117 protein-coding genes, 3 tRNA genes and 1 other RNA gene are annotated in these 113329 nt (G+C 55.0%); 63 read left to right on the top strand and 58 right to left on the bottom strand.

Annotated features, from left to right (window positions below):
• Both QZ517_RS00605 and QZ517_RS00600 read right to left on the bottom strand, forming a co-directional pair.
• The coding region (locus QZ517_RS00605; protein WP_294220343.1) for a MarC family protein at positions 1 to 203 on the bottom strand (203 nt) is incomplete at its 3' end.
• A 42-nt stretch (positions 204 to 245) separates the two neighbouring features.
• On the bottom strand, positions 246 to 2102 hold the full coding sequence (locus QZ517_RS00600) for an ABC-F family ATP-binding cassette domain-containing protein (RefSeq protein ID WP_294220350.1): 1857 nt from the start codon (positions 2100 to 2102) through the stop codon (positions 246 to 248).
• A gap of 132 nt (positions 2103 to 2234) precedes the next feature.
• Between QZ517_RS00600 and ndk the strand changes: the two genes are divergently transcribed.
• The gene (gene ndk, locus QZ517_RS00595; protein WP_294220339.1) at positions 2235 to 2657 is read left to right on the top strand and encodes a nucleoside-diphosphate kinase; all 423 of its coding nucleotides are present in this window, start codon (positions 2235 to 2237) and stop codon (positions 2655 to 2657) included.
• Positions 2658 to 2729: 72 nt separating this feature from the next.
• Here the strand turns inward: ndk and QZ517_RS00590 are convergent, their stop codons facing one another.
• Entirely contained in the window at positions 2730 to 3065 is a 336-nt protein-coding gene (locus tag QZ517_RS00590; protein WP_294220336.1) for a TfoX/Sxy family DNA transformation protein, read from the bottom strand.
• A 629-nt stretch (positions 3066 to 3694) separates the two neighbouring features.
• On the opposite strand from QZ517_RS00590, the gene QZ517_RS00585 reads away from it, so the two are divergent.
• The 3 genes from QZ517_RS00585 to QZ517_RS00575 are packed head-to-tail and all read left to right on the top strand — an operon-like array spanning position 3695 to position 5587.
• Positions 3695 to 4843 (top strand): AI-2E family transporter, encoded by a 1149-nt coding sequence (locus QZ517_RS00585; protein ID WP_294220331.1) that lies wholly within the window; start codon positions 3695 to 3697, stop codon positions 4841 to 4843.
• Positions 4843 to 5109, top strand: a complete 267-nt coding sequence (locus QZ517_RS00580) for a hypothetical protein (protein WP_294220328.1) — start codon at positions 4843 to 4845, stop codon at positions 5107 to 5109. Before QZ517_RS00585 ends, QZ517_RS00580 begins: the two co-directional genes overlap by 1 nt.
• 10 nt (positions 5110 to 5119) lie before the next feature.
• Entirely contained in the window at positions 5120 to 5587 is a 468-nt protein-coding gene (locus QZ517_RS00575; RefSeq protein WP_294220325.1) for a phage holin family protein, read from the top strand.
• 161 nt (positions 5588 to 5748) lie between these two features.
• Here QZ517_RS00575 and rnd read toward each other — a convergent pair whose 3' ends face one another.
• The 4 genes from rnd to QZ517_RS00555 form a co-directional block, all read right to left on the bottom strand.
• Positions 5749 to 6906, bottom strand: coding sequence for a ribonuclease D (rnd, locus tag QZ517_RS00570; protein ID WP_294220321.1), 1158 nt, complete (start codon positions 6904 to 6906; stop codon positions 5749 to 5751).
• An 85-nt stretch (positions 6907 to 6991) separates the two neighbouring features.
• A complete protein-coding gene (purN, locus tag QZ517_RS00565) occupies positions 6992 to 7585 on the bottom strand; it encodes a phosphoribosylglycinamide formyltransferase (RefSeq protein WP_294220319.1) in 594 nt (197 codons plus the stop codon).
• The gene (gene purM / locus QZ517_RS00560) at positions 7582 to 8631 is read right to left on the bottom strand and encodes a phosphoribosylformylglycinamidine cyclo-ligase (protein ID WP_294220318.1); all 1050 of its coding nucleotides are present in this window, start codon (positions 8629 to 8631) and stop codon (positions 7582 to 7584) included. The genes purN and purM overlap by 4 nt, the downstream gene beginning before the upstream one ends.
• 108 nt (positions 8632 to 8739) lie before the next feature.
• Positions 8740 to 9705: an MBL fold metallo-hydrolase gene (locus QZ517_RS00555; protein WP_294220315.1), complete on the bottom strand. Its 966-nt coding sequence runs from the start codon at positions 9703 to 9705 to the stop codon at positions 8740 to 8742.
• A gap of 124 nt (positions 9706 to 9829) precedes the next feature.
• On the opposite strand from QZ517_RS00555, the gene QZ517_RS00550 reads away from it, so the two are divergent.
• Together QZ517_RS00550 and QZ517_RS00545 are read left to right on the top strand one after the other, a co-directional pair.
• Complete coding sequence (locus QZ517_RS00550; protein WP_294220312.1) at positions 9830 to 10762, top strand: LysR family transcriptional regulator; 933 nt, start codon at positions 9830 to 9832, stop codon at positions 10760 to 10762.
• A gap of 35 nt (positions 10763 to 10797) precedes the next feature.
• Positions 10798 to 10874, top strand: a tRNA-Ile gene (locus QZ517_RS00545).
• A gap of 44 nt (positions 10875 to 10918) precedes the next feature.
• On the opposite strand, the gene QZ517_RS00540 is transcribed toward QZ517_RS00545, so the two are convergent.
• A complete protein-coding gene (locus tag QZ517_RS00540; protein WP_294220310.1) occupies positions 10919 to 11425 on the bottom strand; it encodes a hypothetical protein in 507 nt (168 codons plus the stop codon).
• Between the two features lie 147 nt (positions 11426 to 11572).
• Here QZ517_RS00540 and QZ517_RS00535 point away from each other — a divergent pair, with 147 nt between their 5' ends.
• Positions 11573 to 11983 carry a SufE family protein gene (locus QZ517_RS00535; protein WP_294220308.1) on the top strand — a complete coding sequence of 137 codons (411 nt, stop codon included), beginning with the start codon at positions 11573 to 11575 and terminating at the stop codon, positions 11981 to 11983.
• A 36-nt stretch (positions 11984 to 12019) separates the two neighbouring features.
• On the opposite strand, the gene QZ517_RS00530 is transcribed toward QZ517_RS00535, so the two are convergent.
• The 10 genes from QZ517_RS00530 to QZ517_RS00485 all read right to left on the bottom strand — a co-directional run bounded on the left by QZ517_RS00530 (position 12020) and on the right by QZ517_RS00485 (position 18761).
• Positions 12020 to 12250 carry a ribbon-helix-helix domain-containing protein gene (locus QZ517_RS00530; RefSeq protein ID WP_294220306.1) on the bottom strand — a complete coding sequence of 77 codons (231 nt, stop codon included), beginning with the start codon at positions 12248 to 12250 and terminating at the stop codon, positions 12020 to 12022.
• Positions 12247 to 12417, bottom strand: coding sequence for a DUF4169 family protein (locus QZ517_RS00525; RefSeq protein WP_294220305.1), 171 nt, complete (start codon positions 12415 to 12417; stop codon positions 12247 to 12249). Before QZ517_RS00525 ends, QZ517_RS00530 begins: the two co-directional genes overlap by 4 nt.
• A 47-nt stretch (positions 12418 to 12464) precedes the next feature.
• The gene (locus QZ517_RS00520) at positions 12465 to 12602 is read right to left on the bottom strand and encodes a hypothetical protein (RefSeq protein WP_294220301.1); all 138 of its coding nucleotides are present in this window, start codon (positions 12600 to 12602) and stop codon (positions 12465 to 12467) included.
• A 118-nt stretch (positions 12603 to 12720) separates the two neighbouring features.
• Complete coding sequence (gene fumC, locus QZ517_RS00515; protein WP_294220298.1) at positions 12721 to 14115, bottom strand: class II fumarate hydratase; 1395 nt, start codon at positions 14113 to 14115, stop codon at positions 12721 to 12723.
• Between the two features lie 188 nt (positions 14116 to 14303).
• Positions 14304 to 14774 (bottom strand): ClpXP protease specificity-enhancing factor SspB, encoded by a 471-nt coding sequence (locus QZ517_RS00510; protein ID WP_294220296.1) that lies wholly within the window; start codon positions 14772 to 14774, stop codon positions 14304 to 14306.
• An 80-nt stretch (positions 14775 to 14854) separates the two neighbouring features.
• Positions 14855 to 16111 (bottom strand): chromate efflux transporter, encoded by a 1257-nt coding sequence (gene chrA, locus QZ517_RS00505; protein ID WP_294220293.1) that lies wholly within the window; start codon positions 16109 to 16111, stop codon positions 14855 to 14857.
• Positions 16112 to 16162: 51 nt separating this feature from the next.
• On the bottom strand, positions 16163 to 16594 hold the full coding sequence (locus QZ517_RS00500) for a nuclear transport factor 2 family protein (protein ID WP_283424828.1): 432 nt from the start codon (positions 16592 to 16594) through the stop codon (positions 16163 to 16165).
• 228 nt (positions 16595 to 16822) lie between these two features.
• Positions 16823 to 17175: a transfer-messenger RNA gene (gene ssrA, locus QZ517_RS00495) on the bottom strand.
• A 124-nt stretch (positions 17176 to 17299) separates the two neighbouring features.
• Positions 17300 to 17953 carry a TenA family protein gene (locus QZ517_RS00490; protein WP_294220290.1) on the bottom strand — a complete coding sequence of 218 codons (654 nt, stop codon included), beginning with the start codon at positions 17951 to 17953 and terminating at the stop codon, positions 17300 to 17302.
• Positions 17954 to 18032: 79 nt separating this feature from the next.
• On the bottom strand, positions 18033 to 18761 hold the full coding sequence (locus tag QZ517_RS00485; RefSeq protein ID WP_294220288.1) for a GntR family transcriptional regulator: 729 nt from the start codon (positions 18759 to 18761) through the stop codon (positions 18033 to 18035).
• Between the two features lie 81 nt (positions 18762 to 18842).
• Here QZ517_RS00485 and QZ517_RS00480 point away from each other — a divergent pair, with 81 nt between their 5' ends.
• From QZ517_RS00480 to QZ517_RS00425, 12 genes are all read left to right on the top strand, one after another.
• Entirely contained in the window at positions 18843 to 19613 is a 771-nt protein-coding gene (locus QZ517_RS00480; protein WP_294220285.1) for a DUF2182 domain-containing protein, read from the top strand.
• 25 nt (positions 19614 to 19638) lie between these two features.
• Positions 19639 to 20331: a DUF1326 domain-containing protein gene (locus tag QZ517_RS00475; protein ID WP_294220283.1), complete on the top strand. Its 693-nt coding sequence runs from the start codon at positions 19639 to 19641 to the stop codon at positions 20329 to 20331.
• A 6-nt stretch (positions 20332 to 20337) separates the two neighbouring features.
• The gene (locus QZ517_RS00470; protein WP_294220280.1) at positions 20338 to 20856 is read left to right on the top strand and encodes a DinB family protein; all 519 of its coding nucleotides are present in this window, start codon (positions 20338 to 20340) and stop codon (positions 20854 to 20856) included.
• 79 nt (positions 20857 to 20935) lie between these two features.
• The gene (acuI, locus tag QZ517_RS00465; RefSeq protein ID WP_294220278.1) at positions 20936 to 21928 is read left to right on the top strand and encodes an acryloyl-CoA reductase; all 993 of its coding nucleotides are present in this window, start codon (positions 20936 to 20938) and stop codon (positions 21926 to 21928) included.
• A gap of 76 nt (positions 21929 to 22004) precedes the next feature.
• Entirely contained in the window at positions 22005 to 22421 is a 417-nt protein-coding gene (locus tag QZ517_RS00460) for an HIT family protein (protein WP_294220277.1), read from the top strand.
• Positions 22422 to 22504: 83 nt separating this feature from the next.
• Positions 22505 to 23725, top strand: coding sequence for an aminotransferase class V-fold PLP-dependent enzyme (locus QZ517_RS00455; protein WP_294220274.1), 1221 nt, complete (start codon positions 22505 to 22507; stop codon positions 23723 to 23725).
• 375 nt (positions 23726 to 24100) lie between these two features.
• Positions 24101 to 25312: a cyclopropane-fatty-acyl-phospholipid synthase family protein gene (locus QZ517_RS00450; RefSeq protein ID WP_294220273.1), complete on the top strand. Its 1212-nt coding sequence runs from the start codon at positions 24101 to 24103 to the stop codon at positions 25310 to 25312.
• Positions 25309 to 25743 carry a TrgA family protein gene (locus tag QZ517_RS00445; RefSeq protein WP_294220270.1) on the top strand — a complete coding sequence of 145 codons (435 nt, stop codon included), beginning with the start codon at positions 25309 to 25311 and terminating at the stop codon, positions 25741 to 25743. The genes QZ517_RS00450 and QZ517_RS00445 overlap by 4 nt, the downstream gene beginning before the upstream one ends.
• A 3-nt stretch (positions 25744 to 25746) precedes the next feature.
• Positions 25747 to 26871: an NUDIX domain-containing protein gene (locus QZ517_RS00440; RefSeq protein ID WP_294220267.1), complete on the top strand. Its 1125-nt coding sequence runs from the start codon at positions 25747 to 25749 to the stop codon at positions 26869 to 26871.
• Positions 26872 to 26928: 57 nt separating this feature from the next.
• On the top strand, positions 26929 to 27966 hold the full coding sequence (locus QZ517_RS00435; protein WP_294220262.1) for a cysteine synthase A: 1038 nt from the start codon (positions 26929 to 26931) through the stop codon (positions 27964 to 27966).
• A gap of 12 nt (positions 27967 to 27978) precedes the next feature.
• Complete coding sequence (locus tag QZ517_RS00430; RefSeq protein ID WP_294220260.1) at positions 27979 to 30408, top strand: DUF3772 domain-containing protein; 2430 nt, start codon at positions 27979 to 27981, stop codon at positions 30406 to 30408.
• Positions 30405 to 31124, top strand: coding sequence for an alanyl-tRNA editing protein (locus QZ517_RS00425; protein ID WP_294220258.1), 720 nt, complete (start codon positions 30405 to 30407; stop codon positions 31122 to 31124). Before QZ517_RS00430 ends, QZ517_RS00425 begins: the two co-directional genes overlap by 4 nt.
• Before the next feature lie 145 nt (positions 31125 to 31269).
• Here the strand turns inward: QZ517_RS00425 and QZ517_RS00420 are convergent, their stop codons facing one another.
• Positions 31270 to 31968, bottom strand: a complete 699-nt coding sequence (locus QZ517_RS00420) for a PAS domain-containing protein (RefSeq protein WP_294220256.1) — start codon at positions 31966 to 31968, stop codon at positions 31270 to 31272.
• A 242-nt stretch (positions 31969 to 32210) separates the two neighbouring features.
• On the opposite strand from QZ517_RS00420, the gene QZ517_RS00415 reads away from it, so the two are divergent.
• From QZ517_RS00415 to QZ517_RS00365, 11 genes are all read left to right on the top strand, one after another.
• The gene (locus QZ517_RS00415) at positions 32211 to 33101 is read left to right on the top strand and encodes a YicC/YloC family endoribonuclease (protein WP_294220254.1); all 891 of its coding nucleotides are present in this window, start codon (positions 32211 to 32213) and stop codon (positions 33099 to 33101) included.
• Positions 33102 to 33105: 4 nt separating this feature from the next.
• Entirely contained in the window at positions 33106 to 33747 is a 642-nt protein-coding gene (gene gmk / locus QZ517_RS00410) for a guanylate kinase (RefSeq protein WP_294220252.1), read from the top strand.
• The gene (locus tag QZ517_RS00405; RefSeq protein WP_294220250.1) at positions 33747 to 34268 is read left to right on the top strand and encodes a gamma carbonic anhydrase family protein; all 522 of its coding nucleotides are present in this window, start codon (positions 33747 to 33749) and stop codon (positions 34266 to 34268) included. The genes gmk and QZ517_RS00405 overlap by 1 nt, the downstream gene beginning before the upstream one ends.
• A 120-nt stretch (positions 34269 to 34388) precedes the next feature.
• Entirely contained in the window at positions 34389 to 35459 is a 1071-nt protein-coding gene (locus tag QZ517_RS00400; RefSeq protein ID WP_294220247.1) for an ATP-binding protein, read from the top strand.
• Positions 35460 to 35599: 140 nt separating this feature from the next.
• Positions 35600 to 36652 (top strand): substrate-binding domain-containing protein, encoded by a 1053-nt coding sequence (locus QZ517_RS00395; RefSeq protein ID WP_294220245.1) that lies wholly within the window; start codon positions 35600 to 35602, stop codon positions 36650 to 36652.
• 68 nt (positions 36653 to 36720) lie between these two features.
• The gene (pstC, locus tag QZ517_RS00390) at positions 36721 to 38193 is read left to right on the top strand and encodes a phosphate ABC transporter permease subunit PstC (RefSeq protein ID WP_294220242.1); all 1473 of its coding nucleotides are present in this window, start codon (positions 36721 to 36723) and stop codon (positions 38191 to 38193) included.
• Entirely contained in the window at positions 38190 to 39530 is a 1341-nt protein-coding gene (pstA, locus tag QZ517_RS00385) for a phosphate ABC transporter permease PstA (RefSeq protein WP_294220239.1), read from the top strand. Before pstC ends, pstA begins: the two co-directional genes overlap by 4 nt.
• A 16-nt stretch (positions 39531 to 39546) precedes the next feature.
• On the top strand, positions 39547 to 40344 hold the full coding sequence (gene pstB, locus QZ517_RS00380; protein WP_294220236.1) for a phosphate ABC transporter ATP-binding protein PstB: 798 nt from the start codon (positions 39547 to 39549) through the stop codon (positions 40342 to 40344).
• Positions 40345 to 40355: 11 nt separating this feature from the next.
• Positions 40356 to 41051, top strand: a complete 696-nt coding sequence (gene phoU, locus QZ517_RS00375; RefSeq protein ID WP_294220232.1) for a phosphate signaling complex protein PhoU — start codon at positions 40356 to 40358, stop codon at positions 41049 to 41051.
• 24 nt (positions 41052 to 41075) lie between these two features.
• Positions 41076 to 41765 carry a phosphate regulon transcriptional regulator PhoB gene (gene phoB, locus QZ517_RS00370; protein ID WP_294220230.1) on the top strand — a complete coding sequence of 230 codons (690 nt, stop codon included), beginning with the start codon at positions 41076 to 41078 and terminating at the stop codon, positions 41763 to 41765.
• A 536-nt stretch (positions 41766 to 42301) separates the two neighbouring features.
• The gene (locus tag QZ517_RS00365) at positions 42302 to 43066 is read left to right on the top strand and encodes a LuxR family transcriptional regulator (RefSeq protein WP_294220228.1); all 765 of its coding nucleotides are present in this window, start codon (positions 42302 to 42304) and stop codon (positions 43064 to 43066) included.
• A gap of 402 nt (positions 43067 to 43468) precedes the next feature.
• On the opposite strand, the gene tsf is transcribed toward QZ517_RS00365, so the two are convergent.
• The 5 genes from tsf to QZ517_RS00340 form a co-directional block, all read right to left on the bottom strand.
• Positions 43469 to 44344: a translation elongation factor Ts gene (gene tsf / locus QZ517_RS00360; protein ID WP_294220226.1), complete on the bottom strand. Its 876-nt coding sequence runs from the start codon at positions 44342 to 44344 to the stop codon at positions 43469 to 43471.
• A gap of 72 nt (positions 44345 to 44416) precedes the next feature.
• Positions 44417 to 45187, bottom strand: coding sequence for a 30S ribosomal protein S2 (gene rpsB, locus QZ517_RS00355; protein WP_294220224.1), 771 nt, complete (start codon positions 45185 to 45187; stop codon positions 44417 to 44419).
• 189 nt (positions 45188 to 45376) lie between these two features.
• On the bottom strand, positions 45377 to 46204 hold the full coding sequence (locus QZ517_RS00350) for a lysophospholipid acyltransferase family protein (protein ID WP_294220222.1): 828 nt from the start codon (positions 46202 to 46204) through the stop codon (positions 45377 to 45379).
• On the bottom strand, positions 46201 to 46980 hold the full coding sequence (locus tag QZ517_RS00345; protein ID WP_294220221.1) for a GNAT family N-acyltransferase: 780 nt from the start codon (positions 46978 to 46980) through the stop codon (positions 46201 to 46203). Before QZ517_RS00345 ends, QZ517_RS00350 begins: the two co-directional genes overlap by 4 nt.
• 122 nt (positions 46981 to 47102) lie before the next feature.
• Positions 47103 to 47297, bottom strand: coding sequence for a DUF3553 domain-containing protein (locus QZ517_RS00340; RefSeq protein ID WP_294220218.1), 195 nt, complete (start codon positions 47295 to 47297; stop codon positions 47103 to 47105).
• 29 nt (positions 47298 to 47326) lie between these two features.
• On the opposite strand from QZ517_RS00340, the gene QZ517_RS00335 reads away from it, so the two are divergent.
• Positions 47327 to 47923 (top strand): histidine phosphotransferase family protein, encoded by a 597-nt coding sequence (locus QZ517_RS00335; RefSeq protein WP_294220216.1) that lies wholly within the window; start codon positions 47327 to 47329, stop codon positions 47921 to 47923.
• A 53-nt stretch (positions 47924 to 47976) separates the two neighbouring features.
• Here QZ517_RS00335 and QZ517_RS00330 read toward each other — a convergent pair whose 3' ends face one another.
• The 8 genes from QZ517_RS00330 to QZ517_RS00295 form a co-directional block, all read right to left on the bottom strand.
• Positions 47977 to 49242, bottom strand: a complete 1266-nt coding sequence (locus tag QZ517_RS00330; protein ID WP_294220215.1) for a glutamate-5-semialdehyde dehydrogenase — start codon at positions 49240 to 49242, stop codon at positions 47977 to 47979.
• A gap of 43 nt (positions 49243 to 49285) precedes the next feature.
• A complete protein-coding gene (proB, locus tag QZ517_RS00325) occupies positions 49286 to 50392 on the bottom strand; it encodes a glutamate 5-kinase (RefSeq protein WP_294220212.1) in 1107 nt (368 codons plus the stop codon).
• Entirely contained in the window at positions 50380 to 51432 is a 1053-nt protein-coding gene (gene obgE, locus QZ517_RS00320) for a GTPase ObgE (protein ID WP_294220210.1), read from the bottom strand. Before obgE ends, proB begins: the two co-directional genes overlap by 13 nt.
• Before the next feature lie 55 nt (positions 51433 to 51487).
• Positions 51488 to 52027 carry a GNAT family N-acetyltransferase gene (locus tag QZ517_RS00315; protein WP_294220207.1) on the bottom strand — a complete coding sequence of 180 codons (540 nt, stop codon included), beginning with the start codon at positions 52025 to 52027 and terminating at the stop codon, positions 51488 to 51490.
• 13 nt (positions 52028 to 52040) lie between these two features.
• The gene (locus QZ517_RS00310; protein ID WP_294220205.1) at positions 52041 to 52634 is read right to left on the bottom strand and encodes a LysE family translocator; all 594 of its coding nucleotides are present in this window, start codon (positions 52632 to 52634) and stop codon (positions 52041 to 52043) included.
• Between the two features lie 81 nt (positions 52635 to 52715).
• Complete coding sequence (gene rpmA / locus QZ517_RS00305; RefSeq protein ID WP_283424789.1) at positions 52716 to 52985, bottom strand: 50S ribosomal protein L27; 270 nt, start codon at positions 52983 to 52985, stop codon at positions 52716 to 52718.
• Positions 52986 to 53008: 23 nt separating this feature from the next.
• Positions 53009 to 53608, bottom strand: coding sequence for a 50S ribosomal protein L21 (locus tag QZ517_RS00300; protein ID WP_294220198.1), 600 nt, complete (start codon positions 53606 to 53608; stop codon positions 53009 to 53011).
• A gap of 196 nt (positions 53609 to 53804) precedes the next feature.
• On the bottom strand, positions 53805 to 54674 hold the full coding sequence (locus tag QZ517_RS00295; protein WP_294220196.1) for a DUF2059 domain-containing protein: 870 nt from the start codon (positions 54672 to 54674) through the stop codon (positions 53805 to 53807).
• Between the two features lie 106 nt (positions 54675 to 54780).
• Here QZ517_RS00295 and QZ517_RS00290 point away from each other — a divergent pair.
• The 3 genes from QZ517_RS00290 to QZ517_RS00280 all read left to right on the top strand — a co-directional run bounded on the left by QZ517_RS00290 (position 54781) and on the right by QZ517_RS00280 (position 56465).
• Positions 54781 to 54870: transfer RNA gene (locus tag QZ517_RS00290), tRNA-Ser, on the top strand.
• A 204-nt stretch (positions 54871 to 55074) separates the two neighbouring features.
• The gene (locus QZ517_RS00285; RefSeq protein ID WP_294220195.1) at positions 55075 to 55341 is read left to right on the top strand and encodes a DUF3302 domain-containing protein; all 267 of its coding nucleotides are present in this window, start codon (positions 55075 to 55077) and stop codon (positions 55339 to 55341) included.
• The gene (locus QZ517_RS00280; RefSeq protein WP_294220193.1) at positions 55338 to 56465 is read left to right on the top strand and encodes a biotin/lipoyl-binding protein; all 1128 of its coding nucleotides are present in this window, start codon (positions 55338 to 55340) and stop codon (positions 56463 to 56465) included. The genes QZ517_RS00285 and QZ517_RS00280 overlap by 4 nt, the downstream gene beginning before the upstream one ends.
• A 47-nt stretch (positions 56466 to 56512) precedes the next feature.
• On the opposite strand, the gene QZ517_RS00275 is transcribed toward QZ517_RS00280, so the two are convergent.
• The 5 genes from QZ517_RS00275 to QZ517_RS00255 all read right to left on the bottom strand — a co-directional run bounded on the left by QZ517_RS00275 (position 56513) and on the right by QZ517_RS00255 (position 60839).
• Entirely contained in the window at positions 56513 to 57490 is a 978-nt protein-coding gene (locus QZ517_RS00275; protein WP_294220191.1) for a hypothetical protein, read from the bottom strand.
• Positions 57491 to 57539: 49 nt separating this feature from the next.
• Positions 57540 to 58550, bottom strand: a complete 1011-nt coding sequence (locus QZ517_RS00270; RefSeq protein ID WP_294220189.1) for a HupE/UreJ family protein — start codon at positions 58548 to 58550, stop codon at positions 57540 to 57542.
• Positions 58547 to 59389: a peptidylprolyl isomerase gene (locus QZ517_RS00265; RefSeq protein ID WP_294220187.1), complete on the bottom strand. Its 843-nt coding sequence runs from the start codon at positions 59387 to 59389 to the stop codon at positions 58547 to 58549. The genes QZ517_RS00270 and QZ517_RS00265 overlap by 4 nt, the downstream gene beginning before the upstream one ends.
• Before the next feature lie 361 nt (positions 59390 to 59750).
• Positions 59751 to 59825, bottom strand: a tRNA-Asn gene (locus tag QZ517_RS00260).
• A gap of 111 nt (positions 59826 to 59936) precedes the next feature.
• Positions 59937 to 60839 (bottom strand): MBL fold metallo-hydrolase, encoded by a 903-nt coding sequence (locus QZ517_RS00255; protein WP_294220349.1) that lies wholly within the window; start codon positions 60837 to 60839, stop codon positions 59937 to 59939.
• 52 nt (positions 60840 to 60891) lie between these two features.
• On the opposite strand from QZ517_RS00255, the gene QZ517_RS00250 reads away from it, so the two are divergent.
• The 4 genes from QZ517_RS00250 to QZ517_RS00235 all read left to right on the top strand — a co-directional run bounded on the left by QZ517_RS00250 (position 60892) and on the right by QZ517_RS00235 (position 64870).
• The gene (locus QZ517_RS00250) at positions 60892 to 62214 is read left to right on the top strand and encodes an ATP-binding protein (RefSeq protein WP_294220185.1); all 1323 of its coding nucleotides are present in this window, start codon (positions 60892 to 60894) and stop codon (positions 62212 to 62214) included.
• Between the two features lie 112 nt (positions 62215 to 62326).
• A complete protein-coding gene (locus QZ517_RS00245; protein ID WP_294220184.1) occupies positions 62327 to 62974 on the top strand; it encodes a GGDEF domain-containing protein in 648 nt (215 codons plus the stop codon).
• Between the two features lie 94 nt (positions 62975 to 63068).
• Complete coding sequence (locus QZ517_RS00240; RefSeq protein WP_294220181.1) at positions 63069 to 64097, top strand: N-acetylneuraminate synthase family protein; 1029 nt, start codon at positions 63069 to 63071, stop codon at positions 64095 to 64097.
• On the top strand, positions 64094 to 64870 hold the full coding sequence (locus QZ517_RS00235; protein ID WP_294220180.1) for a glycosyltransferase family 25 protein: 777 nt from the start codon (positions 64094 to 64096) through the stop codon (positions 64868 to 64870). Before QZ517_RS00240 ends, QZ517_RS00235 begins: the two co-directional genes overlap by 4 nt.
• A 21-nt stretch (positions 64871 to 64891) precedes the next feature.
• Here the strand turns inward: QZ517_RS00235 and QZ517_RS00230 are convergent, their stop codons facing one another.
• On the bottom strand, positions 64892 to 65710 hold the full coding sequence (locus tag QZ517_RS00230; protein ID WP_294220178.1) for a glycosyltransferase family 2 protein: 819 nt from the start codon (positions 65708 to 65710) through the stop codon (positions 64892 to 64894).
• Between the two features lie 7 nt (positions 65711 to 65717).
• Positions 65718 to 66491 (bottom strand): hypothetical protein, encoded by a 774-nt coding sequence (locus QZ517_RS00225; protein ID WP_294220175.1) that lies wholly within the window; start codon positions 66489 to 66491, stop codon positions 65718 to 65720.
• 210 nt (positions 66492 to 66701) lie between these two features.
• On the opposite strand from QZ517_RS00225, the gene neuC reads away from it, so the two are divergent.
• Together neuC and QZ517_RS00215 are read left to right on the top strand one after the other, a co-directional pair.
• Positions 66702 to 67841, top strand: coding sequence for a UDP-N-acetylglucosamine 2-epimerase (neuC, locus tag QZ517_RS00220; RefSeq protein WP_294220173.1), 1140 nt, complete (start codon positions 66702 to 66704; stop codon positions 67839 to 67841).
• Between the two features lie 123 nt (positions 67842 to 67964).
• Positions 67965 to 69227 carry a glycosyltransferase N-terminal domain-containing protein gene (locus tag QZ517_RS00215; protein ID WP_294220345.1) on the top strand — a complete coding sequence of 421 codons (1263 nt, stop codon included), beginning with the start codon at positions 67965 to 67967 and terminating at the stop codon, positions 69225 to 69227.
• Here QZ517_RS00215 and QZ517_RS00210 read toward each other — a convergent pair.
• Positions 69224 to 69928, bottom strand: a complete 705-nt coding sequence (locus tag QZ517_RS00210; protein WP_294220171.1) for an acylneuraminate cytidylyltransferase family protein — start codon at positions 69926 to 69928, stop codon at positions 69224 to 69226. The two genes, QZ517_RS00215 and QZ517_RS00210, sit on opposite strands and share 4 nt — an antisense overlap.
• Positions 69929 to 70141: 213 nt before the next feature.
• Here QZ517_RS00210 and QZ517_RS00205 point away from each other — a divergent pair, with 213 nt between their 5' ends.
• Together QZ517_RS00205 and QZ517_RS00200 are read left to right on the top strand one after the other, a co-directional pair.
• Positions 70142 to 71047 (top strand): lysophospholipid acyltransferase family protein, encoded by a 906-nt coding sequence (locus tag QZ517_RS00205; protein ID WP_294220169.1) that lies wholly within the window; start codon positions 70142 to 70144, stop codon positions 71045 to 71047.
• Between the two features lie 120 nt (positions 71048 to 71167).
• Positions 71168 to 71398, top strand: coding sequence for a hypothetical protein (locus tag QZ517_RS00200; protein ID WP_294220168.1), 231 nt, complete (start codon positions 71168 to 71170; stop codon positions 71396 to 71398).
• Positions 71399 to 71401: 3 nt separating this feature from the next.
• On the opposite strand, the gene QZ517_RS00195 is transcribed toward QZ517_RS00200, so the two are convergent.
• Positions 71402 to 72118 carry an RlmE family RNA methyltransferase gene (locus QZ517_RS00195; RefSeq protein WP_294220166.1) on the bottom strand — a complete coding sequence of 239 codons (717 nt, stop codon included), beginning with the start codon at positions 72116 to 72118 and terminating at the stop codon, positions 71402 to 71404.
• A 69-nt stretch (positions 72119 to 72187) separates the two neighbouring features.
• A complete protein-coding gene (locus QZ517_RS00190; protein ID WP_283427493.1) occupies positions 72188 to 73300 on the bottom strand; it encodes a Ppx/GppA phosphatase family protein in 1113 nt (370 codons plus the stop codon).
• Positions 73301 to 73582: 282 nt separating this feature from the next.
• Here QZ517_RS00190 and QZ517_RS00185 point away from each other — a divergent pair, with 282 nt between their 5' ends.
• From QZ517_RS00185 to QZ517_RS00165, 5 genes are all read left to right on the top strand, one after another.
• Positions 73583 to 73879, top strand: a complete 297-nt coding sequence (locus tag QZ517_RS00185; RefSeq protein WP_294220159.1) for a virulence factor — start codon at positions 73583 to 73585, stop codon at positions 73877 to 73879.
• A gap of 26 nt (positions 73880 to 73905) precedes the next feature.
• A complete protein-coding gene (locus QZ517_RS00180) occupies positions 73906 to 74829 on the top strand; it encodes a methylenetetrahydrofolate reductase (protein WP_294220157.1) in 924 nt (307 codons plus the stop codon).
• A gap of 11 nt (positions 74830 to 74840) precedes the next feature.
• Positions 74841 to 75917 (top strand): methyltetrahydrofolate cobalamin methyltransferase, encoded by a 1077-nt coding sequence (locus QZ517_RS00175; protein WP_294220155.1) that lies wholly within the window; start codon positions 74841 to 74843, stop codon positions 75915 to 75917.
• 185 nt (positions 75918 to 76102) lie between these two features.
• Positions 76103 to 76690, top strand: coding sequence for a TetR/AcrR family transcriptional regulator (locus QZ517_RS00170; protein WP_294220153.1), 588 nt, complete (start codon positions 76103 to 76105; stop codon positions 76688 to 76690).
• A gap of 56 nt (positions 76691 to 76746) precedes the next feature.
• On the top strand, positions 76747 to 77073 hold the full coding sequence (locus tag QZ517_RS00165) for a hypothetical protein (RefSeq protein WP_294220150.1): 327 nt from the start codon (positions 76747 to 76749) through the stop codon (positions 77071 to 77073).
• Between the two features lie 6 nt (positions 77074 to 77079).
• On the opposite strand, the gene QZ517_RS00160 is transcribed toward QZ517_RS00165, so the two are convergent.
• The 9 genes from QZ517_RS00160 to QZ517_RS00120 form a co-directional block, all read right to left on the bottom strand.
• The gene (locus QZ517_RS00160; RefSeq protein ID WP_294220148.1) at positions 77080 to 78681 is read right to left on the bottom strand and encodes an AMP-binding protein; all 1602 of its coding nucleotides are present in this window, start codon (positions 78679 to 78681) and stop codon (positions 77080 to 77082) included.
• 75 nt (positions 78682 to 78756) lie between these two features.
• The gene (locus tag QZ517_RS00155; RefSeq protein WP_294220146.1) at positions 78757 to 79593 is read right to left on the bottom strand and encodes a YihY/virulence factor BrkB family protein; all 837 of its coding nucleotides are present in this window, start codon (positions 79591 to 79593) and stop codon (positions 78757 to 78759) included.
• Positions 79594 to 80062: 469 nt separating this feature from the next.
• A complete protein-coding gene (locus QZ517_RS00150; protein WP_294220145.1) occupies positions 80063 to 80776 on the bottom strand; it encodes a NapC/NirT family cytochrome c in 714 nt (237 codons plus the stop codon).
• 23 nt (positions 80777 to 80799) lie between these two features.
• The gene (locus QZ517_RS00145; protein ID WP_294220143.1) at positions 80800 to 81234 is read right to left on the bottom strand and encodes a nitrate reductase cytochrome c-type subunit; all 435 of its coding nucleotides are present in this window, start codon (positions 81232 to 81234) and stop codon (positions 80800 to 80802) included.
• 20 nt (positions 81235 to 81254) lie between these two features.
• Positions 81255 to 82175: a quinol dehydrogenase ferredoxin subunit NapH gene (gene napH / locus QZ517_RS00140; RefSeq protein ID WP_294220141.1), complete on the bottom strand. Its 921-nt coding sequence runs from the start codon at positions 82173 to 82175 to the stop codon at positions 81255 to 81257.
• A complete protein-coding gene (napG, locus tag QZ517_RS00135) occupies positions 82172 to 83002 on the bottom strand; it encodes a ferredoxin-type protein NapG (protein ID WP_294220139.1) in 831 nt (276 codons plus the stop codon). The genes napH and napG overlap by 4 nt, the downstream gene beginning before the upstream one ends.
• Positions 83003 to 83037: 35 nt before the next feature.
• Positions 83038 to 85527, bottom strand: coding sequence for a nitrate reductase catalytic subunit NapA (gene napA, locus QZ517_RS00130; RefSeq protein WP_294220137.1), 2490 nt, complete (start codon positions 85525 to 85527; stop codon positions 83038 to 83040).
• 12 nt (positions 85528 to 85539) lie between these two features.
• Entirely contained in the window at positions 85540 to 85770 is a 231-nt protein-coding gene (locus QZ517_RS00125) for a chaperone NapD (protein WP_294220135.1), read from the bottom strand.
• A gap of 8 nt (positions 85771 to 85778) precedes the next feature.
• Positions 85779 to 86294 (bottom strand): ferredoxin-type protein NapF, encoded by a 516-nt coding sequence (locus QZ517_RS00120; RefSeq protein ID WP_294220132.1) that lies wholly within the window; start codon positions 86292 to 86294, stop codon positions 85779 to 85781.
• 541 nt (positions 86295 to 86835) lie between these two features.
• On the opposite strand from QZ517_RS00120, the gene pcaF reads away from it, so the two are divergent.
• From pcaF to QZ517_RS00085, 7 genes are read left to right on the top strand one after another with little or no spacing between them, the layout of a single operon-like run.
• Positions 86836 to 88041: a 3-oxoadipyl-CoA thiolase gene (pcaF, locus tag QZ517_RS00115; protein ID WP_294220130.1), complete on the top strand. Its 1206-nt coding sequence runs from the start codon at positions 86836 to 86838 to the stop codon at positions 88039 to 88041.
• A gap of 31 nt (positions 88042 to 88072) precedes the next feature.
• Positions 88073 to 89047, top strand: coding sequence for a 1,2-phenylacetyl-CoA epoxidase subunit PaaA (gene paaA / locus QZ517_RS00110; protein WP_294220128.1), 975 nt, complete (start codon positions 88073 to 88075; stop codon positions 89045 to 89047).
• Entirely contained in the window at positions 89044 to 89475 is a 432-nt protein-coding gene (locus tag QZ517_RS00105; RefSeq protein WP_294220126.1) for a hypothetical protein, read from the top strand. Before paaA ends, QZ517_RS00105 begins: the two co-directional genes overlap by 4 nt.
• On the top strand, positions 89468 to 89752 hold the full coding sequence (gene paaB / locus QZ517_RS00100) for a 1,2-phenylacetyl-CoA epoxidase subunit PaaB (protein WP_132860101.1): 285 nt from the start codon (positions 89468 to 89470) through the stop codon (positions 89750 to 89752). The genes QZ517_RS00105 and paaB overlap by 8 nt, the downstream gene beginning before the upstream one ends.
• Positions 89752 to 90519: a 1,2-phenylacetyl-CoA epoxidase subunit PaaC gene (gene paaC / locus QZ517_RS00095; protein WP_294220124.1), complete on the top strand. Its 768-nt coding sequence runs from the start codon at positions 89752 to 89754 to the stop codon at positions 90517 to 90519. The genes paaB and paaC overlap by 1 nt, the downstream gene beginning before the upstream one ends.
• Positions 90513 to 91019 carry a 1,2-phenylacetyl-CoA epoxidase subunit PaaD gene (gene paaD / locus QZ517_RS00090; RefSeq protein WP_294220122.1) on the top strand — a complete coding sequence of 169 codons (507 nt, stop codon included), beginning with the start codon at positions 90513 to 90515 and terminating at the stop codon, positions 91017 to 91019. The genes paaC and paaD overlap by 7 nt, the downstream gene beginning before the upstream one ends.
• A gap of 12 nt (positions 91020 to 91031) precedes the next feature.
• Positions 91032 to 92111, top strand: a complete 1080-nt coding sequence (locus tag QZ517_RS00085) for a 2Fe-2S iron-sulfur cluster-binding protein (RefSeq protein WP_294220120.1) — start codon at positions 91032 to 91034, stop codon at positions 92109 to 92111.
• Positions 92112 to 92178: 67 nt separating this feature from the next.
• On the opposite strand, the gene QZ517_RS00080 is transcribed toward QZ517_RS00085, so the two are convergent.
• From QZ517_RS00080 to paaI, 5 genes are all read right to left on the bottom strand, one after another.
• Positions 92179 to 92517: a hypothetical protein gene (locus QZ517_RS00080; protein WP_294220118.1), complete on the bottom strand. Its 339-nt coding sequence runs from the start codon at positions 92515 to 92517 to the stop codon at positions 92179 to 92181.
• 152 nt (positions 92518 to 92669) lie between these two features.
• On the bottom strand, positions 92670 to 93263 hold the full coding sequence (locus tag QZ517_RS00075; RefSeq protein WP_294220116.1) for a hypothetical protein: 594 nt from the start codon (positions 93261 to 93263) through the stop codon (positions 92670 to 92672).
• 91 nt (positions 93264 to 93354) lie between these two features.
• The gene (locus QZ517_RS00070) at positions 93355 to 93963 is read right to left on the bottom strand and encodes a TetR/AcrR family transcriptional regulator (protein ID WP_294220114.1); all 609 of its coding nucleotides are present in this window, start codon (positions 93961 to 93963) and stop codon (positions 93355 to 93357) included.
• Entirely contained in the window at positions 93963 to 95273 is a 1311-nt protein-coding gene (paaK, locus tag QZ517_RS00065) for a phenylacetate--CoA ligase PaaK (RefSeq protein WP_294220112.1), read from the bottom strand. The genes QZ517_RS00070 and paaK overlap by 1 nt, the downstream gene beginning before the upstream one ends.
• 20 nt (positions 95274 to 95293) lie before the next feature.
• Complete coding sequence (paaI, locus tag QZ517_RS00060) at positions 95294 to 95719, bottom strand: hydroxyphenylacetyl-CoA thioesterase PaaI (RefSeq protein ID WP_294220110.1); 426 nt, start codon at positions 95717 to 95719, stop codon at positions 95294 to 95296.
• A gap of 95 nt (positions 95720 to 95814) precedes the next feature.
• On the opposite strand from paaI, the gene paaZ reads away from it, so the two are divergent.
• Both paaZ and mnmH read left to right on the top strand, forming a co-directional pair.
• A complete protein-coding gene (gene paaZ / locus QZ517_RS00055) occupies positions 95815 to 97845 on the top strand; it encodes a phenylacetic acid degradation bifunctional protein PaaZ (protein WP_294220107.1) in 2031 nt (676 codons plus the stop codon).
• An 80-nt stretch (positions 97846 to 97925) separates the two neighbouring features.
• Positions 97926 to 98966: a tRNA 2-selenouridine(34) synthase MnmH gene (gene mnmH / locus QZ517_RS00050; RefSeq protein ID WP_294220105.1), complete on the top strand. Its 1041-nt coding sequence runs from the start codon at positions 97926 to 97928 to the stop codon at positions 98964 to 98966.
• Here the strand turns inward: mnmH and selD are convergent.
• Entirely contained in the window at positions 98953 to 101127 is a 2175-nt protein-coding gene (gene selD / locus QZ517_RS00045; RefSeq protein ID WP_294220103.1) for a selenide, water dikinase SelD, read from the bottom strand. The two genes, mnmH and selD, sit on opposite strands and share 14 nt — an antisense overlap.
• A 284-nt stretch (positions 101128 to 101411) precedes the next feature.
• Between selD and QZ517_RS00040 the strand changes: the two genes are divergently transcribed.
• The 7 genes from QZ517_RS00040 (at position 101412) to QZ517_RS00010 (ending at position 109233) form a co-directional block, all read left to right on the top strand.
• Positions 101412 to 102353, top strand: a complete 942-nt coding sequence (locus QZ517_RS00040) for a nucleoside hydrolase (RefSeq protein WP_294220101.1) — start codon at positions 101412 to 101414, stop codon at positions 102351 to 102353.
• A gap of 101 nt (positions 102354 to 102454) precedes the next feature.
• Positions 102455 to 103867, top strand: a complete 1413-nt coding sequence (locus QZ517_RS00035) for a protein adenylyltransferase SelO (RefSeq protein WP_294220100.1) — start codon at positions 102455 to 102457, stop codon at positions 103865 to 103867.
• A 67-nt stretch (positions 103868 to 103934) separates the two neighbouring features.
• Entirely contained in the window at positions 103935 to 104624 is a 690-nt protein-coding gene (locus QZ517_RS00030; RefSeq protein WP_294220099.1) for an endonuclease/exonuclease/phosphatase family protein, read from the top strand.
• Between the two features lie 44 nt (positions 104625 to 104668).
• The gene (locus QZ517_RS00025) at positions 104669 to 105514 is read left to right on the top strand and encodes a PhzF family phenazine biosynthesis protein (protein WP_294220098.1); all 846 of its coding nucleotides are present in this window, start codon (positions 104669 to 104671) and stop codon (positions 105512 to 105514) included.
• Positions 105515 to 105621: 107 nt separating this feature from the next.
• On the top strand, positions 105622 to 106032 hold the full coding sequence (locus QZ517_RS00020) for a Fur family transcriptional regulator (RefSeq protein WP_294220097.1): 411 nt from the start codon (positions 105622 to 105624) through the stop codon (positions 106030 to 106032).
• Positions 106033 to 106162: 130 nt separating this feature from the next.
• Positions 106163 to 108580, top strand: coding sequence for an FAD-dependent oxidoreductase (locus tag QZ517_RS00015; RefSeq protein WP_294220096.1), 2418 nt, complete (start codon positions 106163 to 106165; stop codon positions 108578 to 108580).
• A 32-nt stretch (positions 108581 to 108612) separates the two neighbouring features.
• On the top strand, positions 108613 to 109233 hold the full coding sequence (locus QZ517_RS00010) for a nucleotidyltransferase family protein (RefSeq protein WP_294220095.1): 621 nt from the start codon (positions 108613 to 108615) through the stop codon (positions 109231 to 109233).
• A 27-nt stretch (positions 109234 to 109260) separates the two neighbouring features.
• On the opposite strand, the gene QZ517_RS00005 is transcribed toward QZ517_RS00010, so the two are convergent.
• Positions 109261 to 112770 carry a calcium-binding protein gene (locus tag QZ517_RS00005; RefSeq protein ID WP_294220092.1) on the bottom strand — a complete coding sequence of 1170 codons (3510 nt, stop codon included), beginning with the start codon at positions 112768 to 112770 and terminating at the stop codon, positions 109261 to 109263.
• Positions 112771 to 113329: the final 559 nt, after the last annotated feature.

The following is a 113329-nucleotide window of genomic DNA, read 5'->3' as shown; positions in this document are numbered from 1 at the left end:
CCAATGCCGCCCAAAACTGCCTCACCCAAGAAGGCAAAAACAGCAAACAGAAAAAACGCTGTAATACAGGCCCGCAGGCCAATCCTACGACGTTCCTTTTCCGGCACGCCTTGAGTCAACGACACAAAAATTGGAAACAGTCCAATTGGGTCGATAATTACAAAGAGGGTGACAAAAGCCGTAATGAAGGCTGCACTATCCATGATCGCTGTAAGTTCCCGTAAGATATTCGCCAGACGCTACGCTTAGCCTTCGGCTTTTTCCAGCTTTTCCAACGCCTTCATCCAAAGTTCTTCGGCGCGGTCCTGTGCATCACGCACTTCGGCGTATTTCTTTTGCCAAACCGCCATTTCCCCCAGTTTTTCGTCCTCGTAGAGAGTTGGATCTGCAAGCTTTTTGGCCAATTTGTCAGCCATCTCGTTGATCTTCACAACCCGCTGCTCAGATTTTCGCGCTTCAGAACGCAGTGTTTGGATGTCGTCGCGGCTGGCTTTTTTTGCTGCTGGTTTTGGCTTGGATTTTGACTTGGATCCGGCAGGTTTGTCAGATGTAAGCAACAGCTTGCGGTAGGCTTGCAGATCTTCTTCGTAAGGTTGAACGGTGCCATCCTTCACCAGCCATAGGCGATCTGCGACCAGTGTAAGCAAGTGCATATCGTGGCTGACCAAAATGACCGCGCCGGTGTAGGCGGTGAGTGCCTCAACCAATGCCTCGCGGCTTTCGATGTCCAGGTGGTTTGTTGGTTCGTCGAGGATCAACAGATGTGGCGCATCCAGCGTGGCCAGCAACAACGACAGACGCGCCTTCTGCCCACCGGACAGCCGACCAACCTCGGTTTCGGCCTGCGCGGCGCCAAGACCAAATCCGGCAAGGCGGGCGCGCAGGCGGGCCTGACCCTCGGCGGGGCGCTCGCGCATCAAGTGCTGAATTGGCGTTTCATCAACGTAGAGCTCATCAACCTGGTGTTGGGCAAAGAACCCGATGCGCAGTTTGGTTGACGTTGTGAATTTTCCACCCATCGGCTCAAGCCGGCTGGACAGAAGTTTGGCCAACGTGGATTTACCCTGGCCGTTTTTGCCCAACAACGCGATGCGATCATCTTGATCGATGCGCAGGTTCAGGTTTTTGAGCACCACTGTATCGTCATAGCCAGTAGAGCCACCTTCGATGGCAATGATTGGAGGAGACAGCTCTTCTGGAGTGGGGAAGGTGAAGACCACGCGCGCCGCATCTTCGGGCGCGGTGATTGGGGTCATCTTCTCCAGCATTTTTACGCGGCTTTGCGCCTGCTTTGCCTTAGACGCTTTAGCTTTAAAGCGATCGACAAAAGCTTGTAGGTGCTCCCGGTGGGCTTGTTGTTTCTTGGCCGCTGCGGCCTGTACCGCGCGCTGCTCCGCGCGTTGCTTGGCGAACTGATCATAGGTGCCTGTGTAGTACGCCAGCTTGCGCTCATCCAAATGCAGGATGGCTCCCACGGAACGGTTCAGAAGCTCACGGTCGTGGGAAATGATCAGGACCGTGTGTGGGTATTTGACCAAGTAATTCTCAAGCCACAACGCACCTTCGAGGTCGAGGTAGTTGGTTGGCTCGTCAAGCAGCAGGTAGTCGGGCTGCGAAAACAACACGGCCGCCAAGGCCACGCGCATGCGCCAACCGCCGGAAAAAGCTGAGCAGGGTTGTTGCTGGTCTTCGTGATCAAAGCCAAGTCCTTTGAGGATCGAGGCCGCACGCGCTTCGGCACTCCAGGCGTCGATGTCACTCAGCCGGGTTTGAATCTCAGCGATACGGTTTGAGTCCGTTGCCGTTTCTGATTCTGCCATCAGCGATGCGCGTTCCGTGTCCGCGGCCAAAACGGTGTTAATCAAGGAGACTTCGTTGGAAGGCACCTCTTGCGCCACGCCACCAATTTTCGCCCGATTGGGCAAGGTGATGCCGCCGCCTTCAAGAGATAACTCGCCTCGGATCAAGCGGAATAGGGTGGTTTTGCCAGCCCCATTGCGGCCAATCAGACCCACTTTGTGGCCGGTGGGAATGGTGGCGGAGGCCTCCTCAAACAGAGGGCGGCCTTCAACGGAATAGGAGATGTCTGAAATCTTAAGCATGGGGCGGGTTTGGCGCACAATTGCAGCGGCGTCAATCACCGCTTTTCAAGTGCGTCAACGCGTGGTATCGCAGCGCCAATTCGAATATTGGCTGGACGTGGTGTCTGGCCCTCACTTTATGGAGATACAGACATGGCTCTGGAACGCACCTTCTCGATCATCAAACCTGATGCCACACGCCGCAACCTGACTGGCGCGATCAACGCCAAGTTTGAAGAAGCTGGCCTGCGCGTTGTTGCGCAGAAGCGTATTCACCTGACCAAAGCGCAAGCTGGCGTGTTCTACGCTGTGCACGCTGAGCGTCCGTTCTACGACGAACTGTGCGAATTCATGGCGTCTGAGCCAATTGTTGCTCAGGTTCTGGAAGGTGAAGGCGCCATCGCGAAAAACCGCGAAGTTATGGGCGCAACCAACCCAGCAGACGCAGCCGCCGGCACCATCCGCGCCGAGTTTGCAGAATCTGTTGGCGAAAACTCCGTACACGGTTCCGACGCACCAGAAACCGCTGCGATTGAAATCGCATACTTCTTCTCCGGTCTGGAGCTGGTGGGTTAAGCCCAACCGCTTTACGGAAGATGAAATTGAGACGCGGGAGGGCAACCTCTCGCGTTTTTCTTTGGGCGGATGTCAGGCTTTTCGTTTTTCGATCACGCCAATCATGTTCAGCGCAGCTTCAAGATCAGAGCGGCCTTTGTCATGTGAACTGGCTTTGAGCGCATCAAATCGTTTCCGCAAGGCATCTTTTTCCTTGCCTTTGCAGTCGTTCCACGGACGGCCCTGAAGGCCCATCACCAGAACGTAGTAGCCAATGAAATGGGGTTTGGTGCCGGTCTTGAGAAGACGGGCATAAGTCTCATCGGCGCCCAGTGTGCGGACTTCTTCCGCAGTATGGATACCGGCGCGACCGCAGGCCTCTTCATAGGCGGGGCCCAAGTTGCGAATACTGGAAATTGGCTCTGACATGGCGGCACATTAGACCGCGTGGCCAAGCAGGGGCAAGCGGTGCCCGCAGCATTTTGTTGTGATCTAAGGTGTGATTAGATCATCGCCCAATCGCTGAAGATTGGTGTGTTGGGTGGCGCCGGCTTGGACTGTTTTTCCGGCTGACGCGGCAGGTCTTTTGTGGACTGTGACATTGTGTGCCTCCTTTAATGTCATGCCAGCACAACTCCCTTTCCCAAATATGGAGACGGCCAGCGGGTGTAGGGATGATTTTACGTATCACCTTGCGGAGGTGATGCCGGAAATGGGGCGATTTTGTGCGGATCGGTTAAGACTTGAGGAAAAGACGTCTGGGTTTGTACCATGGGCAGGGCAACACAGTTTTTGCAGGTGGATTGAAAAATCCGCGAAAAATCAGTTGATTGCCCAATAAGACCTGCGACAGTTGCAAGGCATGTGCCAGATCTTCTGACGTTGTTTGAGCGAAAGCTCGGTTGATTTGGCCAGGTGTCGAATTGTCGATTGAGGCGGCATTTGGCGCTTTGGGTTAGTGTGTCGGATTTGAGAATGATTTTGTGGATCGTGACCAAGAAAATCGCGGAAGGTCAGTCTAGATCGGCAAGTACACGTTTTAAGTGAGGGTCGTGGGTATGGATGGAAGTGACAAGAAACCGGTTGGCCGCGGCATGATGCTCATAACGCAAGTGGTTCTGTGTCTGTTTTTTGGCATTGCCGGATTGAAGTATGGCGCTTCGGTGCTTGTGCCGTTGTCTTTGGCGGTTTTGCTGTTTGTATTGATATCTGCGATCATCGACCGGTTTAAGGCGGTACGATTGTTTGGGCATAAAACGCCGGATTGGTTGGCGCATGTGTTGGCGTTTGGCGCGGTGGCATTTGGCATTGCAATCATTCTGTCAATTCTGACCAGCCAAGCGGCCGCTGTAAATGACGCCTTCCCGCGATATGAAGCCCGGTTTGCCCATATTGTCAGCCAGTTTGCGTCACTGATTGGGGACGATGCCTTTTCTGCCGCAAAGGCAGGTGTCGCGGAGATGAACCTGTCGAACCTTGCCTCCGGCGCCTTGTCCTCCGCCAGCGGCTTCCTGAGTGCCCTGTTTTTGGTGATCTTGTATGTTGCGTTTTTGATGGGAGAACGCGCCCCAATGCGGCAGAAACTGGTACTCGCCATTTCAGATTCACACACGCATGAGAAAGTGCTGACCATCGCGGACAGCTTGTCCAACAGCCTGCAGCGGTACGTCAGTATTAAGACATTTGTCAGTATTCTCACCGCTGTCGGGTGTTATGTTTTCATGAAGCCTGTTGGGTTGGACTTTGCAGAGACTTGGGCGGTTTTGGCGTTTATGCTGAACTTTATTCCCACAATTGGGTCCATTTTGGGAGTGGTGCTGCCGACTATTGTTGCATTGGTCCAGTTTGATAGTGCGTTGCCAATCCTTGTGGTCGTGTTTGGCTGTGGCGCGGTGCAGTTTACAATCGGCAATGTGTTGGAGCCCAAAATAACCGGGCGGACCTTAAACCTATCGCCCTTTCTTGTGATCCTCTCCTTGACCTTCTGGACTGCGGTTTGGGGTGTTCCAGGCGCGTTGATGAGCGTTCCGCTGACCGTGTGTATTATGATTGTGCTGAGTCATATCCCCGCGACACGGCCGTTGGCGGTCCTTATGTCAGGGGATGGGTATATTGATGGAGACACTGCACATGAGCAGGAGGCTGGTGAAGGTGCGTCCAAAATGAAGGGACACGACGATGTTTTACTGCAAGGAAAGGCAGATTGATGGCAACCAAAGCTGAATTGGAAGCCGAGCTTGCGCAGTTGCGTGCAGAGTTGGCGTCGCGCGATGCAGGCATAAAATCGGAAAGTCTCGTTGAGGTGACCAACACCACAAGTTCAACGCCTGATGCTACGGATGATGTGAACGGAAGTTTTGACAACGATATCAAGGAAATCCTCGCGGATCTTGAAGAGATACCACACAAGCAACCGCTGTTGTTGGCACTTGGTGCATTGGCGGTAGGCTACCTCATTGGCCGAATGAAATAGGACCCCGATTATGAGCAACCGAATTTCAAGAAACATTTCAATTATCCTGCGTTCCGAACGTTTGATCGCCCAGCGTCATCTGGCGGTTCTTCGGCGCCAAACTGGCCTAATGGCAATGGCTTTGGTTGTGTCCGCAATTGGGTTGGTGATGCTGAATGTGGCGGCATTTTTTGCGCTTGAAGACATCATGACTGCAGCTGCGGCGGCGTTGATTGTCGGTCTCGTAAACTGTCTTTTGGCAGGATTGTTTGTGCTGTTGGCATCTTCAAAATCCGGCATCGAAGAAGACATCAATGCGGTTTCTGAAGTGCGTGATATGGCCATCGAGGATTTGGAAGCCGAAGTTCGTCAGGCTGCGGATGAGGCGAAGTCTGCGGTGGATGCAGTAAAATCAATGGCAGCCAATCCGCTTGGCGGCATAGCGCCCGGCCTTGCGGCCAGTATTGCCAAAGCCGTTGTGAAGGCCATGAAGACCTGATTGCGAGCTGACTACTTTGAGGTCTCAAATTTGTTCAGAGCGCCGTTATGTGTTGGTGGCCAAGAGACCTCGACACCACATGCTCCACGTTTACAAACGGCGCAGCGTGAGGCGTTCTGCACGCCTACCGCCATTCCTCGCATTCCTGCGCACCGATGAAGTCAGAGAGAGACAATTTTGATATTGTTGCCTTTGGCGGCAAGCGCAACTTTGCCTTCGCACAGCCGTAGCGCATCTTGACCAAACACTTCGTGACGCCAACCGTGCAAGGCCTGAACGTCGCGACCACCGGAGGCAAGCGTGTCCAAATCTGCAGAGGAGGCAATCAGCTTGGGTGCCACACTGGAGCTTTCGGTCTTGGCTTTCAGCAGCACGCGCAGAAGGTCAGCAAGGGCAGGGTTGACTTGCAGTTTGTCGTCCCGTTTGGGCAGACGCGGCATGTCATCCTGAGGGCACTCTTTGCCAGCTTTGATCGCGGCAAGAATGCCGTCTGCAATCTCACCTTTGCGGGCTTCGCGCAGCAGCAAGCGGGAACGACTGAGGTCATTCATGTTGGCGGGTTTGGTAGACGCCAGCTCAACCAATGCGTCATCTTTGAACACGCGGTTACGTGGGATGTTGCGGCTTTGTGCGTGGGTCTCACGGAACCTGGCAAGTTCTCGAACGATGGCGAGAAACTTAGGAGATGTGGTGCGGGTTTTCACGCGCTTCCAGGCGTTTTCCGGATCGATGATGTAGGTTTCCGGGCGGGTGAGCATTTGCAGCTCTTCTTCCACCCAATGGGCGCGCTTGGTTTCTGCTAGTTTCGCTGACAGGAACTCATAGATCTTACGCAGGTGCGTCACGTCGCCAATGGCATAAGTCTTCTGAGCATCGGTCAGCGGACGACGCGACCAATCTGTAAAACGGGAGCTCTTATCAAGACTTTGTTTGGCAATCTTACGCACCAAAGTCTCATAGCCTGCCTGTTCGCCAAAGCCACAAACCATGGCCGCAACTTGTGTGTCAAACAGCGGATCCGGGAAAACACCAGCTTCGACAAAGAAGATTTCCAAATCTTGACGCGCGGCATGAAATACTTTGACAACACTGGTGTCGCGAAACAATTCGTACATTGGCTCCAGCGATAGGCCGTCCACCAACGGGTCCACAAGAACCGCATTGTCGTTGCTGTCACCTGGCATGGCCATCTGCACCAAACAGAGTTTGGAATAGTAGGTACGCTCGCGCAGAAATTCCGTGTCGATGGTCACATAAGGCTCATGGCGCGCCATTTCGCAAAATTGCGCGAGCTCTTCGGTCGTCGTGATGGTTTTCATATGCAGCGTGTCTTCTTGGTGAGTTCTGTGAAGCTGTGGATCACAGCACTACGCAGAAACTTAGGGGAAATCAATTCACCAACTCTTAAAGAGTGATGGGTGTGGTATTTCCTGCCGCAAACTGACGCAAAACAGCGGGGTAGAGCTTGTGTTCCTGAACCAAAACGCGGGCCGCCAGCGAGTCCGGCGTGTCGCCGTCCTCAATTGCAATGCGCGCTTGGCCAAGGATAGGGCCGTCGTCAAGTGCAGGTGTCACGAGATGAACCGTACAGCCATGCTCTTTGTCACCGGCTTCCAGCGCGCGCGCGTGGGTGTGCAGGCCTTTGTATTTGGGCAGCAGGGATGGGTGGATGTTGAGCATCCGGCCTTCCCACGGGGCCACAAAACCCTCGGTCAGAACACGCATGAAGCCTGCAAGACAAAGGATATCGGGGTGGACCTGATCCAATTCCGCTTGCAGGGCGGCCTCGAAAGCCGGGCGGTCACCTTTGTAAGGTCGGTGGTCCACGGAAACGGCTTTGACACCCATCTCCGCCGCTTTGGCCAAGCCACCTGCGTCAGCGCTGTTGGCCAGAACCAATACCGGTTCTGCGGCGTGACCGGGTAGAGCCATGTCCTCCAGGAGGCGGACCATGTTGGAGCCGCCACCCGATATGAAGATCGCGACGCGTTTTTTCACAAGAGGGAGCCTGTGTAGGACACGCCTTCACCAGCTTGAACAGTGCCAAGAGTGTATACCGTCTCACCCTGCTCCTTCAGAAGAGCAGTCAGGGCTTCCGCCTGATCAGCTTCCACGGACAGGATCATGCCAACACCGCAGTTGAACGTTTTGAGCAGTTCTGCTTCATCCATGTTGCCGGTTTTTGCCAACCATTGGAACACAGGTGGCAGATCCCAGCTGTTCAGATCAATCGATCCAGACAGGCCTTCGGGCAGCACTCGTGGTAGGTTTTCGGTCAGGCCGCCGCCGGTGATGTGGGCCAAGGCATGCACACCTTCGGCGCGCACAGCCGCGAGGCACTGTTTTACGTAAAGGCGGGTTGGGGCCAGAAGGGCCGCGCCGAGAGTTTGGCTCTCGTCCCATGGGCAGGCGTCGTCCCACTTCAGGCCGGAGACCTCGACCAGCTTGCGCACAAGGCTGTAACCGTTGGAGTGCACACCGTTGGAGGCGAGGCCAAGCAGCACGTCGCCCGCTTTTACGCCTGCGGGCAAGTCTGCGCCACGCTCCATCGCGCCAACAGAGAAGCCCGCGAGATCGAAATCACCCGCCTCATACATGCCGGGCATTTCTGCAGTCTCGCCACCAATCAGAGCACAACCTGACTGTACGCATCCTTCGGCAATGCCTTCGATGATGCGGGCAGCGGTTTCGGTTTCCAGTTTGCCGGTGGCAAAATAGTCGAGAAAGAACAGCGGTTCTGCGCCTTGGCAAACCAGGTCGTTCACGCACATGGCAACAAGGTCAATACCAACGCCGTCTACGTTACCGGTGTCGATTGCGATGCGCAGCTTGGTACCTACGCCATCGGTCGCCCCGACGAGGATTGGATCGGTGTAGCCTGCGTCTTTGAGATCAAACAATGCGCCAAAGCCACCTAGGCCTGCCATTACGCCGGAGCGCTTTGTGCGTTTGGCGGCGGGCTTGATGCGCTCCACCAGGGCGTTGCCTGCGTCAATGTCCACACCTGCATCTGCGTAGGTGATGCCGTTTTTGCCGTCGCTCATGGGGTATGTCCTTACAATCCGATGCTTGGCGTGGTCCTTACTGCATTGGCTCAGCGATTGAAACAGGGGAATGCACCGCCTGCGTTAACAGGCGGTGCATCTGTGGTTTTAGGCGCCGTATTGCCATGGCGCAGGCTGGTAAACGTAGCCGTCACCCGCATTGCGCACTTTGCCGAGTCCAGGAAAATCGAGGTGCGCGCCAGTGACCAACAGGTTGTCGGCAACCGCCCGATCAAACATGCCAAGGCGAGTTTCAACCGTTTGCTTGGCGTCAGTGTCAAAGGCGATGGTCAGGTTTGGGTTGTCAAATTGCAGCGCGGTCATGTGCACAAGGTCGCCCCAGAACAGGAGCTGTTCACCACCAGATTGCAAAAGGTAACCTGCATGACCCGGCGTGTGGCCGGGCAGGGGGAGGCTGGTCAGGCCGGGAAGAACATCCTGTTCACCGCTGTGCATGATCATACGATCCGCATAAGGCGCAACGGTGTTGCGGGCAATTTGGAAAAAGCCGCGGGAACTCTCTGGAACGCTCGCCATGATAGCATCGTCATGCCAGAAGCCATATTCGGTTTGACCCACCGCGATCTGTGCATTTGCAAACACCGCTACACCATTGGAGTCAATGAGCCCGCCTGAGTGATCTGGGTGAATATGGGTGAGGGCAATCATATCAATGGAGTCGGCGGACACACTGATGGCATCAAGTGCCTTGCTCAAATCCCCCAGCGTCTCACCCAAAAACGACGACGTGCCTGCATCGATCAAAATGCGCTGACCGTTGAGCTCCACCAGGAAAGCATTGACGGGAATGCGCACACCGCCGGGATGCAGTTTCTGTTGAGCCTTGTCCAAAGATGCAGTGACACCAGCCTCATCAAAACCTGGGATCATCTGCGGCGCTGCATCAAGGTAGCCATCCAGAAGCGCGGTTACTGTCGCTTCGCCAACCGTGAAACGGTACGTGCCTTGAAAGGGTTTTGTGGTGGGGGAAGATGCCAATACTGGCGGTGGGGCGGCGGCCAATGCGGGGGTGGCCGCGGCGGCAATAAGGAAGTTTCTGCGGTTCATCGACATAAGGGTCTCCAATATCCCTGAAGCATTTTTTACCCAGCAACTGCTGGTAAACGCTATCTAGGCTTGATATTTTGCGGGTTGTACCGATGTCATGATGATACAGGGCATAAGGAGTGCTTATAGCATGGACAGACTTGGGTTGATGGAGACTTTTGTGAGCGCCCTCAATGAGGGGAGCCTCTCCGGAGCGGGACTGCAGCGCGGCATTTCACAATCCGCCGTCAGTCAGCAAATCAGGCAGCTGGAGACACATATTGGCCAGCAGCTTTTACATCGCTCGCCACAAGGTGTGTCAGCCACGCGGGCAGGGGTTTTGGTGCAAGAACACGCGCAAAAGCTTTTGGAGCGCCACGGGCTCATGCTGGCGGAACTTGAGGCATTGGGCACAGATGTCACCGGCACCATTCGGATCAACACCGGCAACTTCCTTGGTCGTGTTGTCTTTGGTCCGGTGCTGATTGAGTTGGGCCAAGCGCACCCGGATCTTGATATCGTCCTGCGAATGGAAGACCGATTGGTGGACGTGGTGCGCGAAGGTTTTGATTTGGCCATTCGCGCCGGTCGCCTGGGAGAAACATCTGGATATGGGCGCAAGATCGCGTCGTTGGAGACCGTGTTTTTTGCAACCCCCAACTATTTGGACAAACAGGGGCGGCCAGATTCACCTGAAGACATGAAACGTTTGAAGTTTATTCAACACCATGAAGACAAGACCGCAGGGTTCTTTGATGTGCAAAAAGACGGGCTGTCTTATCAGGCACCAATTCGGGTTGGTTTTACGGCAGATGATCCCGAAATCATCCTTAGCGCCGTCCGATCTGGCATGGGCTATACGCGCGCGGCCCGCATGTTGATCCAGAAGGAGTTGGATGACGGCACTTATGAGGTGGTGTTGCCTGGCTACGAAGCGCCAAGCAAAGATGTCTTCGCAATTTCGCCCACCAAAACCGTTCCGGGATCAAAAATTGATTTGGTGATCAAGGCCTTCGTGTCGAAATTGGTGGATCTGCGCCGACAAGCTGAGTTCAAAGTGGTAGAGGGCAAACTGACCGCTTGACGCCAGTGACGGCATTTCATAACCAAGCACATGGCGGGCCTGTAGCTCAATTGGTTAGAGCAGAGCGCTCATAACGCTTTGGTTGCGGGTTCAAGTCCTGCCGGGCCTACCAAATCCGCCTATACTCTCATCAATGGCGGTCTATACTTGGGCCTTTTAGCGGGCGCGACGGTCCAAGCTATTGGTTAACGCTTTTACCCGGATTGTGCGCACGCCAGCCATCTCCTGTTCTGTCAAAACGACGGCTGTGGTGACTTCTCGGGATTGGTCAGAGCCGCCAATGACAGGTTCAAGTGGCGGACGTCCCATCAAGTCCAACGTCAAGACACCACCCTCAAAAGCGTTTTCGTTTGGTACAATGAGGCGGATATCCGACGTCCCGTGCACAGAGGACACGCCCACGGCCATGATCAAGCGGCCTTCCGTCACTTTGTGAACTTCCACCGACGTGACCTTGTCGATCGGGAGGCCCCTGTATTCGGCGGTTTCCTGACTTTGAAAGAACGACCGACCGTCCTCAGTCTTCTCCGGAATCAACGCGTTGGTTTCCGTTTGCACCTGACTTTCGCGGTCTTTGCCCCACCAATTGGATGGATTCCATCGAGATTGGCAGGCCGACAAAGCCAGTGTCGTTGTCAACAATAGTAAGACAGGGGTGCGCATCGATAGGCCTCATTCTTTGGTCCATGAGTTAACCTATTCGTATCTCCTTGAAAAGCACCAGATGATGGAGATGCGCGAGGGGTGGACCTTTCAGCCTGCGCATCATAGGGAATTACCGCAGTATCAAGTCACAGGAGTGATCCGCTCATGGCCACCGAAGCTTTTGAATCCATTGTCGAGGACTTTGAGTTCATCGAAGATTGGGAAGACCGGTATCGTTATGTGATTGAACAAGGCAAAGACATGCCTGCTTTGGATCAAGCGTTGTGCGTTCCGGCGACCAAGGTGGACGGCTGCGCCAGTCAGGTTTGGTTGCATCCAACCATTGAAGGCGGTGTGTTGACCTTTGACGGTGCAAGTGACGCGATGATTGTGAGTGGTTTGATTGCCGTGTTGCGCAAGCTTTATAACGGGCTGAGCCTTGCGGATGTCGTGGCTGTAGACGCGCGGGCGGAGCTCGAGCGTCTCGGGCTGAACGAACACCTGTCGTCACAGCGCTCCAACGGCTTGCGGGCCATGATTAAGCGGATTCGTTTGGTGGCATCCGAAGCGGCCTAAAACGTCCTACCGGGCGTTGCCCTCCGGCGGGGATATTTAGGGGTTAGATGAAGCGCGGGTGCGAAAATAGGCCAGAACATAAAGCCGAATGGCGGTGGCAAGCCCTGCTTCCAAATCGCGATCCGCATCAATTTGCGCCGCTAAAGCGTTGATCGGGATGTTTTTTTCATCTGCGATATCGCGAAACGCCCGCCAAAAGTCATCTTCCAAGGACACGCTGGTGCGGTGACCGCGCAAGGTCAAGGAACGCTTGATAGGGCGGCTCATTCGCGCTCATTACCATCAAGTTCTTGGCGCGCTTTGTCTGCCAGCGTAGATTCACGCTGTTTCTGGGCTTTGGTACGGCCAAACTTCACTGCGTTTTCATTTGCCTGCGTTTGTTTGTTTGCGCGGGCTTTGGCTTTGCGGAACTTATTGAGATTCACAACGGTCATGGAGTGAGACTAACGCTATCCCATGGACTTGCCCAGCATGAGATGCATCACAGCCCGGCGGCGTCAGGCTCACACGATGCGATCTCATCAATCACCATAGCAAACACAGGCGTTGTGGCCAGGGACAGCCCACCCATAATCAGGATGAGGATTAGGTGCAGGGGACGGATGCTCTGTTTTTTCATGAGGTTTACCTATGGCTGCTGTCATCAAAATTCAAACGGTTGACCACATTTTTTCCGTCGAAAAAAGAAAAAGGCAGCCCACAATAAGCCGCCTTCTCCAACTGTTATAGCGCTGTGGTTAGGCCTTTGGACCAATCATCTGCTCCGGGCGGACCACTGCGTCGAAGGTTTCTTCATCCACAAATCCAAGCGCAACAGCCTCTTCTTTCAAGGTGGTACCGTTTTTGTGGGCTGTTTTTGCCACTTTGGTCGCATTGTCGTAACCGATGGTTGGCGCCAGCGCTGTGACCAGCATGAGGCTCTCCTTCATCAGCTTATCAATACGCGGCTCGTTGGCTTTGATGCCGTTCAACATACGCTCGGTAAAGCTGTCTGCGACATCACCCAATAGCTGCATCGATTGCAGCAGATTGTAAGACATCATCGGGTTGTAGACGTTCAGCTCAAAGTGACCTTGGGAGCCCGCAAAGGTCATGGCGGCGTTGTTGCCCATAACGTGCGCGGCAACCTGGGTCATGGCTTCGGCTTGAGTTGGGTTCACCTTGCCTGGCATGATCGAGGAACCTGGCTCGTTTTCCGGCAAGATAAGCTCGCCAAGACCGGAGCGCGGACCAGAGCCCAAGAAACGAATGTCGTTGGCCACTTTGTACATCGCGCCAGCCACGGTCGCGAGTGCACCAGACATGAAGACCATGGCGTCATGTGCTGCCAGAGCTTCGAATTTGTTTGGTGCAGTAACAAAGGGCAGGCCGGTGATGTCTGCCATATGGCCTGCCACAGCTTCGCTCCAGCCTGGCTGTGTGTTCAGGCCGGTACCCACGGCAGTTCCGCCTTGCGCGAGTTCATAGATGCCAGGAAGGGCTGCCTCAACGCGGGCGATGCCTTGACGGATCTGGTGCGCATAGCCGCCAAATTCCTGCCCAAGGGTCAGTGGTGTGGCGTCTTGGGTGTGGGTCCGACCAATTTTGATGATGTCTTTGAACTCTTCGGACTTGGCTTCCAGACCTTCGGCGAGCTTGGTCAGGCCGGGCAGCAAAACATCCCGAACGGTCATTGCAGCGCCAATGTGCATGGCGGTTGGGAAGGTGTCGTTGGAGGACTGTCCCATGTTGCAGTGGTCATTCGGGTGAACCGGATCTTTGGACCCGATCACACCGCCGAGGATTTCGATCGCGCGGTTGGCAATCACCTCGTTGGAATTCATGTTGGATTGGGTGCCTGAACCGGTCTGCCACACAACCAGTGGGAAGTTGTCGTCAAACTTGCCGGCAACCACTTCTGATGCGGCTTCAATCACTGCGTCAGCGATTTTTGCGTCCATCTTACCGGTGGCTTTGTTTTGCATGGCGCAGGCTTGCTTGATCACGCCAAGCGCGCGCACAATCGCCACAGGCTGTTTTTCCCAGCCAATCGGGAAGTTCATGATCGAGCGCTGGGTCTGTGCGCCCCAATACTTGTCGGAAGGGACCTCAAGCGGGCCAAAGCTATCGGTTTCTGTACGGGTATCTGCCATGACGACCTCCGGTAAAACATGTCAGGAGTGTCATAGCGCACATGCAGCAAAGTGCAATGCTGTATACCGTGGGATACCGCTAACAATGTGCGGCAAATGGCCTTCAAAATACGCAGAAATTACGAGACAGACAGCTCCTGAGCCGACATCATGCAGAAAGGCACGTGTTGATTGAGGACAACGACAGGTTACTTACGAAAGCTGTCCAACGACACCACTTCAGCATCTTTGCGCGGCTCTTCGACGATCTCTTCGAGATTGATTTCATCTGGTATTTCGTCAAGGACCTCGTCTTCTTCCTCATCGTCCTGTGTTTCAAAACGCAAGCCAAACTCCACCGAAGGATCCACAAAGGTTTTGATGGAATTATAAGGAATATAAAGAGGTTCCGGAGCATCTCCAAAGTTAAGAGTAACTGCAAAACCCTCATCCGTGACGGTCAGGTTGTCATACCAATGCTGCATGACCACCGTCATTTCACCTGGATAACGATCCGCTAGCCATTCCGCGATTTCGACATCGGGGTGTTGTGTATCGAAAGTGATAAAGAAGTGATGCTCACCCGGCAGGCCGTCCTTTTGAACATCGGTCAAAACCGTCTGAATCAGGCTGCGCATCGCGCGATGCATGAGATTTCCGTAGTCGATGGTCCCGGACATATAAGTGCTCCGATAGTCTGTTGTTTCAACAATAGACCATTGCGCGGGAAACGAAAGATGATCCAGCGCAAAAAGTTGGGCTAAAGCAGACCAATTGCCATCGAAGCCAGTGCAGACAATGCCAACACGCCAAGTAGGGGGGCGCGAAACCTCAGCATCGCGAGGATTGCCGCCACCGTCAGCAGGCCTGCGGTGGCGTCAAAGGTAGTGAGAACGGGGAGGGTGCCAATTGAACTTGCCGATGTTTCCGAAAACAACAAATTGATGGTGAACCACAGGCTTAGGTTGGCAATCACACCCAGGACAGCCGCGGATATCAATGTGAGCGCGGCGCTAAGGCGTGGGTTTGCAAGGATTCGGGAGACATGTGGGGCGCCTGCGAAAATCCATAGAAAACAGGGGATAAACGTGCACCATAGTGCAAGCAGCCCGGCGGTGATTGCCAGCGTTGGCCCACCCTGAATTTGACCAGCCAATGTGGCAACAAATTGTGTCACGAGGATCAGCGGTCCGGGCGTGGTTTCAGCAAGCCCCAAAGCATCCATCATTTGATCAGTTGTGAGCCAACCAAAGTCTTGCACCACGGCTTGCACCATATAGGCAAGCACCGCATAGGCACCGCCAAAGGTGACAACAGCCAATTGCGAAAAGAACAGAGCGACGTCTTTGAGAAAGCCACCAGCCAAAACTGCAAAGATCACCGGAACCAGCCAAAGAGCGCCCCAGATCAAAGTGGACTTGAGCGTTTGTCTCCAAGCGTTTGTACTTTGCGTTTGTTTGACATCCGGCTCACGTTCAACCGATGAAGATGAGAGAGCGAAACCAAGTACGGCAGCGATCGCAATTACCGCAGGGAACGGTACTACTCCGGTGTATAACGCGACAAAACTCAGGAGAGAAACAAGAATATTTGTCCTGCTTGTCAATACTTTGCGGGAAAGCCCCAACAACGCTTGCACAATGATTGCGACAACGGCCGCTTTTACGCCCAGAAAGGCCGCGGCGACCATTGGGAGATCGCCATAAGCGGCATAGCCAGCCACAAGACAGAAAATGAGTGCGGCACCAGGAAGCACAAAAAGCATCCCTGCGAGAACTCCGCCAAGCGTACCGCGCACCTTCCAACCACAGAAAGTGGCAAGCTGCATCGCTTCAGGTCCGGGCAACAACATACAGAAGGAAAGAGCGCCGAGAAATTCTTTCTCTTTCAACCACCCCGTGCGGTCGACAAGCTCTTGGTGCATCAATCCAATTTGCGCCGCAGGGCCGCCAAAAGACATGAGGCCAATACGTCCGAAGACGCGCAGCAATTCGGATAGGGTGGGCATCTGCGTCATAGCACAATGGCTAGCGCACGACGCCCCGGATGCAAGGTGTTTTTACGTGGTTTAGGCGACCTTTTGCCCAGTCAGACACATGGCCATAGTTTGCTCCGGCAAGAAGCCCATTTTTTCAAAAAACGCAACCAAATCAAAGTTGTTATAGGCTTCAACCATGATTGACCCTTCGAAACGAACAAACAGCTGACCAAACCCTGTGATGCGTTCACCACTGACCGGGTTTAGAATGCTCATGGTCCAGAGTGCTGCTGCCCAGTCGCCATCGACCATTACCTTTTCCACGCAGACAATTGGGTCTTCGACCAAGGCCAAATACATGCTCGCCATTTCGCGGAAATCGTCCGGTCCAACATCAAAGCCAGGCAACACACCTTCAGCCTTGCTGTCTTGACGGAACATCTCGTCGATTGCATCCATATCGGCTTCTACCCAAACACGCCGGAACCAATCTTCGATTACTTGTTGTTTATCTACAGACATTTTGAGTGCCTTCCAGTTGTATCCCCAAAGCAGACGCTACGGTCCAAAGAGTAAGTGAAAGGTTAAAAAAAAAGGTCAAATCGTGGCGAAATTGGGATTTTTAACAAATAAAGTAGTTTTCACCCCAAAGTATTAATACCGAGTCTCAAATTAACCACTTTTCGCAGAAAAATTAACGCCTTCGGCGACGTCTCTGCGACTCGGTTAATTTAGGAAATGGGAGTGGAAAGTGCAGGATTCTGTTGCCAGGTTCCTGCGGACCCCGCCTTAGGTCGCTAAACCCAAGGAGTTAGTTTCGGCGACATTTACAGCTTACGCTGCAACTGCCATTGCCGGAGCACGATTGTCATTTGCAATTGTACAGTTTTCGCCGATAACGGTGGCAGACAGCCGAAACAAAGCTAACTTCTTTAGACGTCCGTCGATCCTATTTCGTCCCCATGATCCCCAAATGAAGGATGTTTGGTGGAGACGCCGGGTACCGCCCCCGGGTCCGATCCGTTTATTGCAAGCGCGTTTATGTCCATAGTCCCCGAAGAGACACCCCATAGATAAGCCTGTTGCGGGGGAGGTGCAAGCGGCTGTTAATAAATTTTGGCGCGTCGGTAACACGTCTGTATTGCGGCTGTTTTGCGGAGGTGAGGTGTTTGGCGGTCCGAAACAGGTTATCAGACCGTGCGTTGCGCCGAAAAACGTTAATCCACGTTAGGCATGTTCAGCGTAAGCGGCGTCCCAGAAATCGCGCTCCAACGTCACAGCCCGCAAGAAGAGAGCCTCAACCTCGCCTTGGGCCTCTGTACTTAATGTTGGCCATACGGCGTCCAGCTGGCTTCGCAGATATTCCACCACACCTTCAAAACCGTCACCGGCATGCAGGGTGATCCATTCGGCAAAATAAAACGGCAGGTCGTCTTTGGGCGGGTTCACTGGCGTGGCCCAGCTCAGATAGACCCATTCCGCGACTACCAGCACGGCCAGCATCAACTCGTAACGGCCGGAGGCAGCAGCCTCAGCCATCAAAGCATTGAAACCCTCGGTGGGCAGGGCAGGTGGCGCGTTTTGCTCTGCCTCACTCATATCGAGCGCTTCAAACGAGCGCAGGAAGTAGGTGTTTTCCGGGCCAGTGACCAAAGCGAGGAACTGCGCCGCGGGCACCGAGTCGGCCAAGGTTGGCGCGTGGGCAATGGCACTTGCGAGCAGACGCACGAAGTTTCCGACAAATTGGTAATCTTGCGCCAGATACCAACGCATTTTGTTCAGCGGCAGGGTGCCTTCCGCAAGCTCCGTGCAAAACGGATGGGTTGTCGCGGCGGTCCAGTCGTCACCCGCAAGGGTGCGCAGATGGTCGGTCGGGCGCATGTCGATCTCCTGTTGCGCGGCTCTTGAGGCCGGGTTGGTCGGAGAAAACGCAGTTTGCGCGGGAGGTGCAAGCCGATTGTTATCGTTTGGCGCGGGCTTCCATGGCTTCTTCGCCCAAAGTCAGCGTGTATGCTGTGAGTTCGGCAAGCGCCGCATCCGCGTCGGCACTATTTTGCATCTCCAGCGCATCAGCAATGCGGGTGTGCAGACCTATGATCACGTCGCGATTGCGCTGTGTGAAGGTGATCATGTTCATCAGCGGCTGCATCGCCTCCACAGCGCCAGCCAGTTGATAAGATAACACCGGGTTGCCGGCACCATCCACCAGCGCGCGGTGAAAGGCCACGTCACTGTCACAAAAGCGCTCGTCCGAGAGACCCGGCTGGGCCTGACGGTGGATTTCAGCCCGCATGGTGGCGAGATGATCTGGGGTACGCCGGGCAGACGACAACGGCGCACAGGCGCGCTCCAGCGCAAAACGGGCTTCGCAGGCGGTTTCAAAATCCACCGCGTTCATTGACAGAAGGAGCGTGCTGGTCGTGATATGTTGCGCGTAGGCGTCATCATATGAGAGCCGCCGCACAAAAGCGCCGCCGGTTGCGCCGCGCTGGGTGCGGATCAGGTTCTGCGCTGCCAAGCGTTTCAGCGCCTCGCGCACCGTTGAGCGAGACACGTCAAATTGGTCTGCCAGCTCGGATTCAGAGGGCAGGCGTTCATCAACATTCATGTCACCAGAGATGATCGCATCACGGATGGCTTTGGCGATCTGAGCAGACAGATCGGTTTTGTTTTTGGGGTCTATTTTCAATTGTCTGACATTTAGTGTTTGCTGTGCGTTTAATTGTCTGACATTTTAGACAGCAAGTTGTGAGTCGTGGCAAGAGGAGGAATGTCGACGATGATCGCAGATCGCATTCGGTCCATGACGGGATTCCATTGGCTGACTTTGTTTGGCGGCATTTTGGCCGCGTGGGCCGTGTTGTTTTTGATGGCTATCCCAGCGGAGTTGCGGGAATTAAACGCGATATACGGCGCAGATTTCTGGACATCACTTTGCACCATCACGCCGGACGCAAGCGGTTTTGCCCGCGTGCTTTTGATGTGGATTGTGATGAGTGCGGCAATGATGGCACCAACTGCTTTGCCCGCATTTGCCACCTATGATGATCTGGCGCAACAGGCGCCGGGCGCAAGGTTCTCAGCTTTGGTTGGCGGATATCTGGCAGTGTGGATCGGGTTTTCCATACTGGCCGCAGCGCTTCAGATGGTGTTGTTTCAAGCCGGAGTGCTTGGCGCATTGGGCGAAAGCCGGTCGGCGTTTTTCTCGGCCTTCTTACTGGTGGTGGCCGGGCTGTATCAGTTTTCGCCAATGAAAGAGGCCTGCCTGTCCAAGTGCCGCATGCCGATGACATTTTTTATGCAGCATTGGGAAGAGGGGCCGTGGAAAAACGGTCTGCGCCTGGGACTGACGTGCTTGGGCTGCTGCTGGGCATTGATGCTTTTGGCATTTGTGGGCGGCGTGATGAACATCGCGTTTATGGGGCTGGCCACGCTGATCATGATTTTTGAGAAACTGCCTGCCATCGGGCGTTGGGTGACAAAACCACTGGGGTTCGTGCTGTTGTGCAGCGCGGTCTACGTGGCGGCGAATGCCCTGTAAGAGATCACTTAAGGAGGAACACACCATGGCTTCGGACAACACTACGGCGCCGGCCAAAATCGACAATCGCCATCCGGAGGCGGCAAAATCGGGGCTTGGGACCATTCCTTGGACCATCAAGGGCGAGCTGATCCTCAACTGTAACTGTACTGTGTTTTGCCCTTGTGTGGTGAGCCTTGGCCTACACCCCCCAACGGAAGGCCACTGTCAGACCTGGGGCGGCGTGCGGATTGACGAAGGTCAGTATGGTGATGTCGACCTGTCCGGTCTGAACATTGGCCTGCTGATCGAAATTCCCGGCATGATGAGCCGCGGCAACTGGAAAGTGGCGCTGTTCATTGATGATCGCGCCAGTCCTGAGGCCTATAACGCGCTGGTGGATATTTTCAGCGGCAAAGCCAAAGGCACGACAGGGCTGTTCAAGGTTCTGGTGGGCGAGATCATTGGCGTAGAGCGTCAGCCAGTTGGTTATGAAACCTCCGAGGATGGCAAAACCCGTCACATCACCGTGGGTCGCAAGATTGAAGGTGTGGTCTATCCTGTTGAAGGGAAAGACAAAGACGAAGAGATCGTTATCAAAAATACCAAATATTGGATGGGACCGGACATCACTGTGGCCACCGCTTCCAAAGGCCGCGTGCGCGCGTTTGGTCGGGTGTGGGATTTTGACGGGCGATCCGCCGAAATCTGTCAGATTGACTGGCATGGACCTCGGTAAGCGGTCATGAGCATGATCACGCCCGCGTATTGTCAGATGATGGCCCGGTATAACGCCTGGCAGAACCAACAGATGCGCGCGGCGTGTAAAACCTTGACGGAGGCGGAGTTGCGGGCTGATTGTGGTGCGTTCTTTGGCTCGGTCATGGCGACGATCAATCACATTCTTTGGGCAGATGCCCTTTGGATGAGCCGCTTTGACGGCGGGGATGGGCCATCCAAGCCGGCAAAAGAGCATGCAGAGACTTGCGCAACCTTCGCGATCTGGGCACAGGAGCGCCTTCGCATGGATCAACGGATAATGATGTGGGCTGAAAGTGTTTCCGCAGACGCTTTGAGCGGCGATCTCAGCTGGCATGCACAGATGTTGGACAAAGACTTTCGTAAGCCGATGGCGCAATGTGTCGTGGGTTTGTTCAATCACCAGACCCATCATCGCGGGCAGGTGCATGCCATGGTGACCGGCTTTGGTCGTAAGACAGAAGACACGGATTTGGTGTTGATGCCGCAGGGGTTTGAGCTGTGATATCGTCCCGCAGCCTTCGGCGCGGATATTTTGGGAATGCGAATGCTGGACGGCGGTCTGGCGCGAGAGGAGAAATGAGATGTTCAAAGCATTGGTGATGGACCAAAACGAAGACGGTTTGGCAAGCGCGTCAATTAAGGATTTGACGCTGGATGACCTGCCACACGCTGAGGTCACAGTGGCGGTGGAGTATTCCACGGTGAACTACAAAGACGGATTGTGTCTGTCCGCCAAAGGTGGCGGTTTGGTGCGCAAGTACCCGCATATCCCGGGCATTGATTTTGCGGGTACGGTCGAGACGTCTGAGGATGAACGGTATAAGCCGGGCGACAAGGTTGTGCTGACCGGCTGGCGTATGGGCGAGGCGCATTGGGGCGGCTATGGCCAAAAGGCGCGGGTAAACGCTGATTGGCTGGTGCCACTGCCTGAGGGTCTGACGCCGCAGCAGGCCATGGCGGTGGGCACGGCTGGGTTTACGTCGATGCTGTCAGTGATGGCGCTCGAAGATCACGGCTTGAAGCCGGGCAACGGTCCGGTGTTGGTGACCGGCGCGGCGGGCGGTGTGGGCTCTGTGGCTGTCGCGATCCTGGCGAACCTAGGCTATGAGGTCGCTGGTGTGACCGGACGGCCGGAGAGCGGGGATTACATCAAGTCCCTGGGAGCCACACAGATTGTGGCGCGCGAAGAGCTCAATGAAACCGTGAAGCGCCCATTGGAAGGCGAAACATGGGCTGGTTGTGTTGATGCCGTGGGCGGCGCGATGTTGGCACGGGTGCTGGGTCAAATGAAATATGGGGCGTCAGTTGCCGCCGTGGGTTTGGCCGGGGGCGCAGCGTTGCCTGCGACCGTGATCCCGTTCCTGCTGCGCGGTGTGAACCTTTTGGGCATCGATTCCGTGATGCAGCCGTATGACAACCGTCTGCGGGCCTGGGAGCGGATTGCCAAAGATCTGCCTATGGACAAGCTGGAAGCGATGGTGAAACCAGCCACGTTGTCTGATTTGCCGCAATTGGGTGCAGACATCCTGCAAGGCCAGGTGCAGGGCCGCGTTGTGGTTGACGTGAACGCGTAACAGCGCGAAAACATGGTGAAACAGGCGGGTGAGGCAACTTGCCCGCCTTTTGCATGTCTAAAGGAGCTAATCCGCCATGGCGTATGACACCGACAATATTTTTGCAAAAATCCTGCGTGGGGAAATCCCCAGCGAGAAGCTTTATGAAGACGACGACACCTATGTGTTTATGGACATCATGCCGCGCGCGGACGGGCACTGTTTGATCATTCCAAAGACTCCGTGTCGCAATATGCTCGACGCCACGCCGGAACAGCTGACCGCCTGCCTGAAAACGGTTCAGAAGATGGGCCATGCTGTGATGCAAGCCTTTGATGCAGATGGTGTGACAGTTCAGCAGTTTAACGAGGCAGCAGGCGGGCAGGAGGTGTTTCACTTGCATTACCACGTGTTGCCGCGCCTTGACGGTGTGAAGTTGCGTCCGCCGGGCACCATGGCGGACTTTTCTGTGCTCAAGGAACTGGCAGATAAAATCCGCGCTGTGATGGCGTAAACGTCGCGTTTAGGGCATGTTTCCCGACTTGACCCTGCCCGAAAACGGCGGTTTTGTGCGAGGCAACTAAGGGGAGGTATCCAATGCTTGACGTAGATTTTGTTCGCAGCCAATTTCCGGCGTTTTCAGAACCGTCGCTTGAGGGACAGGCGTTTTTTGAAAATGCAGGTGGCAGCTATACCTCCGCGCAGGTGATTGACCGGCTGACCCGGTTTTATCGCGAACGCAAAGTGCAACCTTATGCGCCGTATCGCGCCTCTGAGTTGGCTGGAGCAGAGATGGACGAGGCGCGGGCCCGGCTCGCAGGGCTGTTGGGCGTGGACAGTGATGAGGTGTCTTTTGGTCCTTCGACCACACAGAATACCTACGTTTTGGCGCAAGCATTTCGTCAGTGGATGGATCCGGGTGACGCAATCATTGTGACCAATCAGGACCATGAGGCCAATTCAGGCCCGTGGCGGCGATTGGCCGACGAAGGCATCGAAGTGCGTGAGTGGACCATTGATCCCGACACGGGGCACCTCGACCCAGAAAAGCTCATGGAGCTGCTCGACGATCGCGTGCGGTTGGTGTGTTTCCCGCATTGCTCCAACGTGGTGGGTGAGATCAATCCGGTGGCTAAAATCACAGCGCTGGCGCATGCTGCGGGGGCGTTTGTCTGCGTGGATGGCGTGAGCTATGCGCCACATGGGTTGCCGGATGTTGGCGGGATGGGCGCGGACATTTACATGTTTTCCGCTTATAAAACCTATGGTCCACACCAAGGCATCATGGTTGTCCGACGCAATATTGGGGGAATGTTGCCCAACCAAGGGCATTATTTCAACGGCGACAGCCTGTACAAACGATTTACGCCAGCCGGACCGGACCACGCGCAAGTTGCGGCCAGTGCGGGCATGGTAGATTACATCGAAGCTGTTGCGGCGCATCACGGAATTCTGGGTGAGACACCCGTGGCGACGGGCGCGGCTGTGCATGATCTGATGCGCGACCACGAAGAAAAGCTGCTGCAGCCTTTGTTGGATTATGCGACATCAAAGAACTCCGTGCGGTTGATTGGACCTACAGAGGCGGCAAAACGTGCGCCAACCGTTGCGTTGGTGGCAAATGCTCCGGGCGAGGCACTTGCAACTCAACTGGCCGCCCATGGGGTAATGGCCGGTGGTGGCGATTTTTATGCGCTTCGAGCGTTGGAAGGAATGAATGTTGATGCCACTCACGGTGTTTTGAGAGTCAGCTTTGTGCATTACACCAGCGAACAAGAAGTGCAGACATTGATTTCGGCACTCGACGCGGTTTTGTGAAGCAAGACGCCAGCACCGCTGTAAGTGTTTGAAAGGACACTGAGGGTGGGCAGGGCGGCGCAGAGGTCGAAGCCCCCTCGGCTCAAGTTGGAAGTTCACCACGCCGTTGGGTGATGAAAATTGACAGTTTAGGCGGCCACATCAAAGTTCGTCGCCGTCTTGCCGCAGATTGTACACATCCCCATATGTGAAATCCTCAGAGCTTTGACAAATCGTGTTTGTCACAGCTTCTGAGAGCCTTGCCGCAGGATCGTAAGGTGCAGGGGATGCGCCTGATTCTGTGGCAAGGTGCCACTTCAATTCCCAAAAAAACCTTGCCGTAAGGCGCTGCTCCCGCCTAGCCTTTGTATCACACAAGGAAGAGGGGGGACGTAAATGTACCTGACGTCGACCAAAGGTGAAGCTAACCTACCGCGCTATTTTGCAGCGGTGTTTGACACCGCGCAAAAGATCAACAACGGACAGATTGATTTTGTCCTGCAAGACGGACGTCGATTTCGGGCAGAAGGCACAGAGACAGGGCCTGTCTGTGAGATGCATGTACACAACGGTGACACCTTTGCGCGACTGATGAGAGAGGGAGAACTTGGATTCTGTGAAGCCTATCTCGAAGGGTGGTGGTCCTCCCCAGACTTGCAGGCGTTTTGTGATTTCCTGCGCCACGACAATGACGCGCTGTATGACGGGTTTCCGGGCATGTATTTTGTTCGTGCGTTTGAACGTCTGCGCCATTGGATGAACACCAACACAAAAACGCAAGCCAAGAAAAATATCAGTTACCACTACGACTTAGGCAATGCGTTTTACAGTCTGTGGTTAGATGACACGATGACCTATTCCTCAGCCATTTTTGAAACCGGCCAAGAGAGCATGGAAGACGCACAAATTGCCAAATACGCCAGTATGGTGGATCAGATGGGGGTAAAACCCGGCGATCATGTGCTGGAAATCGGCTGCGGCTGGGGCGGCTTTGCGGAATATGCAGCCAAGGAGCGTGGTCTAAAAGTCACCGGTCTCACAATCTCAGAGGAACAGTTGAAGTTCGCAAAAGAACGTATTGAAAAAGCGGGTCTTTCTCACATGGTGAACTTCAAACTACAGGACTACCGCGAGGAGACTGCGACTTACGACGGGATCGCCAGCATTGAGATGTTTGAGGCCGTGGGTGAGAAGTATTGGCCGGTGTATTTTGAAGCGGTGCGAGACCGCTTGAAACCGGGCGCCAAGGCAACGCTTCAGATCATCACGCTGACCGAAGAGCGGTTTGAACAATACCGAAAGAGCGTTGATTTCATTCAGAAATATATCTTTCCTGGCGGTATGCTGCCTAGCCCGTCCGCCTTGCGCGAAGAGGTCACTAAAGTTGGGATGACCGTTGCTGGGTCGATTGAGTTTGGTGAGAGCTACAGCCAGACTTTGCGTCGGTGGCACGAAACCTTCAACGCCCACTGGGATCGCATTCAGGGGATGGGGTTTGATGAGCGTTTCCGCCGCATGTGGAATTTTTATCTGACCTCTTGTGCTGCGGCGTTTCGCAGTGGAAGCTGCGACGTGACTCAAATCACGATCGAAAAGCCCAGTATATGATCTCATCCAATAAGTTAGTTGCCGCCAGCTGCCTTGCCATAACCGGCGGGCTGGTGGCGGAGTTTGTGAAACCGCAAATGCCGGAGGGATCCAACCCTGGGCAGATGACAATGATTTGTGTGGTGATCGGGCTCGTTGTTGGGTGGCGCGTAATGGGACGACGCGCCGGGCGCAGTGGCGCGGTTGAACTGGGGCTTGTTGGTGTGGTCTCATTGGTGTTTTGGGGGTTGTTGATGTTTGGCCTCATCGAGATGTTGCGCCTCGCAATGCGGCGACGCTTGGACGAGCCAGTGGAGGCTTTGGAGCGTGCAATCACTGTAGCGATGGAATATGGGCTGTATTTGCTGCACCCCACCGTCCTGGTGACACTTGCGGTGAGCGCCGTGGTGAGCGGCTATTTTACTAATTTTGCGGCGCGGCACTGGGGCTGATCTATGAAAAATGTATTTGTGTATGGCACGTTGCGACACGTGCCGCTGCTTGAGGCTGTGCTTGGGAAAGCAGCAAGTGAGTTGGACTTGAAACCCGCAAATTTGCTCGACCATGCGGTGTTTGCTGTACAAGGCCAGGACTTTCCAATCCTAAAGCCATCTGACAACCAGGCTTACGGTTTGTTCATCGGAGGCTTAAGCGAGGATGGCGTTGAACGTCTCCGGTTTTATGAAGGCAGCTATGACTATGATTTGACGGACGTTTCCGTGGAGGTTGATGGTCAGTCACACGCGGCGCAGGTGTTCAAAAGTGACAACACGGGTTGGATTCCTGATGGTGCATGGTCGCTCGACGGCTGGGCGCAGCGGTTTGGCGAGGTTACGGTCCTCAGAGCGATCGAAGAAATGACTTACTTTGGGCACCGGAGCCGCGACGAGGTGGACCGTATGCTGCCGATGATTAAGGCGCGGGCCACCGCCAAAATGCAGGCACAGCGGCGCAATGATGCGGTGAGCCCAAGTGGCATGACACGTGCAGATGTGAGTGATGTCACCTTAACCCGGCCGTACGCCGAATTTTTCACAATGGAAGAATATGACCTGACCTTCCGCCGTTATGACGGCGCGCGAAGTGATATGGTCAAGCGCGCGGTATTTGTAGCCACAGATGCGGTGATTGTGCTGCCGTATGATCCCATACGGGATCGCGTTTTGTTGATCGAACAATTCCGGCCTGGACCTTTGGCGCGTGGTGATGATTTGCCTTGGCAGCTGGAACCAATCGCGGGACGCTTAGATGCGGATGAGACGCCGGAGACCTGTGCGCGTCGCGAGGCTCAGGAGGAGGCGGGGCTTGATTTGTCAGCTCTGCATGAGGTGGCAAACTGCTACGCTTCGCCAGGATGCAGCACAGAATTTTACAACATTTACCTTGGCTTGGCTGACCTTCCTGATGAGGTGGTTGGCGTGTCTGGTTTGGCGCAGGAAGCCGAGGATATATGTTCTTATGTCTATAGCTTTGATGAGCTGATGCAGATGGTCGACAACATGCAGGTGGTGAATGCGCCGCTGGTTTTGGCGGCCCTTTGGCTGGCAAGACATCGCGACAGGTTGCGCGGGACCGCTTGAGTTTGCCCCGCGCCTTGCCTACACAGGATTTCAGACATCTATAAAGGACCGCGCAACATGCATATCGCCCGTGATCTGGCCCAAGCGATTGGCAACACCCCTTTGATCCGACTGAACAAAGTCAGCGATGAAACTGGGTGTGAGATTTTTGGCAAGGCGGAGTTTATGAACCCCGGACAATCCGTCAAGGATCGGGCCGCGTTGTATATCATCAAAGACGCTATTGCGCGCGGTGAGTTGAAGCCTGGCGGCACTATTGTTGAAGGCACTGCCGGCAACACCGGGATTGGCTTGGCACTGGTCGGCGCCTCCATGGGTTTCAAAACCGTGATTGTGATCCCTGAGACGCAATCGCAGGAAAAGAAAGACATGTTGCGGCTTGCTGGCGCTGAGTTGGTTCAAGTGCCGGCCGCGCCGTACAAAAACCCCAACAACTATGTGCGCTACTCTGGGCGTTTGGCTGCCCAACTTGCCAAGACGGAGCCAAACGGTGCCATATGGGCCAACCAATTTGACAATGTGGCCAACCGGTTGAGTCACGTGGAAACCACCGGTCCAGAGATCTGGGAACAGACTGGCGGCAAAGTTGACGCGTTCACCTGCGCCGTTGGCTCAGGCGGCACATTGGCGGGTGTTGCTGAAGCCTTGCAGCCAAAGGGTGTGAAAATTGGCCTCGCAGATCCGATGGGCGCAGCGCTGTACAATTTCTACACAAATGGTGAATTGAAATCCGAAGGCGGTTCAATCACCGAGGGCATCGGGCAGGGGCGCATCACTGCCAACCTTGAAGGCTTCACCCCGGACATGAGCTATCAGATTTCCGACGAAGAGGCGCTGCCGTATGTGTTTGACCTACTGGAGAACGAAGGCTTGTGCCTTGGTGGCTCCTCTGGTGTGAACGTGGCAGGTGCTGTACGCATGGCCAAGGAGATGGGTCCCGGCAACACAATTGTCACGATCCTTTGTGACTACGGCACGCGCTATCAGTCCAAACTGTTCAACCCCGAATTCCTGAAGGAAAAAGGCCTGCCGACCCCTGCGTGGCTGGGCAACAAAGGCCCAAGCAGCATTCCAGGTGTGTTCGAAGACGTATAAGGCGGTCCCATAATGCGCCCACTGGCCAAGATTCTGAGTATAGCGGTCACGGTGATGACCGTTTGGGTCACAGCGGTCTGGGCGCAGGGCACATTGCCACCTGATTTCGGAGAATGGCGGCGGGTTGCGGACCGTGCCGCCGAAGCCATCGACAATGATCGTGCCTCTGAAGCGGCCATGGACTCGCTGCGCGATCAGCTCTCGCTATGGAGTGAGGATTTTTCCTCCGAAAGTTCGCGGTCCCGAATTTCGGTCCTAACCCTGGAAGCTCAATTGAAGCGACTGGGCCCTGTGCCCGAAGGCGGCGAGGCGGAGGATGTTGCCGACGAGCGACGGCAATTGGAGCTTTCGTTATCAGAAGCCACAGCGCCGGTGCGACGAGCAGACCTGGCACTTACGGAAGCAGAAGAGCTGATCCGGTCGATCGACGTGTTGTTGCGCGAGCGTCAGACGCAGATTCTGTTGGAGCCGGGTCCTTTTCCTCTCAAACCAGAGCTTTGGGGACCTGCGCTGCGGGAATTGAGCGAGTCGTTCCGACTGATTATTCTGGAGTTTCAAACAGGTTGGGTGCACGAAAAGCAGCGCAATCAACCTCAGTCGTCATTGCCACAGATGCTGTTTTTCCTCGCGATCGCGTTCGTCTTACTGACACGCGGGATGCGTTGGACGGACCGGGCGCTGCAGGGCATGATCCGCGATCGTCAACACTTGTCCGCAACACGCTGGATTGCGGTGTTTCTGCTGTCTTATGGGCAGGTTGTGCTGCCGATGTTGGGCGTGCTTGCCTTCTCCAAGGCGGTATATGCCACGGATCTGCCCGGGCTGCGCGGCGACGTGGTGTTGTCTATTCTGCCCTTGATGACGTTTGAGTTGCTGACGGCGCGCTGGTTAGGGGAACGGGTGTTCTCACGCAATGACCGGCCTTTGTTGCTGGTCAATCTAAGCGAAAAGGAAAAGCGCAAGGGGCGGCGGGCCAGTACTGTGCTGGGCGCGATGTTGGCGCTGAGTTCGCTGTTTGTAGAACTGGCACGCTATGAAAGCTGGAACCAGGGCACTGAATCGGTGGTGTTCTTTGTCATCACAGTGATTGCCGCCTATTTCCTTGGGCTGCTTGGGCGGTTGGTGACGCGCCATGCAGGTTCGATGCGCGCGGAAGAGGACGGACCGCTGACAGCAATTGGTCAGCTGGTTTCGCTGTTGGGGCGCTACACGATTGTTGTGTCATTGATTGGCGGCGTACTTGCCACCATCGGCATGACAAGAGGCGCCAGCTACCTGGTGTTTTCCAGCACGCGAACGATGTTCCTTGTGGCCTTCTTGCTGGTGGCACAGCGGGTTATTCAGAAGATATTCTCAGCCCTGAACGGGAGGGATGATGAGGACAGCCCCTTGGCGGCTGTGTTGGCGGGTATTGGCATTGTGATCCTGTCGTTGCCGGTCTTTTTGATGAGCTGGGGCGCGCAGGTGTCCGACCTGCACCAAATCTGGCGCAATATTGCGGATGGCCTGACATTTGGTGACTTGATTTTGTCACCGGAAACCATCCTGCTGTTGGTGGTTGTCTATGCGTTTGGACATGGAGTGACGCGCCTGTCGCAAAGTTTCTTGCGCGACAATATCCTGCCAAAGACAAGCTTAGATGCTGGTGGACAGACTGCAGTTGTGTCTGGCGCAGGCTACATCGGGATCTTTCTGGCTGCCCTCATTGCCCTGAGCGTGGCCGGGATCAACCTTGGCAACATCGCGCTTTTTGCTGGGGCGCTGTCAGTTGGGATTGGTTTTGGTCTGCAAAACATCGTGTCCAATTTTGTCAGCGGCATAATTCTGTTGATTGAACGCCCCGTGAGTGAAGGCGACTGGATCGATGTGAACGGGCAAATGGGCTATGTGCGCGATATTTCAGTGCGGTCCACCCGGATTGAGACGTTTGATCGCACCGACGTGGTGATCCCAAACAGTGATTTGATCGCCGGCACCGTCACCAACTACACTCGTGGCAACACAGTGGGCCGGGTGATTGTGCCAGTGGGTGTGGCCTATGGCACGGATACGCGATGGGTTGAGGGTATCTTGCGAGAGATCGCAGAGTCTCACCCAATGGTGTTGGCCAATCCGGCGCCATCGGTGGTGTTTCAAGGGTTTGGCGCGGACTCGCTTGATTTCGAGATCCGCGCGATTTTGCGCGATGTAAACTGGATGCTGACGGTGAAAAGTGACCTGAACCACGAGATCGCACGACGGTTTGTGGCTGAAGGTATCGAAATTCCGTTTACGCAGCGCGATCTGTGGTTGCGCAATCCCGAGGCCCTGCGCGGGGAGGCTCCGGCTGCCAAGCCCTCTACGCTTCCGGTGTCTCAAGCGATCACGCCGGCGAGCAGCGCACCAACACCACCGGACATCGACGATATGGACGGGTCAGATTCAGATGGGGACGGACGATGAGCAAGCTGCTGTTTTTGGAAGACGCCTATCAAAAGGAAGCGATCGGCGTGGTGATTGGACATACACCCGAAGGGGGGATCGTGCTGGACGCGCCCTTGTTTTATGCCACCAGCGGCGGGCAACCAGGGGACAGCGGCCATTTGGAGTGGGACGGCCACCGGACAGAGATCGCGACAACAGTAAAAACGCTGGACGGCGGGATTGCATTGGTACCCTCTGCGCCGGAAGAATTGCCGCCAATTGGCACCGACGTGACCCAGGTTTTGGACTGGGGCAGGCGGCATCGACATATGCGGGTGCACACCGCGTTACATCTATTGTCCGTGGTCATTCCTTTGCCTGTGACCGGCGGATCCATTGGTGCCGAAAAAGGTCGGTTGGATTTTGACATGCCAGACGCGCCGGAAGACAAACAAGCCTTGAGTGATGCCCTGAATGCGTTGATTGACCGCGATTTGGCTGTCACCGAGGACTGGATCACTGATGCGGAATTGGCCGCCAATCCCGGATTGGTGAAAACCATGTCGGTCGCGCCACCCAAAGGCGCAGGCAAGGTGCGGCTAGTGCGGATCGGCACTGAGGATGAGCAGGTTGATCTGCAACCATGCGGTGGCACACATGTGGCCAGCACCGGCGAGATTGGCCGCGTACGAATTGGCAAGATTGAGAAAAAGGGAAAGCAGAACCGGCGGGTGTATTTGCACCTCGACGGCTAACGCTTTCTCGCTTTGAAGTTGCGCAACATTTAAAGGCCGAAGGTCGAACGTCTGCGGTTTTTGTATCTGAGATGTCGGCCCAAAAAAAGGCGGGGTGCCATGTCCAGTAGACCCCGCCTTCTTTGTAAGAACAGAATGACGTCTTCTAGTCGTCCGACACAACCAACCGCAGATGCGAATGTTTTGTGGGTACAGTGCGTGATGCAGCTGGCGTTTTGGCGCTCTCTTGCGCTGGCTGAAACCCAGCCGGTGTGGTGATTTCAACTTTCTGAAGTTGCGGTGCAACCATGGTTTCTGACAGCGCATTTGTGCTTGGCATATCGATCCGGCGCAGGAAGCTGCCTTCCAGATCAAAGCGCTGTGGCGCACGACCCAAATCGCCGTCCACGGTGATTGCTCCGAGAATACGGTTCACTTCACCACTGTCAGAACGCAGCGGCAGCAACATCATTTCAGCGTTTAGGCCACTGCGGCGGAAGCCCCGGTTTGTGGTCATCTCAAGGCGGCCAATGGCCGGTGCCGCAAAAACTTTTTCCAGCGCCTGGCCGAAGCTGTCACGTGACGCTTCGTTGATCAGCGCAGACATCGGCATGCCGCGCATGTCCATGCCCATCACGTCGGTGAGTGTATTGCAGGACACCCGAAGGCGGGCCATACCCGGTGCGATGCGTTCGAGGATGAACGCGTGCTTGAGCACCTTTTGAATTTGGCGGGGATCCACGTCGCTGCGATAGGGCACTGGGTGACCGTCACGCAGACCGTCCCAGTAAGCTTTTACATCCTGCATTACGGCGATGCTGTGCACCTTGGCCGCGCTGGATTTTCCGTCACCAAATATTCTCATGCTCTTCCCCCCAAGGAAAAAACTCTACGTCTGAACTTTGAACCCAAACCTTCACCTTTGAGCCGGTTTTTTTGATGCCGTTTGCTCAAAGTCGTAAACAACTTATGAATCAGTTATCTCACATTTTATCGGATTTGCGATAAAAAATGATTTCAATGGTTAACCGGGTGCGCCGTTAACATTGCTCTTCGCGCAGGAATAGATTTAGCTGTTACGCAATTGGAATTGCTGGAGGACGTCCCATGCTGGAGTCGATGACCGGATATGCAAGCCTTAAGGGCGAGGGGCTCGGACACAGTTGGACGTGGGACCTGCGCAGTGTGAATGCCAAAGGGCTGGATTTGCGATTGCGAGTGCCAGACTGGATCGAAGGGCTGGAACCTGCTGTGCGCGGGGCTTTGTCCAAAGGCATGGCGCGGGGATCGGTAAACTTGTCCTTGCGCGTGATCCGCGACGATGAAACCGGCGCCTTGGCCGTGAATGTGGTGCAGGTGGAAGCGGTGCTCGCGGCCCTGCATGCGGTGGAAGAGCTTGCGATGAACAAAGGCATTTCGCTGGCGCCGTCCAAGGCCAGCGATTTATTGACCCACCGTGGCGTTATGGAACAGGCAGTGGATGACACCGATGGCAAGGCACTTTTGGTGGCGATTACGGCGCAGTTGCCAGACCTTCTAGCCAGCTTCAAGGACATGCGCATCACAGAAGGCGCTGCGCTGGAAGCCGTGATGAGCGACCAATTGGAACAGGTGTCAGACTTGACGCAACAAGCTGCCGAGGCGGCCGAAGCGCGTCGTGAAGAGGTGGCTGACACGCTGAAGTCCAATCTTGCTCGGGTTTTGGAGAACGCAGACGGGGTCGACGAAGGACGCGTGGCGCAGGAGCTGGCTATGCTGGCAGTGAAAGCTGACGTGATGGAAGAGCTGGACCGGCTGCGCGCGCATGTCTCAGCAGCACGAGAATTGATAGCCAAAGGCAGCCCTGTTGGGCGTAAGCTTGATTTCCTGATGCAGGAGTTCAATCGCGAAGCCAACACGCTGTGTTCCAAAGCACAGTCGGTGGATTTGACGCGGATAGGACTGGACCTCAAGGCTGTGATCGACCAGATGAGAGAGCAAGTTCAAAACGTGGAATAATCACATGACCCAGCGACGTGGCCTGCTCATCATTTTATCTTCTCCTTCTGGCGCGGGAAAATCCACGCTCGCGCGGCGGTTGATGGAATGGGATACCGGTTTGAGTTTTTCGATTTCCGCCACCACACGGTCACCACGCCCCGGCGAAGAACACGGTCGCGAGTATTACTTCCTGTCTGAGGACACATTCAAAGGGCAGGTGATTGACGGAGAAATGCTGGAGCATGCACACGTGTTTGGCAACTTCTACGGCTCGCCAGCGGGTCCGGTGCGCAAGACCATCGAAAATGGCAACGACGTATTGTTTGACGTGGACTGGCAGGGGGAAGCTCAGATCCGCAACTCCGATTTGGGCAAACACGCGCTGTCGATCTTTATCCTACCACCGTCAATCAAGGAGCTGCACCGCCGCCTGGTGAGCCGGGCACAGGACAGCGACGATGTGATCGACAAGCGGATGCAGAAGAGCTGGGACGAGATCAGCCACTGGCATTCTTATGACTATGTGCTGGTGAACGACGATCTGGAGGCCACCGAGGCTCAGCTTAAGACCATCATTGCCGCCGAACGCATGCGCCGCGAGCAGCAACCAGCACTGCAAGGCCATGTAAACGGGCTGCAAAGCGAATTTCAGGAGATGTCCTAATGCCGATGTATGAATTGGATGGTTTGACGCCAAAGCAGGACGACAGCAGCTGGGTGGCACCGGACGCCAATGTGATTGGCAATGTGGTGCTTGAGGCAGACACGTCGGTTTGGTTTGGCAGTACGCTGCGTGGGGACAATGAGACCATCACCGTGGGCGCGGGCTCTAACGTGCAAGAGAACACAGTGATGCACACCGATCCGGGTTATGCGCTGACCATTGGCAAGAATTGCACCATTGGCCATAAAGCTATGCTGCATGGCTGCGCGATTGGTGACAACAGTCTGATCGGCATGGGGGCCACCGTGCTCAATGGTGCAAAGATTGGTAAAAACTGTCTGATTGGGGCAGGGGCTTTGATCACCGAAGGCAAAGAAATCCCGGACGGCAGTCTGGTGATGGGTGCGCCTGGAAAAGTGGTGCGACAGCTGGATGATGATGCAATCATGGGCCTGACGATGTCCGCCAAGCACTACCAGGAAAACGCCAAACGTTTCAAAGCGGGGCTGCGCGAAGTTTGACGCGGCTTTTGAGCTCCTTGAGGCGCCCTGTCATAAAACCGTTACTGTAAAACGGTTTGAACCGTAGGGCTAAGTGCCTCTCGCTCGGTGGCGCAGGACGGAACGGACAGGAGCGGACCCATGCCGCATGATTTCTACAAGAGTTACCTGGAAGCAGTACCGCTGCCTGCAGTGCTGGTGAATTCGGAAGCGCGGATACTGGCCGGCAATGACGCAGCGGTGAAGCTCAACCCGCACGCCGCCGATGACCGACCGTTGATCCTGGTGTTTCGCCAACCCAGTCTGAACAGCGCGGTGGACGATTGTCTGCGAGACGGAAAAAGCCACAAGGCGATCTATGCGCACAGTGATGGGCCACAAGAGCACCGGTTTGATGTCACTGTGTCGCCGGTAGACCTGGCGGCGGCTACTGGCGGGGAGACTGCACCGGCGCCTTCTAATGGCGTAATGATCTGTTTTCAGGACGTCACAGAGATACAACAACTGGATCAGATGCGCCGCGAGTTTGTATCCAACGTGAGCCATGAGTTACGCACCCCCCTAACTGCCATCCTGGGGTTTGTGGAAACGCTTCAAGGCCCGGCTCGAAACGACACGGCAGCCACGGAGCGCTTTTTGGGCATCATGTCGGATGAAGCCAGCCGCATGAACCGATTGGTGGGCGATTTGCTTTCCTTAAGCCGGGTCGAAGAAGTCTCTCGTATGCGGCCCACCGACCCGGTGGATCTGGACCAAATCACCCGCGCGGTGATACGCAATCTCTCCGCTGTGAGCGCAGCAAGTGGTAGCACCGTGTCCTACTCCGGCCAATTTGGCACAGCCACGGTTGCGGGGGATGCGGATCAGCTCTTGCAGGTTGTCACAAACCTTGTTGAAAACGCTTTGAAGTACGGCGGCCAGAACACAGATGTGGAGATTTCACTGACACCCGTATGTGGCCACGGCGGCCTTAAAGGGGATGGGTATAAAATCGCAGTCAAAGACAACGGCCCTGGCATTGATCACATTCACATCGCCCGCCTGACGGAACGGTTTTACAGAATCGATTCCCACAGGTCGCGCGAAATGGGCGGCACTGGGCTGGGTCTGGCCATTGTAAAACACATCGTAAACCGCCACCGCGGACGGATTAAAATTGAAAGTGAGCTCGGAAAAGGCAGCGTTTTCAGTGTGGTACTGCCCGTCGAGTGACGTGCATTTTATAAAACTGCCACAAAAGAAAGGACATGTCACACGGCTGTTACATACGTGTCACAAAAGCTTTGATCAGACGCCTTAGACAGCGGCTCAAGACTGAGACAACACAGTCTGGATCAAATGGAGTTACACTTATGTCCGTCAAACTGACTGCCTCTGCTCTGGCCATCGCGGCCGTTGCTGCCACTTCTGCCGCCGCACGTGACCAAGTACAGGTCGCCGGTTCTTCCACCGTTTTGCCTTATGCCTCCATCGTGGCAGAAGCTTTTGGTGAAAACTTCGACTTCCCAACACCGGTTGTTGAATCCGGTGGATCTTCCGCGGGTCTGAAGCGCTTTTGTGAAGGTGTTGGCGAAAACACCATCGACGTGGCCAACGCCTCCCGCAAAATCAAAGACAAAGAAATTAAAGCTTGTGCCGAAGCTGGTGTGACCGACATCATCGAAGTGCGCATCGGCTATGATGGCATCGTGTTTGCCTCCGATATCAACGGAAACGAGTTTGCTTACACGCCTACCGATTGGTTCCTGGCGCTGTCCAACGAAATCCTCATGGACGGTCAAATGGTTGCCAACCCAAACAAAACCTGGGCCGACGTGAACGCGAACTTCCCAGCACAAGCGCTGCAAGCCTTTATCCCAGGCACCAAACACGGCACCCGTGAAGTGTTTGAAGACAAAGTGATCCTGGCGGGCTGTGAAGCCACCGGCGCATTTGACGTGCTGCTGGCGGCGGCCGAAGGCGACACCGACAAAGCCAAGCACAAAGCGGCCGAAAAAGCCTGTATCTCCCTGCGCACCGATGGTGTGTCCGTGGACATCGACGGCGACTACACGGAGACCCTGGCGCGCATTGAAAGCAACAAAGACGGCATCGGTGTCTTTGGTCTGGCGTTCTATGAGAACAACACTGACAAGCTGCAGGTTGCGACCATGTCCGGCATCGTGCCATCCACCGAGAGCATCGCAACCGGTGAGTATCCTGTGTCCCGTCCGCTGTTCTTCTACGTGAAGAAAGCCCACATTGGCGTGATCCCAGGCCTGAAAGAATACGCAGAATTCTTCATCGCTGACGAGATCGCTGGCGAAGATGGCCCGCTCGCGGAATACGGTTTGGTGTCTGACCCAGAGCTGACCGACACTCAGAACGCCGTTGCGGACGAAGCCGTGCTTGGCTCCAACATGTAATCTCACTTTGACCGGGCGGCACGACGGTTCGTGCCGCCCGGTTACCTCCTGAACAAAGGCGCCCACAGATGCCACTTTCCTGGCTAGTCCTGATAATTCTCGCCCTTGCCGCGGCGGGGTATTTTATTGGACGGATACGTGTTTTGAAATTGGCGGGGGGCGAAATACGCGCTCTGCACAGCTTACCGATTTACTACGGCACCAATGTTGCACTGAGCGTGGCTGTGCCTGCGCTTGCTGTGCTGCTTGTGTGGCTTTTGGCACAACCTACACTGATAGAACGCACAATCACCGGCATGATCACGCCGGAGATGATCCCGGACGGCTCCAACCTGAATCTAGTGATGTCAGACGTGCGCCGTGTGGCGGATGGTCTGAACACAGCGATTTCCAGTGGCGCGATGCCTGTGGCCGAAGTGGACGCTATGGACGCAACTGTGGTTGATGTGCGCGCCAAACTAGGCGCGTTGGGCGTGGCCCTGGGGCAAGACGTGCGTCCAGAAGTTCTGGCCGCTGCCAAATCTTATCGCAGTGCAGCAGTTACCGGGAACGCACTGCGCGCGTTTGTTGTGTTGGCCTTGGCACTGGTTGGATTTGTGGTTTCGATGAGTAAAACCAAACCAGACTTTCGCGCTCGCAATGTGGTGGAACGGGCAGTCTTGGCATTTTTGATGGGCGCAGCCTCTCTGGCAATTCTAACCACCGTGGGCATCGTGCTGTCGATGCTGTTTGAGACCATCAACTTCTTTGGTCTGCATGACTGGCGTGACTTCTTCTTTGGCACCACCTGGGCGCCAAACTTCCGTGGCGACAGTGAGCTGTCGATCCTGCCACTTCTGTGGGGCACGCTCTATATCTCCTTCATCGCGCTGCTGGTCGCGGTGCCGGTAGGGCTCTTTGCTGCGATTTACCTCTCGGAATACGCAGGGCCCAAAACCCGCGCTATCGCCAAGCCGCTTTTGGAAATTCTCGCGGGTATCCCAACCATTGTTTATGGTCTATTTGCGCTGCTGACAGTGGGGCCACTGCTGGTGAATATGTTTGGCCAAAGCGGCTCGCTTGGCCTTGGCTGGATGAGCGGCGCCACCTCGGTTCTGACCGCCGGTGTGGTGATGGGTATTATGCTGATCCCATTTGTGAGCTCTCTCTCGGACGACATCATCAACGCGGTGCCGCAAACCATGCGTGATGGCTCACTTGGCCTTGGTGCAACACCGAGCGAAACCATCCGTCAGGTGGTGATCCCAGCGGCGCTGCCTGGTATTGTGGGCGCGATACTGCTGGCCGCCTCGCGCGCAATTGGAGAAACCATGATTGTGGTGATGGGGGCAGGGGCCATTGCCAAATTTTCGGCCAACCCGTTTGAAAGCATGACCACCATCACCACCCGGATCGTGAGCCAATTGACCGGCGACGGCGACTTTGCCAGCCCGGAAACGCTTGTGGCCTTTGCCCTTGGCCTCTCTCTCTTTGTTCTGACCCTCGGCCTCAATGTGCTGGCGCTCTACATCGTGCGCAAATATCGGGAGCAATACGAATGACCGACGCCTCGCAACCCACCGTTCCAAACAGCTCTCTGCACATATTGGATGCGCGCACCAAACGCCGCAACGCCGCCGAAAGCCGGTTTAAGCTCTACGGTATGATTGCCATTGGCATTGGCCTTCTGATGCTTGTGACACTGCTCACCACCATCCTATCCAAAGGCACCGGTGCCTTTACGCAAACTTTTGTGACCATGGAAGTCGAGTTATTGGAGAGCAAGCTGGATAAGACTGGTGAGCGCGATCTGGAGAAGATCAAGAAGGTGACCACCTTCGGGTATGCTCCGCTGATCAAAACAGCGTTTGAACAAACTGTGGAGACCCACGGCATTGACACTGATCTCAAATCCAAAACCATGGCGAAGATCCTGTCCAAGTCGGCTGCGAGCCAACTGCGCGACTACGTGATCTCTAACCCGGATCAGATTGGTCAGACCATCGAATTCCGCTTCCTCGCCAACAGCCGCGTAGACGGCTACATGAAAGGTCGCGTGACCCGTGACAGCATTGCCAATGATAAGAACATCACTGCGGCTCAACTGGATTTTGTAGATCAGTTGATCGAGGTTGGCGCGTTAAAGAAAACCTTCAACATTGATTTCATCATTGGTGCCGATGCGTCCGATCAGCGCCCGGAGGCCGCCGGCATTGGCGTCGCGATGATGGGATCTCTGTTCATGATGCTTGTGGTATTGGCTTTGGCCTTGCCCATTGGGGTCGCGGCCTCGATCTATCTTGAAGAATTTGCGCCCAAGAACTGGATCACAGACATCATCGAGGTGAATATTTCCAATCTCGCTGCGGTGCCGTCGATTGTGTTTGGTATTCTGGGGCTGGCGGTTTTCATCAACTACATGCACCTGCCGCAATCCGCGCCTCTAGTCGGTGGTCTGGTGCTGACCTTGATGACCTTGCCCACCATCATCATCTCAACCCGTGCCGCGCTTAAAGCGGTGCCGCCAAGCATCCGCGATGCGGCGCTGGGGGTAGGGGCCTCCAAAATGCAGGCAGTGTTCCACCACGTGCTGCCTCTGGCCGCGCCTGGTATCTTGACCGGCACGATCATTGGTCTGGCGCAGGCGTTGGGCGAAACCGCGCCTCTGCTTCTCATTGGCATGATCGGCTTCATTGCCTCCAACATGCCAGGCACGGTGGGCGAGGGCCTTCTGTCTCCCAATTCTGCCATGCCTGCCCAAATCTACGAATGGGCTAAGCGGGCTGACCCGGCCTTTTACGAACGCGCCTGGGGCGGGATCATCATTCTCTTGATCTTCCTCATCTCAATGAACACTCTTGCAGTACTCCTGCGCCGCCGGTTTGAACGCCGTTGGTAAGCGAAGGAACTCTCTCATGTATGACACTGAAAAACTGGGGACCGACGTGAACCAGACCAATACCAAAATCTCCGCCCGCAACGTGCAGGTGTACTATGGCGACACCCACGCGATCAAAGACGTGAACGTGGATATCGATGCAAAATCTGTGACAGCTTTCATTGGCCCGTCAGGATGCGGCAAATCTACTTTCCTGCGCTGTATCAACCGGATGAACGACACAATTGATGTGTGTCGTGTCAAAGGTGACATCACAATTGATGGCGAAGACATCTATGATAAACGGGTTGATCCGGTGCAGCTGCGCGCCAAGGTTGGCATGGTGTTTCAGAAGCCCAACCCTTTCCCAAAGTCGATTTATGACAACATCGCTTACGGGCCGCGCATCCATGGTTTGGCAAAGAACAAAGCCGACCTTGATGAAATCGTTGAAAAATCCCTGCGTCGCGGGGCAATTTGGAATGAGGTAAAGGACCGTTTGCATGCACCGGGCACCGGATTGTCTGGTGGTCAACAGCAGCGTCTGTGCATCGCGCGCGCCGTAGCAACCGAGCCGGAAGTGCTGTTGATGGATGAGCCATGTTCAGCGCTGGACCCAATTGCCACAGCACAAGTTGAAGAACTCATCGATGAGCTGCGCGACCAGTTTTCTGTGGTGATTGTAACCCACTCAATGCAGCAAGCGGCCCGCGTCAGCCAAAAGACAGCCTTCTTCCACCTCGGCAATTTGGTGGAATACGGCGACACCTCGCAGATTTTCACAACCCCCAAAGATGAACGCACCGAAAGCTACATCACCGGCCGGATCGGCTAAGGAGAGAGACCATGAACGACCAACATATTGTGTCCGCCTTTGACCGGGATCTGGAAGGCATTCAGGCCCATGTGATGAAAATGGGGGGTCTTGTTGAAGCAGCGATTGGCGAGGCGGCCAACGCCATGGTGGCCCGGGATCAAGAGCTTGCTGAGCAGGTGAGGGCGGCCGACAAAGCCATTGATGCGCTGGAAGAATTGATCAACGAACGCTGCGCCAACTTGATTGCTTTGCGGGCACCAGCAGCGGTGGATTTGCGCGTTGTTCTGTCGGTGATGAAGATCGCCGGCAACCTGGAACGCATTGGCGACTATGCGAAAAATATGGCCAAGCGGACCTCTGTTCTGGTGCATATGGAGCAGGTAGAGGGCGCGCATGCTTCGCTCAAACGCATGGCCCATGAAGTACAGTTAATGCTGAAAGATGTGCTGGATGCATTTATTCAGCGGGATAAGGACTTGGCGCGGGACGTGCTGGAGCGCGACGAAGGCGTGGACCAGATGTACAACGCATTGTTCCGTGAATTCCTGACTTTCATGATGGAAGATCCACGCTACATAACCCCCTGTATGCATCTGCATTTTATGGCCAAAAACACCGAACGCATGGGCGACCATGTCACCGCAATTGCCGAACAGGTCGTCTATTTAGTGACAGGCGCGATGCCTGATGAAGCCCGCCCCAAAGCCACCCGGCTGGATGCCTAACGGCGCAATTTGAGGATAAAGACGATGGCAAAAGATCATCCCACCGTTCTCGTGGTTGAAGACGAACCGGCGCAGCGCGAGGTTCTCAGCTACAACCTGCAGGCCGAAGGCTTTGATGTGGAATCCGCAGCAGACGGCGACACCGCACTGATGATGGTACAAGAAGTGCAACCGGACATTATTGTGCTCGACTGGATGTTGCCCGGAACATCCGGCATTGAAATCTGTCGGCGCCTTAAGACCCGCACCGAGACGCAAAACATTCCAGTGATTATGTTGTCTGCGCGCTCCGAAGAAGTAGACCGCGTCCGGGGACTGGAAACTGGAGCGGACGACTACGTTGTAAAACCCTATTCTGTGATGGAACTGATGGCGCGCGTGCGCAACCAGCTTCGGCGGGTTCGGCCATCGGCTGTGGGTCAAACGTTGACTTATGAGGACATCGTGCTGGATGCAGAGACACACCGTGTGGCGCGCGGTGAAAACGCGTTAAGGCTTGGGCCCACAGAATTCCGTTTGTTGGCGACTTTTATGGAGAAGCCAGGCCGTGTTTGGAGCCGAGAGCAGTTGCTGGACCGCGTATGGGGCAGGGATATCTACGTCGACAGTCGCACAGTGGACGTGCACATTGGCCGCTTGCGCAAAGCGCTGTGTCTGCATGGTGGAAACGATCCACTGCGGACCGTGCGCGGCGCAGGATACGCGCTGGGATAGGTTTTTATCACAATGACTTAAGAGGCGTTATTCAACTTCTTTTTGACCCGAGGTTGGGCATGGCCCGAAAAACCATGTCCAACTACACCCGACGGGAACGTCAAATCCATTTCAAGTGGGGCTCACACAGAAGCCCACAAGCGTCACATCGGATTGCCTGTGTTTGGCGAAATGCCCGTGCGTAGGGTTCGAAATCTCACAAACAATACACGCATAATAAGTATTATGTTGCCTTTGCCCACGTAACCTCGACATTACCTCAACCACCTTCAAGTCCTCACTGCCGACATTGTGCATCCAAACCGCAGGAACGCGGAGATTTGCGTGCACACATTTAGGCAATGCTACAAATCTTGTGCATCACCTACCGGATAGAGACAGCGACCACACCTATAGACATCTCACACGTGTCTACGGTAACATCATAGCAGTTCATGGGGATGAGCTGTGCGTTAGGATACCCCCCAAAATGTTCTGTTTTAGATCTGCCACCTCTGGCTGAGCAGATTAGTGTTATGTTTAAAAAGAAGGTCACGATGGACGACACGATCGACTACATCGAAGAAGTGATGAACCAAACAAGCCTTGAAGCGCTTTGGGATTTGCATTGTGCCAAATTGAACACGCTTGGTTTTGACAAAATTATTTACGGTTATACAAACTACCGCAGCGGTATGTCGCTGGGAGATGTGGCGGACTTTTTTATTCTTTCGACCTATGACCGTGATTATATTGACCAGTTCATTGGTGGCGGATTGTACTTCAACGGCCCCATGATGAAGTGGACACTGGAAAATACGGGCGCACAAAGTTGGCGTTTGGCACGCGAAGCCTATGAGACGGACGAGCTGACCGAGAAACAACGTGCGGTGTTTGAGTTTAACCAGGCGTACGGCCTTGTGGCTGGATATACCGTGAGTTTTCCAACGGTGTCTTCACGCACCAAAGGCGCAATCTCTTTGGGCGCCCGCGAAGGCGTGACCCAAGAAGCCCTTGATGCGCTTTGGGAAAAACGTGGCCGGGAAATCACCATGATCAACAATGTCGCGCACCTTAAAATCCAGTCCCTGCCCTACGCCAATCCTGAGCGTGAATTGACCAATCGCCAGCGCGAGGTGCTGGAGTGGGTTGGAGACGGCAAGACAATTCAGGATATTGCGCTCCTAATTGGGCGAACGCCAGCCACCGTTGAAAAGCATTTGCGCCTTGCGCGGGATGCGATGAACGTGGAGACAACAGCGCAAGCTTTGCTCAAGGCGTCCTTCATGAAGCAAATCTACTTGCTAGAAGGCCCCAACTGACGCATAATAGCGTCACTAGTATGGTATCCCTGACTTGTTGGTTAAGTGTCAGAATGTCAAAATGGCATTGTTCCGTGAGTGGTGGCTTTGGCCTTTGGAACATATCGACTTTGACCTTCGCAATATCGAAGCTCTCTGGGTCGACCGGTAATCAGCCCGGTGTTGGTGATCGGCTTATTTGAGCCAGGAACTGACATTTTTCGGTGGTCTCCCCATCCCCATGTTTTGGAGACCTGAGAAAAGGACGACGTCATCTTCGGATGGCGTCGTTTTTTTATGCGAGAAATTGCGGCGCGGCTCTCGCAGAGTTTTTTCCGATACGACACTGTGTGGCGACGCAACAACGAAAAACGCCGCCCAATCAACAGATTGGACGGCGTTCAAAACTGTCAGCGGTTGGGCTTAGCCCTGAGCGACTTTGGCCACTTCTGCTGCGAAGTCTTCTTCTTTCTTCTCGATGCCTTCGCCCACTTCCATGCGGACGTAAGCTACGATCTCTGCACCGGCTTCTTTGGCAGCTGCTGCAACCGTCAGATCCGGGTTGATCACGAAGTTCTGGCCCAGGAGGGTCACTTCAGCCAAGAATTTCTTCATACGACCAACGATCATCTTCTCGATCACCTGCTCCGGCTTGCCGGATTCACGTGCGATTTCGATCTGAACGTTGCGCTCTTTTTCAACAACGGCCGCGTCCAGGTCTGCTTCAGACAAGGACTGTGGGTTGGCTGCCGCAATGTGCATCGCAACCTGCTTGGCAAAGCCTTCGTCGCCGCCTTTCAGCGCCACAAGAACACCGATTTTGCCCATGCCATCGGTCGCCGGGTTGTGCACATAAGACGTGACAACGTCGCCTTCAACGGACGCCATACGACGTACGGACATGTTTTCACCGATAGTGGCCACCGCTGCAGTCACGGTTTCTTCGACGGTTTTACCGCCCAGATCCGCCGTTTTCAGCGCGTCAACATCGGACACGGTCAATGCCGCACCTGCGATGGAAGACACCATTGCCTGGAAGTCGGCGTTTTTGCCAACAAAGTCGGTTTCAGAGTTCACCTCAACGGCGACACCTTTGCCACCGTCAACCTTCACGGCCACCAGGCCTTCGGCTGCAGTACGGCCGGATTTTTTGGCCGCTTTGGCGAGACCCTTGGTGCGCAGCCAATCGATTGCTGCGTCCGCGTCGCCATTGGTTTCGGTCAACGCTTTTTTTGCGTCCATCATGCCTGCGCCAGTCATTTCGCGCAGTTCTTTAACCATTGCTGCTGTGATCGCCATCTTAGGCTCTCCTCGTCAGAATTGGGAATGTGGGGGCGGGTCCACCCTGCCCCCATGTCAGTCTTGGAACGCTTACGCGCCTGCGGCTGCTTCTTCGACAACGGCTTCTTCAACCGGTGCTTCGAATTCGCCCAGATCCACGCCAGCGGCGCCCAGCTGTGCGGTCATGCCGTCCAGTGCAGCGCGGGAAACCAGATCACAGTACAGGGTGATGGCGCGGGATGCGTCGTCGTTGCCTGGGATGATGTAGTCAACGCCGTCTGGGGAGCAGTTGGTGTCAACGATAGCCACAACCGGGATGCCCAGCTTGTTGGCTTCGGCAATGGCCAGTGCTTCTTTTTTCACGTCGATGACGAACAGCAGGTCAGGAACGCCGCCCATGTCGCGGATACCGCCGAGAGACGCTTGAAGCTTCTCTTGGTCACGCTCGATGCCCAGACGCTCTTTCTTGGTCAGGCCTTCGGCGCCGGAAGACAGCTTCTCGTCGATCTCTTTCAGACGGTTGATGGACTGAGACACGGTTTTCCAGTTGGTCAGCGTGCCGCCGAGCCAGCGGTGGTTCATGTAGTACTGCGCGGATTTCTCTGCAGCGTCTGCGATCGGCGCTGCGGCCTGACGCTTGGTGCCAACGAAGAGAACGCGGCCGCCTTTTGCAACGGTGTCACGCACTGCGTTCAGAGCTGCGTCCAGCATTGGAACAGTCTGGGTCAGGTCCATGATGTGGATGCCGTTGCGGGAGCCGTAGATGAACGGGCCCATGCGTGGGTTCCAGCGCTGTGTTTGGTGACCAAAGTGAACACCAGCTTCAAGCAGCTGACGCATGGAGAACTCAGGAAGAGCCATGTGATATTTCCTTTTCCGGTTTACGCCTTGGCGGGGTGAAGTGAGAGCAGATGCTCCAACCGGCGGATTGACAGGGATGTCTCCCCTGCCCGACCCAAACCCCGCCTGCGGGTTTGAATGCCGCGCGTTTACAATAGGAAATGCAAGTGCGCAAGGGGGCAGAGCCTACAAAACACAGGGCGAAGGCATTTAGTCTAGCCGGGCCTTCAGGCTGGCGCGAATTTGGTCTTCGGCGGACTTGGCCAAAACCTTGCGATTTGTGAAATCTGCCACCCTCAAAGGCGGATGATAAACGACTTCAACGCGGCCTTGGTGCCGCGCGGCCAAAGTGGTCAGAAGGTGAGGACCAAACTCCATATCCCCCCACCATCCGTAAAAACGGGCCTCTGCACCCTTGGGGGCTTGATAATGGACCGTGACGGGCTGGATCAGCATATAGTCCTTTAGGCGTGGATCAAAAAACGCCTCAAAAAGCGTTGTTTTGAATGGCAGAACCCGCAAACTGTCACTGCTTGTCCCTTCGGGAAAGAATAGCAATTGGTGACCCGCGAGAAGTCGATCTTCAAAGATTTTTTTCTGCGCATGGGCATCTCTGCGGTCTCGCCGGATGAAAACAGTGCCAGTTGCGCGAGCCAGCCAGCCGATACCCGGCCATTTGGCCACTTCAGCCTTGGATACGAAGTAGACCTGCTGCGCCGCATTCAGCGAAAAGATGTCCAACCACGACGAATGATTGGCCACAACTGCGCCGCGATCGCGAATGGGCGTGCCCTGCACTTCAAAACGAATGCCCATCAATCGGAAGGCGCTGCGACAAACAAATTGAGTGATGTAAGGTGTCCACGGACGGCGCAGGCCAAAGATCGGCTTTTCGATCAGACGCAGGAACAGCAAAAGCAACAAGCACCCAAACACCAAGACCGCCAACGGTAAGCCACGCAGAATAATCCGCATAACGTTGCCGACACCAAGTTTCAGTGGTTGAGGATAGCCATCTTCACTTTCCCAGACACTCACAGGCTGCGTTCCTTTGTATAAAGGGCGCGGTTTTTCTCATTCATTCGAGCAGTGTCCAAAATCAGACATACGTCAGTGGTGTTGAACGCATGATCCAAGTAAGCCCCCTCGCCTACAAAACCGCCGAGGCGCAGATAAGCTTTTATCAAGGGCGGCACAGCCAACATGGCAGCGCGGCGATCAATCATATTCTCGGAGATTAACTCCATGGATTGAAACACATCCGGCTGCGCCGAAGTCCGGATGTCCGCGGGCGCAAGATGGCGATTGTGCAGCAGCGACAGGGGCTGCGCCAAAGCGTCGACATCAGTGCCGTGGAAACTTGCAACGCCAAACAGGACCTCAATCTCATATTCAGCCACGTAGCTTGCCAACGCGTTCCAAAGATGGAACATGGCCGCGCCGCCGCGGTAGTCTTCGTGCAGACACGACCGGCCAAGTTCCAGCAACTTGCGGCCAGAGGCCTTTAACACACTGAGGTCATACTCATCCTCAGAGTAAAACCGTCCAATCTTAGCCGCCGCATCATCCCGCAGCACACGGTAGACCCCGACAACCTGATCTATCGGCGCGGCTTCCAGCGCTGAATCAATCAAAACAAGGTGGTCAAAATGTGGATCAAATCGATCCACTTCCAGCCGTGCATCGTGATCCACCAGAGGGCCCGAACCGCCCAATTCTTCGACAAACACACAATACCGTAGGCGTTGGGCTGCCTGTAGCTCTTCTGCACTTGCAGCAAGCTTAACTTTAAATTTTGGGGTATGCGCGCTCATTCGGAGGCAGGTTCCTCTTTGTTTGCAGGCGTTTTAGGCCGCGCATCGGCGAAAATCAACCACATGCCAAGCAACTGATCTGTTGACGATTTCCGACACTCGTGCACTATTTGTTAACCAAATTACGTCTCTGTGGCGGGCATCAACAGAACACGTGATCCATCAATCACGACCTTGCCGGCCTCTCGGAAGTTCACGGTTATTTTGCCGCGGATGTTGGACTGAACCTGCCCAAGCCCCCAATCGGGTTGCGCGGGATGGGTTACCAACATACCAGGTTCGAGGAAGGCGTTGAGGTCAGAATTTGGATCGCTCATCAGGCGCTCATGCAGTAAAGGAAAGTTGCATGTCACATAATACGGATTTCGCAGCATTGGTAGGGTCTCGGATCTGCCACGATTTGATCAGCCCAGTTGGCGCCATCGGCAACGGGTTGGAATTGATTGGGTTGACCGGCGACGCAAAAGGCCCGGAGATGGAAATGATCTCCGACAGTGTGAACAACGCCAATGCGCGTATTCGCCTGTTCCGCGTGGCGTTTGGCCAACCCAGCGACGCTCAGATGGTTGGAGAAGCTGAAATTCAATCCATCATTCAAGGTCTGGCCCCAAGCTCCCGCGTATCGACTTACTGGGAAGTTGAGGGCGCAGTATCCCGCTCAGAGCTGCGTCTCGCATTTTTGGCAATGATGTGTTTTGACACGTCGATGCCGTTTGGCGGCACCGTGACCGTGACCAAAGACGGTGACACATGGCTGTTGCTGGCGGAAACTGAAAAACTGCGCGCGGATACCGCTCTCTGGGACCCTGTTTCAAAAGGCGACATTCCTGCCGATCTTGCACCGGCACAGGTGCAGTTTGGCCTGTTGCCGCAAGGCGCGGCGTTGCTGGACCGTGACTTGGCGGTACAAATCACCGACGTCAGTCTGGAAGTGACTTTCTAAACAAAAAAAAGGCGCCCAACCAGGCGCCTTTTTTCATTTGGGAATAGTCAACTCTATGTGCGCGTGACGCCGTCACCTTCGACCAGGTATTTAAAGCTGGTCAACTGAGCGGCCCCCACTGGTCCGCGGGCGTGCATTTTGCCCGTTGCTATTCCGATCTCCGCGCCCATACCAAATTCGCCGCCATCAGCAAATTGTGTGGAGGCATTGCGCATCAAGATGGCACTGTCGAGCCGTTCAAAGAAGCGTGCGGCTGTGGCATCATCTTCCGTCAGGATACAGTCCGTGTGGTTGGAGCCGTATTGACGGATGTGAGCAATTGCGCCATCGACGTCCGACACCACTTTGGCCGCAATATCCATATCAAGATATTCCTTACCCCAATCCTCGGTAGTGGCGTCCGTGGTTCCGGCGACCTTGGCCAGCGTTTCATCCGCATGCACGCGCACACCTGCGTCGAGCAACATCTGGATCAGCGCAGATCCCAAGCTCTCAACCAGGCTTTCATGGATCAGAAGACACTCCGCCGCACCACAAATACCGGTGCGCCGGGTCTTAGCATTCAACACCACATCCATGGCTTTCTGAGGATCAGCAGCGGCATCCACATAAACATGCACAATGCCTTCAAGATGCGCAAAGACCGGCACCCGTGCTTCGCGCTGCACCAGACCAACCAAGCCCTTGCCGCCACGGGGCACAATCACGTCAACTGTGTCGATCATAGTCAGAAGTTCCTGTACCGCGGCCCGATCTCGGGTTGGCACCAGTTGGATGGCCGCTTCGGGCAGTCCAACGGATTTCAAGCCTTCTACCAAACACGCGTGAATCGCACTTGAGCTGTGAAAACTCTCGGAACCGCCGCGCAGGATCACGGCATTGCCGGACTTCAGACACAGTGCCCCCGCATCAGCGGTTACGTTTGGGCGGCTTTCATAGATCACGCCTACCACTCCCAAAGGCGTGCGCACCCGGCGGATGTTGATCCCGGAAGGCATGTCCCATGCGGTCAGCACTTCGCCAACCGGATCATCCTGTGCAGCCACGGTGCGCAAGCCCGTAACAATGCCCTGGATGCGGTCTTCATCGAGCATCAAGCGGTCCATCATTGCATCTGACAGACCCTTATTGCGGCCAAAGTCCAGATCCTTTTCGTTGGCCTCGATGATCTCGGCACGGCGGGCCCAAACCGCATCTGCGGCGGCCTCCAGCGCAGCACGTTTGCTTTCCGGCGGAGCAAAGGCCAGCTCTGCGCTTGCAGCTTTGGCTTGTGTGCCAATCTGCGTCATCAGGGCGGGGATGTCTGCGATGTCTTTCATCGATTCAGTCCTTTGCTAAGGTTGGATAATAGTTAGAAGATGCTTATAGGGCCAGATCGTCCCGGTGAATGAGCGCAGCGCGGCCTGGGTAGCCCAGAATGGGTTCAATCTCGCGGCTGTGGCGCCCTTTGATCTGATCTGCTTCCAAGCTTGAGTAAGCGGCAAGCCCCTGCCCCAAACGATGGCCAAAGGCGTCGCGGATCTCGATCGGATCGCCACGGCTGAAGTCGCCGTTCACGGCGGTGACACCGGCAGGCAAGAGGCTTTTACCGGAGGTCAAGGCATTGGCCGCGCCTGTATCTACGACCAGCGCGCCTTGCGGCTTCATCGATGTGATCCAGCGTTTACGAGCCAGTTGCGGGGTGCCATGCGCCAGAAACCATGTTGCGTTGGCGCCTTTTTCCAGTGCCTGAATTGGTCGCAGAGCGGAGCCTTCGGTGATGGCCATCGCACAGCCGCCAGCCGTCGCTGTCTTGGCTGCCATGAGTTTGGTGATCATGCCGCCTTTGGAGAGACCGGACACGCCTTCTCCTGCCATGTCTTCGATTTCTGGGGTGATCTCTTCAATCACCTCAAAACGCTTGGCCGCCGGATCAGTCATGGGATTTGCGGAGTAAAAGCCATCCACGTCAGAGAGCAGGATCAAAGTGTCCGCACCTGTGGTCAACGCAATTTGAGCCGCCAGTCGGTCATTGTCACCGTAGCGGATTTCATCGGTCGCGACGGTGTCATTTTCATTCACAATAGGCACAACACCCAGAGTGAGCAATTGGTCCAGTGTGGCGCGAGAATTGAGATACCTCCGACGGTTAGCACTGTCTTCTAAGGTTACAAGAACCTGCGCCGTGGTGATCTCATACGGGGCAAGCGCCTCCTCATAAGCCCGCGCAAGTCGGATTTGCCCCACCGCGGCCGCTGCTTGAGATTGGTCCAGAGACAAGTCGGCATTGGGCAGATTTAAGGCGCGGCGCCCCAATGCAATTGAGCCTGAAGAGACCAAAACAACATCGGTGCCGCGTGCTTTCAGCATGGCGACATCTTCCGCCAATGCCTTCAACCAATCTGCTTTCAATAGCCCTGAGGTCCGATCAACCAGCAGCGCCGACCCGATTTTGATTACAACCCGTTTTGCGTCTTTTAGGGTCGCCACGGTGCCTCTTCCTCATCAGAATCGGCGGCCTCTTCGATTTTCTGGCGCACGCGATCATCATCAATTTGCGCCCGCAACGCCCGCAGCACCTCAGTGGTGCCTTCATGGCTGGCACCCGACATCAGCAGCACTTCACCGCCAACCACTGCTTCAAGCTCTTCCTTGAGGAACGCGCGTTCTTCGGCGTCCAAACTGTCAATTTTGTTCAGCACCGTCACGCGAGGCTTATCGGCCAGAATATCAGCGTAGTTGGTGATCTCTTTCACAATGGTCTTGTAATCTTCGAGCAAAGTACCGGAGGTGCCATCCACCAGATGCAACAAAACTGCGCACCGTTCTACGTGGCCCAAAAAGAGGTCACCTAGACCCCTGCCCTCGCTGGCACCTTCGATGAGTCCCGGAATATCAGCCACCACAAATTCCACACCGTCCACGCCGACGACTCCGAGGTTTGGGTGCAGAGTCGTGAATGGATAGTCCGCAATTTTAGGGCGCGCATTGGATGTTGCCGCCAAGAAGGTCGATTTGCCGGCGTTGGGCAAGCCCAACAGGCCAACATCCGCGATCAGCTTCAAACGCAGCCAGATGGTGCGCTCTACACCTGCTTGCCCAGGGTTGGCGCGACGGGGTGCTTGGTTTGTGGAAGACTTGAAGTGCAAGTTACCAAAGCCACCGTTGCCGCCTTTGGCAAGCAACACCCGCTGACCAACCTCAGTCAAATCAGCAACCACAGTTTCCTGATCTTCGTCCAGAATCTCCGTGCCCACAGGCACCCGCAAGATGATGTCGTCTCCGGTTTTGCCAGTACGCTGATTGCCCATACCGGGCTGGCCGGACTTGGCAAAGAAGTGCTGCTGATAACGGAAGTCAATCAGCGTGTTCAGCCCGTCAACCGCTTCGGCCCAAACATAGCCGCCGTTGCCGCCGTCGCCGCCATCAGGGCCGCCGTATTCGATGTATTTTTCGCGCCGGAAAGAGACACAACCGCCCCCACCACCGCCGGAACGGATGTAGACTTTGGCAAGGTCGAGGAATTTCATGTCATTTGTCCTTTTGCGGCGCGTGATGCGCTCATACCTTGCCAGACGGCAAGGCTCAATCCAGTTTCAAACTATATGTCCAGGTCGGCACAGTGGCGTCACGCGCGACAGAAAAGCTTTCTGCATCTCCAAGGTACTGAAACCCACAATTGGTGAGCACGCGAGCCGAGGCCGGGTTGTCCTGAAACACAGAGGCAAAGATGGTGCTGCTGATCAGCGGGTTGGCTGCAATCAACGCACGCACAGCCTCAGAGGCCAGACCGGTATTGCGAAAGGCTTTGCCAATCCAATAAGCGATCTCAGTTTGGCCTTCGTCAATGCGCGTGAGGCCAACAATCCCCATAACCTCCGGTTGGCCTGCGGCGCTGCCGTCAAATGCCCACACGTCTTCAATGCGATCCGAAGATTGCGCCCGGTTGATCAGGGCCTCGGTTGCGGTTGGTGGTACGGGATGCGGTATCGAGGGCGTCATGCGCGCCAGCTCTCGATCCGCTGTTTGCATCTCGATCAGCCCTTCGTCAGAACGGCGCAGCGGGCGCAGCACAAAGCGCTCTGCTTCAATCACAGGCTGATTAACGATGGTGTCCAATTTCATCGCGGTCTCCTCCTCAAAGAACCACAAAAAGCACCGAGGCCACCGTCAAAGCGGCCAAAGTGCGCATCAAATATTTTTCCGCAGGCTTGCCAGCCACGGTGCGGGCGATCCGGTCCCCGGCGAGGGTCCAGATCGGATGGAAAACAGCCTGTGCAGCCAGTAGGCTGATGGCGATGGTTGCAGTGGCTTGCAGGGCGGCTGTCCCAGGTGTGACAAAATTTGTAAAACCGGCAACAATCATCGCCCAGGCCTTTGGGTTGAGCGGATGCACCAGCAGCCCGGCGGCAAACCCAGGGGGTGTCTCGCCGTCCTTACTGCCAGGTGAGAGCCGCAAATTGGCGACTTTCCATGCCAGCCAGCAAATGTAGGCGGCGCTGATCCACTTTAAGGCTGCAAACACCTCAGGTACGGTCTCCGCCACCCCCATCAAGCCAAATCCAATCGGCCAGATGATCAGCTGTTTGCCCAGGGCCACGCCCGCCACAAATGGCAGTGCCGCCCGAAATCCAAAACGAGCACCAGTGGCCAATAGCGCCATGTTCGCAGGACCAGGTGTGCCCACCTGACTTGCGGCAAAGATGCTAAAACTGATCATGGCGACGCTCATGGCGTGTCTCAAATCTCAAAAATGAAAAAGGGCCGGCTGTGTCAGCCGGCCCCCTAAATGTGTCATAACCTTAAGGTCGGCTTACTCTGCGGCCTCCGCCACTGGCAGGACCGAAATAAAGGTGCGGCCCTTGAGGCCTTTGTGGAACTTCACGTTGCCCTCGACGGTTGCAAAGATTGTGTGATCTTTGCCCATGCCGACGCCTTCGCCTGGCCACATCTTGGTTCCGCGCTGACGCAGGATGATGTTGCCAGAAATGACGTTTTCGCCACCGTACTTTTTCACGCCTAGACGACGACCCGCGGAGTCGCGACCGTTACGGGAACTACCACCAGCTTTTTTATGTGCCATATCGTTGCTCTCCTATACTTCGCTTACTTCGCCAGATCGGCTGCTTGCGCAACCCACTCAGGCTTCACTTTAACCGCATCAAAGCTCTCTACGTCAACTGCTGCCAGTTGGGCGTAAGAGGTGATGCCTGCGTCTGCCAGCTTTTTCGCTGCGGCCGGACCAACACCAGTGATGGCGGTCAGATCGTCAGCTGCTGCGGCAGGTGCTGCGGCTTTCTTGGCTGCTTTGGCAGGCTTCGCCGGTGCTGCAGCTGCAGGTGCGGATACGGAACCCGAACCGATAGCAGCTTTTACGCCGGATTTGTCTGCGCCAGAGGCCAGAATGTCGGTGATGCGAACCAGTGTCAGTTTCTGACGGTGGCCCACGGTGCGCTTGGAGCTGTGCTTACGACGACGCTTCACAAATTTGATCAGCTTTTCGCCTTTGATCTGGTCGATCACGTCGGCTTGTACAGCGGCACCTTCAACGAAAGGCGCGCCAACAACGGTGTTTTCACCGCCAACCATCAGCACGTCGTTGAATTGAATCTTTTCGCCAGCGTCTGCAGCCAGTTTTTCGACACGCAGGACATCGCCTGCCTGTACTTTATACTGTTTGCCGCCGGTCTTCAGGACTGCGAACATGTCCTATTCCTTCGATCTTATCGCGTCCTTTGGTCCCGCAGCCCGAAGGCCTTGGCGTTTTTGGCAGATGCCACCTCAAACAGCGCGCCCTGGTATGGGCTGTGTTACAAAAAAATCAGGCGCAAAGTACTTACCTCACGCCAGATGGGGGCTTATCCTGTGGAAAACCGATCAAGTCAAGGCGTTTTTGGCAGCCTTACAGGTCCTGAACCGGCTGGATGTCGCCCATGCGCAGCGCCAAAGCCTCAAAGCGGTTCGACATAACTTCAAAGTGCACCGCGTTCATCAGCTCATACACCGTCATCATGTCCGGGTGTTCGAGAGCTTCGGTATAGGCAACCAGTTCTTCCAGCGAAAAGTCCCGGTAGGTATAAGCAGCATTGGCCAGCGACGAGGTTTCGATCGCGTCGGCCATTTCTTCTGCGTTTTCGTTGAGAAGCGCGCGCAGGCCGTCCTCGTCGGTGCGCAAGTCAATCACCCCTGCGTATGACGCCGCCAGAATAAAGCGCACTTGGATTTCCGTCATCGCCTGAGGGCCAATGTCATTAGGATCAATCGCCACGCTCATCCGGCGAAACAGGTCAATGCGTGGATCTTCGTTTTCCTGCATGTCAGAAAGCATAGCGTTGCCCACAAGATTTTTCTCGTCGTCATCTGCCATGTGACTGTCGTTTTCAACTTGAACCAAACGCTGTCCCAAATCTGACGCATAAAATGAAGCGGCGTGGGCCAAAAGGTCATCATCAAGCGTGGCTTCCAAAATATTGAGTGCACGGTTTTGCATCAGATCCGTGTCAAACACGTCCTCAGCTACGGCTGTCCACTGGGCGCCAAAATCGCCTTGGTTCATCCCAAGCAAATCCGGCGCGGAAGTCGCCGACAGCGCAATGGAATCGATCGCTACATCAAAGCCTGTGATGTGTAAAAACGCGGCGACATTATCCCGGTCCGCAGCCTGTGCTAGCGACACAATGGCAAACAGGCACGTTAGAACAGACAACACCAGGACAAGCAGCTGGTTTTTGAGATGGGCAAACGGGGCCGCGTGGGCAGAAGTCTTTTGCATGGAGCTAAGCTAAATCATTTGTTGCACAAAACAATGCAAATCCCACTTGCACCACATCACAATCCCGATTAAACGACGCCCTCACAAAGACCACGGTCTATCGGACGGAGAGGTGCCGGAGTGGTCGAACGGGGCGGTCTCGAAAACCGTTGTCCCTTCACGGGGACCCAGGGTTCGAATCCCTGTCTCTCCGCCACTTTCCCTTGATCCCATACCGTTGAATTGTGCCTTTGGTGGCAATGCTCTGTATTTTTGGATGTTACGTACGTTAAGCTTCCAGAGATCATAGCACGGTTTTTATGGACATACTCCGACCAACCTGTTCGGATAAACCTCGCACACCCGTACAATTTTTAAGCTACCAACAATTTGAGCGTCTTTCTTTTTTGAGGAGTACAATGTGAGCGGATTGGACATTTTTGCCTGGGTGGTATTGGTCGTACTTGTTGTCACCGCCATAGCAGTTTTTCTCATTTTGGCTATGCTGCCCGGGAAAATCGCAAAACAGCGTCAGCATCCTTATGAAGAGGCCATCACTGTCGCAGGCTGGTTGGGCGCTTCTCTGGGGGGCGTATTTTGGCCACTTGCGTTGATTTGGGCGTTTTCCCATACGCCAAAATTAGCGAACTCTCCGAATGAGGCAGTTGTTGGAGGGACATCCAAATGATTGTTTTCCTCACTCTTGCTTATATCGCCGTTCTATTCGCGCTCATCAAAATCAAAATTCTACCCAATACAAAAATGACATGGCTGTCGACTGTGGTTTGGGTTGTGGTGTTGTTCATCTTCCTGTTCATCCCCATGCAGTGGGGCGCGCCGTCCGGGCCTATCCGCGTGATGACCCGTGTTGTCGAAGTTATTCCAAACGTAAACGGTGAAGTGGTGCGCGTGCCCGTTCAACCCAACACCCCACTTTCCGAAGGGGATGTGCTTTTTGAAATTGATCCTGAACCCTATGAAATATCGGTGAGCTTGGCCAAGGCTTCTTTGGCACGGGTTACGGCGCAGGCAATGCAGGATCAAGCCAACTTGGACGCGGCCAAGGCGCAGCTGTCACAAGCTGAGGCGCGTCGCGTTCTGGCGCAGCGGTTCTACGACGATGATGCGGAGCTGGTCAAAAGCGGGACCATCGCGGAACAACGCTTGCAACAACGACAGTCTGAGCTGGATGCGGCAATAGGCGCTGTTCAACAAGCGGAAGCAACCGTTGTCCGCTCGCTGACAGAGTTGAGCGCCATCACAGAAGACGGGACTATCGCCAAAGTCGCGGAAGCAGAGGCCAACCTGCGTCAGGCCGAATGGAATCTTAAGGAAACCTCCGTCAGAGCGCCATCAAATGGCTATGTTACCAACCTTGCCCTGGCAGTTGGTCAAAGGGTGACCAGTTTGCCCTTGGCTCCTTCAATGGCGTTTGTGGACACAAGTGAGAAGGTCTACGTCGCAGAAGTGCACCAAATCTACCGCCGCCACATCGAAGTTGGGCATCCCGTTGAAATGGCGTTCAAAACCATGCCGGGTCAGATATTGACCGGCACTGTCGAAACCTTGCTGGACATCTCCTCGCAAGGCCAAGCGGACGTGTCTGGAAATGTACTTGCTGGCGGGCAAACCCGTGCTGATCCGTTTCTCATACGTGTTCGCTTGGACAATTCTGAAATGGCGGCAAAACTGCCACCGGGTGCCGCAGGCACTTTTGCCATATATACCAATAACGTTCAGGCCACACATGTCATTCGCAAGGTCATGATCCGCATGACTTCGATCGTGAACTACATTAACCCGGCTCTATAAGGGTTTCTAAGTAGGCCTAATTTCCACCATAAACCCAAGCGCCTCAGTTAGTCTGATTGGGTTTCCAGCGCCAAAAAACGCAAGGCGGCCAAAGTGTCGTCTTCGCCCATCTCATCAATGTCCTCGTTGCTAGCCTCCGGAGCCAAAGCCCCAAATTGCAGGGTCACGATATAGGCCAAATCGACATCAAACAGCACAAGCGCAGACAAGGTTTCAGAGATCAGAGCGCGAGTTGCTACGTCGCCGGATTGAAAATGCATTGCAAAAGCCTGCACCAACGCGCTGCGGGTGTTGTAGGTGTAGGCTCGATTATTCAGATGGACCTCCGCCAACCAATGGACAGCACCCTGCCCGTCTAGCTCGACCAGGCTCAGCGCATAGGCGCCTAGCATGTCGCCGTCATTCTTTGCGCTTTGCGTGACACGGAGTTGTAGGAACCTACTGAGTTCCGGATCTTGCGCACTGAATCCCAAGAGAAGGATGCGGATTGCGCGCAAATCCATCTCCGTCAGCACATCGAGACCCGCGCGCAAACGTTTGGGATCCACTTCTAACTCAAGCGATTGCAGAGTGGCATAGGTTGCCAAGTCTAGCTCACGCAGGGCAATCTCACGAACTCTAGAGCTCTTATGCCACAATAGTTTGGCGAAAAAGATCGCGCGTGATGGGTCATTGTCCCGCCACTTCGGTAATGACTGCAGAATATCCTGCAACAACGGATCGAACTCAGAATCTACAGTGGCCAATCGATGCCAATCCCCGGTTTCCGCACTGCGCGCAAACAAGATTTGGCTTCGCGGTGTTAGCCGCATCAATCGACGAGTGGTGCTGTCGACCAAAAATGGCGGAGGGACGACGTTCTGGACACCGCGCAGGTACTGCATGATTTCAAAACGAAACGGATTGGTTGCACTGGGGCGCGCCAAGACAATAGTGTCAGCCTCCAAGAGCCGCTGCACCAAAGTGGCCTTTGGCTGATAACCGTGGAAAGCACATGGCTGCGCTGGCGTCGCTAACATCAGCATGCATGCAGCCGTCAATGTGGCACGCCTTAACCGTGGCAACAAATGCGCATTAGAACCCATAAATTCGTTCCGCCACCCAGAATGTCGCAACAGTGCCAATGGCATAACCGGCAGCCAAATTGGCAGAGGTTACCAGCTTCACCGACAAAACATTCAGCCCGGCAAGCACTGTCTTGAGCACATACCCCGCCGCCAAAACCACGCCAACAAAGGCCAGCTGTCCGGCCTCAACACCCAGATTGAAGGCCAGGAGCGCCATCGCGATGTCGACTTCGGGCAGGCCAATGTCCTGCAAAGCACCGGCAAATCCAAGGCCGTGCAACAGCCCAAAGGAAAAAGCCACCATCCAGGGTGCACGTTCAGACAGCCGCAACTTGGTCTCTTCCCGCTTCAGAATTTCGATTGCCAGGAAAACAACAGACAGAGCAATGATCGCCTCGACCGGCGGACCGGGGATCGACACGTGTCCCAAGGCCGCAAGCGCCAGTGTGATGCTGTGCGCCACTGTGAAGGCTGTGATTGCTCCGACAAGGCGGCGCTTGCTGCGGATCAGGAGAACCAAAGCAAACACAAAAAGAAGATGATCCCATCCTTCCAGAATGTGCTCAAATCCCAAGACCCCGTAGGTCCACCCAACTTGCAGCATGCTTTGCTGCTCTGGTATCAACAACGTTGTCTGCGTTGCAGTCAAACGTTTGGTCACGGGCGACGCATCCAGCGCCTGCAATCGTATCAGAACATCCGTTTTTTGAGACGCCAACCCATCCACGGTCACCGGCTTTCCGGACAGTCCTTGGTCACAAACTGCGATCCAATGTGACTGCCAAGCTGTTCCGTCCGACACGGTGTCTGGGCCGGACTGCGGCGTACAATTTCCCGGTAGACGCACCTCAATTGGCATCGGCCTGCCACGCACGTCAGGCTTTCGCCAAAACACTTGATAGGTATTGGTTTCGATCTCCCGAATATCAAGATACCCGGGGTCAAGCTCATGTGCAGCCGCTTGAAACGCCATAAAAATAGCGCTGTAGGTGAGCAATAGCCCCCGCAGCCAACTCATTGGCCAATCCAACTTTGCAGCGTGTCTTGGCTTGGCTGCGACACCTGATAGGCCTGCAACAAAGCCGCTTCTTGAGCTTTTCTCAGGTCATCTGCCAAACTGCTGCGCCAATCAGCCAGAACCCGTTCACGCACCAAGTCCAAACTTGGCACCTCCGAGGGTTGATATTCCAGAACCCGGACCGCGTGTAGGCCATAACCGGATGTAACCGGCCCACCCCACTGACCAACTGGTAAGGCCTCCAACTGGGCAAACGTCCCGCGCCCAAAATTGCCGTCCACCTGCACCCAAGTTGCCTTGGACATGGACCTGTGCAGCAACGATGACAACATCTCGTCTGGAGTCGCGTTTCCGGCGTTCAGATCTGACAACACACGCTCGATCTGTGCCGCATCTGCTCCAGGCTCCAATCCAATCTGTTCAAAGCTGATCAATGCAGGTGTTTTGAAAGTCTCCGGGTTCTCCTGCAAATGCTGGTCCAGCACCGCGTCCGCCGGCATGGCTGACTGCGCTGCGGACGCAATGAGAAAGCCCATTTTTTGCACCAGGCGATTGCGAACAACGCCATCGCCCTGATCCAGTCCAAGCACCTGCGCTTCACGGACCAGAACTTCATCTCTGACAAATTGGTCCACCATAACCTGCGCTTCTTCAGGGGTGGGGACCCGCTTCATTTGGGCATAGAAACGGGCAGCCAACCCTTCAAACACCCGCTCCGACACCACAATTTCATCTGCCGCAGGTCGGTTGCCAGCATCAGGGTTCTGAACAAAAAACCAGCCAAATATTGCGGCACCCAACAACGCAAAATGCAAAAATGGTTCTTTCCAGATCGACATAATCAATTCGCTTTCATTGTGGTTTTCTGGGAAATACCCAAATCTCTCGATGGGGCATGCAATTCAATTTCGTAGTGTGCCCTGGCGGTCTTCAGCGCGCATCAATTGAGCGGCCATGGCATCTGCGACCGAGAATACCGCGTAAACAGTTGGACTGTATATAGTTTTGTGGCGGTCAAAGGCCCGCTCTACGTTCGCCATTCTCCCGCCAAGAGCTTCCAGGAGTTGGCCCTGCCAAGCACATTTTCGACGAGGGCCAATGCGGCCCACCTATATAGTTCTGATCATTTGATTCTGAGGCATTTGAACCGCATTGCAAAAGCAAAAAAGCCTCCAACCCGTTAAGGTTAGAGGCTTTTTATGGCTCCGGCGGTAGGGATCGAACCTACGACCAATTGATTAACAGTCAACTGCTCTACCGCTGAGCTACGCCGGAACATTTTGTATCTGCCAGAGTGTGTCTCTGAAGATGTGGCGGGGTATAACTATGGTTTTCGGGGACGTCCAGAGGCTTTTTCGAAGTTTTTTGAATTTCAGTCAAAAAACTCTATTGAAGTTCAAAAACCGCATCTGCACACAGATCCCTAACAGCAGAAACCCTGCTTTTACCTTGTAAATCAACAAGGTGCGCAAAAACATTGCGCGCAGCGGCAGGCAGCAGCGCAGCAGGCGTTTCTTTGTATATCAAGTCGGCGAGCGTCTCTGCGGATGCTGGCCCCTCCCTTAGCGCCAGAAGAATCTCACCCTCCCGAGAACGGCGGTGCGCCATCAACCAATCTAATCGCGCCCCCGGTGACTCGATAGCTGGGCCGTGCCCCGCGTGAAAAAACCGCCAATTCCGTGCGCGTAGCTTTACACATGACGCCATGAAATCTGTCAGGTCTCCATCTGGCGGCGAGACCAATGAACTCGCCCACCCCATGACGTGGTCCCCAACAAAACAGATATCCTGCATGGCAAACGCAATGTGATTGCCAAAATGCCCTGGCGTGTGAATCACCTCAAGGGACCAATCTGGCCCCGAGATCATGTCTCCGTCTGCAACCAGCTTGTCGGGGGCAAAATGAGCATCCACCCCCTCGCCGCCACCAGCCAGGCCGGACTCTGCCAAAGCCTGCATCACGTCACTACGCCCTGCTGCCGGGCCGCCAAAACCAATGATCGGCGCGCCGGTTTTATCAGATAAGGCTGCTGCCAGCGGGGAATGATCGAGATGTGCGTGCGTGACGCAAATGTGGGAAATATGCTGATTTGGCGTCACCGCAGCCAGAATGGCCTCAAGGTGCGCCGCGTTGTCTGGACCGGGGTCAATCACGGCGAGCGCGGTGGTGCCAATCAAATAGGTGTTGGTCCCGCGAAAGGTCATGGGCGACGGGTTTGGCGCAAGGATCCTGCGCACCTTGGGCCCCAGCTCTACCGCCACCCCTGGTTCGGGGTTGAAAGCCATCATCTGCGCGTCCATGGTCGTCCTCTCTGAGAGTTGTCTATGGCAAGGTGTACGCATGTTTTTTAAGTGGCTCAAACGCTATATGCCTCGCAGCCTCTATGGTCGTGCTGCGCTGATCTTAGTGCTGCCGGTCGTGTTGTTACAGGTGGTTGTGACCTTTGGTCTAATCACACGCCACTTTGAGGGTGTAACTGAACAGATGACCCATACAGTGACTCGCGAAGTGCTGTTGGTTTTGGAGGGAATAGACAATCAACAGGACGTGCCAGAAGCGCTGCCCGTTGTGTTGAATATCCTAAACATGGAAATCAAATACGTTGAGCAGATCCAATCTGATGACACCCGGGTATGGTACGATTTTTCTGCCTTCATAATATCGCGCGAATTTCGCAAATTTCTGCCAGGCGTTACAGCTGTAGAACTGGCGCAAAAGGGTCAAGTTAGCCTTCATATGCAACGTCCTGAGGGCAATCTTGTGGTGACGTTTGATCGCCGTCGGGTCTCTGCCTCAAATTCACATCAACTATTTGTAAATATGGTATTTTTTGGCGCACTTCTGACGTTTGTTGCTTATCTGTATTTGCGCAACCAGCTGCGCCCCATCAAACGGCTTGCCGCCGCTTCTGAAGCGTTTGGCCGCGGACAGAACGTGCCATACTCGCCCGGTGGGGCCGTTGAGGTGCGCGCTGCTGGCAATGCCTTTTTGAACATGCGCGCCCGTATCGAGCGACAGATTGAGCAACGCACGCTTTTGCTTTCCGGTGTCAGCCACGACCTACGCACCCCATTGACCCGATTCAAACTTGGGGTGTCGCTTCTGGAAGACGAAGACCGGGAGCCGCTGGAGCGTGATGTTGAAGAAATGCAGCGCATGTTGGACGCCTTCTTGAGTTTTGCCCGCGGCGCCTACGAAGACGAAACGGAAAGGGTGGATCCAGCGGCCTTGGTTCAGGCCATCGTGCAGGATTTTGCCCGCTCAGGCGACAATGTGGACCTACATGAAATTGACGGACATGGGATGATTGCGCTGCGGCCGGTCACTGTCCGGCGGGCCATTGAAAATCTAATTGGAAATGCAGTGCGTTATGCCAATTGCGCCGAAGTATCCGTTCAGATCACCGATCGCTATGTGCGGGTGCGCATAGAAGATGACGGCCCAGGCATTTCGCCCGAGCAACGAGAGGAAGCGTTAAAGCCATTTGCGCGATTAGAGCCTGCCCGAAATCAAAACAAAGGCATGGGGGTGGGACTGGGTCTGTCAATCGCTGCAGACGTGGCGCGCGCACATGGTGGCATCCTACGCTTGGGGCAGAGCGACCGGCTTGGCGGTTTACGGGCAGATCTCGTTTTGGGACGCACCAATTCCCCCACCGCTTAAAGGATTTTTAGCGCGATACAGATAAGCCTGTAGGGACCTCCCTACTCGCTGTGAGTCTGAAATGATCCGCTCCTATACCCACATTGCCGTTTTTGTCGTCAGTTGGACCGCGATGGCCATTGGTGTGTGTGCCGTGATCGCTTTTGGTGTGCTTGATCTGACACCGAGTAAAAGCAATGTAACCATTGTATTTGCGACCCCCATGCTCTTGACACCGATCGCAGCACTTTTGTCTGGTCGTATGATCTTAAAACTGCACCGACTGTCGCAAAAACTGCAACATGCCAAGGATCACGACGCATTGACGTCAACCGTCACCAGGCAGTGTTTTTTTGATAAATTACAGATGATTGACATCGAAACCTCATCTGCAGTGCTCCTCATAGATATCGATCAGTTTCGCATTATCAACGAAACGCATGGCCATTTTGTCGGTGACATTGTGTTGCGGGAAACAGCGCATCGATTGATCAACAACACCCGTCGCGATGACCTCGTTGCGCGGTTTGGTTGCGAAGAGTTTATTGTTCTGCTGCCCAATACTGGCCGAAAAGATGCCGAGGGAGTGGCGGAACGCATGCGCGCAACAGTGGCGCGCACACCAATCCGCACATCTGTCAGCAAAATCCCGGTGACTATTAGCATTGGGATTGGACATATTTCTGGAGGCACTGATTCCCAAGTCGCAATACAAGAGGCTGATGACGCGCTATATGCAGCAAAAACAGCCGGTTGCAATCGGGTCAAAACTGCCGCCTGATCACGTGGCGTTTCCGCGCCTGCACAACTTTACAGCCAGAACTGGAACCGATAGCTGTCGTGTCACAAACGGCGACCGACAAAAAGGATGAGTCATGCGCATCGGCACTCGCGAAATTGGCCCCAACCACCCTCCCCTAGTGATTGCCGAAATTGGCATCAACCACGGCGGCGATCTTGCTGTTGCCAAAGAAATGGTGCGCCTCGCGGCCCTGTCTGGCTGCGAGATGGTCAAGCACCAGACACACTTTGTTGACGATGAAATGACAGAAGAAGCCAAAGAGATTTTTCCGCCTAATGCGGATGTCTCGATTTGGGAGGTCATGGAGCGATGCGCGTTGTCCGCTGAAGATGAGCTGGAATTGATGCGCTACACCGAAGAACTTGGCATGATCTTCATCTCCACGCCATTTTCCCGACGCGCAGCGGATTTCCTGGCCGAAGCTGACGTGCCGGCCTTCAAAATTGGCTCTGGTGAGGCTGACAATTTGCCTCTGATCCGCCACATCGCGTCGTTTGGCAAACCGGTGATTATGTCAACCGGCATGCAGACAATCGACACCATGCGCCGCTCAGTGGCAATCTTGGATGAGGCCGGCGTGGAATATGCGCTTCTTGAATGCACCAACCTTTACCCATCTCCACCGGAGATCGTTTCTCTGCGCGGTGTGACCGACCTAAAAGAGGCCTTCCCGAACGCAGTGGTGGGCTTCTCCGACCACTCCATTGGTCCAGAAATGGCCTTGGCGTCTGTGGCCCTGGGCGCCTGTATTTTGGAGCGCCACTACACCGACACACGCTATCGCCAAGGCCCGGACATCATCAATTCGATGGACCCGTCCGAGCTGCGTCACATCATTGAGCGTTCGCGTGAAATCTGGATTGCCGCCAACAACCCCAAACAACGCACAGAGGCCGAAGAGTCCGTATACGCCTTCGCCCGTGCTTCTGTTGTGGCTGACAAAGACCTGCCCGCCGGTCACGTGATTGGCGAAAAGGACATCTGGGCGCGTCGCCCAGGATCTGGTGAAATTCCAGGCTACGACTTTGACAAAGTTGTGGGAAAAACCCTTACCCGCGCGGCGACGCGCAATACTCAATTGAAGTGGGACGACCTGTCGTGAGCAACGTGCCCGACAATTTGGGTGTGTGGCTGATCAACATGGCCAAAGACACAGAGCGACGGCAGAATATGCTGTCGCAACTGTCTGAATTGGGCTTTGATGCCACGTTGTTTGAGGCGATCAACGGCAAAGAACAGGCTGAAACTCTGTCTGAACGCGTGGATGCAATCGCCTATGAGCGCAACATGGGGCAGCCGCTTCTACCAGGAAAAATGGGGGTTTACGCCAGCCATGTGGGTGTTTGGGAAGCCTTTTTGACCTCTGGCAAAGAGCTTGCATTGATATTGGAAGATGATGTGGTTTTTCACGACGACTTCCTGACGGCATTTAAAACCGCCTTGTCGGAACAATCCGAGTGGGACCTTATTCGCTTCAATTGTATTCGCGCCAAGATGCCGGTGAGCCAAAGCTCCAAAAACGGGTTTTCATTCAACGCGTACATCGGCCCCTTTACAGGCAATGCATGCTACATACTCACGCGGGACTTGGCAGAAAAATTACTCTCCAACATCTGGCCACAAACGCGCGCCATGGATCATGAATTAAACCGGTTTTTCCGACACGGGTATCGGCAAATTGGTCTGGAGCCCTTTGCCAGCCATCCCGACGATGGAGGGGTGTCCACCATCACCGGTGCTCAATTCAGCAACGTGAAAAAGCCACATTGGTCAAAACGCATGCCTCACTATCGGTTAAAGGCAGCAAACTATTTTCGGCGCCTTTGGTGGCTGTTTACACATGGCATGTTGTTCAAGACATCCAAGAAGCTCTAACGCACAGGCTTCGCGTTCCTGTCAGCCTTGCCAAATCCCATAAGTTTTGCGGAAATAGTCGATGCACGCGCGGTTGGCTTCAACCCGGCCATGTCCTTCGTGGATCAGTTTTGCGAGCGACTGATCTCTCAGATTCACCTCATGACCCATCGATCGAATTTTCTTTTCGGTGTTCAGCCAAATCGGAATGCCACGGCGCTCCAAACAGCCTGAAAGCCAAACATCATCAACTGTCCAAAGCACATCCGGAATATCATAACAGGCGTCGTCAAAAAACTCGGGCTTCACCAAAACGCCACCCCAGCCTTCCAGAATATCAACGTAACCAGCACGATTGGCTTTTGATGGTTTCCATTTTCCCAACGAAGCTGCGCGTTTGATGCGATAGGCAAGGTCTTTTTGGATAAAACCGGCTCGAGGACTGCGTGCACCTTGCCATCCGTCATTTGCGTAATGCGGCGCGCTCAACTGACCGCCCTCTTCGCAAATACAACAGTCTGGGTGCGCTTTGGCCGCGTCCACATATCGTTGCGCCCAGCTTGCATCGTACAGCTTGTCATCGTCGCAAAATAGAATTTGGACATCCTGACCGCGGTATTCCCTAGCAGCTGGCAGAACTTTAGTCGCGGGCCCCAAATCCTCATCGATAACACGCAAATTCACCCCCTCGGGCACCTTTGGCAAATCGCTCAGATCATATTCGAAGCGTTTGTATCTGCGCGCCACGTAAAGGTTGATGGCTTCGATCTCGGCTGTCTGCTCCAACAGATGCGCAAGATTGTCCCCAACAAACGGGAAGCGTGGTGGAATGGTTGTGAGTGAGAGCACCAAACGGGTCATGTGGTCGTTAGTCCTTGAGAGTTCCGCCAAAACGGGTCCAATAGTCGACCATCCAAGGCACTTTTCCGCGACCGTAGTGTGGGAATTTATCCCAGTTACCGGCAGGTGGATCAATCAGATCAATTGGCCGTGGCCGGCCGTGAAAACATAGGATTTTGGCGGTAGGCACTTTAGGATGCAAAATCCGGTCCAGAATAATCGGCTGACGCAAATGGTATTTGAAGCTCTGCAACCACTCGTCTGGCCAATACTGAATCTCTCCAAATCCGAGCTTTGAAAATTCACCGTGCAGGAAATCCTGCTCATTGCCATATGCCGTTAGAAGCTGATCCATATCAGCCACAAAATGATCAACGATTGCGCCAATGCGCCCGATTTCAAAGGCAAAAATGCCCGTGCCGGTGCGTGCAGGACCGGATTTGTAGCGCCAGGGACAGGAGTCCAAGCAAACAAACGCTCCGGGGAAATCGAACATTTCGCTGAGATCGCCAGAAATCACAGTGTCCAAATCAATGAACAACGCTCGGCCTTTCAGGCCATATAGATCGCCGGAAAACACGGTCAGTTTGGGCCAAGCACCGGCCTTCCAGGCGCTCTGCGGGAGACCAATGTCAGGAATTGGGTGTGTCACAACGCCTGGATCAATACCTTCGGCGTCATCCGTCAAGCAAACAAACGTGAAGTCACCGTCCATGTTGGCTTTGGCTGCGTTGAATAGCACGTTCACGTACTCCGCAGAATACAAAGTGCCCCACTTCATCGTTAGAATGACACGATCCATTCATCGCCCCTTTTAAGAGATGTTAACGTGCAAAGGTATGGCCTTGCGATGACGCAACACCTAGCCATTGAAGGTCCACAAGTCCAGCATTTGGCCGCCCATTTCCCTCTATTGTCTTCCCTTCCCTGCACGTCTAAATTCTTGGAAAATGTATCAAAAGGCGATGTGAGCGGGCCTGCCCTTCCTCACAAACAGTTCTGGGAGTCACCGGTGGTCACATCTTCTGACAAAAAGAAAAGCTTGCTGTTTCTCACGGGCACGCGCGCTGATTTTGGCAAACTGGAACCGCTTGCGATTTCGGCACGTGACGCAGGCTTTGAAGTCACGTTTTTCATCACTGGAATGCATATGTTGGAGCGCTACGGGCGCACCAAAATTGAAGTGCACCGCATGCCAGGTGTTGTAACACACGAGTTTCTCAATCAGCGCCCCGGAGACCCGCAGGATATCATTCTAGCCAAGACGGTAATTGGCTTCTCGGATTACGTCACCGAAACCCGCCCTGATCTGGTGGTTGTGCATGGCGACCGCATTGAAGCTCTGGCGGGCGCGCTTGTGGCAGCAACCAACTACATCCCTTGCGCTCATATCGAAGGTGGCGAAGTCTCTGGCACCATTGATGAAATTTATCGTCACTGTAACACCAAACTGGCGAGCCACCATTTTGTCAGCTCTGAAGATGCCAAACGCCGCGCAATGGCGATGGGAGAACCTGAGACCGCAATTCACGTGATCGGTTCACCCGAACTGGATTTCCACGCCGGATCGTCCGGCGTCACTTTGGACGAGGTTAAGGCACACTACGACATCACATTTGATGATTTTGGGCTCGTAACGTTCCACCCGGTGACCTCAGAACAGGCCAGCATGGGCGCACAGGCACAGGCCCTGTTTGACGCCTTGGAATCTTCAAGCCGAAATTTTGTGGTGATCGCACCCAACAATGATCCCGGTTCTGAGGACATTTTTGCAGTGCTCGACAAGCTTCCGGTCGACAGATTCCGGCAATTCCCCTCAATGCGCTTCAACCATTTCTCTGAGTTGATGAAAAATGCGTCCTGCATGATCGGCAACTCTTCCGCTGGCGTACGCGAAGCGCCTTTTTTGGGATTGCCGTCGCTGGATATTGGCACCCGTCAAACCAACCGCGCTCAATCTGGCTCAGTTTTTAGTTGCGCTGCAAACAACCGCAAAACAATTGATGCTTTCCTCACAGACAACTGGGGTCATCGCCACGCGCCGCATACGGGATTTGGCGAAGGCCGCGCGGCAGAACGGTTTGTCGAAATTTTACAAGACGATGACTTCTGGTCACAAGGTTTGCAGAAAGCCTTTCACGACATCGGATAGACAACTACATCTGGTGACAACAATCGCCGCACCAGTCCCACCTTAGGATTACACTTCATGCCCCTGAAATTACGCGCCTTTCTTGGGATGTGGTCCTTGATATGGCACGCTTTATTGCCCCTCGTGATCGTGTATCTGAGGCGCCGGGCGCGCAAAGACGCACTCTATGGGATGCATGTAAAAGAGCGATTTGGCATCCATGGCACTTCTATGCGCGGTGCTGTTTGGGTGCATGCTGTGTCCCTTGGCGAATTGCGTAGCGCTGTGCCAATGATTCAAGCCTTTCTCGATCAGGGCGAGAAAGTGGTTGTGACACAATTCACCCCGGCTGGTCGACGTGAAACGGAAACCGTTTTTGCAACCGCGATCACTGCTGGTCAGTTGCAAACTGTCTGGGTTCCGTTCGAAACATCCTGGGCCTTCAAGGGCTTCTTTAAGGCCTTTGCACCCAAATTTGGCTTGGTCATGGAAATCGAAGTTTGGCCGCGAATGGTCATGGCCAGCAAACGCGCCAATATTCCGCTCTTTATGTGCAACGCACAATACCCTTCCAAATCAATTGTCAAAGATCAAAAAACCTTTGGTCTCCGCCCTGCCGTCATGGCGCAGTTTGCCGGGGCTTTTGTGAAGTCCGATCTACAGGCAGAAAGATTTGCGGCTGTTAATGTGCCAAACATCCACGTCACTGGTGAGCTGCGCTTTGATCAACCAATACCGCCAGCTCTAATTGCTGCGGGACCAGTCGCACGCAGCTGGCTTGGTGCTGATAAAAGACCTGTGATTACACTTGGATCCACTGTCGAAGGCGAAGACGCGCTTTACATCGAAACCATGAAGCTGATGTTGGCGGCAGCCAGCCCAAAGCCCCTGTTTGTCTATGTCCCACGCCGTCCAGAGCGCTTTGACGAGATTTATGACCGGTTGGTGGGCGAAGGATTCAGCGTTCTGCGCCGCTCCACGGCTCTACCAAACACGATCACTTCAGGCACGATTGGCGCCGTTGCAAAACCGGATGAGTCACCTGACGTCTTCTTGGGAGACAGCTTGGGAGAAATGTATTTCTACCTCTCCATGGCAGACAAATCTGTGGTTGGCGGCGGTTTTGTACCCGCTGGAGCGCACAACATCATTGAGCCTCTGGCACTAAAAAAACCTGTCATCACTGGGCCGGAAATCTGGACAATTGAATACCCATTTACTGAGGCCGCAGCGGCGGGCGTTGCCTGTGCCAAGGCAGATGCAACCGCACTCGCACTGGCCCTTTCCGGCGAATTTACACCATCAGAAGCCGCGATTGACACCTTTTTTGAGAACCATGCCGGCGGCACACAAAAACTGATGCACGCACTGCCTATAGCCCTAGCAGCGGCAAAAAACTGCGCTTAAAGGCGTCCTGCGTTCAATTCGCCAAGCAGGTATTGCACCAACCCAAAGTCATGCGGCTCATCAATGTCAAACCCGCGGATAGACGGGATTTCAAAAGGCAGCACACGGCCTTCGTAGATGGTTTTGGCACTATTAAGATAGTCTGGCGCAACCACGTAAACACAGCCGACGTGTTCATAAACTTTGGGTGCTGACTGACGCGCCCAAACCCCACCCGGCAGGATCTTTGAGACTTGCAACGCACCTGTCTCGTCTGGCTCAACCAAGTTGAAATAGGGGTTTTTGCGCGCCTCACAGACGCTCATCACCATATCCGGTTTATCCGCTTCAAACAGGGACAGTGCGCCAGTGATATCCTCCGGCACCCGCAGCGGGTTGGTGCAATCCAGATCCAAGAACGCTGACACTTTTTGCCCCAAAACCTGCTCGCTGGCCTCAAGTGCATGTTGCCAAACGCCCCATTTGGGCGCCGTGTCAGTTGCTAGGGCTGCGGGGCGTAGACCGATATCCAAAGCGCCTTTCGCCACAGCATGCGCATAGATTTCCTCGTCATCAGTGGACACCACAACAGCATCAACTTGCGGATGCGCAAACAGCATGTCCAAAGACCAATCGACCAATGGTTTACCTTGAATCATCCGGAAATTCTTACCAGGCACGCCTTTGGAGCCTTTACGAACTCCTATATGTCCAAGGATCATGACATTTCCTCCTTCTCACGCACTGCCTAGTGCACCGATTACGCTGAGTTTTACCGGAAAGCCCCGCTTTTAGGGCCGACATAGTTTTACAAGGTGTTACGACGCACCTTTCGGTGACGCAATCGCTATTTACGGCATCCAGCTTGCGTCCAACTCAAACCAAACCTAAGTATCGTGCCAGCAACCGACGTGGATTATGCGGGACATTCGTACATGGGCACTTCCGAGAAGAATTTTGGATATAAAGTCAGTGACGTCCTCATTCGCGGTTTCCTGTCTTTGATGCGTAAACTACCTTATGATGCGCGCATGAACACCGTCGCTTGGCTTGCCGATCATGTTCTTGTCCCCCTTTCTGGAAACCGGCGTCGTATTCGGGACAACCTTGATTTGGCTATGCCCGAGCTATCAAATCCAGAACGCGAAAAAATTGTGCATGACGTGGCACAATCCATGGGCAGAATGCTGATGGAAACCTACTCAGGTGACGAATTCCAAGCTCGTGCGAGTGGCGCACCCATTGTGGGACCAGGCAAGGCTGTGTTGGAGCAAGCCCATAAAGACGGCAAGGGCGCGATGTTGGTGACAGGCCACTTTGGCAACTACCTCGCTGTGCGCATCTCATTTTTGGCCGGCGGCATCCCGATTGGTGTCCTGTATAAGCGTATGTCAAATCCGTTTTTTAATGAGCATTACGTGGCCGCGATGGAAGCATTTGGAGAACCCATGTTTGAACGCGGTCGCCGCGGCATGGCCAACATGCTCAAGCACCTTCGTGGCGGCGGATTTGTCGGCATTGTGCACGATCAACGGATCAATGACGCGCCAGTTTACGATTTTATGGGCAAACCTGCCCGCACTGCAGAATCCGCAGCAGAACTTGCACTCAAGTACAAAGTTGATCTCGTACCCTGCTACGCTATCCGTCAGACCGACGGCGGCTTCATTATCGAAACCGAAGCGCCCATTCCGCACACAAATGCGCAGGAAATGACCCAACTTCTAAACAACAGCCTCGAAGCACAGGTGCGCCGCAACCCTGGTCAATGGATGTGGACTCACAACCGCTGGCGCGACGCGGGCAATGACACCCCTGAGGATCGTGCACGCGGCAACTGAAGTCGCAATTCCCCAAAATCTCCACATTTGCGCGCCACTTTGACCACAGGTGGCAGACATAACTTATGAGTGGCCTTCTGCATCTTTCCGGCCACACATAGCTGCCTAAGGAGACTTCCGATGCATCACGCGCCTCAAGGTGTGGCTGCACAGCCAACCCGTCACGCCCGTTTGTTTGAGCTGATCCGCCAAAAGAATCTTTCAGCCATAAATCCGCCTGCTGAAGTGGTGCGCGTTGAGCCAAAGCGTCCAATTCATGCCAAACAGCCAGAGACGTTGGAAGTTGAGTTTGAATTCAACGCCAATCGAATGCTGAAGTCAGCCTCCAATTCTCTGCGTCGTGCCAGCTGACCGTTAGCCGCGAAAACCCGTGGCGACCACAAACTTCTCCGAGCTGTCAGATCGGCTGCTCGGCGGCTTAACGTTGGCAACTTTGGTGAACTTTTGCTTCAACAGTTTTTGAAGCTCCCCTTCCGCGCCACCGGCCAGCACTTTGGCCACAAAAGTACCGCCTTCATCCAGCACATCGAATGCAAAATAGGCGGCCGTTTCACACAGCGCCATAATCTTGAGGTGGTCTGTCTGTTTGTGGCCCGAACTTGACGCAGCCATGTCACTCATTACCACATCTGCTTTGCCGCCCAGCCATTCCTTGACCTGATCGTCCGCACCTTCATCCATAAAATCAAGCACATGGATTTCGGCCCCTGCAACGGACTCAACCTCCTGCAAATCGATGCCCAAAAGGGTGCCGACTTTCTTACCGGATTTTTCACCAAGCGCATTGATACGGGGAACGGCCACTTGAAGCCAACCGCCCGGTGCACAACCCAAGTCGACAACCCGAGCGCCTGGAACCAGGAAACGGAATTTGTCGTCCACTTCCATGATCTTATACGCCGCACGGCCACGATAGCCTTCGGCTTTGGCCCGCGCCACATAAGGATCATTCAGTTGACGTTGCAGCCAACGGGTGCTGGACAGTGTACGACCACGCGCCGACTTAACCTTGATGGTCAAATCCCGCTGTCCACGTCCCGAAGTATTTTTACCGGTAGGTTTCTTGGCCATTTCCGTCACCACGTTGCTTTGAAACAAAGCCTTCTAGTCATTTCTGCAAGAGTCACAAGCGAAACCGCCTTAAAACGGTCCGTCTTCAAGCACTCCATCCGCACTCATCTGGGCATATAGCAACCCTTCGCGCAGGCCACGGTCTGCAACTGAGAGCCTATCCGTTGGCCAACATCGCAGCAATGCCTGCAAAATCGCAGACCCGCTCATGATCAACGCCTGCCGATCTTGACCTATGCGTGGATCTGCACGTCGTCCCTTGGGGCCAAGATCAAGATAGCCGCGAATGACTTTATCGATTTGCTCGCTGGTCATACGCAACCCGTCAACTTTGGTGCGATCGTAACGCCGTAGACCCAAATGACTGGCAGCCACTGTGGTCACCGTGCCGCTGGTGCCAATGATCTGAAATCCTTCGCTGGGCGGCGCATCTTTGTAAGGGGCAAATTCACTAAGGTTTTCCTCAAAGAACCAGCTCATCAATGCAAACCGCGCGGAGTCGTCTTCCACGTCGCGAAACTGATCGCGCAGCGTGGCCACTCCCAATGGTACCGAAATCCAGTCAACCACTTTGGCTGCCGGGAACGGGCTGTCCACGGAGTGAAACCCACTGCGCAGACGCATAATGGCCCGCGCCCGCTCTATTGGAGGCACCGATGTCAAATCCATCCACACCAACTCGGTTGAGCCGCCGCCAATGTCCACCACAAGCAACTGTTCTGTCTTAGTGCTCACCAAGGGCGCGCAGGAGATAACCGCCAAACGCGCTTCTTCCTCGGGCTGGATAATTTCCAGCTGCAGGCCAGTTTCCCGTTTCACCTGACGCACAAACTCGCGGGCATTTTTTGCCCGACGACAGGCCTCTGTCGCGACAAGTCGCATGCTTTTGACTTTGTGGCGCTTCAGTTTCTGCTGACAGATGCGCATGGCTTGGATGGTGCGCCGCATAGACCCGCGCGAAAGCCGCCCAGTGCTTTCCAGACCCGAGCCCAACTGGACAGACTTACTAAAGCTGTCCACCACATGAATTTGACTGCCCTTGGGTTGGGCAATCAACATGCGGCAACTGTTCGTGCCCAGATCCAGCGCCGCGTAAAGCGAGCTGGGATCAGGCGGTTTCGGCGCGGGGCTCTCAACCGGTTTAGGGAATGCGCCCGCACCTTTGGGACGCTTGGGCGCCATCGTTACGCCCTCCATTTCGTGTTACCTTCAACGTAGTCTGTCGCCCTGCCCCGTGCAATCCCGTTTCGCAGCCAATCACACACAAGTCCCAGCCGCTGCTGCTCATCTTCTTCATGCAAAGATTTCACAGCCTCCCCCATAGCCAAGCAGGGCTGCCTCTCGCTACAAAGCGTCCACAACAAACCCCAAGGTCGCGTTACGCCGTCCTATTGTCGAAATTGAGCCAAATCGGTCGCAGCGCCTGCCCTAGGAATGAGGGACCGATACCGGAGGAATCACCCCATGCCTGATGTCACAATTGTCTACTGGCGCGATATTCCTGCTCAAGTGATTGTGGGCAAAGGGCGCCGTGGCGCAAAAAGACCTTTGGCTGAACGCTTTGAGCAGGCTATTGACCGTGCGGCAATGAAGATTGGCGCGTCTGACACCGACGCCTATCTGGCGGAATGGCGCAAAGGGGTTCCTTATCCGGTGGAGGGAGAGCCGCAGGCCGTCCTCGAAAATGAGGTGGCCCGGCTGGAGGCAGAGTTTGATCAGGACCGCATCAAGGAAATGATCAACAATGAAGGCTGGGCGTGACACGCCCCTCTTTTTGGGAGGCCGCAATGGCTTTGTTGAACTTTAAGCGCAAGACCGAAGAGGTCAAAACAACGTCTCCTGAGATGGAAGCTTTTTTGCAAGGCTACTCCATCGAAGTGATGCCCCGCACGGCGGCAAAAGTAGATGACTTCCGCACGCTATTGCCCGCAGGTACCCGCGTTTACATCGCACATATCGACGGCACCCCAATTGAGGAGATGATCGACACTGCGCGCCGCATTGCGGCCCAAGGCTACGAGATCATGCCGCATTTCCCCGCGCGCATCATCAAAGACAAAGCCACCTTGGAAAATTGGATTGCCATGTATCAGGGCGAAGCGGACGTGAAACAAGGCCTCATGTTGGCAGGTGGTGTGTCTGTGCCCCATGGTGACTTCGAAGACTCCATGCAACTGCTGGAAACCGGTCTGTTTGATAAAGCTGGCTTTGAGCATCTGCACGTTGCTGGCCACCCAGAAGGCAACAAAGACATCGATCCAACCGGCGGTAGTGCCAATGTCGATGCCGCACTGCATTGGAAGCAGGACTTCTCTCAGCGCAGTGACGCCAAGATGGCGATCGCGACGCAGTTTGCGTTTGAAGCCGCCCCCATCATCGACTGGGCAAATGACGTAAAATCGGCCGGTATCGACATTCCAATCCACATCGGGATCGCCGGGCCAGCCAAGCTGCAGACCCTCATCAAGTTTGCCATCGCCTGTGGTGTTGGACCGTCCCTTAAGGTACTTCAAAAACGCGCGATGGATGTCTCCAAATTGCTGCTGCCTTATGAGCCAACTGAGGTTCTTACCCAGCTGGCCAACCACAAGGCAGCCAACCCCGAGTTCAACATCGACTCGGTGCATTTCTTCCCACTTGGCGGGATCAAAACCAATGCCAACTGGGCCATCAATAATGGTGGCGCCTCCGCGCAACCAGCCAAAGTCTGACAGGATTAATTATGACCCGTACCGTTATAGAATCAAACTCAAAAACTGCGATCATGGGTTTTAACGAGCCGTTCTGTGTGATCGGCGAACGCATCAACCCAACAGGCCGCAAAATCCTGAACGCGGAACTGGAAGCCGGCGATTTCTCTCGCGTGCAAGCCGATGCCTTGGCGCAGGTGGCCGCAGGCGCTACCGTGCTCGACATCAACTCCGGCGCCGTATTCTCCAACAAAATGGCCGAAGATCCGCGCTATGCCGACAACAACTTTGTCGAGCCGGACCTGATGCGCCAGTTGGTCGAAAAAGTGCAAGAAGTCACCGACTGTCCGCTGTGCATCGACAGCTCTGTGCCGGGCGCACTTGAGGCTGGGCTAGAAGCCGCCAATGGTCGTCCGCTTTTGAACTCCGTCACTGGCGAAGAAGAGCGTCTGGAAATTGTTTTGCCATTGGTCAAAAAATACAATGTGCCGGTAGTGGCCATTTCCAATGACGACACCGGCATTTCCGAGGACCCGGACGTGCGCTTTGCTGTGGCCAAAAAAATCGTCGAACGCGCAGCGGACTTTGGCATTCCCGCGCATGACATCGTGGTTGACCCTCTGGTGATGCCAATTGGCGCGATGGGAACCGCTGGCCTGCAAGTTTTCACGCTTGTACGCCGCCTGCGCGACGAACTAGGCGTAAACACCACCTGCGGCGCCTCAAACATCTCTTTTGGGCTTCCCAACCGGCATGGCATCAACAATGCCTTCCTGCCAATGGCAATGGGCGCCGGTATGACCAGCGCCATTATGAACCCAATTGCCTTGCCTGTAGGCCCAAAGAAGCTCGCCGAGAAGAAAGCTGAAGTTGCAGCCGCAGGCATCGTTCTGCCTGAAGGAATGGACGACGAAGCATTTTGCAAAATGTTTGGCATCGGCTCAACAAAAGCACTTGCAGGAAAGGAAATGGAGGCCATACGTGCTGCCAACTTCCTGACCAATAACGACGATGGTGGCGCAAATTGGATCAACTTCAACAGGCTTCCAGAGGCTGCTGGTGAAGGCGGTCGTGGCCGTCGGGGTGGCGGGCGTCGTCGCCGCGCTTAACGGCCGACTCAACCAATGAGAAAAGGGCGGGGATTTTTCCGCCCTTTTTCTTTTTCCAAACTGTTTTTACAGGTCCGTTTACCGTTTGGTCAGCTCTGCAGCTCTAAAAGCAGCTTACCAATTGGCAAGCCGCGGACCGCTCGGTAAGCTGCTTTCAAGAAACAGAGCTCTGCAGGACCAAACCGATGTCACAGCCCTCACCCGCCCGCGCCCGTTACATCACACTGGCCACTGAAGGATTTTCCGCTGAAGGTTACCATGGGCTGAGTCTGGCGGCTCTTGCGACAACTGCTGGCGTTACCAAACAGGCGATCCTCCACCATTTTGGCACCAAAACCGCACTCTATGATGCCGTACTCAAAGCCCTTACGGATAGGCTTTTGGCCTCCTTAAGCGACACCCCAGACGTTTCTCCTAAACTGCGCCTTATCCTGCATTTCCAAGACCTCCTCGGCGGCAACACCGATAAAACGCAAGACGCGCGCCTTATCCTGCGCAACCTCCTTGATAGCGCCACAGACACTGGGCTTGCCCCGCTCAAACCCTACCTGAAAGCCTTGTTGGATTTGGCGCGGTCTGTGCCAGCCAAGAAAAATGCCACTGACATGGACTTGCTTCTTGGTCTTTATGGGGTAATTGGCAGCGCGCAGTATCTTTTGATGTCTCAGGAGGCTTTGGCCATCTTTCTACGTACGGAAGACACAGATGACCTGAAGGCAGCCCGCCAAAAAGCCGTGGCCACACAACTCAAAGCCTTTTTGGAAAGCGAATAGCCGTTGCCTTACCACTTGGACAGGTGAATATCTTATCAATCGTCAAAGACAGTGCGTTGTCCATATTGACCCACAGCGACGTTGAGAACCACGCAACTTTATCGGAAATCTTTACCCTACATTCACCACTTTACCGGCACAGTGTTGAAATGCAGGCCACTTTGTCACATACGACCACCGGCCAAAATTGGCTGGATCAAGTGTTTTCCTCGTTCAAATCGGGCGAAGCCGGCGCTGTGCGCCGTCGCATACAGGATGTTGAGGCCGAGTGCGGCCGGGCGGCGTTGGAGTTGGCAGTGCGCAAACGTGGCTGGCATCTCATCGAAACCGATCGCGATTACATCATCCTTTGCACCACCAGCCCATTCCGCATCATTTGCTGAACCGGATCAGCCTCGTTTCTTCAAGGGTCTGAAGTCAAACGCGCCGTCCGTTTCTGTTTCTTGATCTCCAAACAGGCTGTGCTTCTGAATTTTCTGTGTGCCAGTCACCGGAATATCCGCCATAAACCGGATCCATCCCGGCGCTTTGTAATACGCCAGTCGAGCAAAGCTCCAATCAAACAGGTCTTGCGCGAGCGCTTTATCCGCATCGCCAAGTACTTGAACACAGGCCATAACTTCCTCGTCCCGCATCGCGTCCTCAACCGCCACTACAGCCACACGATCCACTGACGGATGATCCTGCAAACACGCCTCGATCTCCGCCGCCGCGATGTTTTCGCCCGACCGCCGGATAATGTTTTTTTTGCGATCCACAAAAGTGATCATATCAGTGTCATCCATCACCACCGTGTCACCGGTGTGGAACCAATCGCCACGCCACGAGTCTTCCGTGGCTTCCGGTAAATTCAGATAACCGGAAAATGCTCCACGTCTTGGCGTATCTGCGTTGTACCGCAGGGTCATTTCACCAGGTGTTCCGCGTGGTACCTCATTGTCGTCCTCATCAACAACACGCACATCTAACCCTGGCTGTGGCCGCCCCATGGCGCGGGTGTCAATCCGGCGCGGCTCCTCACAATCCGCTATCATCCGGCACATTTCTGTCATGCCCCAAACCTCGATCAGTGGAAAACCAAAGCGCTCTTCAAACGGGCGGTGTAACGTCGGCTCCACCCCTGCCCCCACGGCCCACTTAACTTGATGTTTTTGTTCCCACTCTTCTGGCTCCCGGTTCATCAATGCCGGAATAATAATGCCAAGGTAATGCGCCGCGGTGGCACCAGTTTCCGCCAACTCGCGCCACCACGCCCGTGCGCGAAAGCGCTCTGGAATGATGTGTGTGCTACCGGTGTCGATCACCGCCATAAACAACAGGATCGCCGCGTTGACATGGAAAAGTGGCAATGGGCAATAGACTTTCGTGACCCCCGCTTCAAACTGGATCAAACCACCGCGTGAGGCATACCATTGCCCCATCTCCACTTCATAGGCGTGGCTCATGATGCAGCCTTTGGGCCGACCGGTGGTGCCCGAAGTGTAAATCAAACTGGCCTCCGTGGCTCCACTTACCGGTTGGTCAGATGGTGCTGGACGCACCGCTTTCGGCAAATCTGGCAGGCTCTCTGTCATCTCTACTGAGGCCACGTCCAATCCGCTCTCAGCAATGCCAGCAGCCATCAATCCCGCCAACTCCGGCGCGACCAATGCCAAATCCGCTGCGCTGTCCTGCAGCAGATAGGCCACCTCCGCCGGGCGATAATCCGGATTCACGGGCACCCAGCTGATACCACGTTTCGCCAGCGCCAGTTTAATGAGCAACATCTCCGGCCGGTTTTCCAGCAACACAGCAATCCGGTGCCCATGACCATACCCGGCACCAGCGAGCCGAGCCTCCAAAGCAGCAACAACCTGCGCTGCCGCGCCATAGGTGCACAAATAGCCATCGGGATGGTAGTCTCGCGCGTCATTCGCAGGCACTTGCAAAAAGCTGTGCTCCGAAAACACCTTAGCCCGCGCATCTAACAGCGCACCGATGGTCTCAACCATGTCATTCTCCTTTTCCCGCGATGGACCTTAGCCATCGTCAAAAAAGCGACAAGAGTGACGTGCCGTAGGTCGTAGTTATACGGTTTCACCCCGGCTGCGGGCTTCGTCCATTAACTGGCCGTTAAACTCAGCGCCCAAAACAAAAATGGCCGACATCAGGTATAGGTACACCAGGGCCGACATGATGCCGGCGAGGCCAGCGTAGGTCACAGAGTAAGTCGAGAAGCTACTGATGTAGAAAGTGAAGACCTTAGACGCGACAAACCACAGCCCGAGACAGAGAAGTATACCGGGCCAGAGGCTCCTTGCTTTATGAGGCACACCTGGCAGCCACCTGTGACAGGCAAACAAAAAGAACGACGTCACCGCAAAAATCACACCTTGGCGAAACTCATCATTGCTCAGAATGGATTGATCCAACCACGGCACCAAATCATCAAAGAAGTGGATGACCACAGGCACCACCACACTGACCACGCCAGCCGCCGTAAAGAGCGCACTGCCCGCGATCACAAACAAGATCGCCAAAGCACGCACTTTCCAAAACGGGCGTGGGTCCGTGTCTCGGTATGCATCGGTAATCACCAGCCGTATGGCGTCCACACCATTTGACGCAAACACAATCGCCAGCACAGCCCCCAAGGTGAGCGTCGAGCTGCCGGCCTGCAAAACGGCACGCAACTCGCTTTCGATTGGTCCTGCAATGGCATCCGGCCAAGCCCCAATCGCAAAGTCGATAATATCATCAACCTGCGCCTGGGGACTCAGCACACCAGCCAACGACAGCGCAAAAAGACAGAAGGGAAACAGGGCAAACACAAAAGACAGCGTCAAATGTGAACTGCGCATAAAGCCGTTTTTTCCGTTGAACCGCACCACTGTGATCCGCAAGCTGTTAACCAAATTTCCCATAAATGCCCGCCTCTCTTGCGCTTTTGTCGACCAAACCACTCTATGAGGTCAAGCGGGTAAAAGGCTGCAAGCGTGAACGCAAAAATTTGGCGCAAATTCACAAGGATTATTCTGAAACTCCAAAAGGATTTCTTTACCCCTTTCCCATATCAGTATCACAGAGGACGAAGCGGCCTGGGGACAACGCCGCGCACCTCCTCCGAAAGACCTGCGCCGCTTTCCTCCCTCCCTTGAGCGGCGCGACCTCAACGACCAACTTCATTCCCTCCTCCCTCCCTGTTGGAGTTGGTTGTCGGCGCAAGACGTTAGCCTTGATGTGGCGCGCCAGTCTGAGCCCCAAGCCAGACCACTCACGAACCCAAGGCCAGCGCCGGCAGCTCAGAGATGAGCGCCGGCGCTTTATGTTTTAGCAACAAAAAAAGAGCACTCCCCGAAGGAAGCGCTCTTACAAATTGTCAGTTAGGGCAATTTAGTTAGACGCCAGATAACCTTTGATCTCGCTGCCCGCCGTGGCGACATCATGCCCCGGGTTGTCCGGCACCACAATCTCACCTTCCAGCTCAGCAGTCACATCCTCATAGGCCTCCAGATAATCTGCAGGCAGTCTGTGTGCGATGCCTTGGTGGCAATCGATGCAGGTTTTGCCTTCATCCAGCGCCACCTGGTGCTGCGCGGCGGCCCGGTTCTCCTGAACTGTAAAGTCCATATAGGTGAACTTGTGACAGTTTCGGCATTCCCGGCTGTCGCTTTTCTTCATCTTCTTCCAAGACGCCGAGGCCATCGACAGGCGGTGATCTTCGTATTTTTCCTCGGTGTCGATTGTGCCCATCACCGTGTGATAGAGGTCTTTGGACGCAAGGATTTTGGCCTTGATTTTGTGCTGCCACTGTTTTGGCACATGACAATCCGGACATGTGGCGCGCACACCAGAGCGGTTATTGTAGTGCACCGTCTCCGTGTATTCTTCGTAGTTACGCTCCATCTCGTGGCAGGACACACAGAATTCTTCCGTGTTGGTCAGCTCAAGCGACCAGTGAAACCCACCCCAAAACAGGATACCGGCCAGAAACCCGCCAAACAGCAAGGCGCCCAGCGAAAAGGCCGACGTCGGAGACCACAATGTGGACCAGGTGCGGCGTATAAAGCCCGGCTTCTTGCCGGTGTTGTTGCCTTGATCAGACATGGCTACCTTCCCCTTTTCCGACGTTAGTTGGACGGTTCAAATTCGTTTTCGACCAGCGCAGGCGCGTTGGCTTGTGGCACGTGGCATTGGTTGCAGAACCACCGGGTGCCAGCCACTTCGTCGAGTTGCTCACCGTCTCGGCCTTGATAGTGGGTCATCGACAGGGTCGGCGCACCGCGTTCGCCTGCTTTGGTCCAATCGTGGCAGGCCAAACATTGGTTGGCACTCAGATCAATTTGATACTGATCCACGGTGTGTGGGATCAACGGCGGCTGCTGGCGATAATTGCGTGCCACACGGCCGGATTGCTGATGCAACGGCTCATCCAAGCGGTTGGTGGCATCAATCGGATCATTGCGCAGAGATTTGACGTTCCCGGCCTGATCCGCGACAGCAAACCCGCTGCCAAGAACAATGGCTGCTGCCGTCAAGGCGCTGATGAGGGGATGTTTTTTCATCTTTCTTTCTCCTTAGCTTCTCAGGCGGCTTTGCCGACCTTTGGCGCTGGGTTGGTTCGGTCTCGGACACGCCCCGGCGCGGGCGTCTCGTCAAATCGATGGGTAAAGTGGAATACATTGACCGAGCAAATATCGATGCAACGGCCGCAATTTGTGCAATCCGGCGACAGGATCAGCGGGGTGTCCGCATCTTTGCCGCGCAGCGCAGGGGTAATCACCTGCATTTCCGGACAGACCGCAAAGCAGTCCATACAATCGTCGCAGGCGGCGCGCTTTTGCGCCGTGACCCGCAATAGAGATTTGTTGCCCAGCAGACCATAAAAGGCGCCAACCGGGCATAGGTGCCCGCACCAACCTCGGCGGGCCAGCAACAGGTCAAATACAAACACACCAATCACCAGCGCCCAGGCAAAGCCGGCTCCAAAGATTAGTCCGCGGTGCAGCATGGAAATTGGATTCACAAACTCCCACGCAACAGTGCCGGTGAGCACACTCACGCCGAGCACCATGGCCAGCATGAAGTACTTCGTGCCGCGTTTTGGCTGCCACCCTTTGGGCAGGTCGAGCTTGCGGTGCAACCAGCTGGCCGCATCTGTGACTGGATTGATCGGGCAAACCCAGCTGCAATACAGCCTCCCGCCAATGAGGGCGTAGACAGCGCCAACAATGAGCGCACCTATAAGCGCAGTCATCTCAGGCCAGTGCCCAGCCACAATACCTTGCAGCGCGATAAACGGATCGGTGAGTGGCAGAACATTGAATGTAAGCGAGCCGCTGAGATTGCCTTTCACCCACCAGATGCCAAACCAAGGACCCAACAAAAACAAGCTCAGGAAGAACACCTGGCTGAGACGACGTAAGATCAGGAACCGATAGGCCAGCCAGTAGCCTTTGTCGCGAATGGCCTCAGCTCCAACGGGGAGGTGCGTAGATACGGTCATTGACCAATACCTCCCGTTGTTGCGCCTTGAGGCAACTTGAAGGTCGGCTCAAAACCCCCTGGTGCAGCGAGATTATCTGTACCTGTGCCAGGCAGCCGGTCAGGCAGATCAATGATCTCATCCACCAGCGGTGTGTTCTCTTCCCAACTGCGTTTGTAGTGTTCAGCCTGATCAGCTTGCGCCACGCGGATGGGCAAAACTTTGATGGCTGCCTCACCTGGCAAAACACAGGACTTTTCACATTTGCCACAGCCAGTGCAGTGATCCGAGTGCACAACCGGCATGAAGATTGCATGGTGGCCGGAGCGTTCATTGTGACGCCGCTCCAGCGTGATAGCTTCGTCAATAGCCGGACACACCCGGTAACACACATCGCAGCGCAGGCCCAACGCGTTCAGGCAGTTTTCCTGATCAATCAGAACCGCCAGCCCCATGCGGCTGTCGTCAATATTGGTCAGCTCCTTGTCGAGCGCGCCTGTTGGGCAGGCGGCGACACAAGGAATGTCCTCACACATCTCACAGGGAATATCCCGTGCGGTGAAAAACGGCGTACCAGTCGCCGCGCCATCCACGCCCAGTTCCGCAAGAACCAGCGTGTCATAGGGGCAATCCCGCACACAGAGGCCACACCGGATACACGCGGCCAAAAAATCCTCTTCCGGCAACGCGCCGGGTGGGCGAATGGCCCTATCTGGCAAAGCCCGTGCATCCTGCACAAACCACGCCAAGGACATGCCCGCCACAGCACAACCCGCCGTTCCGCGCGCCGCATCCTGAAGGAAGCGACGGCGGGCTGGATTCTTTGGCTGTGTCAACGTGGCGGACATGGCTCTAGCTTTCAGCTACCTAAGGGGAAGAGCGCTTAAGTGCGCTCAACTTTACAGGCACATTTTTTGAAATCGGTCTCTTTGGAGAGCGGGCAAGTGGCATCCAAAGTCAGCTTGTTGATCAGCTGGCCTTCGTCAAACCACGGCACAAACACCACGCCTTTTGGCATTTTGTTGCGTCCGCGGGTTTCCACCCGGCTCTGCATGTCACCGCGACGGGTGGAGATGGTGATCTCCTGTCCGCGGCGCAGGCCACGCTCCTTGGCGTCTTCCGGATGCATGAACACCTGCGCATAAGGATACGAGCGGTGCAGCTCCGGCACACGACGAGTCATGGAGCCAGAGTGCCAATGCTCAAGCACACGACCGGTGACAAGCCACAGGTTGAAGTCCTCATCCGGGCTCTCCGCTGGCGGCTCATACGGGGCAAAGATGATGTTTGCCCGACCGTCCGGCTTGCCGTAGAACTTCACGCCTTCGCCTTCTTTCACGTAGGGGTCATAGCCCTCACGGAAGCGATAGAGCGTCTCCTTGCCATCCACCACAGGCCAGCGCAGACCACGTGCCTTGTGATATACTTCAAAGTCCGCCAGATCGTGCGCTTTGCCACGACCAAAGGAAGCGTACTCCTCAAACAGACCTTTCTGCACGTAGAAGCCGAAGTGTTCGGATTCATCGTTGGCAAAGCCTTCCTGAAGCTCGTCCAGACCGTATTTGTCGACCTGACCGTTGGCAAACAGCACTTCAAACAGAGTTTTGTCTTTGTACTCCGGGTTGGCATCCAGAATTTCAGCCGGCCACACTTCGTTTGTGGTGAAGCGTTTGGAGAACTCCATCAGCTGCCAAACGTCAGATTTGGCATCACCCGGTGCATCCACTTGCTGACGCCAGAATTGTGTCCGACGCTCGGCATTGCCGTACGCGCCTTCTTTTTCCACCCACATTGCGGTTGGCAAGATCAAGTCCGCCGCCATTGTGGTCACGGTTGGGTACGGATCTGACACAACAATGAAGTTGTCCGGGTTGCGATACCCAGGGAAGCCTTCTTCGTTGATATTTGGTGCGGCTTGCATGTTGTTGTTACACTGCACCCAATAGGCGTTGATTTTGCCATCTTTCAGGTCACGGTTTTGCTGCACAGCGTGCGAACCAACCTTGGCATTAAGGATACCCGCTGGCAGCTTCCACTTTTTCTCAGAAATTGCGCGGTGCTCATCATTGGCCACAACCATGTCCGCAGGCAGACGATGGGAAAATGTCCCAACTTCACGTGCCGTACCACAAGCAGAGGGCTGACCTGTCAGCGAGAACGGCGAATTGCCTGGCTCGGAAATTTTACCGGTCAGCAGGTGCACGTTGTACATCAAACCGTTTACCCAAGACCCGCGGGTGTGCTGGTTGAAGCCCATGGTCCAGAGCGACATCACCTTGCGATCAGGATCGGCATATTGTTGCGCCAGACGCAGCAGGGCATTTTCTGGAACACCGGAAATCTCGCTGGTTTTCTCCAGTGTGTATTCGGAGACATACTCTTTGTAAGCCTCAAAATCGATCTTCTCGAGGCCGCCGTTGTTTGGATTTTCCGCGGCTTGCTGCAGCGGATGCTCATCACGCAGACCATAGCCAATATCGGTGGTGGCTTTGGTGAAGTTCACCTTCTCATTTACGAAGTCCCAGTTCACCGCATCATTTTCGATGATGTAGTTGGCGATGTAGTTCAGGATCGCAAGATCGGTCTGTGGTGTGAAGATCATGCCATTGTCGGCAAGTTCAAACGAACGGTGCTCAAACGTCGACAGCACGTGCACTTCCGCACCAGGTTTGGTCAAACGGGTGTCAGTCAGACGCGACCACAGGATCGGGTGCATCTCCGCCATGTTGGAGCCCCAAAGCACAAATGTGTCGGCGTGCTCAAAATCGTCGTAGCAGCCCATTGGCTCGTCTATGCCAAAGGCGCGCATAAAACCCACAACAGCAGATGCCATACAGTGACGCGCGTTGGGGTCGATGTTGTTAGACAGGAAACCTGCCTTCATAAGCTTGGACGCAGCATAACCTTCCCAAACAGTCCACTGGCCGGACCCAAACATACCAATGCCGGTTGGGCCTTTTTCTTTCAGGGCGTCCTTAAACTTGACCGCCATAATGTCGAAGGCTTCTTCCCAGCTCACCGGGGTGAATTCGCCTTCTTTGTCGTACTGGCCATTGGTTTTGCGCAGCAAAGGCGTGGTCAAACGGTCTTTGCCGTACATGATCTTGGAGAGGAAGTAGCCTTTGATACAGTTCAGGCCCCGGTTCACTGGAGCTTTGGGGTCACCCTGCGTGGCGACCACACGACCGTCTTTGGTACCCACCAGAACGGAGCAGCCAGTGCCGCAGAAGCGACAAGGCGCTTTGTCCCAGCGGATATCCGGTGTGCCCACTTGGGCCTCTGCTTCTTTTGGCAATGTGATGCCGGCTGCCGAGGCCGTGGCGGCGGCGGCGGTCGACTTCAAAAATGTGCGACGGGACGTTGGCAATGTCATGGCTGGTCCTCCTTAGAGCGCTGTAGATGCGGCCGCGTCTGTGCCGCTAGGTTCAAAATGATGATAAGTCAGCGTGACGGTGATCACGCCGGGGATCTGGTGCATGTCCATAATGATTTCGGACGCGCGCCGGGTGTCGGTGTCTTCAACAGTCACAACGATGCGACCATCTTCGTGGGCATGCACTTCGCATCCCTCAGAGGCCTCAATGGCCGCAACCACCTCTGGCACTTTTTCGGGCATCGCGTGGACTAGGCATCCGCAGATATTGTACATACGTCGGTCTCGCTGGCTTGGGTTGAGCTGGCAGTCAATTGGGACGCCATGCGCCCAACGGTGATGGAATCAGATGGGCAAGGCGCCACGCAGGCGCCACATCCGGAACAGGTCTCGGGGTCAATAAGGGGAGTAGAGCGCCCTCCCGTCATCAAACGGAAACGGATTGCGCTCTCATCACAATGATCTTCGCAGGCGCGACAGGTGACGCCTTGTTTGGAAAGGCAGGTGTCAGCCACGGTTGGGCGGTAGAGCCATGAATCAGACACCAGGATTGCGCCAGCGTCACACACATCGGAGCAGACACCGCAAAACGTGCAGCCGCGCGCACTGACATCCACCATCGGAAAACCGTCGGCATCAGCTGTGATAATCGCCTGCGGGCAGTGTGCGGCACAATCGCCACAGCGTGTACACGCCTCAACAAAAAGCGACATATCCAGCGCACCAGGCGCGCGCAGAATGCCTTCCTCGTCAAAGTGGCCCCTCAAGAATGCTCGTCTTTTGGGCGAATGTGTCGTCTTAATAGTCACGTACACGCCAACTCTAGTTACCTATGTCCATCTTGTTCGCGATGGGACTTTTAATGAAAAATTCAAAACCGACTTTGACATAGATCATGCCCTGTAATTGATTTTGGTCAAAGCGTGATGTTTGCGTGAAATCAAACCTTCCTCGACCAACAAATGCATCGTGATATTTGACGATGTCCTTCAATTCACATGCCTTTTATGAAATGTGTTTTCGACGTGTATCTTTTGTCCAAAACCCCTTTTTGACTTTGAACTCGTACGCCTTGGCACTGCCTCCATGCCTCCAATTGAACCACAGCGATCCGGCCAATCCGAACTGTCACAAAAGACCAAGACGGCGCACGAGACTCTCTCTCATCACTTCGCCATTACGTTACTCAATGTGAAGTGGATGGTCAGTTACGTAACATTTTTAATTGCGTCGAATCGAACTTCGCGATATCCCAACCACACGGTCGACTAATGCGAACAGGACCGGAACCACTGCCACGGAGACGACATGACCGAAGCTTTCATTTGCGACGCGACCCGCACACCCATTGGCCGCTACGGTGGCGCACTCTCCTCTGTCCGCACAGACGACCTTGCCGCCCTGCCGATTGCTGCTCTTGTAGCCCGCAACCCGCAGGTTGATTGGGCCTCAATTGATGATGTGATCTACGGGTCTGCCAACCAAGCCGGCGAAGACAACCGCAACGTCGCTCGCATGGCCGCCCTGCTCGCCGGTTTGCCAACTGATGTGCCCGGCACCACCATCAACCGCCTCTGCGCGTCCGGAATGGATGCGGTTGGCATGGCCTCACGCGGCTTGCGTGCTGGCGACTATGACATTGCCATTGCAGGTGGTGTGGAAAGCATGTCCCGCGCGCCTTTTGTGATGCCCAAAGCCACCACGGCCTTTTCGCGCGCCAATGAAGTCTTTGACACAACCATCGGCTGGCGCTTTGTGAATAAGAAGATGAAGGCGATGCATGGCATCGACAGCATGCCGCAGACCGCCGACAACGTGGCAGCCGACTACAACATCAGCCGCGCAGACCAAGACGCCTTTGCTGCCCGCTCGCAAGCGCGTTGGGCCGCTGCCCATGAGGCTGGATACTTTGCTGACGAAATCACGTCAGTTATCATTCCACAGCGCAAAGGTGATGATCTTGTTGTCGACACCGACGAGCATCCCCGCCCCGGCACCGGTGCCGAAAAACTGGCCAAGCTGCGCGGCATAAACGGCCCTGACCTATCGGTCACCGCGGGCAACGCTTCCGGCGTGAACGACGGCGCTGCCGCGATCCTGATGGCCACCGAAACCGCCGCTACCAAAAACGGACTGACCCCAATGGCGCGTATCGTTGGTATGGCCGCTGCCGGTGTGGAGCCGCGTGTAATGGGCATCGGCCCGGTCCCAGCCACCCGCAAAGTGCTGGCCCGTACAGGACTCACCATCGAACAGATGGATGTGATAGAATTGAACGAAGCCTTTGCCGCGCAGGGCCTCGCCTCTTTGCGCGAGCTTGGTGTCGCCGACGATGCACCCCATGTAAATGCTCAGGGCGGCGCCATCGCGCTGGGCCATCCACTAGGCATGTCCGGCGCGCGCATCGTGATGTCCGCCGCCTATCAGCTCAAGCGCACCGGTGGCCGCTACGCACTTTGCACCATGTGCGTCGGCGTTGGCCAAGGCACCGCCATCATTCTCGAACGGGTCTAAGGCACCCTACAGCCTGAGGAGGAACCCAGTCATGTATGCACAGATGATCAAATCCGAGGCCTCGACAGACGATCCCGAGAAGCTCAAAGAGTTTCAGGCCAAGATCGACGCCAACATCAAAGTTGAGCCGCGCGATTGGATGCCGGAAGGCTACCGCAAAACCCTGATCCGCCAGATCGGTCAGCACGCCCACAGCGAGATTGTTGGCCAGCTTCCCGAAGGCAACTGGATCACCCGCGCGCCCACATTGGAGCGCAAAATGATCCTGCTCGCCAAGGTCCAAGACGAGGCTGGCCACGGTCTCTACCTCTATGCCGCCGCAGAAACGCTAGGTGTGAGCCGCGACGACCTCACCGAACAGTTGCTCAATGGCAAGATGAAGTATTCTTCCATCTTCAACTACCCAACGCTGAACTGGGCGGACATTGGCGCAGTGGGTTGGCTGGTGGATGGCGCGGCCATCATGAACCAGGTGCCCTTGCAACGGACATCGTACGGACCCTACTCCCGCGCCATGATCCGCGTCTGCAAGGAGGAAAGTTTCCACCAGCGCCAAGGCTACGACATCATGATGAAGATGGCGCAAGGTACGGACGCGCAAAAGAAAATGGCGCAGGATGCCCTGAACCGTCTCTGGTACCCGTCCCTGATGATGTTTGGCCCGTCCGACGCAGAATCTGTGCACTCCACCCAAAACATGGCGTGGAAAATCAAGATGAACACCAACGATGAGCTGCGCCAGAAGTTTGTTGATCAAACCGTGCCACAAGCCAAATACCTTGGCCTGACCATTCCAGACGAACACCTGACTTGGAACGAAGAAAAAGGCGGCCACGACTATTCCGACCCAGACTGGTCCGAGTTCTTTGACGTGCTCAAAGGCAATGGCCCCTGCAACGTCGACCGCCTCGAAGCCCGCAACAAGGCCTGGGATGATGGCGCATGGGTACGTGACGGGTTGATGGCTCACGCTGAGAAGAAAAAAGCGCAGGTGGCGGCTGAATGACAATTCGCGCCCCTTCATTAGCCACGGACTTTTGGGAGTTGGAAAGCGGCGAGGATCGTCATGCGGCAACGCCAGAAACCTTCTGGCTACCAAATGAAGCTGTTCGAAAATCGCTGGAGCGAGGCACTGCGGCCAAGCTTATTTTTATGATCAAGACCAAAAACGAAAACGGTCAAAGCGAGATATCAACCGAACGCATGTGGGTAGTTGTTTCTGAAACAGTCGGCGACCTCTACATCGGACGCCTGACCAATCAACCAGCCACTGTGGAACGGGACGATAACATGTACCTACAGGTAGATTGTGAAGTCCCCTTCGGACCCGAACACGTGATCGATACCGACGATCCTCCACAGGACTTCATCGACCACCTCTTTGCAGAACCACCAGCCAAATGCTGGACAGAACGGGAGCAATCCAATGTCTAAAGAATGGCCCCTTTGGGAAATCTTCATTCGCGGCCAGCACGGCCTGAGCCACCGTCACGTCGGCAGCCTGCACGCGCCAGACGCGGAAATGGCGATCAAAAACGCCCGCGACGTCTACACGCGCCGCAACGAAGGTGTGTCGATCTGGGTTGTGGAAGCCAACAACATTTCCGCTTCATCCCCATCGGAAAAAGGCCCACTCTATGAGCCATCCGAGAGCAAAATCTACCGCCACCCTACCTTCTTCGACATTCCTGACGAAGTGGGGCACATGTGATGGCACCGGTGGACAAGGAGATGCTCACACAGTTCCTGCTGCGCATGGGCGACAATACCCTCATTCTGGGCCACCGCGTCTCTGAATGGTGCGGCCACGCGCCGGTGTTGGAAGAAGACATTGCATTGGCGAACACGGCGCTGGACCTGATTGGCCAGACACAGTTTTGGCTCGGATATGCGGCCGAAGTGATGGAGGACGGCAAATCCGCTGATGACATTGCCTTCCTGCGCGACGCTTGGGATTTCCGCAATCTGCTGCTTTTGGAACTGCCCAACGGCGACTTTGGACAAACCCTGATGCGCCAATTCCTGTTTGACGCCTATCAGTCAATTTTGCTTCCGCGTTTGATGAAGTCTTCAGACCAACGCATTGCAGAGATTGCAGAAAAGGCCAGCAAGGAAGTGGCTTATCACGTCGAACGCTCCGCCGAAACCGTTGTGGGTTTGGGCGATGGCACAGAGGAAAGCCACAAGCGCATGCAAGCCGCGTTGGATCGTCTGTGGCCTTATGTAGGCGAGATGTTTGCCTCAGATGAAGTCGATGCCGCCATGGCCGCCGCTGGTGTTGCGCCCGATCCAGCCACGCTGCGGGAGGAGTACAACGCGTTGATTGGAAAAGTGCTGTCCGAGGCCACATTGACCATTCCAGACAGTGACTTTGCCCACAAGGGCGGTCGGACTGGCGCAACCCACACTGAGCACTTGGGCCACCTGCTGTCTCAAATGCAATGGCTACAGCGCGCCTATCCCGGTGCCACATGGTAAATCCACAGCAGCATAGCCCTGGCGCGCCGCCGGTCCGTGCTGCGCTGCCTGACGTGGCACAGGTCTGGACCTGGCTGCATGCTGTACCTGACCCTGAGATCCCGGTGATTTCGCTCACCGACCTCGGCATCATCCGGGATGTGGCTTATGAGGATGACAACCTCGTTGTCACTGTCACGCCCACTTACTCCGGCTGCCCGGCGACCAGCATCATCAATCTCGACATCGAAACCGCCCTGCGCGGCCATGGCGTCGACAGCCTCGAACTGCGGCGCCAACTCAGCCCCGCTTGGACCACTGATTGGTTGACAGACGAAGGCCGCGAGAAGCTCGAAAAATATGGCATCGCCCCGCCTCAACCGGCAGGCGGCCCTGACAAATGCCCACAATGTGGCAGTCAACATGTTGAAAAAATGAGCCAATTTGGCTCCACCCCTTGCAAGGCCCAATGGCGCTGCACCGCCTGCCTGGAACCTTTTGACTATTTCAAGTGCATCTGAGGAGAGACCCGAATGGCCCAATCCGCGCGCTTTCATGACCTTGAGGTCACAAACATCCGCAAAACCATTCGCGACGCTGTGGTCGTGACCCTCGCGCCAGTCAATGGTGCGGCGTCCGAGTTTGACTTCACCCAAGGGCAATACCTGACCTTCAAACGCGACTTTGATGGCGAAGAACTGCGCCGCAGCTACTCTATCTGCGCTGGCAAAGACGACGGCGTTTTGCAAGTGGGCATCAAACGTGTAAACGGCGGTGCCTTCTCTACGTGGGCCAATACTGATCTCAAAGTAGGTGACACGGTTCAAGCCATGCCCCCGATGGGTGGTTTCTTCACGCCGCTGGATGAGCGCGCGGATAAGACCTACCTGGGTTTTGCAGGCGGCTCAGGCATCACGCCAGTTCTGTCGCTGATCAAAACCACATTGGCGCGGGAGCCGCAGTCTTCCTTTACGCTGATCTATGCCAACAAAGGTGTGGCCACGATCATGTTCCGCGAGGAACTTGAAGATTTGAAAAATACCTACATGGGCCGCTTTAACGTGATCCACGTGCTGGAGTCCGATGCGCAAGAGATCGACCTCTTCACCGGCATGGTATCGGAAGAGAAATGCGCGCAGCTGTTCCAAACCGGATGGATTGACATCGATTCAGTGGACACGGCCTTCATCTGCGGTCCGGAGCCGATGATGTTAGGCATTGCCAAGGCATTGAAAGATCACGGGCTTTCAGAAGATCAGATCAAGTTCGAGCTGTTTGCCTCCGGTCAACCTGGCCGCGCCAAACGCAAAGCTTCCAGCGCCTCTGACACGACCAAAGCTGTCACAGCCCAGATTACTCTGGAGGGCGCCACCCAGACCATCAAAATGGACCGTGACACCTCCGTGCTCGATGCGGCCCGCGCCAATACAATGGACGCGCCATATGCCTGCAAAGCCGGGGTCTGCTCAACGTGCAAATGCCGGTTGATTGAAGGCGAGGTTGAGATGATGACCAACCACGCATTGGAAGACTACGAAGTAGAAAAAGGCTTCATTCTCAGCTGCCAATCTTATCCGGTGACTGACAAAGTGGTTGTTGACTACGATCAGTAGCCTCAACAACAAAGGGCGCCATATTTGGCGCCCTCTCTAATCTATTCATGTGCCCGATTGGCCAGCGCTATGGCTTTGGCTCCGTCTCAAAAGCCGTCCCAAGACCTACGCCGTAATCCAACGCTTGGATGCGGGTGTCATATCCCAGGCTGAAATCGAGGTAGAAGTCCTCATCCAAATACGCCGCGCCCACGGTTGGCCGGAACGCTTGGGAGCCAAACTTATAGTCAGCCCCAATCGCCAATACTGCGCTTTCTGGCTCATCATCGTGGAACATCCGCACACCCACGCCCCAGTCGCCGCCAAACGTATACGTCAGACCGACACCAAAAGATGGATCTGCTTGGGCGGCTGATCCACCAATCAAAGCGACACCCATAAGTCCCGCTGCAAAAATACGTTTCATGATTTTCTTCCCACCTCAGTTGTTTGGTGAAAAATATCACAGCCCTTGCAAAGTGGCCAATGTGTCAAATCCACACGCACCAAGTTGTGACCAAGTTCCAACATCAACCACGGTCGGGCTCTCAGACTGCCAACTTGCTAAGCGCCTGCAAATCAAATGGCGTCAGTTCCACCATCATCGGCACCCCCATCTCCAGCACCACCATCTCCAGTGCCACCGTCACCTGTTCCACCGTCTCCAGTGCCACCTCCGTCCGTGCTGCCAGTGTCGGTCCCTCCATCGCCAGTGTCTGTGCTGGTGTCTCCGCCACCATCTGACGTGGTTCCTCCGCCAGTGTCCGCTGTGTCAGTGTTGCCACCACCGGTGGACGCAGTGTCCGCGCCCGTTGTGGTTGCTCCACCACCCGACGCTGCCGGTTGCTGCGTTTCAAACGCCGCCCCGACGCCGATGCCATAGTCCAGTGCTTGCAATCGCGTGTCGTACCCCAAACTAAGATCGATGTAGAAATCTTCGTCCAAATAGGCCGCCCCTACGGTAGGCCGGAACGCCTGAGTGCCAAACTTATAGTCAAAACCCAGAGCCAAAACCGCGCTTTCGGGTTCATCATCGTGGAAAACACGCACCCCGACAGCCCAATCGCCGCCAAAGACATAGGTCAGACCAAACCCAAAAGCAGGATCCGCCAGTGCTGCGCCACCACCGGACAAAAAGACCGAGAGCATCGCGCCGGAAAAATACTTTTTCAAAACATCACCCATTCAAAACAAACTACAATGGGCGCAATTTAGCACAAATTGATGTGTTGCTCCAAAACAATCTATGAGTGTCTATTGTCGCTCAGGGTTTGATCGATAGGCCATGCACACCGCCCAGAACCAAGTCGGTTGCAAGATCGGCATAACGTTCCCGCGCATCCGCGTCTGCACCGGTTTGCCACATATAATACCAGTTCAGCATGCCAAACACCGACATCGTGGTTTCCCGCAGCCGCACCGGATCAGTGTCAAAGACACCATCACCGTTGGCCGCGACAACTTCACTCACGAAGTTGACCAAATCCCGCTGATAACCGCGCAAAACCTTTTGTTGCTGCTCTGGCAAAGCCTGCATGGCTGTACTTTGCACTCGGTGTTCATGATCTGCACCTTGATAAGCCAATAGGATTTCGCGCACCACCAATCTCAATTGAGCTTTGATGTCCAAACCACTCAAATCAATCTCACAAATCCGATTTCTCAGCTCTTTCAAATAGCTGTCCAATACATCAAACAACAACGCGTCTTTGCTGTCGTAATAGTGGTAGATGTTGGCCTTTGAAATCCCACACTCCTTGGCCAATACCGACATAGAAGCCCGATCATATCCTTGCTCAGCAAACACACGTGCTGCCGATTTCAGGATATGAACACGCTTCTGCTCGTAGTCTTTGGCAATGGTGCGCGCCATCAGTTGCCGCCTCGATTGTCCACCACACGCTTGGCTTTGCCTTGGCTGCGCTCCACGTCGCCAGGTTCGCCTACAATCACTTCAACTGACACGCCAATCATATCCTTGATGTGCTTGGTCAACATACGTGCTGACGCGGTTTTTGAAAGATTGTCCGCCGCCGTTGGCGTGGCTTCCACAAACACCCGCATTGCGTCCATGCGGCCCGATTTATACAGTTCAATTTGGTAATATGGCGCAAGCCCACCGGTCGCAAGCACCTGCTCTTCAACTTGAGACGGAAACACATTGACGCCTCTCAGGATGATCATGTCATCTGACCGGCCTGTGATTTTCTCCATCCGCCGCATTGACCGTGCCGTTCCAGGCAAAAGCCGTGTCAGATCCCGCGTGCGGTAGCGGATCATCGGTAGGCCTTCTTTGGTCAACGTCGTGAACACCAACTCCCCCAATTCACCATCCTCACAGACTTCGCCGGTCTCTGGGTTGATCACCTCCGGGTAGAAGTGATCTTCCCAAATCACCGGCCCATCTTTGGTTTCCACACATTCATTGGCCACGCCCGGCCCCATGATTTCGCTGAGCCCGTAAATATCCACTGCGTGCATATCAAAGGCAGCTTCTACCTCTTTGCGCATCGCATCAGTCCAGGGCTCCGCCCCAAACACACCCACCGACAAAGAGCTCTCTCGTGGGTCCATGCCAAGCTTATGATATTGCTCCAGGATATTGAGCATATAACTTGGCGTGACCATAATTCCGTCCGGTTGAAAATCGGTGATCAAGCCAACCTGCTTTTCGGTCTGCCCGCCACTCATTGGCACCACTGTCGCGCCCAAACGCTCAATACCATAGTGCGCGCCCAGCCCGCCTGTGAACAGCCCATAGCCATAGGCATTGTGCACTAAATCACCGGCGCGTAATCCTGACGCCCGCAGGCTGCGTGCCATCAGGTCGGCCCAGTTGTCGATGTCACCTTTGGTGTACCCCACAACCGTTGGTTTGCCCGTAGTACCAGACGACGCATGCAACCGTGCGATCTGCTGGCGTGGCACGGCCAAAAGCCCAAACGGATAATTGTCGCGCAGGTCATTTTTGTACGAAAACGGGAACTTCGACAGATCACTCAAGCTTTGTAAATCGTCTGGATGCACGCCCGCCTCATCGAACCGCTGTTTGTACATCGACACGTTTTCATAAGCATGATTGAGAGACCATTTTAGTCGCTCCAACTGCGTTGCGCGGATCTCATCAATCGACGCAATTTCAATGGCTTCCAGCTCGTCTTTGCGTGGTGACAAGTCTTTCATAACGTTCTCCCCGACTTCGTTTATTCTTCAAACAGATGGCCTTTGATCGCGCGCGAAGCCCCACGAAATTCGGCAATCACCTGATTTTCCTGATTGGAAACGGTCACATCATAAATCCCGCTGCGTCCGGTGAGGCTTACCTCACGCGCCATCGCGGTCAGCACATCCCCTTCACGTCCCGGCGCGATGTAAGAAATGTTGTTGTGCTGTGCCACGGTTGCCTGATTGCGGCTGTTGCAAGCAAAGGCAAAGGCGCTGTCGGCCAGCGTGAAGGTGAAGCCACCGTGGCAAATGCCATGGCCGTTACAATGCTCCGGCTTCACGGTCATGATGAGCGTCGCTTGCCCTTCGTCCACGTCAACAATCTGCATGCCCATGTACTGGCTTGCGCGGTCTGTTGACCACATCGCAGCCGCGCTTTTCTCGGCCCGCTCTTTTGGCGTCATCTGTGCCTCCCAACACAATCTCCTCAACCTCCAGCTTGCATAAACCGAACGGTTGGTCAATAAATGATTCACGGAGACATATCGGGGAGAGAGCCATGTCCATCCAAAACGTTTCAAGCTTTGCCGCAGGTCAATGGATTGCGCCCGGAGCCGGTGCCCGCAACATCGCCTCTGCCATCACCGGTGAAGTTATCGCCACCGCTGGCAACGACGAGCTCGATGTGCAGGCCATGTTGAACTACGCCCGCACCGTAGGTGGACCCGCTTTGCGCAAAATGACCTTTCATGATCGCGCCCGCATGCTCAAGGCCCTCGCCTTGCACCTGCGCGAGCACCGCAAGCCGATGTATGAGCTCTCCTTCAACACTGGCGCCACCCAAGCTGATCATCAAATCGACATCGACGGTGGCATTGGCACCATGCTGGTGTTTGCCTCCAAAGGCCGCCGCGAAATGCCAGACAGCACCATCTACGTGGATGGCGAGTTGGAGCAACTCTCCCGCAACGGTTCTTTTATGGGCCAACACATCTGCACGCCAATCCAGGGCGTCGCGGTGCACATCAACGCGTTCAACTTCCCGGTCTGGGGCATGTTGGAAAAGCTCGCACCAACCCTGCTCGCCGGTGTTCCTGCAATTGTGAAACCGGCCACCTCTACTTGCTATGTCACCGAACTCTGCGTGCGCCTTATGATTGACAGCGGCATTCTACCCGACGGTGCCGTACAACTGGTTTCTGGCGGCTTAGGTGACATGCTGGACCACTTGACTTGCCAAGACGCTGTGGCTTTCACTGGCTCCGCTGACACAGCACTAAAACTGCGTTCCAATCCTTTGATTTTGGGCAACTCTGTCCGCTTCACCTCAGAGGCTGACAGCCTGAACGCCTCGATCCTGGGGCCAGATGCCACACCCGACACACCAGAATTTGACCTCTTCATCAAAGAGGTCAGCCGCGAAATGACCACCAAAGCGGGCCAGAAATGTACCGCCATCCGCCGTATCATTACACCGGACTCCACGACTGAAGCGGTGATCGAAGCGCTTTCCGCGCGCCTGTCCAAAACCGTGATCGGCGACCCACGTCTGGAAAGCACGCGCATGGGCGCGCTGGTCTCAAACAGCCAAAAACGTGACGTACTCGAAAAAGCCGCCCTGCTGGGCACCGAGGCCGAGCGTGTTTTTGGTAACCCAGAAAACTTCACAGTCGAAGGTGCCAACGCCAACAAAGGCGCCTTTGTTCCGCCCATGCTGTTCCACTGTTCCTCGCCAGATGCCGCCCACCACGTGCACGCCTCAGAGGCGTTTGGCCCCGTCTCCACCCTCATGGGCTACCGTGATCTGGACCACGCGATTGCACTCGCCAACAAAGGCCAAGGCTCGCTTGTCGCCTCCATCATCACCCACGACGCTGAGGTTGCCCGCGAAGTCGCCATAGGCGCAGGTGCCTTTCACGGCCGCCTTTACTTCAACAACCGCGACAGCATGGGTGAAAGCACCGGACATGGCTCACCCCTGCCCCATATGGTTCACGGCGGCCCAGGCCGCGCCGGTGGCGGCGAAGAACTTGGTGGCATTCGTGCCGTGAAACACTACATGCAACGCACGGCGATCCAGGGCAGCCCGGACATCCTCACTGGGATCGGAAACACTTGGGTGCCCGGCGCCAAAGAAAGTGACGCAGAGGTCCACCCCTTCACCCGCCGCTTTGGGGAATTGGCCGTTGGCGAAACGCTCTACACAAATCCCCGCGAAATCACTCTCGAGGACATCGAACACTTCGCCAACTTTACCGGCGACACCTTCTATGCCCACATGGATGAGGACGCAGCCGCCCGAAACCCGTTCTTCCCGGGCCGCGTGGCACATGGCTACCTGCTTTTGTCGTTTGCAGCAGGCCTGTTTGTGGAGCCAAACGAAGGCCCTGTGCTGGCCAATACCGGTCTCGACAGCCTGCGTTTCATGAAGCCGGTTGTGGCCGGCGACAGCCTCAAGGTACGCCTGACGGTCAAGAAAAAGACCAAACGCAACGAGGAATACGGCGAGGTGCGCTGGCATGTCACCGCCTCCAACCAAGACGATGAAATGGTTGCGGAATACGAGTTGCTAACCATGGTTGCGTATTAAGCGCCGATAGGCCGCGGCCCGCCCTCTGGCGCGCCGCGGTCTTTGCCTCTATGCACAAGGCACCTTACTTGGACTCGTGCATGCCTCTCCCGCTGACCCAAATCTCCGATCTCGCGACTCTGCCGTTTGATCAGATCATCGACGTGCGTTCTCCGGCGGAGTTTGCAGAAGACCACATACCCGACGCGATCAACCTTCCGGCCATGTCCAACGAGGAACGTGCGCGGGTTGGCACCATCTACGTGCAGGAAGACCCGTTCAAAGCGCGCAAAATTGGGGCGGCGATTGTGGCGCGCAACGTGGCCACCCACCTCGAAGGCCCACTGTCTGAGAAAGAAGGCAGCTATAAACCCTTGGTCTACTGCTGGCGCGGTGGCCAGCGGTCCGGCTCTGTGGCGATTATCCTCAAACAAATTGGATGGCGCGCCGACACGATTGAGGGCGGCTATCAAGCTTATCGACGCTTGGTCTCCAAAGCACTTTATGAAGGCGTGATGCCCTGCCCCATTGTAGTGATCGACGGCGGCACCGGCACCGCCAAAACCCGCCTATTGGATCACCTAATTGAGCAAGGCGCGCAAACGCTTGATCTTGAGGCCATGGCGGAACATCGCGGCAGTCTTTTTGGGCCCATGAGTGAAAGCCAACCCAGCCAGAAAGCTTTTGAAAGCCGCCTCGCAATGGGCATCGCCAAGCTACAACCAGAGCGCCCCGTCTATGTTGAAGCGGAAAGCTCCAAGATTGGCCGTCTGATCATCCCGCCCGTGTTATGGCAGGCGATGATTGCCGCCCCCAACCTGCGCCTTACCGCGCCGCTCGAGGCCCGTGTCAAACATTTGATCTCTGCCTATCCGGACATGCTGTCCGACGGCACCAAACTCGCCACAGTATTGAACATGCTCACGCGCTACCACGGTCACGAAAAAGTGGCGCAGTGGAAAGCCCTCGCCAACGCACAGGACTTCAAACCCCTCGCCCAGGCTTTGATCGAAACACACTACGATCCCCGCTACGCCCGCATCTCCCGCGCCCACGCGCCAGACGCAGAGGAAATTGCCCTCCCTGATCTCAGCGATGAGACACTCGCGGTCTGTGCAGCCAAGTTGATCAGCTCAGAGTGATCGACGGCTCTCCAGCACTCACCTCACCAATCACTGCTGCGTCATGGCCCGCTGCACGCAACTGCGCCACAAGTGCAATCCCCTCATCCGCCGCGACCGCCGCTAGAAACCCACCCGAAGTCTGCGGATCATGCAGCAAAGCCATCATAGCGCTGTCAGGCCCAAACACCGGAGCAGCCAACCTATTGTCCTCATAAATCGTGCTGCGCTGCCCCGCGTCGGCCAACGCCTCTGCCCCCGCATAGACCGGCACATCGGCCAAACAAATCTCGGCCGCCACACCTGAAGCCCGACACATCATCATCAAATGCCCAGCCAAACCAAAGCCGGTCACATCGGTCATTGCATGGGCACCTTGTAAAATCGCCGCCGCATCGCCCTGCGGGCGTGCCATGACTTCGTAAAGCGCCGCCACATCACGCCCGACTGCTTTGCCCTGCATCTCAGCTGCCAAAAGCGTGCCTGACCCAATGGGCCGCGTCAGGATCAACACATCCCCAGCCTTTGCCCCGGCTAAAGTGATCGCATCATCCTCAAGCAAACCCGTGACCGTGAGGCCTATGGTCAACTCGGCTCCCATGGTCGAATGCCCGCCTACAATCTCCGCGCCCGCGCCACGTACAACATCCCCAACACCGTCCAGAACCTCGCGCATCGCCCGCGCCTGCAACGCTGGCGTCATGCGTGGCAGCGTCACCGACAACAACGCTGATTGCGGTTTTGCGCCCATGGCCCAGACGTCTCCAAGCGCGTGCACGGTCGCAATGCGTCCCATCAACCCGTGATCCATCACAAACCCGCGCAGATGGTCGACACTCATCACCTGTTTTTGGCCGCCAATGTCCAGCACAGCAGCATCATCCCCCACGCCTTGCAGCACATCGCGGCGCTGAACCGGCGGCATCTCCGCCAAAGCCGTGCTGAGCTGCCCTGGTGCCACTTTGGCACCACACCCACCACACAACATTTGCGCATCCCGCGCGCCAAGCGCCACAGGTCCAGCTGGTTCGGGTAGCTTCATCTCAGGAAACTCGGAAAACTTCCGCATAAAACTCTGATCTATATGATCTTTCCACCGCCATAGTTTTACCTTCGGCATAGACAAACAACGTCCCCACTTTGCGGCCATTGCATCTTTGCTGCCCAAGGACATGAGCTTCAAGTAATCGGCTTGTGGCTGAAACGCCTTCATCTCGCCACCTGTCAACGCAGCGGAAATATTATTGTAAAGCACAGGCGCTGCCCGCACGGCAAAAACTCCGGCCTTAGGTCGGGGACTTGCCATCAAGGCCGCGCAATCGCCCACCGCAAACAGATCTTGCCGTCCCGAAACCAAGAGCCGGTCATCCACCTGCACAAAACCATCGCGATCCTTTGGTAAGTCCGAAGCCGCCAGCCATTCGTGGGCAAACCCGCCAGCAGTTCCGACGGTGAACTCTGAAACCACATCGGAATACCCGCGCAGTTTTACCGCCGCCGCTGTGACGGCTTCAACTTCAACCGAACTAACCACCGTGACACCCAAACGAAGCATCTCTTCCCGCAAAATCCGGTCGGCTCCAGGGATTGCACTGGCCAATTTGGTTTGGGCCTCGATTAGCGTCACGCAGTTTTGCCTGCCCAGCCCTTGCAGCTTGTAGGCCATGGCCAACGCCAGTTCACACCCAGCCACACCGCCGCCGATCACAGCCACTTGGCCTTGCTTTGCGCCTGCGGTCACCTGCTGCACATACGCGGCCCAGCGATCCGCATAGCCATCCAGCGGCTTTGCTCCAATCCCGTGCGCTTTAAATCCTGGAATATGCTGCACCTGCGCATGCAATCCCACGTCCAAGGATGCCAGATCATAAGCCACTTCGCCGAGTCCCGTCACATGGATCACCTTGCGCTCAGCATCAATCCTATCCGCCGCGCCAAAAATCACCCGCACACCGGCAAACCGGGCCAGCTTGACCAAATCGATCTCCAAATCATCACGTGTGTAATGCCCTGCGATATGCCCCGGCAACATGCCCGAATACGGCGCGGTTGGCCCCGGATTGATCAACGTGACCTGAACGCCCTGGACAGGCTTCATGCCCCACATGCGCAACATCAACGCATGGGCATGACCGCCGCCAACCAACACCAAGTCCCGGGTCAGCGTGGTTTGATTTGTCATTCCCACCGGTTGTTTTCCTTCAGCTTCCGCTTTACGCGCAGACTTTCTGGTATGTCAGGGCGACGCAACAATAAAACAGCCACCGCACGGCGGGTTAACATAATCGTGCAACAGCAGCGCGACGTCCCCAATTTCCACCTCCGCAAAACAGACGCGATACCGACGCGAAATTTCTGCAAATTTGGACCGTTTGGTAAATTTTCTACGCACCCTTCCTGATCCGTGCTAGACAAGTACTTCGCACCTTGACAGGGTGCGGCTTCCAACAGCTACGAGGGCACATCATGAGCGCGCGCAAGATCATCATCGACACGGACCCAGGTCAGGACGACGCCGTCGCCATTCTCTTGGCATTGGCCAGCCCAGAAGAGATCGATGTTCTTGGCATCACCGCGGTTGCGGGTAATGTACCGCTGGCCCTGACTTCAAAAAATGCGCGTATTGTCTGCGAGTTAGCTGGTAAGCCCGAGACAAAGGTATTCGAAGGGTGTGACCGCCCCATGGGGCGAGAGTTGGTCACGGCTGAACACGTCCACGGCAAAACTGGCCTCAATGGCCCGGTTCTTCCTGATCCAGTGATGACAGTAGAAGCACAGCACGCAGTTGACTTTATTATCGACACACTTCGCGCCCATGACGCCGGAACAGTCACTCTTTGCCCGCTTGGCCCCTTGACCAACATCGGAACAGCTTTTGAAAAGGCGCCAGATGTTGTTGAAAAGGTTCAGGAAATTATCCTGATGGGCGGCGCTTACTTCGAAGTCGGCAACATCACCCCCGCTGCGGAGTTCAACATCTACGTAGACCCTCAAGCCGCAGATATCGTGTTTAAATCTGGCGTTCCAATTGTTGTGATGCCGCTGGATGTCACTCACAAGGCTTTGGTCACCCCATCGCGCAACGACGCTTTCCGCAATATTGGTACCAAAGTTGGCACAGCGGTCGCGGAAATGACTGATTTCTTTGAACGGTTTGACAAAGAGAAGTATGGGTCCGACGGCGCACCTCTGCATGACCCTTGTGTGACTGCTTATCTAATCCAACCATCGCTGTTCTCGGGGCGTCACATCAACGTGGAGATCGAAGCCACTTCAGAGTTAACAATGGGCATGACCGTCGCAGATTGGTGGCGGGTCACTGATCGCAAACCCAACGCGCTCTTTGTCGGAGACCTGAATTCTGATGGGTTCTTTTCCCTTCTAACAGAACGCCTTAGCCGCCTTTAGGGTTCAAAACTCGCCATCAACTTTACATGGCTGCGCGCGCAATCGCAGCCTTGTGAGGCACCAACAGTGGCATTCTACTCAAAGCCCACTATGCTGCGCCTATGACTCTGCACATCCCATTTGAGAACACCTATGTGGACTTGCCCAACCGCTTGTTTTCACATCAAAAACCCTACCCAGTTCGCGCACCTAAACTGGTCGAATTCAATCGCCCTTTGGCCTCTGCACTGGGCATCACAGGCGCCGAGGACGACCTGGAGCTGGCTCAAGTGTTTTCCGGGACCACCCTTCCCGAAGGTGCCGATCCAATTGCCCAGCACTATGCAGGACACCAATTTGGCAATTGGAACCCGCAAATGGGTGACGGTCGCGCAGTTCTACTTGGTGAATCAAAAGGGTACGACATCCAGCTCAAAGGGTCCGGCCCAACACCTTACGCGCGACGGGGCGATGGCCGCGCCTGGCTGGGACCAGTGTTGCGGGAATATGTTGTGTCCGAAGCCATGCACGCGCTTGGCATCCCGACAACCCGCGCCTTGGCCGCCGTCGAAACCGGCGAAGAGATTATGCGAGACCGGCCTCTGCCCGGCGCCGTTCTCACCCGTGTGGCTTCAAGCCATATTCGTGTCGGCACTTTTCAAGCCCTGGCCGCGCGCCAAGATATCGAAGGTTTACAGTCTCTTATGGACTACGCCTGCGCACGTCATTACCCGGGCGCAGAGACGCCGGCGGCCTTCCTGAAAGCGGTTATCGCCCAACAAGCCAACCTGATCGCCAAATGGATGTCCGTTGGCTTCATTCATGGTGTCATGAACACCGACAACTGCGCTATTTCCGGCGAAACCATCGACTACGGACCCTGCGCTTTCATGGACGCCTTCCACCCGGGCCAAGTATTCTCATCCATAGACCGGCATGGACGCTATGCCTATGGAAACCAGCCACAAATCATTGCGTGGAATATGGCACAATTGGCGACTTCTCTCCTGCCCCTCGAAGCAAATTCAGAGGCCGCAGTCGAAGAGTTCACCAACCTTGTAAATGACATGCCCGACTTGCTGAGACGGTCCTGGCGGGAAGCATTTGGTAAAAAACTCGGCATTGCGGAGGTCGCAGAGGGTGATGAGGTGCTTGTCACACAACTGCTCTCCATAATGACCGACCAAAAAACTGATTTTACCAACACTTTCCGGGATTTGACAGACAACCCTACAGCGCCTTTGGATGTAGCGGCCCACCCAGACTTCCAGGATTGGAGCGCGCATTGGCGAGATCGCTTGGCGCTGCAGCATGCTGCCCCCAACGACATAATGCGAAAAGCCAATCCCTTTGTTATCCCGCGGAATCACCAAATTGAGGCGATGATTTCCCAAGCGGTGTCAGGCGACTTCTCGCTGTTTCATCAACTAAACGACGCCTTGGAAAACCCATATGATGCCAATCCTGATTGGACAAATCTGACCGCCCCGCCCACAGCTTCCGAAATAGTCTCGCAAACTTTCTGTGGCACTTAACATCAGGCCAAAACGCCCTATTCTCAATGATGTAGTAATTCCGAAGTCTCTTTAGATTGGATGATCCGTGCTGCGTATTGCCAGTTACAATCTGCAAAAATGTGTCGGCGTAGACCTGCAACGCCGCCCAAGCCGCAGCATGGTTGTGATCCGCGCTCTGAAAGCAGATGTGGTGGTTTTGCAAGAAGCTGACAAACGGCTGCCGCCGCGACCAGCCGCGTTGCCACATGATCTGGTAGCAAAAAAGGGATTTAAACACATAGACTTTGGGCAACCCAAAGGCTCGTTGGGCTTTCACGGAAACGCCATGCTTGTACGCCCGAACGTTGAGATTCTGGATGCATCTGGATTGGAGTTACCGGGATTGGAGCCGCGTGGCGCTATACGAGCCGACCTGCGCACCACCATTGGTGACCTTCGTGTGATAGGCGTGCATCTGGGCCTGATCCGACGTTACCGCTTGATGCAGTTAGGGGCGGTTGCCCGCGCCGCGCGACGACTACCTGAAATGCCCACGCTTATCGCTGGCGACTTCAATGAATGGGGTTCCAAGGCGGCGCTTGATGCGGTGACACCAGAGTTCGACTTTATCTCAACGGGGCATACCTTTCCAGCTCCGCGCCCCATAGCAGGCTTGGACGGTTTTGCACATACAAAAGGCCTTAAAGTCTTCGACCACGGCGTTTTAACACGTATTCCGGCCCGCGTGGCCTCTGATCACCTACCCATCTGGGCCGAGCTCAATCAAATCCCGTAGAACAGCCTTTAGCGTTGGACCCAATAGCAGAAAGTCTACAATCTATGACCCCATACTATGTCTATGACGTTTTTACAAAAGAACCGTTTGGCGGCAATCAGTTGGCGGTTTTTCCCGATGCAACAAAACTGCCTGAAAACGCCCTTCAAAAAATCGCACAAGAGTTCAATTTCTCCGAAACGACATTTGTCTTCCCCCCAGAAAACCAAAGCCACACAGCTAAGGTCCGAATATTCACGCCGACCATGGAAATCCCCTTTGCGGGGCATCCGATCATCGGAACGGCCTGCGCAATCGCCGACGAAGGCCCTTCGACAAACATGACCCTCGAACTTGGAGTTGGGCCGCTCACCTGCGTATCGGATGGGCAAAGCGCCTCGTTTGACGCCAAACAACCGCTCGAAATTTTATGTGAACCTGACCCGGCATTGGTGGCTGAAGCGTTGGGCCTTGAAACAAACCAGATACATTTTCAGGTGCATCCACCGGTGATGGCATCCTTGGGATTGGCGTTCACAATCGCCGAAGTCAAATCCCGCGACATTCTCTCCAAAGTCGCACCAGACGTGACCGCTATCAAAAAAGGCAATAAGCTCTACCCCTCAGGCCTCGACTTTGCACAGTTTGTCTATGTCCGCGACGGCAACACAATTTACGCGCGGATGTTTGCGCCGCTGGACAATATACCAGAAGACCCTGCCACCGGCAGTGCATGTGCTGCGACAGCCGCTTTACTGAGCCGCATTGAGGGTCGTGACCAAGCGCTTACCATTCATCAAGGGGTCGAAATGGGGCGCCCTAGCCTGATCTCTGTAACGGCCACCAAACAAGGTGTTACCGTCTCTGGGCATGCCCGCCGCGTGATGCAAGGCACCCTACTGCATCCTTAACCACACGCTATTTCTTGTCGCAGTTTTATCAAAAGCAGTGGAATCCCGCCTCGGCTTTGGATAGACAGGAAAGCCAATTCAGGCACACAAGTCAGGTCAGGTACGACATGAGCGATTCCATCATTGAGCGTTGCGAAACCAAAGGGTTGCGAATGACGGAGCAACGTCGAACCATTGCTAACGTACTGCAAGAGAGCTCGGATCATCCTGACGTCGAAGAACTCTACGCACGGGCCTCTGCCCGAGACGCAGGCATATCGCTGGCCACGGTTTATCGGACTGTGAAGCTGTTTGAGGAAGCCGGTATTCTGGATAAGCTGGAGTTTGGCGACGGCCGCGCCCGTTACGAAGACGCAGAGCGTGAGCACCACGATCACCTCATTGATATTTCTTCAGGTGAAGTGATCGAATTTGTCGACGCGGAGATCGAAGCGCTTCAAGAAAAGATCGCAGAGAAATTGGGTTTCCAGCTCAAAGGACATCGGCTCGAACTTTATGGCGTGCCGCTCAAGAAATAGGCATCCGTGTCCGCCTGACTTTCCTACGGATCCAAGCAAGCTACATTTGCGACCATTTGTGTCGCGTTTGAACATGCTGCACACCTGAACCTGCCGGTTTCATAGAAATCAGGGAACACAGGAGGCGTGCATGACCACAACGACCCGCGTAGCAGTGATCGGAGGCGGCGTTGTTGGCTGCTCTGTTTTGTACCACCTGACCAAACTTGGCTGGTCTGACGTTATGTTGATTGAACGGTCTGAACTGACCTCTGGGTCCACATGGCACGCGGCTGGCGGGTTTCATACGCTGAACGGTGACACCAATATGGCCGCGCTCCAGGGCTACACGATCAATCTCTATCGTGAACTGGAAGAGATCACCGGCATGTCTTGCGGACTGCACCACGTTGGGGGGGTCACCCTCGCGGACAATCAAGATCGCTTTGATATGCTGCTGGCCGAGCGCGCCAAGCATCGGTTCATGGGATTGGACACGACAATCCTCACTCCTGAGGAAATCAAGACATTTGCGCCTGCCACCAACACAGACGGCATTATTGGGGCGCTGTATGACCCTCTTGATGGACATCTCGATCCCTCAGGCACCACTCACGCTTATGCCAAAGCCGCAAGATTGGGCGGTGCCACTATCCAAACCCACACCAAAGTCACAGCGACTATCCAGCGGCCAGATGGGACATGGGATGTGATCACCGACAAGGGCACCATTCACGCCGAGCATGTGGTCAATGCTGCCGGCCTCTGGGCGCGCGAAGTGGGCGCCATGGCTGGCGTGTATTTCCCGTTACATCCAATGGAGCACCAATACATCGTCACCGAGGACGTTCCCCTCATTGTTGAGATGATGCAGGACGGCAAAGAGCATCCCCATGTGATGGATCCTGCGGGCGAAAGCTACTTCCGCCAAGAAGGCCGTGGCCTTTGCATTGGCTTTTATGAGCAGCCCTGCCGACCATGGGGCGTCGACGGCACCCCTTGGGATTTTGGCCACGAACTTTTGCCAGACGACTTTGACAAAATCGAAGCCTCCATTGAATTTGCTTACAAACGCTTCCCAGCCCTCACCACGGCTGGTGTGAAATCCGTGATCCACGGCCCTTTCACTTTTGCCCCTGACGGCAATCCGCTGGTTGGACCAGTACCCGGAATGCGCAACTATTGGTCGGCCTGTGCGGTGATGGCCGGGTTTTCGCAAGGCGGTGGCGTTGGATTGATGCTGGCGCAATGGATGGTCGAAGGAGAAACCGAACGCGACACATACGCTATGGATTGCGCACGCTTTGGCGACTGGATCACACCTGGATACACGCGCCCAAAGGTCATCGAAAACTACCAAACACGTTTTTCCGTCTCTTATCCAAACGAGGAGCTGCCCGCCGCTCGGCCATTCAGACAAACCCCTATGTATGACGTGTTTGACAAAATGGGCGCGGTTTGGGGGCAACAATTTGGGCTGGAAGTGGTCAATTACTTCGCCGAAGGAGAAGAGCCGCGCTATGAAACTCCTTCGTTCCGTCGCTCCAACGCCTTTGCCGCCACTGCGCGTGAAGTGGCTGCAGTGCGCGAGTCGGCAGGTATCAATGAAGTTCACAACTTTGGGAAATATATGGTCACGGGCCCGAACGCCCGCGCTTGGTTGAACCGCATTATGGCGGGTCGCATCCCCAAACAGGGCAGACTAAGTCTCACTCCAATGTTGTCGCACAAAGGACGGTTGATTGGGGATTTTACCGTATCCTGCCTCTCCGAGGATGCATTCCAACTCACCGCATCTTACGGCGCGCAGGCCTACCACATGCGGTGGTTTGAACAGAATGAGATGGACGGTGTGCTGGTCAAAAACGTGTCTGACCGCCTTACCGGTTTTCAGATTGCAGGGCCAAAGGCACGGGACATTTTGCAAGCCTGTACGCGGGAGGACATTGCGGACATGGCGTTTTTGGACGTGCGTCCGCTCACTGTCGGGATGGTAGACTGCCTGGTTCAACGAGTCAGCTACACCGGCGACCTTGGTTTTGAGATCTACTGCGATCCCATGGCACAACGATCATTGTGGAACACGCTTTGGGACGCTGGAGAGCCTCTCGGTATGCGCCCATTTGGCATGCGGGCTATGATGTCTCTGCGCTTGGAGAAATTCTTCGGTTCATGGCTGTCGGAATATTCTCCAGATTATACTGCGGCTGAAACAGGGTTAGATCGGTTTATTGCCTTTCACAAAAGCGAAGATTTTGTCGGCCGCACCGCGGCTGAAGCCGAGCGTGACAACGGTCCTGACCGAAAACTCTGTGCTTTTGTCGTCGAAGCAAACGACTCGGACGTTCAAGCTTATGAACCCATTTGGCTAGACGGAAAAGTTGTCGGATTCTGCACGTCTGGAGGCTATGCGCACAACGCCAATGCCTCCGTTGCCTTGGGCTTTGTTCCCACAGATCACATTGCCGAAGACCTGGAAGTTGAAATCGAAATCCTAGGAAAAATGTGTAGTGCACGCCTGCTCTCAGAACCGCTTTTTGATGCGGACGGCAACCGGATGAGGGGCTAGTCAGCCTGACTGTATTCCGGCAAAATCAGACCATGATCGACGTCCACACCACTAAGACCAACATCGCAATTCTCATTTTGGCCGCAGGTTCCTCTTCGCGGATGCGCGGTGGAGACAAACTTCTGGAGTTGATTGATGGACAACCGCTGTTGCAAAAAATGGCCAAGCAAGCCTGCGCGGTATCGCCAACAGTTCTGATTTGCCTACGCCCCAACGACATATCCAGGCGCGTTGTACTTCAAGGGTTGGAATGTGTTGTTGTTGAAGTGCCCGACGCATCCGAGGGAATGGCACATTCCTTGCGCGCGGGCATTGCAAAACTACCGGGCAACTGTTCTGCCGTTATGGTGATCCCTGCAGATATGCCCGAACTCACGCAATCAGATTTCGAAACTATTGCACAATCACATGAAGACGCACCTGACGCCATTATTCGTGCAACATCGGCTGAAAACCACCCCGGCCATCCTGTGCTTTTTCCAGCTCGGCTGTTTGGAGAACTTCGTGGCGTATCTGGAGACGTTGGAGCGAAAGACGTTCTGGAACGTAACATGCTCTCTGTGAAACTGTTTAAACTGCCCGATGCACACGCCGTGACAGACCTAGACACCCCAGAAGAGTGGCGCACGTGGCGTGATAGCAGATTAGGGTAAAGCCTTTTCTCTCGTCTTCATTTCAAGTCAAAAATCAAAGTGATGCTCAGCGAGGCTGCCAAGGCTCACGTCTTCTAGTGTGATTTGATGGCTCCCACTCACGGAAATCACCACATCAGAACCTACTTGAGATGCATGGTTTGAGATCACGTCCGAAAAATTTGTGATTGCATCAACAGACGACACATCCAGCACGTCCTGGGCCAAATCAAAGTCGGTCACCACATCCCGACCAAAACTGTTGTGGAACACAAAGAGGTCTCCTCCGTCGCCGCCGGTCATAACATCGTTGCCGCTGTCACCGCGCAGAGTGTCGGCGCCGGCGCCACCAATCAAAGTATCGTTGCCGGCCGCACCACGCAGATAGTTGTCCTGCGCATCACCGGTAAGGTGATCGCTTGCTTTGTTAGAACCCAAAAGATTCTCAATGCTAATATAAGTATCACCGCTGCTGTTGACCCCGGTGTCCAAATTCACGGTCACACCAGACGCATGCCCCCAATACGCGGCGGTGTCCTGACCTTCGCCACCGTCAAAGATATCCCGACCGGAGTCATCCCGTAGATAGTCATCGCCATCGCCCCCGCGGAGCGTGTCAGTTCCTGATCCGCCATAAAGCCGGTCGTTACCACTATTGCCTTCTAAGCTATCATCACCGCTGCGCCCAACAATGTAGTCCGCACCATCGTTGCCATGAAGCACGTCACTGCCCCCGGCCCCATCCAAGCGGTTGTCTGCGTGATCCCCAACCAGCGTGTCATTTGCCACATTGGACCCAAGTAGATTTTCAATGCTGATATAGGTATCACCACTGCTGTTCACACCCGTCAGAAGGTTCACCGACACGCCCGCATTATGCCCCCAATACGAAGCAGTATCCTGACCTGCGCCACCGTCAAACACGTCAAGACCCGACTCATCTCGCAAGTAGTCATTGCCGTCGCCGCCAGTCAAAGTGTCGCTGCCTGTGCCTCCGTACAACCGATCCGTGCCTTCACGGCCTACCAAGACGTCGTTGCCACCATAGCCAAAAAGCACATCATCGCCGCCGGCGCCATCCAAATGGTTACCAAGTGAATTGCCGTAGAATTTGTCGTCAGCGATGTTCGACCCTAACAGGTGTTCAATACTTTCGTAACTGTCACCGCCGGAATTTGCCCCTGTGGTGAGGTTGGCCGTCATCCCACTTTTGTGCCCCCAATAAGACACTGTGTCCTGACCGCTGCCACCAACAAACACATCACGCCCGGACTCGTCCCGGAGGTAATCGTTTCCATCGCCCCCTTTCAAAGTGTCGTTACCGGAATAGCCATATAGCCGATCATCTTCGGCAGCGCCGTAAAGCAAGTTATCGTAGTTATCACCGTACAAGGTGTCACTTGCCAGATCCGAACCGTAGAGGTTTTCAATGCTGCTGTAAGTGTCGGCGCTGGAGTTCTTACCCGTCTTTAGGTTGATATTTACACCGGTTTTGTGCCCCCAATAAGAGACCGTGTCGACTCCGTTGCCACCGATAAAGTCATCGCGGCCAGCATCATCACGAAGATAGTCGTTACCGTCACCACCAACAAGCTTGTCGTTGCCAGAACCGCCGTAAAGGCGGTCGTTTCCTGACTTTCCCTCCAGACGGTCATTGCCAGAATCTCCATAAACAGAATCATGACCGGTCCCGCCGACAAGGATATCCATGCCATCGTATCCCCGGAGGAAGTCGTCCCCTCCGCTTCCGTAGAAGTCATCAACGCCATAGCCACCCCGCATGACCTCCGCCGAACTGTCTCCACTTACAACATTGGAATGGTCTAAAGTGATCTCAATCACTTCCCAAGGGTTCAGACGAAAGCTGATATTGTCTGCGCTGCTGCCCAATTGACCTTGGCTCAGCACGGTAAGAGACCCAGCCACATCGGTTTCAGTGGCAAAATAAAAGTCATCCAAAGATGTCGGATTATCCACGCCTGGACGTACATAAATGTCCTCTGGCTTTGGTAGGTAAGTCTTCCAGTTCCCGGAACTCAGTTTGATCAGCTCGTCATCATAGGCATTGCCCAAAACTGCAATCAAGTCAGCCCGCTCTGCACTATCAATTGTCCGCTTACCGACACGTTGGACCAAATCACCGTTAGCATCGTAGGCCGCGTTGTCACTGAAACCGTCGGACGAGTTCGCATCCATGCCAACAACCCGACCACTCCAGGCGTCCGCGTCCCCAACCAGTGCTGTTAGATCCAACGAAAATGCCTTGTTAAACTCTTCAGTGTGAGACGTGACATAGACGACGCTGGTGTATCCATTGGAGTAGGCATTCACTTCAAGCTTGGTTTCATCAAAGCCGTCTGTGGACAGCGCATACATCGTGCCATCGCTGGGGTTGAGGCTCTCAGACATCAGCTGCAGCATCACACCGGCAGGTGTCAGTTCAACCGGATTATCATCGGAGTTTCCGCCGCCAATGGCGGTTGACGTGTTGTGGCGCACGGTCCAGAAATCCGCCCCGTCGACGCCCAATTCAATCATATTCTGAAACTGCTCAACTACCACTCCGGCAGCTTTGAGTCCCAACCAATGCCAGTGTCCCGTTTCCACGTTCCATTCGGTCATTTGGATATTCAAGTCTTGTGGCAACATGGCTTCCCATGTGGCAAACCGCAAATCCAAGTATTTGACTTCAGATCGCGTCAATCCGGCGCTCTGATCATAGCCTTCCACTTCTTTGTCAAAATAGTAGTGCGCCACAATGCCATCAATGGATGCGGTTGCACTGTTGGTCTGGAACCCATTGGCAATATTGTGGTCAGAATCAAGCTGTTCCAGAAGCTCAAGGTTGCCTTTGACCACCCGCTTTTCATACCCGTTGAGGCTTTTGTAGTATTGCTCCGCTGTTTGAGAGTCGCTCCAATCGCTTGGACGGTGCGCGACATCCCAATGGGCCATCGCGGCCATTGCATCCGCGTCACTAATAGAACCGTAATTGCCGCCTTTGTAGTTGGACGCCCCACCAGCAACGTTGGCAGTTTGCACCCAAATCTCAGGCTGATAGCCATTTACAGTGGCGCCACGCAAGGCATTGGCAATATCCGCTGCGTACTCACCGTACTCTACTTCATCAATAGTTTGCCAAAACTCGTTGCCAATTTCATAGCCCGCAATCAGGTCAGCCTGATCGCCCATGTACTCAAGTACCAGCTCAGCCCAATCGCGAATGTCCTGTTGATTGGTATGCGCATCCGCCAAAGCCGGCACCACAAGCGTGGTCCGTGCGTCATTTTCTTTCACCCAATCAAGATAGTTTCGCACGTCTTCACGGATCTGATTGAAGCCGCTTTGGCCGCGATCCAGCTCCGTAATCTGCTCGTTTGCCGCCCGCCCCGCAGGGTAGCGCAACCGTGTCGCACCAACCAAGTCAATGGCTTCCACATAGCGATCGTTTGGCACCCCATTGACTTCGTTTGTGCTGGTCAAAAGGTTCACGCCAAACATGTCCGAGCGCACCTCTATCGGTGCACTACTGCGATCCACAGTAATGGTAATAGGCATCTAACTGTCCTCAGAAATCGTTACAAAGTCGCGGTCAGGCTTTGATCCCAACGCGTCTGCGCACACCCTTCTGAGTGCATAGCGACCGATCTATGCGTGATTGACTTGACGAAGCTCGTTTTTTTGAGACGCATCTTGTTGTTCCCACCTAATGGCCCACCCCTGAGCCGTTTAAATCCCACCCTCAGTGGTAATTTGGCGGGGCTAATGAGTCCCAAACAGGAAACGGACAATGCCGAGTAGCTTCGTGTCAAATTGTATGCGTTCCGATAATTTCGGATTAAGCCCTTGAAAAACAGGTCTTTCGAGAATGCGTCAGGCAAAACCGCAAAAACCGGGATATTTGCCAGATTTTAAGCAGTTTTGGCATGCCCAATTGTTGCCACAATGGTGCCATTTCACTGCCTCAGAAGAACAAACTTCGGCCACGAAATCGGCAAGGTCCGGCCACAAAGCAAGCCAAAAAACCGAATCTTCCCGGCGGTGTTCAACGTCTAATTGTTAAGAAAAGTGGCGCACCTGAGAGGATTCGAACCTCTGGCCTCTGCCTTCGGAGGGC

It is taken from the genome of uncultured Shimia sp. (assembly GCF_913054185.1).
In the GTDB taxonomy this organism is placed as follows: Bacteria; Pseudomonadota; Alphaproteobacteria; order Rhodobacterales; family Rhodobacteraceae; genus Shimia.
Note: the sequence above shows the minus strand (reverse complement) of the source record. Positions and strands in the feature narration are given on the sequence as shown.

Excerpts from the sequence above, each read along its gene's own strand:
- QZ517_RS00600 (WP_294220350.1), bottom strand. The coding sequence starts at position 2,102 with ATGCTTAAGATTTCAGACATCTCCTATTCCGTTGAAGGCCGCCCTCTG.
- ndk (WP_294220339.1), top strand. The coding sequence starts at position 2,235 with ATGGCTCTGGAACGCACCTTCTCGATCATCAAACCTGATGCCACACGC.
- QZ517_RS00590 (WP_294220336.1), bottom strand. The coding sequence starts at position 3,065 with ATGTCAGAGCCAATTTCCAGTATTCGCAACTTGGGCCCCGCCTATGAA.
- QZ517_RS00585 (WP_294220331.1), top strand. The coding sequence starts at position 3,695 with ATGGATGGAAGTGACAAGAAACCGGTTGGCCGCGGCATGATGCTCATA.
- QZ517_RS00580 (WP_294220328.1), top strand. The coding sequence starts at position 4,843 with ATGGCAACCAAAGCTGAATTGGAAGCCGAGCTTGCGCAGTTGCGTGCA.
- QZ517_RS00575 (WP_294220325.1), top strand. The coding sequence starts at position 5,120 with ATGAGCAACCGAATTTCAAGAAACATTTCAATTATCCTGCGTTCCGAA.
- rnd (WP_294220321.1), bottom strand. The coding sequence starts at position 6,906 with ATGAAAACCATCACGACGACCGAAGAGCTCGCGCAATTTTGCGAAATG.
- purM (WP_294220318.1), bottom strand. The coding sequence starts at position 8,631 with ATGAGCGACGGCAAAAACGGCATCACCTACGCAGATGCAGGTGTGGAC.
- QZ517_RS00555 (WP_294220315.1), bottom strand. The coding sequence starts at position 9,705 with ATGTCGATGAACCGCAGAAACTTCCTTATTGCCGCCGCGGCCACCCCC.
- QZ517_RS00550 (WP_294220312.1), top strand. The coding sequence starts at position 9,830 with ATGGACAGACTTGGGTTGATGGAGACTTTTGTGAGCGCCCTCAATGAG.
- QZ517_RS00540 (WP_294220310.1), bottom strand. The coding sequence starts at position 11,425 with ATGCGCACCCCTGTCTTACTATTGTTGACAACGACACTGGCTTTGTCG.
- QZ517_RS00535 (WP_294220308.1), top strand. The coding sequence starts at position 11,573 with ATGGCCACCGAAGCTTTTGAATCCATTGTCGAGGACTTTGAGTTCATC.
- QZ517_RS00530 (WP_294220306.1), bottom strand. The coding sequence starts at position 12,250 with ATGAGCCGCCCTATCAAGCGTTCCTTGACCTTGCGCGGTCACCGCACC.
- QZ517_RS00525 (WP_294220305.1), bottom strand. The coding sequence starts at position 12,417 with ATGACCGTTGTGAATCTCAATAAGTTCCGCAAAGCCAAAGCCCGCGCA.
- QZ517_RS00520 (WP_294220301.1), bottom strand. The coding sequence starts at position 12,602 with ATGAAAAAACAGAGCATCCGTCCCCTGCACCTAATCCTCATCCTGATT.
- fumC (WP_294220298.1), bottom strand. The coding sequence starts at position 14,115 with ATGGCAGATACCCGTACAGAAACCGATAGCTTTGGCCCGCTTGAGGTC.
- QZ517_RS00510 (WP_294220296.1), bottom strand. The coding sequence starts at position 14,774 with ATGTCCGGGACCATCGACTACGGAAATCTCATGCATCGCGCGATGCGC.
- chrA (WP_294220293.1), bottom strand. The coding sequence starts at position 16,111 with ATGACGCAGATGCCCACCCTATCCGAATTGCTGCGCGTCTTCGGACGT.
- QZ517_RS00500 (WP_283424828.1), bottom strand. The coding sequence starts at position 16,594 with ATGTCTGTAGATAAACAACAAGTAATCGAAGATTGGTTCCGGCGTGTT.
- QZ517_RS00490 (WP_294220290.1), bottom strand. The coding sequence starts at position 17,953 with ATGCGCCCGACCGACCATCTGCGCACCCTTGCGGGTGACGACTGGACC.
- QZ517_RS00480 (WP_294220285.1), top strand. The coding sequence starts at position 18,843 with ATGTCGACGATGATCGCAGATCGCATTCGGTCCATGACGGGATTCCAT.
- QZ517_RS00475 (WP_294220283.1), top strand. The coding sequence starts at position 19,639 with ATGGCTTCGGACAACACTACGGCGCCGGCCAAAATCGACAATCGCCAT.
- QZ517_RS00470 (WP_294220280.1), top strand. The coding sequence starts at position 20,338 with ATGAGCATGATCACGCCCGCGTATTGTCAGATGATGGCCCGGTATAAC.
- acuI (WP_294220278.1), top strand. The coding sequence starts at position 20,936 with ATGTTCAAAGCATTGGTGATGGACCAAAACGAAGACGGTTTGGCAAGC.
- QZ517_RS00460 (WP_294220277.1), top strand. The coding sequence starts at position 22,005 with ATGGCGTATGACACCGACAATATTTTTGCAAAAATCCTGCGTGGGGAA.
- QZ517_RS00455 (WP_294220274.1), top strand. The coding sequence starts at position 22,505 with ATGCTTGACGTAGATTTTGTTCGCAGCCAATTTCCGGCGTTTTCAGAA.
- QZ517_RS00450 (WP_294220273.1), top strand. The coding sequence starts at position 24,101 with ATGTACCTGACGTCGACCAAAGGTGAAGCTAACCTACCGCGCTATTTT.
- QZ517_RS00445 (WP_294220270.1), top strand. The coding sequence starts at position 25,309 with ATGATCTCATCCAATAAGTTAGTTGCCGCCAGCTGCCTTGCCATAACC.
- QZ517_RS00440 (WP_294220267.1), top strand. The coding sequence starts at position 25,747 with ATGAAAAATGTATTTGTGTATGGCACGTTGCGACACGTGCCGCTGCTT.
- QZ517_RS00435 (WP_294220262.1), top strand. The coding sequence starts at position 26,929 with ATGCATATCGCCCGTGATCTGGCCCAAGCGATTGGCAACACCCCTTTG.
- QZ517_RS00430 (WP_294220260.1), top strand. The coding sequence starts at position 27,979 with ATGCGCCCACTGGCCAAGATTCTGAGTATAGCGGTCACGGTGATGACC.
- QZ517_RS00425 (WP_294220258.1), top strand. The coding sequence starts at position 30,405 with ATGAGCAAGCTGCTGTTTTTGGAAGACGCCTATCAAAAGGAAGCGATC.
- QZ517_RS00420 (WP_294220256.1), bottom strand. The coding sequence starts at position 31,968 with ATGAGAATATTTGGTGACGGAAAATCCAGCGCGGCCAAGGTGCACAGC.
- QZ517_RS00415 (WP_294220254.1), top strand. The coding sequence starts at position 32,211 with ATGCTGGAGTCGATGACCGGATATGCAAGCCTTAAGGGCGAGGGGCTC.
- gmk (WP_294220252.1), top strand. The coding sequence starts at position 33,106 with ATGACCCAGCGACGTGGCCTGCTCATCATTTTATCTTCTCCTTCTGGC.
- QZ517_RS00405 (WP_294220250.1), top strand. The coding sequence starts at position 33,747 with ATGCCGATGTATGAATTGGATGGTTTGACGCCAAAGCAGGACGACAGC.
- QZ517_RS00400 (WP_294220247.1), top strand. The coding sequence starts at position 34,389 with ATGCCGCATGATTTCTACAAGAGTTACCTGGAAGCAGTACCGCTGCCT.
- QZ517_RS00395 (WP_294220245.1), top strand. The coding sequence starts at position 35,600 with ATGTCCGTCAAACTGACTGCCTCTGCTCTGGCCATCGCGGCCGTTGCT.
- pstC (WP_294220242.1), top strand. The coding sequence starts at position 36,721 with ATGCCACTTTCCTGGCTAGTCCTGATAATTCTCGCCCTTGCCGCGGCG.
- pstA (WP_294220239.1), top strand. The coding sequence starts at position 38,190 with ATGACCGACGCCTCGCAACCCACCGTTCCAAACAGCTCTCTGCACATA.
- pstB (WP_294220236.1), top strand. The coding sequence starts at position 39,547 with ATGTATGACACTGAAAAACTGGGGACCGACGTGAACCAGACCAATACC.
- phoU (WP_294220232.1), top strand. The coding sequence starts at position 40,356 with ATGAACGACCAACATATTGTGTCCGCCTTTGACCGGGATCTGGAAGGC.
- phoB (WP_294220230.1), top strand. The coding sequence starts at position 41,076 with ATGGCAAAAGATCATCCCACCGTTCTCGTGGTTGAAGACGAACCGGCG.
- QZ517_RS00365 (WP_294220228.1), top strand. The coding sequence starts at position 42,302 with ATGGACGACACGATCGACTACATCGAAGAAGTGATGAACCAAACAAGC.
- tsf (WP_294220226.1), bottom strand. The coding sequence starts at position 44,344 with ATGGCGATCACAGCAGCAATGGTTAAAGAACTGCGCGAAATGACTGGC.
- rpsB (WP_294220224.1), bottom strand. The coding sequence starts at position 45,187 with ATGGCTCTTCCTGAGTTCTCCATGCGTCAGCTGCTTGAAGCTGGTGTT.
- QZ517_RS00345 (WP_294220221.1), bottom strand. The coding sequence starts at position 46,980 with ATGAGCGCGCATACCCCAAAATTTAAAGTTAAGCTTGCTGCAAGTGCA.
- QZ517_RS00340 (WP_294220218.1), bottom strand. The coding sequence starts at position 47,297 with ATGAGCGATCCAAATTCTGACCTCAACGCCTTCCTCGAACCTGGTATG.
- QZ517_RS00335 (WP_294220216.1), top strand. The coding sequence starts at position 47,327 with ATGTCACATAATACGGATTTCGCAGCATTGGTAGGGTCTCGGATCTGC.
- QZ517_RS00330 (WP_294220215.1), bottom strand. The coding sequence starts at position 49,242 with ATGAAAGACATCGCAGACATCCCCGCCCTGATGACGCAGATTGGCACA.
- obgE (WP_294220210.1), bottom strand. The coding sequence starts at position 51,432 with ATGAAATTCCTCGACCTTGCCAAAGTCTACATCCGTTCCGGCGGTGGT.
- QZ517_RS00315 (WP_294220207.1), bottom strand. The coding sequence starts at position 52,027 with ATGAAATTGGACACCATCGTTAATCAGCCTGTGATTGAAGCAGAGCGC.
- QZ517_RS00310 (WP_294220205.1), bottom strand. The coding sequence starts at position 52,634 with ATGAGCGTCGCCATGATCAGTTTTAGCATCTTTGCCGCAAGTCAGGTG.
- rpmA (WP_283424789.1), bottom strand. The coding sequence starts at position 52,985 with ATGGCACATAAAAAAGCTGGTGGTAGTTCCCGTAACGGTCGCGACTCC.
- QZ517_RS00300 (WP_294220198.1), bottom strand. The coding sequence starts at position 53,608 with ATGTTCGCAGTCCTGAAGACCGGCGGCAAACAGTATAAAGTACAGGCA.
- QZ517_RS00295 (WP_294220196.1), bottom strand. The coding sequence starts at position 54,674 with ATGCAAAAGACTTCTGCCCACGCGGCCCCGTTTGCCCATCTCAAAAAC.
- QZ517_RS00280 (WP_294220193.1), top strand. The coding sequence starts at position 55,338 with ATGATTGTTTTCCTCACTCTTGCTTATATCGCCGTTCTATTCGCGCTC.
- QZ517_RS00275 (WP_294220191.1), bottom strand. The coding sequence starts at position 57,490 with ATGCTGATGTTAGCGACGCCAGCGCAGCCATGTGCTTTCCACGGTTAT.
- QZ517_RS00270 (WP_294220189.1), bottom strand. The coding sequence starts at position 58,550 with ATGAGTTGGCTGCGGGGGCTATTGCTCACCTACAGCGCTATTTTTATG.
- QZ517_RS00265 (WP_294220187.1), bottom strand. The coding sequence starts at position 59,389 with ATGTCGATCTGGAAAGAACCATTTTTGCATTTTGCGTTGTTGGGTGCC.
- QZ517_RS00255 (WP_294220349.1), bottom strand. The coding sequence starts at position 60,839 with ATGATGGCTTTCAACCCCGAACCAGGGGTGGCGGTAGAGCTGGGGCCC.
- QZ517_RS00250 (WP_294220185.1), top strand. The coding sequence starts at position 60,892 with ATGTTTTTTAAGTGGCTCAAACGCTATATGCCTCGCAGCCTCTATGGT.
- QZ517_RS00245 (WP_294220184.1), top strand. The coding sequence starts at position 62,327 with ATGGCCATTGGTGTGTGTGCCGTGATCGCTTTTGGTGTGCTTGATCTG.
- QZ517_RS00240 (WP_294220181.1), top strand. The coding sequence starts at position 63,069 with ATGCGCATCGGCACTCGCGAAATTGGCCCCAACCACCCTCCCCTAGTG.
- QZ517_RS00230 (WP_294220178.1), bottom strand. The coding sequence starts at position 65,710 with ATGACCCGTTTGGTGCTCTCACTCACAACCATTCCACCACGCTTCCCG.
- QZ517_RS00225 (WP_294220175.1), bottom strand. The coding sequence starts at position 66,491 with ATGGATCGTGTCATTCTAACGATGAAGTGGGGCACTTTGTATTCTGCG.
- QZ517_RS00210 (WP_294220171.1), bottom strand. The coding sequence starts at position 69,928 with ATGATCCTTGGACATATAGGAGTTCGTAAAGGCTCCAAAGGCGTGCCT.
- QZ517_RS00205 (WP_294220169.1), top strand. The coding sequence starts at position 70,142 with ATGGGCACTTCCGAGAAGAATTTTGGATATAAAGTCAGTGACGTCCTC.
- QZ517_RS00200 (WP_294220168.1), top strand. The coding sequence starts at position 71,168 with ATGCATCACGCGCCTCAAGGTGTGGCTGCACAGCCAACCCGTCACGCC.
- QZ517_RS00195 (WP_294220166.1), bottom strand. The coding sequence starts at position 72,118 with ATGGCCAAGAAACCTACCGGTAAAAATACTTCGGGACGTGGACAGCGG.
- QZ517_RS00190 (WP_283427493.1), bottom strand. The coding sequence starts at position 73,300 with ATGGCGCCCAAGCGTCCCAAAGGTGCGGGCGCATTCCCTAAACCGGTT.
- QZ517_RS00185 (WP_294220159.1), top strand. The coding sequence starts at position 73,583 with ATGCCTGATGTCACAATTGTCTACTGGCGCGATATTCCTGCTCAAGTG.
- QZ517_RS00180 (WP_294220157.1), top strand. The coding sequence starts at position 73,906 with ATGGCTTTGTTGAACTTTAAGCGCAAGACCGAAGAGGTCAAAACAACG.
- QZ517_RS00175 (WP_294220155.1), top strand. The coding sequence starts at position 74,841 with ATGACCCGTACCGTTATAGAATCAAACTCAAAAACTGCGATCATGGGT.
- QZ517_RS00170 (WP_294220153.1), top strand. The coding sequence starts at position 76,103 with ATGTCACAGCCCTCACCCGCCCGCGCCCGTTACATCACACTGGCCACT.
- QZ517_RS00160 (WP_294220148.1), bottom strand. The coding sequence starts at position 78,681 with ATGGTTGAGACCATCGGTGCGCTGTTAGATGCGCGGGCTAAGGTGTTT.
- QZ517_RS00155 (WP_294220146.1), bottom strand. The coding sequence starts at position 79,593 with ATGGGAAATTTGGTTAACAGCTTGCGGATCACAGTGGTGCGGTTCAAC.
- QZ517_RS00150 (WP_294220145.1), bottom strand. The coding sequence starts at position 80,776 with ATGTCTGATCAAGGCAACAACACCGGCAAGAAGCCGGGCTTTATACGC.
- QZ517_RS00145 (WP_294220143.1), bottom strand. The coding sequence starts at position 81,234 with ATGAAAAAACATCCCCTCATCAGCGCCTTGACGGCAGCAGCCATTGTT.
- napH (WP_294220141.1), bottom strand. The coding sequence starts at position 82,175 with ATGACCGTATCTACGCACCTCCCCGTTGGAGCTGAGGCCATTCGCGAC.
- napG (WP_294220139.1), bottom strand. The coding sequence starts at position 83,002 with ATGTCCGCCACGTTGACACAGCCAAAGAATCCAGCCCGCCGTCGCTTC.
- napA (WP_294220137.1), bottom strand. The coding sequence starts at position 85,527 with ATGACATTGCCAACGTCCCGTCGCACATTTTTGAAGTCGACCGCCGCC.
- QZ517_RS00125 (WP_294220135.1), bottom strand. The coding sequence starts at position 85,770 with ATGCCCGAAAAAGTGCCAGAGGTGGTTGCGGCCATTGAGGCCTCTGAG.
- pcaF (WP_294220130.1), top strand. The coding sequence starts at position 86,836 with ATGACCGAAGCTTTCATTTGCGACGCGACCCGCACACCCATTGGCCGC.
- paaA (WP_294220128.1), top strand. The coding sequence starts at position 88,073 with ATGTATGCACAGATGATCAAATCCGAGGCCTCGACAGACGATCCCGAG.
- QZ517_RS00105 (WP_294220126.1), top strand. The coding sequence starts at position 89,044 with ATGACAATTCGCGCCCCTTCATTAGCCACGGACTTTTGGGAGTTGGAA.
- paaB (WP_132860101.1), top strand. The coding sequence starts at position 89,468 with ATGTCTAAAGAATGGCCCCTTTGGGAAATCTTCATTCGCGGCCAGCAC.
- paaC (WP_294220124.1), top strand. The coding sequence starts at position 89,752 with ATGGCACCGGTGGACAAGGAGATGCTCACACAGTTCCTGCTGCGCATG.
- paaD (WP_294220122.1), top strand. The coding sequence starts at position 90,513 with ATGGTAAATCCACAGCAGCATAGCCCTGGCGCGCCGCCGGTCCGTGCT.
- QZ517_RS00085 (WP_294220120.1), top strand. The coding sequence starts at position 91,032 with ATGGCCCAATCCGCGCGCTTTCATGACCTTGAGGTCACAAACATCCGC.
- QZ517_RS00080 (WP_294220118.1), bottom strand. The coding sequence starts at position 92,517 with ATGAAACGTATTTTTGCAGCGGGACTTATGGGTGTCGCTTTGATTGGT.
- QZ517_RS00070 (WP_294220114.1), bottom strand. The coding sequence starts at position 93,963 with ATGGCGCGCACCATTGCCAAAGACTACGAGCAGAAGCGTGTTCATATC.
- paaK (WP_294220112.1), bottom strand. The coding sequence starts at position 95,273 with ATGAAAGACTTGTCACCACGCAAAGACGAGCTGGAAGCCATTGAAATT.
- paaI (WP_294220110.1), bottom strand. The coding sequence starts at position 95,719 with ATGACGCCAAAAGAGCGGGCCGAGAAAAGCGCGGCTGCGATGTGGTCA.
- paaZ (WP_294220107.1), top strand. The coding sequence starts at position 95,815 with ATGTCCATCCAAAACGTTTCAAGCTTTGCCGCAGGTCAATGGATTGCG.
- mnmH (WP_294220105.1), top strand. The coding sequence starts at position 97,926 with ATGCCTCTCCCGCTGACCCAAATCTCCGATCTCGCGACTCTGCCGTTT.
- selD (WP_294220103.1), bottom strand. The coding sequence starts at position 101,127 with ATGACAAATCAAACCACGCTGACCCGGGACTTGGTGTTGGTTGGCGGC.
- QZ517_RS00040 (WP_294220101.1), top strand. The coding sequence starts at position 101,412 with ATGAGCGCGCGCAAGATCATCATCGACACGGACCCAGGTCAGGACGAC.
- QZ517_RS00035 (WP_294220100.1), top strand. The coding sequence starts at position 102,455 with ATGACTCTGCACATCCCATTTGAGAACACCTATGTGGACTTGCCCAAC.
- QZ517_RS00025 (WP_294220098.1), top strand. The coding sequence starts at position 104,669 with ATGACCCCATACTATGTCTATGACGTTTTTACAAAAGAACCGTTTGGC.
- QZ517_RS00020 (WP_294220097.1), top strand. The coding sequence starts at position 105,622 with ATGAGCGATTCCATCATTGAGCGTTGCGAAACCAAAGGGTTGCGAATG.
- QZ517_RS00015 (WP_294220096.1), top strand. The coding sequence starts at position 106,163 with ATGACCACAACGACCCGCGTAGCAGTGATCGGAGGCGGCGTTGTTGGC.
- QZ517_RS00010 (WP_294220095.1), top strand. The coding sequence starts at position 108,613 with ATGATCGACGTCCACACCACTAAGACCAACATCGCAATTCTCATTTTG.
- QZ517_RS00005 (WP_294220092.1), bottom strand. The coding sequence starts at position 112,770 with ATGCCTATTACCATTACTGTGGATCGCAGTAGTGCACCGATAGAGGTG.